The 114,079-nt window shown below is 66.3% G+C and carries 102 protein-coding genes and 3 tRNA genes (2 of these 105 cut by a window edge); 52 read left to right on the top strand and 53 right to left on the bottom strand.

The window, feature by feature from the left end; all coding sequences use genetic code 11:
• Window positions 1-1,234, top strand: the 3' portion of a protein-coding gene (locus WK25_RS09525; protein WP_069241498.1) for a hypothetical protein. The gene continues 134 nt to the left of window position 1, outside the view; the window shows 1,234 of its 1,368 coding nt (coding positions 135-1,368); its start codon lies beyond the left edge, outside the window; it ends in the stop codon at window positions 1,232-1,234.
• A gap of 100 nt (window positions 1,235-1,334) precedes the next feature.
• Here the strand turns inward: WK25_RS09525 and WK25_RS09520 are convergent, their stop codons facing one another.
• Window positions 1,335-2,528 carry a urate hydroxylase PuuD gene (locus WK25_RS09520; RefSeq protein ID WP_069241497.1) on the bottom strand — a complete coding sequence of 398 codons (1,194 nt, stop codon included), beginning with the start codon at window positions 2,526-2,528 and terminating at the stop codon, window positions 1,335-1,337.
• A 54-nt stretch (window positions 2,529-2,582) separates the two neighbouring features.
• On the bottom strand, window positions 2,583-2,936 hold the full coding sequence (uraH, locus tag WK25_RS09515) for a hydroxyisourate hydrolase (RefSeq protein WP_011657188.1): 354 nt from the start codon (window positions 2,934-2,936) through the stop codon (window positions 2,583-2,585).
• Between the two features lie 522 nt (window positions 2,937-3,458).
• Between uraH and WK25_RS09510 the strand changes: the two genes are divergently transcribed.
• A complete protein-coding gene (locus WK25_RS09510; RefSeq protein WP_040144448.1) occupies window positions 3,459-4,871 on the top strand; it encodes an 8-oxoguanine deaminase in 1,413 nt (470 codons plus the stop codon).
• A gap of 141 nt (window positions 4,872-5,012) precedes the next feature.
• Here WK25_RS09510 and WK25_RS09505 read toward each other — a convergent pair whose 3' ends face one another.
• On the bottom strand, window positions 5,013-5,942 hold the full coding sequence (locus WK25_RS09505; RefSeq protein WP_040144447.1) for a LysR substrate-binding domain-containing protein: 930 nt from the start codon (window positions 5,940-5,942) through the stop codon (window positions 5,013-5,015).
• 223 nt (window positions 5,943-6,165) lie between these two features.
• On the bottom strand, window positions 6,166-6,375 hold the full coding sequence (locus tag WK25_RS09500; RefSeq protein WP_006755984.1) for a dodecin: 210 nt from the start codon (window positions 6,373-6,375) through the stop codon (window positions 6,166-6,168).
• A gap of 145 nt (window positions 6,376-6,520) precedes the next feature.
• Between WK25_RS09500 and WK25_RS09495 the strand changes: the two genes are divergently transcribed.
• Window positions 6,521-7,411, top strand: coding sequence for an NAD(P)-dependent oxidoreductase (locus WK25_RS09495; protein ID WP_069241496.1), 891 nt, complete (start codon window positions 6,521-6,523; stop codon window positions 7,409-7,411).
• Between the two features lie 76 nt (window positions 7,412-7,487).
• On the opposite strand, the gene WK25_RS09490 is transcribed toward WK25_RS09495, so the two are convergent.
• The 4 genes from WK25_RS09490 to WK25_RS09475 all read right to left on the bottom strand — a co-directional run bounded on the left by WK25_RS09490 (window position 7,488) and on the right by WK25_RS09475 (window position 10,895).
• Window positions 7,488-7,934, bottom strand: coding sequence for a hypothetical protein (locus WK25_RS09490; protein ID WP_027784713.1), 447 nt, complete (start codon window positions 7,932-7,934; stop codon window positions 7,488-7,490).
• Window positions 7,935-8,281: 347 nt separating this feature from the next.
• On the bottom strand, window positions 8,282-8,713 hold the full coding sequence (gene mscL / locus WK25_RS09485) for a large conductance mechanosensitive channel protein MscL (protein WP_040144445.1): 432 nt from the start codon (window positions 8,711-8,713) through the stop codon (window positions 8,282-8,284).
• 238 nt (window positions 8,714-8,951) lie between these two features.
• Window positions 8,952-10,136 (bottom strand): tetratricopeptide repeat protein, encoded by a 1,185-nt coding sequence (locus WK25_RS09480; protein ID WP_069241495.1) that lies wholly within the window; start codon window positions 10,134-10,136, stop codon window positions 8,952-8,954.
• Window positions 10,137-10,214: 78 nt separating this feature from the next.
• On the bottom strand, window positions 10,215-10,895 hold the full coding sequence (locus tag WK25_RS09475; protein WP_040144443.1) for a PspA/IM30 family protein: 681 nt from the start codon (window positions 10,893-10,895) through the stop codon (window positions 10,215-10,217).
• A gap of 437 nt (window positions 10,896-11,332) precedes the next feature.
• On the opposite strand from WK25_RS09475, the gene WK25_RS09470 reads away from it, so the two are divergent.
• Window positions 11,333-13,852: a penicillin-binding protein 1A gene (locus WK25_RS09470; protein WP_069241494.1), complete on the top strand. Its 2,520-nt coding sequence runs from the start codon at window positions 11,333-11,335 to the stop codon at window positions 13,850-13,852.
• Between the two features lie 349 nt (window positions 13,853-14,201).
• Here the strand turns inward: WK25_RS09470 and WK25_RS09465 are convergent, their stop codons facing one another.
• The 3 genes from WK25_RS09465 to mfd all read right to left on the bottom strand — a co-directional run bounded on the left by WK25_RS09465 (window position 14,202) and on the right by mfd (window position 20,160).
• Window positions 14,202-15,221, bottom strand: a complete 1,020-nt coding sequence (locus WK25_RS09465; protein WP_040144441.1) for a threonine/serine dehydratase — start codon at window positions 15,219-15,221, stop codon at window positions 14,202-14,204.
• A gap of 64 nt (window positions 15,222-15,285) precedes the next feature.
• Window positions 15,286-16,506, bottom strand: a complete 1,221-nt coding sequence (argE, locus tag WK25_RS09460) for an acetylornithine deacetylase (protein ID WP_040144440.1) — start codon at window positions 16,504-16,506, stop codon at window positions 15,286-15,288.
• Window positions 16,507-16,602: 96 nt separating this feature from the next.
• The gene (gene mfd, locus WK25_RS09455; protein WP_156789024.1) at window positions 16,603-20,160 is read right to left on the bottom strand and encodes a transcription-repair coupling factor; all 3,558 of its coding nucleotides are present in this window, start codon (window positions 20,158-20,160) and stop codon (window positions 16,603-16,605) included.
• A 19-nt stretch (window positions 20,161-20,179) separates the two neighbouring features.
• Between mfd and ispD the strand changes: the two genes are divergently transcribed.
• Window positions 20,180-20,890, top strand: coding sequence for a 2-C-methyl-D-erythritol 4-phosphate cytidylyltransferase (ispD, locus tag WK25_RS09450; RefSeq protein WP_069241492.1), 711 nt, complete (start codon window positions 20,180-20,182; stop codon window positions 20,888-20,890).
• Between the two features lie 28 nt (window positions 20,891-20,918).
• Window positions 20,919-21,404: a 2-C-methyl-D-erythritol 2,4-cyclodiphosphate synthase gene (gene ispF, locus WK25_RS09445; RefSeq protein WP_040144437.1), complete on the top strand. Its 486-nt coding sequence runs from the start codon at window positions 20,919-20,921 to the stop codon at window positions 21,402-21,404.
• 137 nt (window positions 21,405-21,541) lie between these two features.
• On the opposite strand, the gene WK25_RS09440 is transcribed toward ispF, so the two are convergent.
• From WK25_RS09440 to ompR, 4 genes are all read right to left on the bottom strand, one after another.
• Window positions 21,542-22,069, bottom strand: coding sequence for a carboxymuconolactone decarboxylase family protein (locus WK25_RS09440; protein WP_040144436.1), 528 nt, complete (start codon window positions 22,067-22,069; stop codon window positions 21,542-21,544).
• 76 nt (window positions 22,070-22,145) lie between these two features.
• On the bottom strand, window positions 22,146-22,694 hold the full coding sequence (locus WK25_RS09435; RefSeq protein WP_009691824.1) for a peroxiredoxin: 549 nt from the start codon (window positions 22,692-22,694) through the stop codon (window positions 22,146-22,148).
• A gap of 189 nt (window positions 22,695-22,883) precedes the next feature.
• Window positions 22,884-24,245 carry an ATP-binding protein gene (locus WK25_RS09430; RefSeq protein WP_040144435.1) on the bottom strand — a complete coding sequence of 454 codons (1,362 nt, stop codon included), beginning with the start codon at window positions 24,243-24,245 and terminating at the stop codon, window positions 22,884-22,886.
• Window positions 24,246-24,285: 40 nt separating this feature from the next.
• On the bottom strand, window positions 24,286-25,020 hold the full coding sequence (ompR, locus tag WK25_RS09425) for a two-component system response regulator OmpR (RefSeq protein WP_004192636.1): 735 nt from the start codon (window positions 25,018-25,020) through the stop codon (window positions 24,286-24,288).
• A gap of 258 nt (window positions 25,021-25,278) precedes the next feature.
• Between ompR and WK25_RS09420 the strand changes: the two genes are divergently transcribed.
• From WK25_RS09420 to WK25_RS09410, 3 genes are all read left to right on the top strand, one after another.
• Window positions 25,279-25,557: a hypothetical protein gene (locus WK25_RS09420; RefSeq protein ID WP_040144434.1), complete on the top strand. Its 279-nt coding sequence runs from the start codon at window positions 25,279-25,281 to the stop codon at window positions 25,555-25,557.
• A 120-nt stretch (window positions 25,558-25,677) separates the two neighbouring features.
• On the top strand, window positions 25,678-27,195 hold the full coding sequence (locus WK25_RS09415) for a DUF1800 domain-containing protein (protein WP_069241491.1): 1,518 nt from the start codon (window positions 25,678-25,680) through the stop codon (window positions 27,193-27,195).
• A 67-nt stretch (window positions 27,196-27,262) separates the two neighbouring features.
• Window positions 27,263-28,486 (top strand): DUF1501 domain-containing protein, encoded by a 1,224-nt coding sequence (locus WK25_RS09410; protein ID WP_069241490.1) that lies wholly within the window; start codon window positions 27,263-27,265, stop codon window positions 28,484-28,486.
• 29 nt (window positions 28,487-28,515) lie between these two features.
• Here the strand turns inward: WK25_RS09410 and hpnD are convergent, their stop codons facing one another.
• A complete protein-coding gene (gene hpnD / locus WK25_RS09405) occupies window positions 28,516-29,349 on the bottom strand; it encodes a presqualene diphosphate synthase HpnD (protein WP_040144431.1) in 834 nt (277 codons plus the stop codon).
• Window positions 29,350-29,582: 233 nt separating this feature from the next.
• On the opposite strand from hpnD, the gene WK25_RS09400 reads away from it, so the two are divergent.
• A tRNA-Leu gene (locus WK25_RS09400) sits at window positions 29,583-29,669 on the top strand.
• Window positions 29,670-29,771: 102 nt separating this feature from the next.
• Here the strand turns inward: WK25_RS09400 and WK25_RS09395 are convergent.
• Window positions 29,772-30,002 carry a hypothetical protein gene (locus tag WK25_RS09395; RefSeq protein ID WP_040144385.1) on the bottom strand — a complete coding sequence of 77 codons (231 nt, stop codon included), beginning with the start codon at window positions 30,000-30,002 and terminating at the stop codon, window positions 29,772-29,774.
• Window positions 30,003-30,587: 585 nt separating this feature from the next.
• Between WK25_RS09395 and WK25_RS09390 the strand changes: the two genes are divergently transcribed.
• Window positions 30,588-31,586 carry a 2-dehydropantoate 2-reductase gene (locus WK25_RS09390; protein WP_069241969.1) on the top strand — a complete coding sequence of 333 codons (999 nt, stop codon included), beginning with the start codon at window positions 30,588-30,590 and terminating at the stop codon, window positions 31,584-31,586.
• Here WK25_RS09390 and WK25_RS09385 read toward each other — a convergent pair.
• From WK25_RS09385 to WK25_RS09375, 3 genes are all read right to left on the bottom strand, one after another.
• Window positions 31,559-31,831: a hypothetical protein gene (locus WK25_RS09385; RefSeq protein WP_069241489.1), complete on the bottom strand. Its 273-nt coding sequence runs from the start codon at window positions 31,829-31,831 to the stop codon at window positions 31,559-31,561. The genes WK25_RS09390 and WK25_RS09385 overlap by 28 nt on opposite strands.
• Window positions 31,828-32,277 (bottom strand): MarR family winged helix-turn-helix transcriptional regulator, encoded by a 450-nt coding sequence (locus tag WK25_RS09380; protein WP_069241488.1) that lies wholly within the window; start codon window positions 32,275-32,277, stop codon window positions 31,828-31,830. The genes WK25_RS09385 and WK25_RS09380 overlap by 4 nt, the downstream gene beginning before the upstream one ends.
• Before the next feature lie 62 nt (window positions 32,278-32,339).
• Window positions 32,340-33,485, bottom strand: a complete 1,146-nt coding sequence (locus tag WK25_RS09375) for a glycerate kinase (protein WP_069241487.1) — start codon at window positions 33,483-33,485, stop codon at window positions 32,340-32,342.
• Window positions 33,486-33,875: 390 nt separating this feature from the next.
• Here WK25_RS09375 and tig point away from each other — a divergent pair, with 390 nt between their 5' ends.
• The 7 genes from tig to WK25_RS09340 all read left to right on the top strand — a co-directional run bounded on the left by tig (window position 33,876) and on the right by WK25_RS09340 (window position 42,891).
• A complete protein-coding gene (tig, locus tag WK25_RS09370) occupies window positions 33,876-35,222 on the top strand; it encodes a trigger factor (RefSeq protein ID WP_040144381.1) in 1,347 nt (448 codons plus the stop codon).
• A gap of 140 nt (window positions 35,223-35,362) precedes the next feature.
• Entirely contained in the window at window positions 35,363-36,016 is a 654-nt protein-coding gene (gene clpP / locus WK25_RS09365) for an ATP-dependent Clp endopeptidase proteolytic subunit ClpP (protein WP_006496351.1), read from the top strand.
• A 164-nt stretch (window positions 36,017-36,180) separates the two neighbouring features.
• The gene (clpX, locus tag WK25_RS09360; protein ID WP_006489345.1) at window positions 36,181-37,452 is read left to right on the top strand and encodes an ATP-dependent Clp protease ATP-binding subunit ClpX; all 1,272 of its coding nucleotides are present in this window, start codon (window positions 36,181-36,183) and stop codon (window positions 37,450-37,452) included.
• 197 nt (window positions 37,453-37,649) lie between these two features.
• Entirely contained in the window at window positions 37,650-40,073 is a 2,424-nt protein-coding gene (lon, locus tag WK25_RS09355; RefSeq protein ID WP_040144380.1) for an endopeptidase La, read from the top strand.
• A gap of 217 nt (window positions 40,074-40,290) precedes the next feature.
• A tRNA-Val gene (locus WK25_RS09350) sits at window positions 40,291-40,366 on the top strand.
• Between the two features lie 23 nt (window positions 40,367-40,389).
• A tRNA-Asp gene (locus tag WK25_RS09345) sits at window positions 40,390-40,466 on the top strand.
• Window positions 40,467-40,956: 490 nt separating this feature from the next.
• Complete coding sequence (locus WK25_RS09340; protein ID WP_069241486.1) at window positions 40,957-42,891, top strand: SurA N-terminal domain-containing protein; 1,935 nt, start codon at window positions 40,957-40,959, stop codon at window positions 42,889-42,891.
• Between the two features lie 91 nt (window positions 42,892-42,982).
• Here WK25_RS09340 and WK25_RS09335 read toward each other — a convergent pair whose 3' ends face one another.
• Window positions 42,983-43,648, bottom strand: coding sequence for an arylesterase (locus WK25_RS09335; RefSeq protein ID WP_040144378.1), 666 nt, complete (start codon window positions 43,646-43,648; stop codon window positions 42,983-42,985).
• Between WK25_RS09335 and WK25_RS09330 the strand changes: the two genes are divergently transcribed.
• Complete coding sequence (locus WK25_RS09330) at window positions 43,647-44,348, top strand: ABC transporter ATP-binding protein (protein ID WP_069241485.1); 702 nt, start codon at window positions 43,647-43,649, stop codon at window positions 44,346-44,348. The two genes, WK25_RS09335 and WK25_RS09330, sit on opposite strands and share 2 nt — an antisense overlap.
• Window positions 44,349-44,431: 83 nt before the next feature.
• Here the strand turns inward: WK25_RS09330 and pgi are convergent, their stop codons facing one another.
• The 3 genes from pgi to WK25_RS09315 all read right to left on the bottom strand — a co-directional run bounded on the left by pgi (window position 44,432) and on the right by WK25_RS09315 (window position 49,072).
• Window positions 44,432-46,054 carry a glucose-6-phosphate isomerase gene (pgi, locus tag WK25_RS09325; RefSeq protein WP_059547663.1) on the bottom strand — a complete coding sequence of 541 codons (1,623 nt, stop codon included), beginning with the start codon at window positions 46,052-46,054 and terminating at the stop codon, window positions 44,432-44,434.
• Between the two features lie 111 nt (window positions 46,055-46,165).
• Window positions 46,166-47,713, bottom strand: a complete 1,548-nt coding sequence (locus WK25_RS09320; protein ID WP_069241484.1) for an NAD(P)H-hydrate dehydratase — start codon at window positions 47,711-47,713, stop codon at window positions 46,166-46,168.
• Window positions 47,714-47,767: 54 nt separating this feature from the next.
• Entirely contained in the window at window positions 47,768-49,072 is a 1,305-nt protein-coding gene (locus WK25_RS09315; RefSeq protein ID WP_069241483.1) for an FAD-dependent oxidoreductase, read from the bottom strand.
• A gap of 339 nt (window positions 49,073-49,411) precedes the next feature.
• Here WK25_RS09315 and purL point away from each other — a divergent pair, with 339 nt between their 5' ends.
• Both purL and WK25_RS09305 read left to right on the top strand, forming a co-directional pair.
• A complete protein-coding gene (gene purL / locus WK25_RS09310) occupies window positions 49,412-53,476 on the top strand; it encodes a phosphoribosylformylglycinamidine synthase (protein ID WP_069241482.1) in 4,065 nt (1,354 codons plus the stop codon).
• Window positions 53,476-54,018: a GNAT family N-acetyltransferase gene (locus tag WK25_RS09305; protein WP_040144372.1), complete on the top strand. Its 543-nt coding sequence runs from the start codon at window positions 53,476-53,478 to the stop codon at window positions 54,016-54,018. Before purL ends, WK25_RS09305 begins: the two co-directional genes overlap by 1 nt.
• 214 nt (window positions 54,019-54,232) lie before the next feature.
• On the opposite strand, the gene WK25_RS09300 is transcribed toward WK25_RS09305, so the two are convergent.
• The 5 genes from WK25_RS09300 to WK25_RS09280 form a co-directional block, all read right to left on the bottom strand.
• Window positions 54,233-55,015, bottom strand: a complete 783-nt coding sequence (locus WK25_RS09300) for a peptidylprolyl isomerase (RefSeq protein WP_059547654.1) — start codon at window positions 55,013-55,015, stop codon at window positions 54,233-54,235.
• An 18-nt stretch (window positions 55,016-55,033) separates the two neighbouring features.
• Entirely contained in the window at window positions 55,034-55,342 is a 309-nt protein-coding gene (locus WK25_RS09295; RefSeq protein ID WP_069241481.1) for a BolA family protein, read from the bottom strand.
• Between the two features lies 1 nt (window position 55,343).
• Complete coding sequence (locus tag WK25_RS09290) at window positions 55,344-55,874, bottom strand: septation protein A (protein ID WP_011352350.1); 531 nt, start codon at window positions 55,872-55,874, stop codon at window positions 55,344-55,346.
• A 124-nt stretch (window positions 55,875-55,998) separates the two neighbouring features.
• Window positions 55,999-56,430: a peptide-methionine (R)-S-oxide reductase MsrB gene (gene msrB, locus WK25_RS09285; RefSeq protein ID WP_040144369.1), complete on the bottom strand. Its 432-nt coding sequence runs from the start codon at window positions 56,428-56,430 to the stop codon at window positions 55,999-56,001.
• Window positions 56,431-56,476: 46 nt separating this feature from the next.
• A complete protein-coding gene (locus tag WK25_RS09280) occupies window positions 56,477-58,045 on the bottom strand; it encodes a protein adenylyltransferase SelO (RefSeq protein ID WP_069241480.1) in 1,569 nt (522 codons plus the stop codon).
• A 164-nt stretch (window positions 58,046-58,209) separates the two neighbouring features.
• Between WK25_RS09280 and WK25_RS09275 the strand changes: the two genes are divergently transcribed.
• From WK25_RS09275 to WK25_RS09255, 5 genes are all read left to right on the top strand, one after another.
• Entirely contained in the window at window positions 58,210-59,853 is a 1,644-nt protein-coding gene (locus WK25_RS09275; RefSeq protein ID WP_040144367.1) for a 3-(methylthio)propionyl-CoA ligase, read from the top strand.
• A gap of 192 nt (window positions 59,854-60,045) precedes the next feature.
• Entirely contained in the window at window positions 60,046-62,130 is a 2,085-nt protein-coding gene (locus WK25_RS09270) for a 3-hydroxyacyl-CoA dehydrogenase NAD-binding domain-containing protein (protein WP_069241479.1), read from the top strand.
• A gap of 41 nt (window positions 62,131-62,171) precedes the next feature.
• Window positions 62,172-62,804, top strand: coding sequence for a bifunctional nicotinamidase/pyrazinamidase (pncA, locus tag WK25_RS09265; RefSeq protein ID WP_059547648.1), 633 nt, complete (start codon window positions 62,172-62,174; stop codon window positions 62,802-62,804).
• Window positions 62,805-62,846: 42 nt separating this feature from the next.
• Window positions 62,847-64,025, top strand: a complete 1,179-nt coding sequence (locus tag WK25_RS09260; RefSeq protein ID WP_040144364.1) for an acetyl-CoA C-acyltransferase — start codon at window positions 62,847-62,849, stop codon at window positions 64,023-64,025.
• 316 nt (window positions 64,026-64,341) lie between these two features.
• On the top strand, window positions 64,342-65,742 hold the full coding sequence (locus WK25_RS09255) for a GGDEF domain-containing protein (protein WP_069241968.1): 1,401 nt from the start codon (window positions 64,342-64,344) through the stop codon (window positions 65,740-65,742).
• A 147-nt stretch (window positions 65,743-65,889) separates the two neighbouring features.
• On the opposite strand, the gene WK25_RS09250 is transcribed toward WK25_RS09255, so the two are convergent.
• The 6 genes from WK25_RS09250 to WK25_RS09230 all read right to left on the bottom strand — a co-directional run bounded on the left by WK25_RS09250 (window position 65,890) and on the right by WK25_RS09230 (window position 72,519).
• On the bottom strand, window positions 65,890-68,031 hold the full coding sequence (locus WK25_RS09250; protein ID WP_069241967.1) for a hypothetical protein: 2,142 nt from the start codon (window positions 68,029-68,031) through the stop codon (window positions 65,890-65,892).
• Window positions 68,032-68,421: 390 nt separating this feature from the next.
• Window positions 68,422-68,556, bottom strand: a complete 135-nt coding sequence (locus tag WK25_RS32255) for a hypothetical protein (protein ID WP_257785754.1) — start codon at window positions 68,554-68,556, stop codon at window positions 68,422-68,424.
• A 231-nt stretch (window positions 68,557-68,787) separates the two neighbouring features.
• A complete protein-coding gene (locus tag WK25_RS09245) occupies window positions 68,788-70,083 on the bottom strand; it encodes an APC family permease (protein ID WP_069241478.1) in 1,296 nt (431 codons plus the stop codon).
• 255 nt (window positions 70,084-70,338) lie between these two features.
• A complete protein-coding gene (locus WK25_RS30180) occupies window positions 70,339-70,476 on the bottom strand; it encodes a helix-turn-helix domain-containing protein (RefSeq protein WP_236857820.1) in 138 nt (45 codons plus the stop codon).
• A gap of 52 nt (window positions 70,477-70,528) precedes the next feature.
• Window positions 70,529-71,739 (bottom strand): IS3 family transposase gene (locus WK25_RS09240; RefSeq protein WP_135801118.1). Its coding sequence is split into 2 segments (ribosomal slippage): window positions 70,529-71,424 and window positions 71,424-71,739, totalling 1,212 coding nucleotides; the frame shifts between segments, so codons are not numbered across the junction.
• 78 nt (window positions 71,740-71,817) lie between these two features.
• Window positions 71,818-72,519, bottom strand: a complete 702-nt coding sequence (locus tag WK25_RS09230; RefSeq protein WP_156789021.1) for an AraC family ligand binding domain-containing protein — start codon at window positions 72,517-72,519, stop codon at window positions 71,818-71,820.
• Window positions 72,520-72,847: 328 nt separating this feature from the next.
• Here WK25_RS09230 and WK25_RS09225 point away from each other — a divergent pair, with 328 nt between their 5' ends.
• Window positions 72,848-73,768: a LysR substrate-binding domain-containing protein gene (locus WK25_RS09225; RefSeq protein ID WP_040144361.1), complete on the top strand. Its 921-nt coding sequence runs from the start codon at window positions 72,848-72,850 to the stop codon at window positions 73,766-73,768.
• A 129-nt stretch (window positions 73,769-73,897) separates the two neighbouring features.
• Here WK25_RS09225 and WK25_RS09220 read toward each other — a convergent pair whose 3' ends face one another.
• Window positions 73,898-74,761: an NmrA family NAD(P)-binding protein gene (locus tag WK25_RS09220; protein WP_069241476.1), complete on the bottom strand. Its 864-nt coding sequence runs from the start codon at window positions 74,759-74,761 to the stop codon at window positions 73,898-73,900.
• Between the two features lie 212 nt (window positions 74,762-74,973).
• On the opposite strand from WK25_RS09220, the gene WK25_RS09215 reads away from it, so the two are divergent.
• The 5 genes from WK25_RS09215 to WK25_RS09195 all read left to right on the top strand — a co-directional run bounded on the left by WK25_RS09215 (window position 74,974) and on the right by WK25_RS09195 (window position 78,642).
• On the top strand, window positions 74,974-75,528 hold the full coding sequence (locus tag WK25_RS09215) for a TetR/AcrR family transcriptional regulator (RefSeq protein ID WP_069241475.1): 555 nt from the start codon (window positions 74,974-74,976) through the stop codon (window positions 75,526-75,528).
• Between the two features lie 472 nt (window positions 75,529-76,000).
• On the top strand, window positions 76,001-76,315 hold the full coding sequence (locus tag WK25_RS09210; protein WP_040144358.1) for a Dabb family protein: 315 nt from the start codon (window positions 76,001-76,003) through the stop codon (window positions 76,313-76,315).
• Entirely contained in the window at window positions 76,312-76,791 is a 480-nt protein-coding gene (locus tag WK25_RS09205) for a PaaI family thioesterase (RefSeq protein WP_069241474.1), read from the top strand. The genes WK25_RS09210 and WK25_RS09205 overlap by 4 nt, the downstream gene beginning before the upstream one ends.
• A 406-nt stretch (window positions 76,792-77,197) precedes the next feature.
• A complete protein-coding gene (locus tag WK25_RS09200) occupies window positions 77,198-78,157 on the top strand; it encodes an alpha/beta hydrolase (protein ID WP_069241473.1) in 960 nt (319 codons plus the stop codon).
• Window positions 78,158-78,201: 44 nt separating this feature from the next.
• A complete protein-coding gene (locus WK25_RS09195) occupies window positions 78,202-78,642 on the top strand; it encodes a GNAT family N-acetyltransferase (protein WP_069241966.1) in 441 nt (146 codons plus the stop codon).
• Window positions 78,643-78,666: 24 nt separating this feature from the next.
• Here WK25_RS09195 and WK25_RS09190 read toward each other — a convergent pair whose 3' ends face one another.
• Together WK25_RS09190 and WK25_RS09185 are read right to left on the bottom strand one after the other, a co-directional pair.
• Window positions 78,667-79,512: an NRDE family protein gene (locus WK25_RS09190; protein ID WP_069241472.1), complete on the bottom strand. Its 846-nt coding sequence runs from the start codon at window positions 79,510-79,512 to the stop codon at window positions 78,667-78,669.
• Window positions 79,513-79,592: 80 nt separating this feature from the next.
• Complete coding sequence (locus WK25_RS09185) at window positions 79,593-80,627, bottom strand: YgfZ/GcvT domain-containing protein (RefSeq protein WP_069241471.1); 1,035 nt, start codon at window positions 80,625-80,627, stop codon at window positions 79,593-79,595.
• Window positions 80,628-80,704: 77 nt separating this feature from the next.
• Between WK25_RS09185 and mltG the strand changes: the two genes are divergently transcribed.
• The 9 genes from mltG to WK25_RS09140 all read left to right on the top strand — a co-directional run bounded on the left by mltG (window position 80,705) and on the right by WK25_RS09140 (window position 89,297).
• Window positions 80,705-81,724, top strand: coding sequence for an endolytic transglycosylase MltG (mltG, locus tag WK25_RS09180; protein ID WP_040144352.1), 1,020 nt, complete (start codon window positions 80,705-80,707; stop codon window positions 81,722-81,724).
• Entirely contained in the window at window positions 81,724-82,344 is a 621-nt protein-coding gene (gene tmk, locus WK25_RS09175; protein WP_069241470.1) for a dTMP kinase, read from the top strand. Before mltG ends, tmk begins: the two co-directional genes overlap by 1 nt.
• A 31-nt stretch (window positions 82,345-82,375) precedes the next feature.
• On the top strand, window positions 82,376-83,404 hold the full coding sequence (locus tag WK25_RS09170) for a DNA polymerase III subunit delta' (protein ID WP_069241469.1): 1,029 nt from the start codon (window positions 82,376-82,378) through the stop codon (window positions 83,402-83,404).
• A gap of 78 nt (window positions 83,405-83,482) precedes the next feature.
• Window positions 83,483-84,262: a TatD family hydrolase gene (locus WK25_RS09165; RefSeq protein ID WP_069241468.1), complete on the top strand. Its 780-nt coding sequence runs from the start codon at window positions 83,483-83,485 to the stop codon at window positions 84,260-84,262.
• 43 nt (window positions 84,263-84,305) lie between these two features.
• On the top strand, window positions 84,306-85,016 hold the full coding sequence (locus WK25_RS09160; RefSeq protein ID WP_059547632.1) for an ankyrin repeat domain-containing protein: 711 nt from the start codon (window positions 84,306-84,308) through the stop codon (window positions 85,014-85,016).
• A gap of 121 nt (window positions 85,017-85,137) precedes the next feature.
• Window positions 85,138-85,494 carry a Rap1a/Tai family immunity protein gene (locus WK25_RS09155; protein WP_006755340.1) on the top strand — a complete coding sequence of 119 codons (357 nt, stop codon included), beginning with the start codon at window positions 85,138-85,140 and terminating at the stop codon, window positions 85,492-85,494.
• 96 nt (window positions 85,495-85,590) lie between these two features.
• Window positions 85,591-86,763, top strand: coding sequence for a mechanosensitive ion channel family protein (locus WK25_RS09150; protein ID WP_040144347.1), 1,173 nt, complete (start codon window positions 85,591-85,593; stop codon window positions 86,761-86,763).
• A 32-nt stretch (window positions 86,764-86,795) separates the two neighbouring features.
• Window positions 86,796-87,974, top strand: a complete 1,179-nt coding sequence (locus tag WK25_RS09145; RefSeq protein ID WP_040144346.1) for an AAA family ATPase — start codon at window positions 86,796-86,798, stop codon at window positions 87,972-87,974.
• A 258-nt stretch (window positions 87,975-88,232) separates the two neighbouring features.
• Window positions 88,233-89,297 carry a glycosyltransferase family 4 protein gene (locus WK25_RS09140; protein WP_069241467.1) on the top strand — a complete coding sequence of 355 codons (1,065 nt, stop codon included), beginning with the start codon at window positions 88,233-88,235 and terminating at the stop codon, window positions 89,295-89,297.
• A gap of 115 nt (window positions 89,298-89,412) precedes the next feature.
• Here WK25_RS09140 and WK25_RS09135 read toward each other — a convergent pair whose 3' ends face one another.
• The 3 genes from WK25_RS09135 to WK25_RS09125 all read right to left on the bottom strand — a co-directional run bounded on the left by WK25_RS09135 (window position 89,413) and on the right by WK25_RS09125 (window position 91,301).
• Entirely contained in the window at window positions 89,413-90,000 is a 588-nt protein-coding gene (locus tag WK25_RS09135) for a YSC84-related protein (RefSeq protein ID WP_040144344.1), read from the bottom strand.
• 225 nt (window positions 90,001-90,225) lie between these two features.
• Window positions 90,226-90,684 (bottom strand): hypothetical protein, encoded by a 459-nt coding sequence (locus WK25_RS09130; protein WP_059547630.1) that lies wholly within the window; start codon window positions 90,682-90,684, stop codon window positions 90,226-90,228.
• A 326-nt stretch (window positions 90,685-91,010) separates the two neighbouring features.
• Complete coding sequence (locus WK25_RS09125) at window positions 91,011-91,301, bottom strand: PsiF family protein (RefSeq protein WP_040144342.1); 291 nt, start codon at window positions 91,299-91,301, stop codon at window positions 91,011-91,013.
• 271 nt (window positions 91,302-91,572) lie between these two features.
• Here WK25_RS09125 and WK25_RS09120 point away from each other — a divergent pair, with 271 nt between their 5' ends.
• Window positions 91,573-92,595, top strand: a complete 1,023-nt coding sequence (locus tag WK25_RS09120; protein ID WP_059547629.1) for an asparaginase — start codon at window positions 91,573-91,575, stop codon at window positions 92,593-92,595.
• Window positions 92,596-92,682: 87 nt separating this feature from the next.
• Here WK25_RS09120 and lysM read toward each other — a convergent pair whose 3' ends face one another.
• The 4 genes from lysM to gcl all read right to left on the bottom strand — a co-directional run bounded on the left by lysM (window position 92,683) and on the right by gcl (window position 97,188).
• Window positions 92,683-93,153, bottom strand: a complete 471-nt coding sequence (lysM, locus tag WK25_RS09115; protein WP_040144340.1) for a peptidoglycan-binding protein LysM — start codon at window positions 93,151-93,153, stop codon at window positions 92,683-92,685.
• Window positions 93,154-93,612: 459 nt separating this feature from the next.
• Window positions 93,613-94,506: a 2-hydroxy-3-oxopropionate reductase gene (locus WK25_RS09110; RefSeq protein ID WP_069241466.1), complete on the bottom strand. Its 894-nt coding sequence runs from the start codon at window positions 94,504-94,506 to the stop codon at window positions 93,613-93,615.
• A gap of 52 nt (window positions 94,507-94,558) precedes the next feature.
• Complete coding sequence (hyi, locus tag WK25_RS09105; protein WP_069241465.1) at window positions 94,559-95,368, bottom strand: hydroxypyruvate isomerase; 810 nt, start codon at window positions 95,366-95,368, stop codon at window positions 94,559-94,561.
• Window positions 95,369-95,412: 44 nt separating this feature from the next.
• Window positions 95,413-97,188 (bottom strand): glyoxylate carboligase, encoded by a 1,776-nt coding sequence (gene gcl / locus WK25_RS09100; RefSeq protein ID WP_069241464.1) that lies wholly within the window; start codon window positions 97,186-97,188, stop codon window positions 95,413-95,415.
• 169 nt (window positions 97,189-97,357) lie between these two features.
• Here gcl and WK25_RS09095 point away from each other — a divergent pair, with 169 nt between their 5' ends.
• The 10 genes from WK25_RS09095 (at window position 97,358) to WK25_RS09050 (ending at window position 105,041) form a co-directional block, all read left to right on the top strand.
• Window positions 97,358-98,269: a substrate binding domain-containing protein gene (locus tag WK25_RS09095; RefSeq protein WP_040144336.1), complete on the top strand. Its 912-nt coding sequence runs from the start codon at window positions 97,358-97,360 to the stop codon at window positions 98,267-98,269.
• A 199-nt stretch (window positions 98,270-98,468) separates the two neighbouring features.
• Window positions 98,469-99,110: an RNA polymerase sigma factor gene (locus tag WK25_RS09090; RefSeq protein WP_040144335.1), complete on the top strand. Its 642-nt coding sequence runs from the start codon at window positions 98,469-98,471 to the stop codon at window positions 99,108-99,110.
• The gene (locus WK25_RS09085) at window positions 99,100-100,008 is read left to right on the top strand and encodes an anti-sigma factor family protein (protein WP_069241463.1); all 909 of its coding nucleotides are present in this window, start codon (window positions 99,100-99,102) and stop codon (window positions 100,006-100,008) included. The genes WK25_RS09090 and WK25_RS09085 overlap by 11 nt, the downstream gene beginning before the upstream one ends.
• A gap of 241 nt (window positions 100,009-100,249) precedes the next feature.
• Window positions 100,250-100,624, top strand: a complete 375-nt coding sequence (gene rpsF, locus WK25_RS09080) for a 30S ribosomal protein S6 (protein ID WP_006755436.1) — start codon at window positions 100,250-100,252, stop codon at window positions 100,622-100,624.
• 40 nt (window positions 100,625-100,664) lie between these two features.
• On the top strand, window positions 100,665-100,964 hold the full coding sequence (priB, locus tag WK25_RS09075) for a primosomal replication protein N (protein ID WP_040144333.1): 300 nt from the start codon (window positions 100,665-100,667) through the stop codon (window positions 100,962-100,964).
• Window positions 100,965-100,968: 4 nt separating this feature from the next.
• A complete protein-coding gene (gene rpsR, locus WK25_RS09070; RefSeq protein ID WP_006486248.1) occupies window positions 100,969-101,244 on the top strand; it encodes a 30S ribosomal protein S18 in 276 nt (91 codons plus the stop codon).
• 27 nt (window positions 101,245-101,271) lie between these two features.
• Window positions 101,272-101,724: a 50S ribosomal protein L9 gene (rplI, locus tag WK25_RS09065; RefSeq protein WP_040144332.1), complete on the top strand. Its 453-nt coding sequence runs from the start codon at window positions 101,272-101,274 to the stop codon at window positions 101,722-101,724.
• A 140-nt stretch (window positions 101,725-101,864) separates the two neighbouring features.
• On the top strand, window positions 101,865-103,247 hold the full coding sequence (locus tag WK25_RS09060; RefSeq protein WP_040144331.1) for a replicative DNA helicase: 1,383 nt from the start codon (window positions 101,865-101,867) through the stop codon (window positions 103,245-103,247).
• Between the two features lie 146 nt (window positions 103,248-103,393).
• A complete protein-coding gene (locus WK25_RS09055) occupies window positions 103,394-104,020 on the top strand; it encodes a DUF47 domain-containing protein (RefSeq protein ID WP_040144330.1) in 627 nt (208 codons plus the stop codon).
• A 10-nt stretch (window positions 104,021-104,030) separates the two neighbouring features.
• Window positions 104,031-105,041, top strand: a complete 1,011-nt coding sequence (locus WK25_RS09050) for an inorganic phosphate transporter (RefSeq protein WP_059547620.1) — start codon at window positions 104,031-104,033, stop codon at window positions 105,039-105,041.
• Between the two features lie 137 nt (window positions 105,042-105,178).
• Here the strand turns inward: WK25_RS09050 and WK25_RS09045 are convergent, their stop codons facing one another.
• The 8 genes from WK25_RS09045 to WK25_RS09010 all read right to left on the bottom strand — a co-directional run.
• A complete protein-coding gene (locus WK25_RS09045; protein WP_069241462.1) occupies window positions 105,179-106,270 on the bottom strand; it encodes a C40 family peptidase in 1,092 nt (363 codons plus the stop codon).
• Window positions 106,271-106,505: 235 nt separating this feature from the next.
• Window positions 106,506-108,320, bottom strand: coding sequence for a PhoH family protein (locus WK25_RS09040; protein ID WP_040144327.1), 1,815 nt, complete (start codon window positions 108,318-108,320; stop codon window positions 106,506-106,508).
• Window positions 108,321-108,652: 332 nt separating this feature from the next.
• Window positions 108,653-109,114: a peroxiredoxin gene (locus WK25_RS09035; RefSeq protein WP_040144326.1), complete on the bottom strand. Its 462-nt coding sequence runs from the start codon at window positions 109,112-109,114 to the stop codon at window positions 108,653-108,655.
• Window positions 109,115-109,221: 107 nt separating this feature from the next.
• The gene (locus WK25_RS09030) at window positions 109,222-110,118 is read right to left on the bottom strand and encodes a polysaccharide deacetylase family protein (RefSeq protein ID WP_040144325.1); all 897 of its coding nucleotides are present in this window, start codon (window positions 110,116-110,118) and stop codon (window positions 109,222-109,224) included.
• 12 nt (window positions 110,119-110,130) lie between these two features.
• Entirely contained in the window at window positions 110,131-111,186 is a 1,056-nt protein-coding gene (locus WK25_RS09025; protein ID WP_059547613.1) for a bifunctional UDP-4-keto-pentose/UDP-xylose synthase, read from the bottom strand.
• Window positions 111,183-112,130 (bottom strand): formyltransferase, encoded by a 948-nt coding sequence (locus WK25_RS09020; RefSeq protein ID WP_040144324.1) that lies wholly within the window; start codon window positions 112,128-112,130, stop codon window positions 111,183-111,185. Before WK25_RS09020 ends, WK25_RS09025 begins: the two co-directional genes overlap by 4 nt.
• Complete coding sequence (locus WK25_RS09015) at window positions 112,127-113,149, bottom strand: glycosyltransferase (protein ID WP_069241461.1); 1,023 nt, start codon at window positions 113,147-113,149, stop codon at window positions 112,127-112,129. The genes WK25_RS09020 and WK25_RS09015 overlap by 4 nt, the downstream gene beginning before the upstream one ends.
• A gap of 6 nt (window positions 113,150-113,155) precedes the next feature.
• Window positions 113,156-114,079, bottom strand: the 3' portion of a protein-coding gene (locus WK25_RS09010; protein WP_069241460.1) for a DegT/DnrJ/EryC1/StrS family aminotransferase. The gene runs 228 nt beyond the window's last position; only the last 924 of its 1,152 coding nucleotides appear in the window; the start codon falls outside the window, past its right edge; its stop codon occupies window positions 113,156-113,158.

Raw genomic sequence — 114,079 nt, 5'->3', positions numbered from 1 at the left:
CGCGACACCCGACCAGATTGCCGCAGAAAAGCTCGCGCTCGAGCTGGTGAACGCGCCTGCGGTCGTGCAGGCGAAGGCGACGCTGAAGGCGCAATGGCTGGCCGCCGCCCAGGCGGTCGGCGGCGTACCGGACGAGTCGCTCGCCTATCTGCAGACGGCTGTCGATGAATCGGCGATGTCGAGCGCACTTGCGATCACGAACCAGGACCCGAATGCACCGAAGATGATCTCGGGGCTTGCCGCGCCGCACAAGTGGTTCGGCATCGACGTACCCGGCTCGCGCACGACGTTCGACAATCCGGACACGATTTATCGGAGCTTTCCGGTCGACCCCGCGCTGCGTTACGTGATTCGCGGCAGGGTGCATCGCGACGGACCGGTCGACAGCAACGTCAGCCTGTGGGATGGCCGTCACACGACGCTGTCGAATCTGAGCGGCGATCAACTGCGCGTCGAAGCGGACGGCGGCTTCGTCATCACCGCCGATTCGGGCGCGGCGGACGGCACCGGCAATCACGTTACGTTGCCGACGACGGCGTCGTCGTTTTTCATTCGCGATACCGTTGGTGAATGGGGCGTGCAGCAATTCGACGATCTGTCCGTCGAACGCGTGTCAGGCGCTTCGACGGCAGCGGCGCCGACCAGGGACGACATGATCGCCAGGTTGGCCGCGCAAGTCGCCAATGGCGGCACGTTCGCCGGCTACAACGCGCTCGCGAACGCACAGCCGGTCAATACAATTCCGCCCGTGTCGCTCGGCGGTTCCGCCGGACGCCTGTCGACGCAGGCGGCCACCTACAGCGCATTCCGGATTGCCGACGACGAAGCGCTGGTGGTGCAGGTCGACCTTGGCGGCGCGAAGTACTTCATCGCACCCGCATACGGCCGCTGGCTGATCACGACCGACTACGTCGATCACACGCAGTCGTTGAACAATCGCCAGGCGGTGGCGAATCCGGATGGTACGTTCACGTTCGTCGTGTCACCGACCGATCCGGGCGTCTACAACTGGGTGGATACGGTCGGCATCCACGCAGGCTTTCTGAACCTGCGCTGGCAGGGTGTGCCCGCGGCGTCGACCGGCGCGGCGCCGTCCGCGCATGCGACGCTCGTGAAGCTGGCGAACCTGCGCTCGGTCCTGCCTGCGACGATGCGTTATGTCACGCCGGCGGAGCGGGCCGCGCAGCTTGCTGCACGCAAGGCAAGCTACGCGTCGCGCTATGCGGCGGGCTGACCGTGCGGCTCGACGTTGCCGTCGGGGCGGCACGACCACGTAAAAAAAAACAGGCCCGCCGAAGCGGGCCTGTCGTTCAGGCGACGTGCAAACGTAGCGCTTACTTCGCCGCGCCACCCTCGAACCACGCGGCGAGCTTCACGCGCTCGTCGTCGGTCATGCGCGTGACGTTGCCGATCGGCATCGCCTTCAGGCGCACGGCCTGTTCGTAGATTCGCTGCGCGTTTTTCGATACTTCGTCGGGCGTATCGAACATCACGCCGGCGGGCGCACTGCCCATCAGCGTCGGCTTCGCCGAGTGACACTCGACACAGCGCTGCTGCAGGATCGGCATGATGTCGTTGATCGCGACCTTCGGTGCGTTCGCCGCCTGCGCTTCCGGCGCGACCGGCTTCGGCATCGTCCACACCAGCGCGCCCGACAGCAGCGCGACGCCGCCGATCGGCAGGTACCACAGCTGCTGACCGCGGTGACGCATCACGAAGAACTGGCGGATCAGCGCGCCGGCCAGCATGATCAGCACGAGCACGACCCAGTTGAACTTGTTCGTGTAGGTCATCGCATAGTGGTTCGACAGCATCGCGAACACGACCGGCAGCGTGAAGTACGTGTTGTGCACCGAACGCTGCTTGCCGCGCTTGCCGTAGATCGGGTTCGGCTCTTCGCCCTTGAGCATCTTGTCGACCATCTTGCGCTGGCCGGGGATGATCACGAAGAACACGTTCGCCGACATGATCGTCGCGAGCATCGCGCCGACGATCAGGTACGCCGCGCGGCCAGCGAAGATGTGGCAGGCGAGGTAAGCGGCGATCACGACGTAGACGCCGACGCAGATGCCGAGCACGCGATCGTTGGTGCCGAGGATCCGGCACAGCGAGTCGTAGACGATCCAGCCGGCCGCGAGGAAGCCGAGTGCGGATGCGACTGCGACGACGGGGCCCATGTCGAGCACGCTCTTGTCGATCAGGTACGTGTTCGGTGCGAGCAGGTACAGCACGAAGAACAGCGAGAAGCCCGACAGCCACGTCGTGTACGACGGCCACTTCGACCAGTGCAGGTCCTCGGGCATTTCCGGCGGGGCGACCGTGTACTTCTGCATGTTGTAGAAGCCGCCGCCGTGCACGTGCCACAGCTCGCCGAACACCCCGCGCTTGCGCTGGTTCGCGTCGGTCGGCGGTTTCAGGCTGTTGTCCAGTGCGACGAAATAGAACGACTCGCCGATCCACGCGATGGCGACGATGACGTGCAGCCATCGCAGCGCGAGGTTCAGCCAGTCGGTGATGAAGCCTTCCATGAAACTCCTCCAGACTCAATTCGTTGTGTTTGATGCGGGGCGCCGATGCGTGTGTCAGCTGCCGCGATAGGTGCTGTACGACCACGGCGACACGAGCAGCGGCACGTGGTAGTGCGATGCAGTGTCCGCGATGCCGAAGCGCAGCACGACGCGGTCGACGAAGCGCGGTTCCGGCACCTTCACGCCGAGCGACGCGAAGTAGTCGCCGGCATGGAACACGAGTTCGTATTCGCCGGCGGCGAGTGCCGCGCCTTCGAGCAGCGGTTCGTCGCAGCGGCCGTCGCTATTGGTCAGCACGGTCTTGATCGCGCGGCGCGATTCGCCGTCGAGCGCGTAGAGGTCCACCTTGATGGCGGCGCCAGGGCGACCGTGTGCCGTATCGAGTACGTGGGTAGTGAGCTTTCCCATTCGCAGTTGTCCTTGTGTGAATGCGAGGTTCGGCGGCAGCTCGATCCATTGACTGTGCGGCGGATCGAGGCTCCACGTCACGTGGCTACATACCCGTCGGCGAGATTGAAGCGAGCGCCGTGCAGGCATTGTAAAAAGGTTCCCCGCGCAAATACGGGCGCGATATCAAAGATAATGCGCCGCGCATGAACGGCTGTCGACGGTCGCCGGGCATCCGGTTGCGGCAGCGGATCGCCTCGCATTACCGCGGCTGGCGCGGCCTGCGCGCGGCGTAACATATCGGATCCGTGAAGCGCGGTATTCCGGATCGCGCATTGTGCGCGGCGCGCGCTTGCGCGATGCTGCGGCCGTGCGCGTCGGGCTCAAGTCCGCGCGTACCCCGAAGACGGCATGCACGCCGGGTAACCGGGCCAGCGCGTTCGAACGGACGCAGGCACCGGGGCGTGCCGCGAATCAGCGTTCGAACGGCTTTGTGATGGCCTCCGGGAGCGGTTCCCGGGGGCGGAACGACGCGGAGAACGCATGAACCTCGAGCAGCACGCCGGCGCACGCGCGCCGCACCCATCCTCATCCCGCCCGAAAACCCTGCTGGTCAAGCACGCCGACGTGCTCGTGACCATGGACGACGCGCGTCGCGAACTGCGCGATGCCGGGCTGTACATCGAAGACAACCGGATCGTCGCGGTCGGCTCGAGCGCCGAGCTGCCGGACACGGCCGACGAAGTGCTCGACCTGCGCGGCCACCTCGTGATCCCCGGGCTCGTGAACACGCACCACCACATGTACCAGAGCCTCACGCGCGCGGTGCCGGCGGCGCAGAACGCGGAGCTGTTCGGCTGGCTTACGAACCTGTACCGGATCTGGGCGCATCTGACACCGGAGATGATCGAAGTGTCGACGCTGACCGCGATGGCCGAGCTGCTGCAGTCGGGTTGCACGACGTCGAGCGACCATCTGTACATCTATCCGAACGGCAGCCGCCTCGACGACAGCATCGGCGCCGCGCACCGGATCGGCATGCGCTTTCACGCGAGCCGCGGCGCGATGAGTGTCGGCCAGCGCGACGGCGGGCTGCCGCCGGATTCGGTCGTCGAGCGCGAGCCCGACATCCTGCGCGACGCGCAGCGCCTGATCGAGACCTATCACGACGAAGGCCGCTACGCGATGCTGCGTGTGGTCGTTGCGCCGTGCTCGCCGTTTTCGGTGAGCCGCGGCCTGATGCGCGACGCGGCCGTGCTCGCACGCGACTACGGCGTGTCGCTGCACACACATCTGGCCGAGAACGCCAACGACATCGCGTACAGCCGCGAAAGGTTCGGGATGACGCCCGCCGAATACGCGGAAGATCTCGGCTGGGTCGGCCACGACGTGTGGCACGCGCACTGCGTGCAACTCGACGATGCGGGCATCGGGCTGTTCGCGCGCACCGGCACCGGCGTCGCGCATTGTCCGTGCTCGAACATGCGGCTCGCGTCCGGTATCGCGCCGGTGAAGAAAATGCGGCTTGCGGGTGTGCCCGTCGGCCTCGGCGTCGACGGTTCCGCGTCGAACGACGGCGCGCAAATGGTCGCGGAAGTGCGTCAGGCGCTGCTGCTGCAACGGGTCGGCTTCGGGCCCGATGCGATGACTGCACGCGAGGCGCTCGAGATTGCGACGCTCGGCGGCGCGAAGGTGCTGAACCGCGACGACATCGGCGCGCTGAAGCCCGGCATGGCTGCGGACTTCGCCGCATTCGACCTGCGCCAGCCGCTGTTCGCGGGCGCGCTGCACGATCCGGTCGCGGCGCTGGTGTTTTGCGCGCCGTCGCAGACGGCGTACACGGTGGTGAACGGGAAGGTGGTGGTACGTGAAGGGCGCGTCGCGACGCTCGATCTGCCTCCGATCATCGAACGTCACAACGCGCTCGCGCACGCGCTGGTGGAAGCGTCGCGCTGATGCATCGGCGGGGCGGTCCCGCCGGCCGTTGCGCGGCGCGCGCGCACCGCGGGCCGCCGACTGCGGCCGCCACCGGCCGCGCAGCGCACCGGGTCATCGCGCGACCGCACGACCGGTGCGCGCGGCGCGCGCCGTATGCGATTACGCCTCGATCAGCGTGCGGGTCGCTTCCGCGACGAGGCCGCGCAGCCAGCGCACTTCGTCGGAGTAGTGGCAGCGTTCGTGCCACAGCTGGTAGTACTGCATCGGCGGGAAATCGAGCGGGGCCGGCACGACCGACAGCGGCAGGAACTTCGCGTAATGATCGGCGAACAGGCGCGTCGTCGTGAAGATCAGGTCGGACTTCACCAGCACGTACGGTGCGAGGTTGAAGTACGGCAGCGTGACGACCACGTGGCGCTTGAGCCGTTCGCGCGCGAGGTGCACGTCGATCGCGCCGCGCTGGCCGACCGAGTACGGCGTCGGCGCGAGATGCGGCGCGTTCAGGTACTGGTCGAGCGTGAGCCCGCCGCGCTTCGCGAACGGGTGCGTATTGCTCATCAGGCAGACGATTTCGTCGACGAACAGATTCGACAGGTGCAGTTGCTCGGGCGGCTCCGGCCAGTTGCCGACGACGATGTCGAGCTTGCCGTCTTCCAGCGCGAGCTCGTAGTCGAACGCGGGGCCGAGCGAGTGAAACTCGAGCGTCGCATTCGGCGCGGCCTGGCGGAATCGTTCGACGACCGTCGGCACGAACAGCACGTTCAGGTAGTCGGGACAGCCGATCCGATAGCAGCGGATCGACGTGGCCGGGTCGAAATTGTGCTGTTGAAACTTGATGCGCTCGATTTCGCGCAGCGCATTCTGCACCGGCTCGAGCAGGCGCAGTCCGTATTCGGTCGGGACCATGCCGGACTTGCCGCGCACCAGCAGCGGGTCGCCGGTGATGTCGCGCAGGCGCCGCAGTGCGGCGCTGATCGCCGGCTGCGACTGGTTCAGTTTGACGGCCGCGCGCGTGACGCTGCGCTCCATCAACAAGGTGTGCAAGACGCGCAAGAGGTACGTGTCGATCGCCTCGCGTTGCTGACTCATGGTTTCTCCAGTTTATATGTCCGGGCTGATCGAGGGGGGAGGTGGGTATATGGTTTTTAATATGAACGAAAACCAGCGTCAAGAGATGGATACCCGCAGACGCTCACCGGCCGGGCCTCGCGAAGAAGGCCGAACGGGTGGAATGCAGGCGGACGCGACGTCGTGCGGATGCGCGTTGCACGCATCCGGCAGGTCCGGCGCCGCGCGTGACGCGCGCGGCGCGTCAGTCGTCGATGCGCATGCCGACCTTCAGCGTGACCTGCCAGTGGATCACCTGGTCGCCTTCGATGTGGCCGCGCGTTTCGGTCACCTGGAACCAGTGCAAGTTGTGCAGCGTCTTGCCTGCTTTCGAGATCGCGTTGCGGATGGCGTCGTCGCACGATTGCCGCGACGAGCCGGTCAGTTCGATCAGCTTGTAGACGTGGTCGCTCATGATGCGCTCCCTGTGATGTCGACGTGTGTCGATGTGTGCAGCCGGTGCAAGGTGCGGGCCCGCAGCGGCGCCGCGCGTGTCCGGCTTCTTGAGTGATAGGTATGATGGGCGCCAAGTGCAACCCAAATTGGAGACGAGGACGATCGTGGAAGTCGGATTTTGCGGACCGGGATTGATGGGCGCGCCGATGATTCGGCATTTGCTGGCCGCGGGCCATCGGGTCAGCGTATGGAACCGCACGCGCGGCAAGGCCGAAGCGCTGGAACAGGACGGCGCTCAGGTGGTCGATACGCCGCGCGAACTGGCCGAGCGCGTCGATACGGTGTTCGTATGCGTGCTCGACGGCCGTGCGGTTGGCGATGTCGTATTCGGCGAACATGGCCTCCTTGCCGGCGATGCGGATGCGCGCCGGCTGACGCGCATCGTCGACCATTCGAGCATTGCGCCCGCCGCGACGCGCGACTACGCGGCGCGCGCGGCCGCACTGAACGTCGGCTGGATCGATGCGCCGGTGTCGGGCGGTGTGCCCGGCGCGCAAGCAGGCACGCTCGCGGTGATGGCGGGCGGCGCTGCGGCCGACCTCGACGCGGTGCGACCGTTGATCGACACGTACGCGTCACGCATTACGCACATGGGCGGCGCCGGCGCGGGCCAGACCGCGAAGCTGTGCAACCAGGCGATCGTCACCGCGACGGTGACCGCGATCGCCGAGGCGGTCGGGCTCGCGCAGGCAAGCGGCATCGATGCCGCTCGCCTGGCCGATGCACTCGCGGGCGGCTGGGCGGATTCGGTGCTGTTGCAGACGTTCGTGCCGCGGATGACGTCGGGCGGCCACTCGTCGATCGGCGCGCTTGCCACGTTTCAGAAGGACGTCGATGCAATTGCCGACGCGGCGCGGGACACGGGCGCGGTGATGCCGGTATCGGCGACGGTGCAGCAGGTATTGCGGCTGGGGGCGGCGCAAGGACTGGCCGGTGCCGATTTCGCCGCGTTCATCGACATCGTGCGGCCAGGCCACCGGCGCGGCGGGGCGTGATGATCGCGGCAACGGCGAAACGGGAAACCTGAATGGCCGATGGGCCGCGCGGAGGCGGCCCATCGTGTCGGTATCGTCAGCCGAGTGAACGCGGTGTCGTGTCGCCTGCGTTCTGACGCCCGAGGCCGCCGCGCAGGCTCGCCTTCGTGCCTGCACCAAATTCGGGCAGGATGCGCGCGCGGGCGCGGCTCGCGAATACGAGGAAGCCGAAGCCGTTCGCCTCATACCAGTAGCCGCCGTTCTCGAGGCCGTCGAGCGGCTGCTCGAGTGCGTTGGCGATCGATTCGATGCAGCGTTTGCGCAATTCGGCGATGGCCGGGTAGGGCGGCTGCGCGCCGCGCACGCTGCACAGGAGCACGTCGAGGCCGGGCAGCACATGCGCGTAGAGGACGGGTTCGTCCTGCGCACGAGCGCGGGCAATCTTGGTGTCGAGCTGTGCGAACGGTTTCGAGTGACGCAATACCGCGAGGAATGACTCCTGGCCATCCTGTTGCGCACGTCGACGTTTTTTCGGGAAGGACATAAACACTCGCCTCAAAAACAATTGCAAGAAATGCGGCACTTTCATGCGACCCACTCCCGGCTATGTACGCCGCATGTCGATCCTTTATAGCACACGAAAATGCTGCACTCGTGCGGTACGACGATCAATGTCTCCCGTCGACCCGCCTGCCACGATGATCGACACAGCCAGCGTCTTGGCGCCCGTACTGTCGTTTAGTCTCCATCATAGACCTGCTTTTCCCGCGCGTGCATTCGCGCGTCACAAAAAAGTGTGAAGGCCCGCTTGCGGCGACGCACGATGCGTGCCCGTGAAAAACGAAAAGGCCCGCACGTGGCGGGCCCGGCGACTGCGGCGTGGCGCGATGCTCAGCGCTGCTTGAGCGAATCGCGGATCTCGCGCAGCAGCAGCACGTCTTCCGGCGTCGCGGCCGGTGCGGCTGCTTCCGGCTTGCGCAGCTTGTTGATGAATTTCACCATCAGGAAAATGATGAACGCCAGGATCACGAAGTTGATCGCCACGGTGATGAACGAGCCGTAGCCGAAGACGGCGACGCCCGCGGCCTGCAGGTCCTTGAACGAATCGGGATTACCCTTGAACGACGGCGGGATGGTGCCGAGCAGAACGAACTTGTTCGAGAAATCCAGACCGCCGGTCAGTACGCCGATCACCGGCATGATCAGGTCTTTTACGACCGAGTCGACGATCTTCGAGAATGCGCCACCGATGATCACGCCGACGGCGAGATCCATCACGTTGCCTTTGACGGCGAACTCCTTGAATTCCTTGATTATGCTCATGAGCGGCTTTCTCCTGGTTGGGCGACGGGAGGCGTGCCGCGACGCGCAGGGCTGCGAAGCGTCTGGTGGGATCGGAGGCACGCCGATGTGCCGCATGATAGCGAACGTGCCCCATTGCCGGTAGCCCATCTTGAAATGATTGACAAATCAGGGGGGCGGCCCGAGCGGAATTGACAGGAAGCGCGGAGTACACGACAGCGGGCGCCGTGCGACAGGCCGGCGCCCGCAGGCTCGATGCTCAGGTGTTGTCGTCGGTCCAGCCGTCGTCGTTGCTGCCGAGATCGACGCCGCCGCCGTTGCCGTCGCTCCAGTTCGAATCGTCGCCGCGGCCGAGGTCGAAGCCCGGATCGTTGCTTTCCTGGCGCCGGCGCTGATCGTCGACGATCACGTCGCGTTCGACCACGCGCTCGCGGCCGCCGGACATCGCTTCGCCGAGCAGCACGCCGGTCAGCAGCCCGCCCATGCCGCCACCGAAACCACCGCCTTGCTGGATTACGACAGGCGGCTGCTGTTGCGGATACTGCGGCGGATATGGCTGTTGCGGGTACGGTGGCTGCTGATACGGCTGGCCTTGCGCGCCGGTCACGCGATCTGCTTCCTGCGCGTACACGGAGCCGCTGCCGCTTGCAGTCGCCGCCGGTTGCGCGGCCGGATCGGGCCGCCCTTCGACGCGCGCCTTCACGCTCGCATGACGCTGTTCGAGTTCGTCGAGCCGATAGGGCGGCACCGGGTTCTTCCCGTTGGAAAGCGTTTCGACGAGCGTACGTGCGTCGTTCTCGATGCCTTCGAGCTCGCCGGTCAGCGCGGCGGCGCCGGGCGCCGTCGACAGCTTCGCATCGAGCTTCAGCGGACGGATGTCGTTCAGTACGTCGGTCGCGCGCTTTAACTGCGTGCGGCGTTCGTCGTCGGCGCGGCCGTCGTCGGCCTTGCGCGCACGCCGCAGCGTCCAGCGCAGCACCAGCGCGACGATCGCGACGATCAGCCCGAGGCCGATCCACATGCCGGTCGACGGGCCATGTTTAGCCGGCGGCACCGTCGGCGCGAGCGACGATTGCAACGCACCGCTCTGTGTCGCGGCCGGCGCGGTGCCCGCGATGCGCGCGGCATCCGCGCGAATGCGCGATTCGGTCTGCGCGAAGCGCGTCGCGTCGGTGAAGCGCAATTGCGGATCGAGCGACTTCGCTTTCTGCAGCTGTGCGAGTGCGTCGGATGCGCGGCCTTCACGGTCCAGCACCTGCGCGTACAGGTAGCGCGCATGCGCGTTGTTCGGATGGGCGTCGATGACTTGCGACAGCTGCGTGTCGGCGCGCTGCCAGTCGCGTTGTGCGATCGACTGCTCGACTTGCTGCAGCGACGGGACCGCAAATGCGGCGGACGACAGCAGCATCAGCGAGAAGCCAAGTGCGGCGAGAGATTTCTTCATGGTCGAACCGGGCGCGAGCGCCCGTCTCCTGACGATCGGTGCGCGCCGCGGCCCCAATGGGCAGCGGCGCGGTGGCCGTTACTGCGCGGGCGTGTCGAGCTGCTTCTTCAGCGCGGCGAGGCGGTCCTCGACCGACGGGCCCTTGTTCAGCGCGGCGAGCTTGTCGTCGAGCGCCTTGCCGCTCGACGTGTCGGCCGAATTCAGGCGTGCGTCCGAGCGTGCGTTCTGCAGCGCGACCTTGTCCTCGAGCTTCTGGAAGTCTTCTGACAGGTTCTTGCCGCCGATGCCGCCCAATGCGCTTGCCGCGACGTCCTTCGCCTGCGCGATTTCCTGCTTCGCCTGCAGGATGTTCGAGCGTGCGTTCAGATCGTTGCGGCGCTGACGCATGTCGGCGATCTGCCCCTTCAGCTTCTCGACCGACGGTTCGAGGGTGGCGAGTTCGGCCGCGAGCGCGTCGCGTTCGGCTTCGGCGTTAGCCTGTGCGGCGAGCGCCTCGCGCGCGAGCGCTTCGTCGCCGGCCTGCAGGGCGCGCTTGGCGCCGTCCTCGTACTTCTTCACCTTGTCGTCGGCTGCATCGCGCTTGCTGCGCTGGGTCGCGACCTGTGCTTCGATCTCGATCAGCGAATTCTCGGCGCGGCCGATGCTGTCGTCGAGCTCCCGCACGATCTGCCGTGCGTCGCGCGACGGATCCTGTACCGAGTCGGCCGCGTCGTTCAGCAGGCCTTTGATCGTGCGCGAAATAGAGTCGAAAAGCGACATGAAATCCTCCGTGGTTGAAAGGCGCCGCGTGAGCGGCAGTGCCCGTCGCGAATCGGATCCGACCCGCGTGAGCTGGCGGATATTACACCGCCGGCCCCTTAAATACGGCTTAAGCGCGGCAGTTCAAGCGGTGCGTGCACCGCGCATGCGAACCTTTCGCACCTGAAAGAAACGCCGCCGCGTGCGCACGGTTGCGTGTCCATCATAGGCCGAGCAGGCGGCCAATACGTTCGACCCTTCACGCTCGCGCGGGAATTTTTACAAAAAATCGCGAAGCCGCCCGGTCGATTTCATTAAAATGCGCTGTCACGTCGCGGGAACGGATCGCCGCGCGGCGCGGTCTGTCGACGTGACAGTTTCCAGATGCACCCACTCTGATTCATCCGCTTGCATTTCCGCATGCGTCCGAGGGCACCTCGTCTGCCCGCCATTCCGACATGCCAATTATCAAACGACCGTCTTCTCCTTCCGACCGGAACGAACCTCACTACACGTTGCGCCGTTCGCCGTCGGGCGCCTATTACCCCGATGACGACCACGGCGACGATCGCGGCGCGCAGCAGCGCCGCGCGAGCGGGAGCGGCGGCCGTCGCTCGTTCGGCTCGCGCGTCGCGCTGTGGTTCGTCGGCCTGTTCGCGACGCTCGCGGTCGTCGGCGCGCTGATCGTCGGCTACGCGCTCGTCGTGATGGCGCCGCAACTGCCGTCGCTCGATGCGCTGACCAACTATCAGCCGAAGGTGCCGCTGCGCGTGTTCTCGGCGGATCACGTGCTGATCGGCGAGTTCGGCGAGGAGCGCCGCAGCCTCGTGCGCTTCCAGGACATCCCCGACGTGATGAAGAAAGCGGTGCTCGCGATCGAGGACTATCGCTTCTACGAACACGGCGGCGTCGATTTCCTCGGCATCCTGCGCGCGGGCGTGGCCGACCTGATGCACGGCGGCGCGCGCCAGGGCGCGAGCACGATCACGATGCAGGTCGCGCGCAACTTCTTCCTGTCGAGCGAGAAGACCTACACGCGCAAGATCTACGAAATGCTGCTCGCGTACAAGATCGAGCGCGCGCTGACGAAGGACCAGATTCTCGAGCTGTACATGAACCAGATCTATCTGGGCCAGCGCTCGTACGGCTTCGCGGCCGCAGCGCGCGTGTATTTCGGCAAGGACCTGAAGGACATCACGCTCGCCGAAGCGGCGATGCTCGCGGGGCTGCCGAAGGCGCCGTCCGCGTATAACCCGGTCGTCAATCCGAAGCGCGCGAAGGTGCGCCAGGAGTACATCCTGAAGCGCATGCTCGAAATCGGCTACATCACGCAGCCGCAGTACGACCAGGCTGTGAAGGAAGAGATCCACGTGCGCACGCCGGGCAACCAGTACGCGGTGCACGGCGAATACGTCGCCGAGATGGTGCGGCAGATGATGTACCAGCAGTACAAGGACGAAACCTACACGCGCGGGCTGACCGTCACGACGACGATCAACTCGGCCGACCAGGAAGCGGCATATCAGGCCGTGCGCCGCGGCATTCTCGATTACGAGCGCCGCCATGGCTATCGCGGGCCGGAAGGTTCGATCAACCTGCCGGCGGCCGGAGACGAGCGCGACGAGGCGATCGACGACGCGCTCGCCGATCACCCGGATAACGGCGACCTGCAATCGGCGGTGGTGCTGTCGGCGTCGCCGAGCGCGGTCGACGTGCAGTTCGTCGGCGGCGCGACGACGACGATCGGTCCGGCCGGGCTGCGCTTCGTGTCGGGCGCGCTGAGCCCGCGCGCGAACGCGACGCTGCGCATCAAGCCGGGCTCGATCGTGCGCGTGATGAAGGATGGCAAGACGGGTTGGCAGGTCGTGCAGCTGCCGCAGGTCGAAGGCGCGCTCGTCGCGATCGCGCCGCAGGACGGTGCGATCCGCTCGCTCGTCGGCGGCTTCGATTTCAACAAGAGCAAGTTCAACCATGTGACGCAGGCGTGGCGCCAGCCGGGTTCATCGTTCAAGCCGTTCATCTATTCGGCGTCGCTCGACAAGGGGATGGGGCCGGCGACGATCATCAACGACGCGCCGCTGTACTTCCCGCCGAGCGTGCCGGGCGGCACTGCATGGGAGCCCAAGGACGACGACCAGCCTGACGGACCGATGTCGATGCGCACCGCGCTGCAGCGGTCGAAGAACCTCGTATCGATCCGGATTCTCGCGTCGATCGGCACGCAGTACGCGCAGCAGTACGTGACGCAGCGCTTCGGCTTCGATCCGGCGAAGACCCCGCCGTATCTGCCGATGGCGCTGGGCGCCGGGCTCGTCACGCCGCTGCAGCTCGCGGCCGGCTACGCAGTGTTCGCGAACGGCGGCTACAAGGTCGATCCCTATCTGATCGCGGAGGTGGACGACGCGCGCGGCCAGCCGCTGCAGAAGGCGCAGCCGGTCATCGCAGGCGGCACCGCGCCGCGCACGATCGAAGGGCGCAATGCGTACGTGATGAACAGCCTGCTGCATACGGTCGCGACGGCCGGCACGGGCGCCGGCACCAACGCGCTCGGTCGCAGCGACCTGCAGGGCAAGACCGGTACGACGAACGACGCGAAGGACGGCTGGTTCGCGGGTTACCAGCAGTCGCTCGTCGCGGTCGCATGGATGGGCTTCGACCAGCCGAAGACCCTCGGCAGCCGCGAATTCGGCGCGCAGCTCGCGCTGCCGATCTGGGTGAACTACATGCGCACTGCGCTCAACGGCGTGCCCGAGCAGCAGATGCCGATGCCGGACGGCCTGACGACAATCGACGGCGAGCTGTACTACTCTGACCGCACGCCGGGCAACGGCTTCGTCGGCAGCGTGGACATCAATCCGGCCGACAACGCAATCAGCGCGAACGATGCGCTCGGCTCGGCCGGCGCCGCGGGCCTCACGCCGCCGCCTGTCACGCAGCAGGAGAAGCAGCAGATCATGGACATGTTCGAGAGCAAGTAAGCGGCACGCGGATTGGTCTGATACGACGGGCGCCTTCGGGCGCCCGTTTTTTTTTGCGTGTCGCACACGCGTGGCGGATGAGCCGCCAAGGCGGCGGACGCCGCATCAGGACGACGAACAGGGCGGGATGAGGGTGATGCCGACCGGGGCGCGCCTGCCGAGCGCGTGCCGCATTGCACGTTGCCGTGCCGCGATACGCGCATTCGGCGGCGGCATCTGCCTATTTCGCGGCCTGCGCGCCGTGCGCGCATAAAACGCTGCGCACTCAATCACTTGCGTGCTTGTGCGCGGGGTTATCAACAGGGCTGTCAACATAAACTGGGGATAACCCTCACCGGCGTGCGGGGCGTCAGCGCTGCCGCGTCGCGTGCGCGAGATGCATGCCGAGCGTCGCCGGATCGGTGTTCGTGCCGGACAGCAGTATGCCGACCCGCTTGCCCTGCAGCGTTTCGCGCAGCGGGCCGAGCAGCGCCGCGAGCGGCGCCGCGCACGCCGGTTCGACCGACAGCTTCAGATGCGTGAACAGGAACAGCATCGCCGCACGCAACGCGTCGTCGGATACGGTGACGATGCGGTCGACGTGGCGCCGGCACAGCTGGTAGCTGTATTCCTCGGTGTGCGGCGCCATCAGCGAATCGGCGATCGTTTGCATCGCGCTCATCTTGATCGTGTGATTCGCCGCAAAGCTGCGGCTCATCGCGTCGGCGCCTTCCGGTTCGACGCCATATACGTGCACGCGCGGATTCGCGAGCCGCAGCGCGGTCGCCATGCCGGCCGCGAGGCCGCCGCCGCCGATCGGCACGATCACCGCGTCGAGATCGGGCGTCTGCGTCGCCCATTCGTAGCCGAGCGTCGCGGTGCCGAGAATCGTGTGATAGCCGTTGAACGGATGAATGAAGAAGCGGCCTTCCTCGGCCTCGATGCGCCGCACGAGGTCGAAAGCCTGCGATGCGCTGCCGGCGAGCACGACTTCCGCGCGGTACTGCTTGCACTGCGCGATGCGCGTGGGGCTCGCGGTATGGAACATCACGACCTTCGCGCTGCTGCCGAGCCGCATCGCCGCATACGCAACGGCTGCCGCGTGATTGCCCGCCGACACGCAGGTGACGCCGGCGTTCTTGCGCGCCTCGTCGAGCGCGAGCAGGTGCGTGAACGCGCCGCGCGCCTTGAAGCTGCCGCTTGCCTGCAGCAGCTCGAACTTGAAGTTGACGTGCGTGCCCTCGAGGGACGGCAGGTCGGCGCGCTCGAACACCGGCGTGCGTGCGACCCACGGCGACAACGCGAAGTGCTGCGCGGCGATTTCGTCGAGCGTCGGGATCGGCTCGCCGTCGATCGTCGTATGGGCAGTGCCCTGTTGTTCGTTCGACATGACGTGGCGGGTGGGGGCGGGAGGGAGCCTGCCCGCGCACGCGGGCAGGCGGCGGCGCGGGCAGTCAGTGTGCGTCGACCGACATGCTGCGGATGAATTTGCGCAGAAACTGCTCGCATGCGGCGAGCTGCGCGAGCTCGACGTATTCGTTCGGCTTGTGCGCCTGCTCGATGTTGCCGGGCCCGCAGACGACGCTCGGGATCCCCGCGCGTTCGAACAGCCCGGCCTCGGTGCCGTACGCGACCTTGCGCTTGTCCTGGTCGGCCGTCAGCGCGCGCACGAGCTGCGTGATTGCGGCCTGTTCGGTCGCGTCGAGCCCCGGCGCCGCGGCGATTTTCGAGAATTCGATCGCCGCGTTCGGGTGCTCGCGCCGCATCTGCGGCAGCAGCGTTTCCTGCGCATACGCTTCGATGCGCGCGAAGATCTGTTCGGGGTCGAGCGTCGGCAGGTTGCGGAATTCGAAGTCGAACCGGCATTCGGCCGGCACAGTGTTGATTGCGTTGCCGCCCTGGATCGTGCTCGTCTGCGCGGTCGTGAACGGCACGTCGTACAGCGCGTCGAACGGCCCTTCGGCGCGAAAGCGCTCGGCGATGTCGCGGATGTGGCAGATCAGCCGCGCCGCGTATTCGATCGCGTTCAACCCCTTCGGCGTCAGCGACGAGTGTGCCGCGTGGCCGCGCACGCAGCAGCGGTACGCATTGATGCCCTTGTGCGCGATGATCGGCCGCATGCTGGTTGGCTCGCCGACGATGCAGCCGGACGGCTTCACGCCGCGCTTGACGAGATCGGCGATCAGCAGCGGTGCGCCCGCGCAGCCGATTTCCTCGTCATAGGACAGCGCGAAATGGATCGGCTTCGCGAGCTTCGTCGCCTGCATGTCGGGCAGCAGCGCAAGCGCCGCGCCGATGAAGCCTTTCATGTCGCAGGTGCCGCGGCCGTACAGGCGGCCGTCGCGCAGCTCCGGCGCGAACGGGTTGCTGTCCCACTGCTGGCCGTCAACCGGCACGACGTCGGTGTGGCCCGACAGCACGATGCCGCCGTCGGTCGAGCCGTCGTGCGCGGGCACCGTCGCGAACAGGTTCGCCCAGCCTTCGCGCGAATCGTGCGTGAGCGTCGACTCGATACCTTGCGCGGCGAGCGCGTCGCGCACCGTTTCGATCAGGCCGAGATTCGGCACGCGGCTCGTCGTGTCCATCGACACCAGCTGCTTGATCCAGGGCAGGCTGACGAGCGAAGCGTCGCCTTGGTCGGCGGCGGACGGCGCCGGCGCGTCGAGAGTGGACATGGCAAAACTCCGTCTGAGGAATGGGAAAATCATACTCAAAAACGCGTCTGCACGCCTTCGCCGGCCGCGATGCGGTGCAGCATCGCGGCCGTGAGGTCAACGTGCTGCGCTCGCCACATCCACGCGCGGTGCGAGCGCGCGCAACGTTTCCTTGATCGTCGACACACGGATCGCGAGATCGGGCGAGCGCGTTTCGATGCGCAGCTTGTCCTGCCCCGCGAGCTTGATGTGGCGGTGCTTCTGCACCATCTCGATGATGCGCATCGGATCGATCGGCGGACTCGGCTCGAACTGCAGCCCGATCGCGGCTTCGCTCGCGTCGATCTTCACGATGCCAAGCGGCTTCGCGGCGAGCCGCAGCCGATGCGTCTCGACGAGTGCGTGCGCCTGCGGCGGCAGCTTGCCGAAGCGGTCGATCAGCTCTTCCTGGATGCTGTCGATCGCGTCGCCGTGCTCGCAGTTCGCAAGCCGCTTGTACAGCGACAGCCGCTCCTGCACGTCCGCGCAGTAGTCGGCCGGCAGGATCGCGGGCGCGTGCAGGTTGATTTCCGTCGTCGCGGCGAGCGGTGCGGTGAGGTCGGGTTCCTTGCCGTTCTTCAGCGCCTTCACCGCGTCGTTCAGCATGTCGGTATACAGTTGGAAGCCGATCTCGTGGATCTCGCCCGACTGCTTGTCGCCGAGCACCTCGCCGGTGCCGCGGATCTCGAGGTCGTGCATCGCGAGATAGAAGCCCGAACCGAGTTCTTCCATCTGCTGAATCGCCTCGAGCCGGCGCTGTGCCTGTTTGGTGAGCGACTGCGGATCGTGGACCAGCAGGTACGCGTACGCCTGGTGGTGCGAACGGCCGACGCGGCCGCGCAGCTGGTGAAGCTGCGCGAGGCCGAACTTGTCCGCGCGGTGCATGATGATCGTGTTCGCGCTCGGCACGTCGATGCCGGTTTCGATGATGGTCGTGCACAGCAGCACGTTCGCGCGCTGCGCGACGAAATCGCGCATCACGCGTTCGAGTTCGCGCTCGTGCATCTGGCCGTGCGCGATCACGATGCGCGCTTCGGGCACGAGTTCCTCGAGCTTCGCCTTGCGATTCTCGATCGTCTCGACCTCGTTGTGCAGGAAGTACACCTGGCCGCCGCGCTTCAGTTCGCGCAGCATCGCCTCGCGGATCACGCTTTCTTCCTCGCGACGCACGAAGGTCTTGATCGCGAGCCGCTTCTGCGGCGCAGTCGCGATCACCGAGAAATCGCGCAACCCTTCGAGCGCCATCCCGAGCGTGCGCGGGATCGGCGTCGCGGTCAGCGTCAGCACGTCGACTTCCGCGCGCAGCGCCTTCAGCGCTTCCTTCTGGCGCACGCCGAAGCGGTGCTCCTCGTCGATGATCACGAGGCCGAGCCGCTTGAATTGCACGTCCGACGACAGCAGCTTGTGCGTGCCGATCACTATGTCGACGCTGCCTTCGTTGATCTGCGCGATCGCCGCGTTCACTTCCTTCGTCGTCTTGAAGCGCGACAGCTCGACGATACGCACCGGCCAGTCGGCGAAACGATCGGCGAAGGTCTGCGTGTGCTGCTCGGCGAGCAGGGTGGTCGGCGACAGCAGCGCGACCTGCTTGCCGCCCATGACCGCGATGAACGCCGCGCGCAGCGCCACCTCGGTCTTGCCGAAGCCGACGTCGCCGCACACGAGGCGGTCCATCGGCTTGCCGCTCGTCATGTCGCCGATCACGGCCGCGATCGCCGCGGCCTGGTCGGGCGTTTCCTCGAAGCCGAAGCTCTCCGCGAACTTCACGTAGTCGCGCGGCTCCAGCGCGAATGCATGGCCTTCCCGCGCCGCGCGGCGGGCATACAGGTTCAGCAGCTCGGCGGCCGTGTCGCGGATCTGCTGCGCGGCCTTGCGCTTCGCGCGCTCCCACTGGCCGGAGCCGAGCGCGTGCAGCGGCGCGCTGTCGGGATCGGCGCCGCTGTAGCGCGAGATCACGTGCAGCTGCGCGACCGGCACGTACAGCTTGCTTTCGCCCGCGTATTCGAGGTGCAGGAATTCGGTCTCGCCTTCGCCGAGATCCATCGACACGAGGCCCATGTAGCGGCCGATCCCGTGCTGCGCGTGCACGACGGGATCGCCGACCTTCAGCTCCGACAGGTCGCGCACCATCGCGTCGACGTTGCTTGCCTGTTCCTGCCGGCGGCGTCCGGCGCGGCGGCCGAGCGCGCCGTACAGCTCGGTTTCGGTGACGACCGCGTAGCCTTCGCCCGGGATCGCGAAGCCGTTCGCGAGCGGCGCGACGCCGAGCGCGAACGGCGCGTCGCTTTCCAGCCAGCCTGCGAAGTGGTCGTTCGACGCGGGGCGCAGGCGATGCTCGGCGAGCAGTTGCAGGATCGTTTCGCGGCGGCCGGCAGATTCCACCGTCAGCAGCACGCGCTTGCCGGACGATTCGACGAACGTGCGCAGCGCGGCGAGCGGGTCGTCCGCATGACGATCGACGGTCAGCTCGGGCAGCGCCGTCGCCCAGCCGCCGGCCGGCTGCGCGGGCAGCACGACGCGCGCGAACGGCTTCGCGAACGCGAAGAAGTCCTCGTCCGACAGGAACAGGCGCTGCGGCTCGAGGATCGGCCGTTCGCGATCATGCGCGAGGAACGCGTGGCGCTGCTTCGTGTCGGCGGTGAAGCGGCGGATCGACGCTTCCAGATCGCCGGCGAACACCAGATGCGCGTCCTGCGGCAGGTAGTGGAACAGCGTAGCCGTTTCGTCGAAGAACAGCGGCAGGTAATACTCGATACCGGCCGACGGCACGCCGTTGCCGATGTCCTTGTAGATCGGCGCGCGGCTCGGGTCGCCCTCGAAGGTTTCGCGCCAGCGGCTGCGAAATGCCGTGCGCGCTGCCTCGTCGAACGGAAATTCGCGACCCGGCAGCAGGCGCACGTCGCGGACCGGGTACAGGCTGCGCTGCGTATCGGGGTCGAACGCGCGGATCGAGTCGACCTGGTCGTCGAACAGGTCGATCCGGTACGGCAGCGGCGAGCCCATCGGATACAGGTCGATCAGCGACCCGCGCACGCAGTATTCGCCGGGCCGCACGACCTGGCTCACGTGCTCGTAGCCGGCGAGCGTGAGCTGCGCCTTCAGCTTCGCTTCGTCGAGCCGTTCGCCTTGCGCGAACGCGAACGTGTACGCGGCCATGAACGACGCGGGCGGCATCCGGTACAGCGCGGTTGTCGCGGGCACGAGCAGAATGTCGCAGCGGCCCTCGCCGAGGTCGTGCAGCGTCGCGAGACGCTCGGACACGAGATCCTGGTGCGGCGAGAACGTGTCGTACGGCAGCGTCTCCCAGTCCGGCAGCAGGCGCACGCGCGCGTCCGGCGAGAAGTAGCGGATTTCCTGCGACAGCCGCTGCGCGTCGACCGCGTTCGCGCAGATCACCGCGAGAAGCGGGACCGCGTCGCGGTTGTCGGCGAGATAGCGGGCGATGGCGAGCGCGTCGGCGGAGCCGTGCGCGCCGTCGAAGGCGAACCGCTGGCCCGGTTTGACGCGGGCGACGGGCGAGGCGAACGGGATGGAAGCGTTGTCTGGCATAGGGACGGCAGGGTGGCGGGCACGGGCGCGGCACGGCGCGCCGGTCGAGACGAAAGACCTATTATAAAATCCGCTTCTCGATTTCACCTTTCCGGCGTTTTCTTTCGTGACTCCCCGACTTTTCGCCCTGATTCCCTGCGCCGGCACGGGCAGCCGCTCCGGTTCGGCCGTGCCGAAGCAATATCGCACGCTGGCCGGTCGCGCGCTTCTGCATTACACGCTCGCCGCGTTCGACGCGTGCAGCGAATTCGCGCAGACGCTCGTCGTCCTCGCGCCCGACGACACGCACTTCGATGCGCGCCGCTTCGCGGGCCTGCGCTTCGCGGTGCGCCGCTGCGGCGGCGGCTCGCGCCAGGCATCGGTGCTCAACGGGCTGCTCGAGCTGGCCGAATTCGGCGCGACCGACCAGGACTGGGTGCTCGTGCACGACGCCGCCCGGCCCGGCATCACGCCCGAGCTGATCCGCACGCTGGTCGCGACGCTGAAGGACGATCCGGTGGGCGGAATCGTCGCACTGCCGGTCGCCGATACGCTCAAGCGCGTGCCGGCCGGCGGTGACGCGATCGCGCGCACCGAATCGCGCGACGCGCTGTGGCAGGCGCAGACACCGCAGATGTTCCGCATCGGCATGCTGCGCGACGCGATCCTGCGCGCGCAGCGGGAAGGGCACGACCTGACCGACGAGGCCAGCGCGATCGAGTGGGCGGGCCATACGCCGCGCGTCGTGCAGGGCAGCCTGCGCAACTTCAAGGTCACGTACCCGGAAGATTTCGCGCTCGCGGAAGCGATTCTCGCGCGCCCCGCGAACGCTTCCTGACATTCATCTCATCTCAATCGGAATACGCATGGATTTCAGAATCGGACAAGGCTACGACGTGCACCAGCTCGTCGAAGGGCGCACCCTCATCATCGGCGGCGTGACGATCCCGTACGAGCGCGGCCTGCTCGGCCACTCGGACGCCGACGTGCTGCTGCACGCGATCACCGATGCGCTGTTCGGCGCGGCGGCGCTCGGCGACATCGGCCGTCATTTCTCCGACACCGATGCGGCGTTCAAGGGTGCGGACAGCCGCGTGCTGCTCCGTGAGTGCGCGGCGCGCGTGAAGGCGGCCGGCTTCGCGATCCAGAACGTCGACAGCACCGTGATCGCGCAGGCGCCGAAGCTCGCGCCGCATATCGACGGGATGCGCGCAAACATTGCTGCCGATCTCGGGGTGCCGCTCGATCGCGTGAACGTGAAGGCGAAGACCAACGAGAAGCTCGGCTACCTCGGCCGGGGCGAGGGGATCGAGGCACAGGCCGCGGCGCTGCTGGTGAAGCAGCACGCGTGAGCGCCCGAGGCCGGCTCGACGCCGGCCGCAAACGGCGCCCGGCGTTCGGGCCATTGCGTCGCCGGAATGAAAAAATGCCACGCGCTTGCGTGGCATTTTCGTTTGGCGCGCCGGCCGGTACGGCGACGCGCCGCCGCTTATTCGCCTTCGGCGGCGATCACCTGCGCGGCGGCGTTGATGACCGACGCAATGCGGCCGACGTCGCGCAGCTGCGTCGTCGTCATGCCTTGCTCGTTCTTCAGCAACGCGTAGTGCGACTTCACGCAGAAGTGGCACTTGCCGACGATGGACGCGGCAAGCGCGTACATTTCGAACCGGCGCTTGTCGACGCCGCCGTGCGACGCATACGCGCCCATACGCAGCTCGGCGCGCTGTGTTTTCAGATCGGCGTCGTCGGCCATCTCGACATACGGATACCAGGTGTTGTTCATCCCCATCAGCGCAGCGGCCGTCAGCGCCGCGTTTGTCTCTTCGGGCGACAGCACGCCGGCTTCGCGGATCGCCTTCACGAGGACCGTGCTCTTCGCCGCAACGGCCGCCGCCAGCGCCACGCCGACCGCATCGTTGCCCTCGAGCGACGAACGCGAAATCGTGCCGTCGAGGTTCAGGCGAATGTCCTTCGCGTAGTCGGGGATACGTGCCTTAATCGAGTCGATGAATTCCATTGATATCTCCTATGGGTTGGCCGTTAAAAAAGCCCGCAGGCAGAAGGTACGCCGCGGGCTTCGTGCATCGATGCGCTTACAGCGTTGCGCCGCCGACTGCGCGGTTGCACGGGCACAGTTCGTCCGTTTGCAGGCCGTCCAGAATGCGCAGCACTTCTTCCGGGCTGCGGCCGACGTTCAGGTTGTTCACCGAAACGTGCTGGATCGTGTTGTCCGGATCGACGATGAACGTCGCGCGCAGGGCCACGCCGGCTTCCTTGTCGCGCACGCCGAGCTGGTCGATCAGTTCGCCCTTGACGTCGCCGAACGAGTAGTGGTTCAGCTTGTCGAGATCCTTGTGCTCACGGCGCCATGCGAGCTTCACGAATTCGTTGTCCGAGCTGCCGCCGAGCAGGACGGCGTCGCGCTCTTCGAACTGCTTCGCGAGCTTTGCGAATTCGACGATTTCCGTCGGGCACACGAACGTGAAGTCCTTCGGATAGAAGTAGATGATCTTCCACTTGCCCGGGAACGACGCTTCGGTGACGGTCTCGAACGCCGACTGGCCGTTTTCCTCGTGATTGTTGAAGCCCGGCTTCGCGGCTACGACGGTGAATGCTTCGAGTTTATCGCCCACGGTTTTCATGCGGATACTCCTGTGTGAGTTGGGAAGAAGACTGAATCAAGCTACCTCGGTGCTGCAACGTTGATGTGACAGCATGGGTCAGACTATAACACTATTACCAAAACGATTCAATAGATTTTGACTAAGGAAACTCATAGTTTTTTTCAACCGCGCCGATAGTGTGGCGCGCAAGAAGCGTGCGCGAGCGCGTCACGCCGCCGCACGCGCCTTGCCGGCGCCGGGGAATTCCAGCGTGACTTCGAGGCCTGCTTCCGGGCTGCGGTTGCGCAGGCGCAGCGCACCGCGATAGCGGCCGACAAGGCGCAGCACGATCGCCATGCCGAGGCCGGTGCCGTCCGCCTTGGTCCGCGCCGTGTCGACGCGGTAGAACGGCCGCATCACGAGCGGCAATTGATCTTCGGGAATCCCGGGACCTTCGTCGCTCACCGACAGCTCGACGCGCGCGTGCGTTACGCGCGTCTCGAGCGTGATGCGCGAAATCCCGTCGTCGCGGCTCTGCCCGTATTTGCGCGCGTTCTCGACGAGGTTGCCGATCACGCGGCGCATGTCCGTTTCGTCGGCTTCGATCACGGCGCTCGGCGCGAGGCGCGTGCGGATCTCGACACCATCCTCGCTCGACACGCGCGCGGCGACTTCATGCGCGATCGACGACAGGTCGACCGGCTCCGGCTTGCGCTGCGTCGGCCGCGCGTAGTCGATAAAGGCGGCGATGATGCGGTCCATCTGCTCGATGTCGTCGACCATCGCGTCCTTCGTCGCCTGGTCGGATGGGCTCATTTCGGTTTCGAGCCGCAGCCGCGCGAGCGGCGTGCGCAGGTCGTGCGAGATGCCGGCGAGCATCAGCGCGCGATCGGCCTCGAGCTGCTCGAGGTCGCGCACCATCTGGTTGAAGCTGCGATTGGTCTCGGCCGCGACGCCCATCCCGCGCTCGGGCAGCGGATCGGGTGCCTGGCCGGAACCGACCTGGCGCGCCGCGAGCGCGAGTCGCGAGAACGGCCGGTTCACGAGGCTCGTGATGAACGCCGAGCCGAACAGCGACAGCGCGAGCGCGAACAACCCCCAGCCGGCCCACTGCAGGCCAGTGACGTTGTCCAGTTGGTCGCGATCGAGCGCGACCCAGTAATCGTCGTCGTCGATCTTGAAGCTGATCCACACGCCCGGGATGTCGTTGACCGACTGCGCGATCACGGTATCGTCCCCGAGCCGGCTGCGGATGTCGTGTTCGATCAGACGGTTCAGCGATTCGTCGGGCTGGAGCTTGAACTTGTCGGTTTTCTCGCGCGGGTACACGCGCACGCCCTCGTTGCTCTCCAGATCCTGCAGCAGCGCGCGCCGCAAGTCGGGATCGGAATAGAGCAGGGCGGTGCGCGTGAGTTTCACGACCGCGACGAGCTGGAGCGCGACGCGCTGCGCGCGCGGCTCCCGCTCGATCACGCGAAAGCTCTGGAACCACGCGGCGAGACTGACCGAGATCAGCAGCGCGATCAGCAGGAAGGTGCGCCAGAACAGCCCGCCGAACGCGAGCTGCAGAAGGCGCCGGTCGATACGCATGGGACGGGCCGTGGGCGGGCGAAACCGGAAAGAAGGGAGATCAGGCAGCGCCGTCCGGGATGAACACGTAGCCGAGGCCCCAGACGGTCTGGATGAAACGCGGGCTGCCCGGATCGGGTTCGATCAGTTTGCGCAGGCGCGAGATCTGCACGTCGAGGCTGCGGTCGAACACTTCGTATTCGCGGCCGCGCGCAAGCTCCATCAGCTTTTCACGCGACAGCGGCTGGCGCGGATGACGTGCGAACACCTTGAGCACCGAGAATTCGCCGGTGGTCAGCGGAATCTCCTGGCCGGACTTCGTCAGCGTGCGCGTTGCGAGGTTCAGCGAGAATTCGCCAAACTCGAACACCTCGGTGGTTTCAGACGGCGCACCCGGCAACTCGGCCGGCGCCTGGCGGCGCAGCACCGCATGAATGCGCGCGACCAGTTCGCGCGGGTTGAACGGTTTCGGCAGGTAGTCGTCGGCGCCCATCTCGAGACCGACGATTCGATCGACATCCTCGCCCTTCGCGGTGAGCATGATGATCGGCGTGCGGTCGTTGCTGCCGCGCAGGCGGCGGCAGATCGACAGGCCGTCCTCGCCGGGCAGCATCAGATCGAGCACGAGCAGGTCGAAGCGCTCGCGCACCCAGAGCTTGTTCATCGCCGTCGCGTTCTCCGCGACGTATACGTTGAAACCCTGCTCGCCGAGATATCGGCGCAGCAGATCGCGCAGGCGCGGGTCGTCGTCGACGACGAGAATCTTGGAGGGGTTTTTCGTTTCCATGAGCGGCATCTTATCGCGAATGGGAAATTACGCACGGTCGCGTATTTTCGCGCGTTACAGTCCGTTACAAAATTTACCCGTAGTGTCGCGCGGAGTAAAGGCACGCTATAGAGATTCCTTTACTCGAAGCCGAAATTCGGTAGATACTCCCCTGCACTCCATCTTTCATCTTTGTACGCCCGAATTCCGCAGGGTTTTTCAAGTACCAGAGGTAACCGGTTGCCGCGTGACGAAGGGAACAAATCGACCAGAGAAGCGAGGACGGTCATGCGATCTGCCCGGATTGCACTGATGCTGACGATCGCACTTGCCGGTCCATATGCGTCGAACTTCGCGTATGCGCAGCGCCCGGAGCCGGGCGCCTCGTCGCGCAAGCTGCAGCGCGGCAAGGCGCCGCAATCCGACCGTGCTGCGGACGCGGCGGTCCGTTCAGCGGTGCCCCCCGATCTCGAACAGCGCCGCCGCGACGGACACATGACCCCCGAGGAGCGCCACCTGCTGCGCCAGCACATCGAGGACGCCGTTCGCGAGCTGTACAAGCGCTGATCCCTGCGCGCGTTCCGCTGCCGCGGAAAGATTCCGTAGCAATTTTTCGGTCAACTTTCGCATGCGTCCCGCCGTTGAACCGGCATCCGCACCGCCGGTGCGTTCCGGGAGCCCACGACGATGAAAGCGAACGCCGCCGCCGCGGCATCGCGCGCGATGCAGACGCCGCTCGACGCCGACGATGCGTTGTTCTTCCTGAGCCGTACCGGCTTCACTCCCGCACCGGCCGACGTCGCTCGCATCGTCGGCATCACGCGTGCGCAGGCCGTGGCCGACGTGCTCGGCGACGTCCGTCGCGAGCCCGTGACGACCTGGCCCGACTGGGTCGCGGAGCTGCCGCCCACCCGTGCGCAGCGGCAGGCAATGACGCCCGACATGCGGCGCGACGAGCAGCGCGAACGCAATCGCCGCTACGATGCGTTGCGCGCGGCGTGGGTCAACGAAATGATCGCGACGCCTTCGCCGCTTACCGAACGCATGACGCTGTTCTGGCACGGGCATTTCACGTCCGGGCAAGACAAGGTCCCGTATCCGCAGACGATGGCCGCGCAGCATGCGCTGTTTCGCCGCGAGGCGCTCGGCAACTTCGGCACGCTGCTGCATGCGGTCGCGAAAGATCCGGCGATGCTTCAGTATCTCGACGGTGCGAGCAACCGCAAGGGGCGGCCCAACGAAAATTTCGCGCGCGAAGTGATGGAGCTGTTCACGCTCGGCGAAGGTCATTACACGCAGCACGACGTGACCGAAGCCGCGCGCGCGATGACCGGCTGGAGCGTGGATCCCGACACGCTTCGTTTCACGGTGCGGCCCGAATGGCACGACGCGGGTGACAAGACGATACTCGGCGAGATCGGCGCGTTCGACGGCGACGCATTCCTCGACATCCTGTTGAAGCAGCCCGGCACCGCGCGCTTCATCGCCGGCAAGCTGTGGCGCGAGTTCGTGTCCGATACGCCCGATTCCGACGTGCTCGACGGCGTGGCCGAACGGTTTCGCACGAGCGGCTACGACATTCGCGCGGCGCTCGCCGCACTGTGGTCGACCGACGCATTCTGGGATCCGCGCAACCGCGGCGTGCTCGTCAAGTCGCCGGTGGAGTTCGTCGTCGGATCGGTGCGGCTCTTCGACGTCGCGTACGGCGATCCCCAGATGCTTGCAAACACCGTGCGCACGCTCGGGCAGAACCTTTTCTATCCGCCGAACGTGAAGGGCTGGCCTGGCGGCGCGATGTGGATCAACAGCACCACGCTGCTCGCGCGCAAGCAGTTCGTCGAACAATTGTTTCGCGCGACCGAGACGGTCGGCATGCGGGCACCCGCGCATGCGATCGCGTCCAGTGCGCCGCATGCACCGAATGCGCGGCCGCACGTGACGCCGGTACCGGTGGCGGATACTGCTCCGGTCGTCGGTATGCAGGCTGCGCCAACCAGGCCCCCCCGCGGCGGCTTGCGGTTCGACCTCGAGCGCTGGCTCGCGCAGTATCGCGCGCGACCGCAGGCGATTGCAGGGCTGTCGACCGAGCTGCAGCTTCAGCACGCGGTGCTGCCGGTGTCGCCGGTCGCGGCGATCGATACGGATTCGACCGGCAGTGCGTATCTGGAGGCGTTGCTGATGGATCCGGCCTATCAACTGAAATGACGGAAACGACGATCGACCGTCGCGTTGCAGCAGCGACGCTCGCGCATGGCGAACCGAAGGATGCACGATGAACCGACGTGATTTTCTGACGCTGACGGGCGCTGCCGCCGCGGCCGGCGTATCGTTGTGGCAGCCGCCCGCGCGAGCGGCGGCCGTGACGGACGTGACTGGGCGGCAACCGGCAGCCGGGTACGCGAACGTGCTGATCCTCGTCGAGCTGAAGGGCGGCAACGACGGTCTCAACACGGTCGTGCCATATGCGGATCCGCTTTACTACGAGGTCCGGCGCAGCATCGGCGTGAAGCGCGACCAGGTGCTGCAGCTCGATGCGCAGACGGGGCTGCACCCGGCGCTGGCGCCGTTGATGCCGCTGTGGCGCGACGCCCAGGTCGCGATCGTGCAGGGCGTCGGCTATCCGCAGCCGAACTTGTCGCATTTCCGTTCGATCGAGATCTGGGATACCGCTTCGCGCGCCGATCAGTACCTGCACGAGGGCTGGCTCACGCGCACGTTCGCGCAGGCGCCCGTGCCGCCCGGTTTCGCCGCGGACGGCGTCGTGCTCGGCAGCGCCGAGATGGGACCGCTCGCGAACGGCGCACGCGCGATCGCGCTCGTCAATCCCGCGCAGTTCATCCGTGCGGCCCGGCTGGCCGAACCTTCGTCGCTGCGCGAGCAGAATCCGGCGCTTGCGCACATCATCGACGTCGAGAACGACATCGTGAAGGCGGCCGACCGGCTGCGCCCGCGCGGCGGGATGCGCGAGTTCAGGACGGCCTTTCCAGCGGGCACGTTCGGTACGTCGGTGAAGACCGCGATGCAGGTGCTGGCGGCCTGCGAAGCGTCCGGACCGGGCGCGCAGGATGGCGTCGCCGTGCTGCGGCTCACTCTCAACGGATTCGACACGCACCAGAATCAGCCGGGGCAGCACGCCGCGCTGCTCAAGCAGTTCGCAGAAGGGATGAGCGCGATGCGCGGCGCGTTGATCGAGCTCGGACGCTGGAACCAGACGCTCGTGATGACGTATGCGGAATTCGGGCGGCGCGTGCGCGAGAACCAGAGCAACGGTACCGATCATGGCACCGCCGCGCCGCATTTCGTGATGGGCGGGCGCGTCGCGGGCGGGCTGTACGGCGCACCGCCCGCGCTCGCGCGTGTCGACGGCAATGGCAACCTGCCGGTCGCAGTCGATTTTCGGCAGCTCTATGCGACCGTGCTTGGGCCGTGGTGGGGGCTCGATGCGACGCGCGTGCTGCAGCAGCGCTTCGATACGCTGCCGTTGCTCCGGGCGTGACGGGCGGGGGCGTCGCGCTGCGTTGCCGGTCAGCGGCGGCGCGCGGCGCGCCACGCGATCCACAGCTTGCGGATCGGCGTCAACGCGATGCGTTGATGCAGCACCTGATAGCCGTCGCGCTCGATTTCGTCGAGCAGTGCGCGGGCCAGTGCGATCTGCGCGCGCAGCGTGCGCTGTGCGCGGCGTTCCGATGCGGGAATCGCCGCGTCGGCGGCCGCGAGCGCGTCACGGGCGCGTGCGGTCTGAAACCGCAGCAGCTCGGTGAAGGCGGGGCTGTAGCGACGGTTCAGCAGGTCGGCAGCGGTCACGTTGTAGCGCTGCAGTTCGTCGATCGGCAGATAGATGCGGCCGTGGCGCGCATCGTTGCCGAGCTCTTGCACGAACTGCGCGAGCATCAGCGCGTGGCCGGCGTTCGCTGCCCACGGTTGCGGCTCTGCCGGATTCGCGGCGCTCGCGCGCGCGACGAGCGACGCGAACGTGCCGCCGACCTGCGCGATGTAGCGCTGCAGGTTCGCAAAATCCAGATAGCGCGCCTGTTCGAGGTCCATTCCGTAACCGTTGACGAGCGTGCGCAGCGCGTCGGCTTCGGTGGCGATCGCCGGATGGTGGTGCGCCAGCGCCTTCGTAACGGGGTGCGATGGTTCGCCGGCGGCGAGCGCCGCGAGTTCCTTGTGCCACCACGCGAGCTTCGTGTGTCCGACGGTCGGATCGCTGGTTTCCTTGACGGTTTCCTCGAGTTCGCGACGCAGCGCGAATAGCGCGGTGACGCGCGCCTGCGTCGCGAGCGGCGCCTGGCGCAGCGCGTAGTAGGCGCTTGAGCCGGCGGGGGCGGCCTTTTGCTGACAGTAGTCGTCGAAGTTCACGGATGGGATCGTCGCGGACGGGTTCGGGGGACGCGGGCGGGCGCGTAGCCGGCACGTTGAGCGCGGCATTCTAGCACCGCGCTTTCGCGCGTGCCGGCGGGACGAGACAATGCGGCGGAGATCGGGTAGAATCTCGCGCTCGCCTGATCGGGCATGCCGGTTTCGTATCGGCATGGCGCCGCGGGCGCGTGGAGAGCGCATCTTGCGTGCCGCGCGGTCGGGTGACGGAAATCGCGTGAGTGGCGAAATTGGTAGACGCACCAGGTTTAGGTCCTGACGCCCGCAAGGGTGTGCCGGTTCGAGTCCGGCCTCACGCACCAGGAAATCGGAAAACCCGTAATGGGCGTCCGTGTAAAAGCGCTGCCGGTCGGCTGACCGCAGCGCTTTTTCGTTTTCCGCCCCCGTCATGCGACCACGCTCGCCTAATCCCAGAAACTCCGCACCGCGACCGCCACGATCACCGGCACCGAGAACACCAGCGGTATCGCGAAGTACTGCGCTTCGCGATCGACGATCCAGCTGTAGATCAACCACCCCGCGCCGATCGCGAACGTGATGAGGCCGACCAGCACGGCCGCGATATTCAGTGCCAGCCTGGACGGCTGGCGGCGCGCTTTGTCGTTGGTGTCGGGATCGCGCTGAGACGAGTTCATCTGAGGAGGGACAAAGCCTGACGTATTTAAAGGCACAGGAGACCCCATCCGCACGAATCGCGCAAGAGCCGCGGCGTCCCGTACCGGCTGCCGCACGCGTTCTTCAGCGACTGGAAGCGCGTGTGCGATCGCGGTCCGCTCGCGGATCGCGCGCTGCTCGGCGCGCACGGCCGCGCGGTGAGCTGGTTGGTCAGCGAGCCGGGCGTCGACGCACGGCTTCGGGCCCGGTGTGTGAAATACGGGCTCGGGCAACTGATGTGCGCGTGCGCGCTCACGTTCATGTCGATTTACCGGCGGGCCCTGAATCGCCGATTCAGCGACGTCGACGCGAGCCGTTTCGAAGAAGTGATCCCGCATCTGGCGGCCGCGCCGCCGATCGATCGCGCCGCCCAGGCTGTCCGCGGCCGCGCCGGGTGCCGCGACTCGCGACGAACCGGCAAAGGCGAGCGGTATGTCACGCTGAATCGGTCGTACGGCAGCGTGGCAGAAACGCCGTGCATATGCGCGTGCCGCACGTCGATGAATAGTTGTATCCGCAACCATTGGGCGCTATGCTCGTCATCTCCCGGTGGACGGATTTTCATCATGAACGACACGAATTCAGGGTCGGTGCGCGCGGCGGTGGTCGGTGTCGGCGCGATCGGCGGATTGCTGGCGTCCGCGCTGTCGCGGGCTGGCATGGCGGTGAGCGCGTACGCACGCGGCGCGACGCTCGACGCACTGAACGCGCACGGTGTGCGCGTAATCGACGAGGCAGGGACCGTGTCATCCGTTCCGGTGCGCGCGACCGACGACGCGCGCGCGCTCGGCGTGCAGGACTACGTCGTGATCGCGCTGAAAGCGCACGCACTGCCGGCGTTGGCCGCGCGTATTGCGCCGCTGGTTGGCCCCGACACGGTGATCGTCGCCGCGATGAACGGGCTGCCGTGGTGGTTCACGCACGGGCTCGCCGGCCCGGTCGACGGTGTGCCGCTGGACGCGGTCGATCCGGGTGGCGCGGTTTCGGCGGCGTTGCCGCCCGCGCAGGCGATCGGCTGCGTCGTGCATCTGTCGTCGAGCACCGATGCGCCGGGCGTCGTGCGGCGGGGCCGCGGCAACCGGCTGATCGTGGGCGCGCCCGCTGCGCGGCTCGACGCGCCGGCCGCGCGGTTCGCGACGGCGCTCGCCGCAGGCGGCTTCGACGTCGAATCCACGTCGGCGATTCGCACCGAGATCTGGGCCAAGCTCTGGGGCAACATGAACATGAATCCGCTCAGCGCTTTGACGGGGTCGACGGCCGAACAACTGCTCGACGATCCATTCACGCAGGCGCTCGCGCTGCGGATGATGGAAGAGGCCGCAGCGATCGGCGCGAAACTCGGCCTCGATACGGGCATGAGCGGCCCCGAGCGAATCGCGGTCACGCGCAAGCTCGGCGCGTTCAAGACGTCGATGCTGCAGGATTTCGAAGCCGGCCGAGCCCTCGAGATCGGGCCGATCCTCGGCGTGTTTCCGGAACTCGGGCGCAAGCTCGACGTGCCGACACCGTACTGCGATGCGGTGCTGGGGCTATTGCGTCAGCGTGCGGCGAACAGCGGGCTATAGTGGAAGCGCGGCGCAGCAGCGGAAATCGCCTGAACGGCGGGCAGGGATTCGTTGCGTGCGCTGCGGTGGAAGATCGCCGCGCTCGCGCCGTCATGCTGGCGTCCGATGCCGGTGATCTGCAGGATTCGTCTGAATAAAAAGAAAGTAGCCGAGTCGCACGACAGTGCGTAAAACGTTTGCGGCGGGTGGTTCCACACCGGTGCGACGCGGTCGCGGCATGAACCGCGCGCCGTGCGCCGCGTCACTCGTCGCGTTCGACCGCGTGCGCGACCACCTTGTCGAGCAGCCGCTCGAACGTCTGGCGCTCGCTGTCGGACAGACACGCGAGCAAGCCTTCATTCCATTTGCGCACGATCGGCATGATCTTGCGATGCAGCGCACGGCCGTCGGCGGTCAGCGCGATCAGCACGATTCGGCCGTCTTCGTCGCTGGCGCTGCGCCCGAGCAGCCCCTGGCGCAGCAGCGCCTCGGCCGCGCGGCTCGCCTGGCTCTTGTCGAGGTTGGTGTGGCGTGCGAGATCCATGATCGAAAACGGCCCGAACGCGCCGACGGCGGCGATCACGCGCGCCTCGGGCAGCGAAATGTCGAGCTTGCGCCGATAGACATCAGCGATCCCGCGGTCGGATCGCTTCGTGAGCGCATGGAGGCGATAGGTCAGAAACTGATCGAGCCCGGCTTGACGGCCTTTCATGTCGAATCCTGAAGAAAAAGGGCGGGCCCGATTGTTCCTGTATCGCGCGCTCGGGTCAACGGTCAGTGTGCGCCGTACTTCAGCCGTGTCAACTGTTCCGCTTCGTTCGCAAGGAGATTCGCGGCGTCGCGGATCGCGACGTCGAGCGTGATCGGCCCCGGCGCCGGCGAAAAGCAGCCGGAAAAATGTTCGGTCAGGCGCGGCAGCGCGGCCGGGTCGACCGCGCCCGACAGCAGCGACGCCGGCACGCCCGCTGCCCGCGCGTGGCGGCATGCGATGAACGGTGCCTTGCCGTGCAGCGTCTGCACATCCGAGCGGCCTTCGCCGGTGATCAGCCAATCGGCGCCCGCGAGCGCCGCATCGAGCCCGACCTGCCGCGCGACGACCTCCGCACCGGCCTCGAACTGCGCGCCCAGCATGTGGAGCGCGAATCCTAGCCCCCCCGCGGCACCTGCGCCTGGCAAATCGCGGCCGCGCCGGTCGAGCGCGGCCTCGAGCAGGTCGGCGAAGCGGCCGAGCGCAGCGTCGAGCGTCGCGACCTGCGCCGGCGTCACACCCTTTTGCGGGCCGAACACCGCGGTCGCGCCGTGCGATCCGGTCAGCGGATTGTCGACGTCGGACATGCCGATGAATTCCGCGTCCTTCAGGCGCGGATCGAGCGCCGACACGTCGACTCGTGCGATATCGGCGAGCCGCGCGGGCACCGGTTCGATCGGCTTCCCGGCCGTGTCGAAGCACCGCAAGCCCAGACCGGCGAGCAGGCCCGCGCCCGCGTCGTTGGTGCTGCTGCCGCCGAGCGCGACGAAGAAGCGGCGCACGCCTTCGTCGAGCAGCATGCGGATCGCCTCGCCCATCCCGCGCGTGCTGCGCGCATCGACCGGCACGCTCATGCCGATCGGATCCGTGATCCCGACGATCTCGGCCGTCTCGACGATCGCACTGCGCGCGTCGATCACACCGACCGCCGCGTCGCGCGCCGCGAGCGATGCGCCGGCGACGCGCAGCGTGCGCCGCGTGCCGCCGCCGGCCAGCATCGCGTCGAGCGTACCTTCGCCGCCGTCGGCCATCGGGCAGCAGCGCACGATCGCGTCGGGGCGGGCGCGGCGGATGCCGGTGGCGATCGCGTCCGCGACCTGCTCGGCGGAAAGCGAGCCTTTGAACGAATCGGGCGCGATGACGACGACAGGCGCGGACGGATGGTGCGGCATGGTGTCTCCGGAAGGCGTGATTGGTGTGGGCAATGTGCGCCGCGCGCGCGGCGCACCGTCATTTGGAGCTTACAGGATGACGGGGCCGCGGAGGATACGGTGTGCGGCATAGCGGCGATCCGCGCGCGTGGTCGCTAAAAGGGGCCGGGCGGTAAGGCGGGTATGTGCGTACGTCGAGCCGATCTGGCGGTACGAGGAAAATTGTTTGCTAGAATAGTCGATTCTTCCGGCCAAAGCCGTGCTCCGAGCCGCTTGCGCTAGCCATCCGGCGCGTGCAGGGATGGCGTGGCGCTCCGGCGCGGCGTGTGAACGTGACCGTCACTTCACGCCGCAGGCAGGCACGGCAAGGAAAACCCGATTCGCTCGAATAATTTTAGGACGATTGAAGCCATGGCTAACGTTGTTGAGAACCTCGGCAAGCTTGAACGCCGCGTGACGATTTCCCTGCCGAAAGACACCGTGCAGAAGGAAATCGACGCCCGTATCCAGAAACTCGCGAAGAACGTTCGCATGCCGGGTTTCCGCCCGGGCAAGGTGCCGCTGAAGATGGTTGCCCAGCAATACGCGGGTCAGGTCGAAGCGGAAGTGCTGAGCGACAAGATCGGCCAGGAATTCTTCACGATCAGCCGCGCGGAAAACCTGCGCGTCGCCGGTCAGCCGAGCTTCGAGCCGAAGCAGGAGCAAGCTGACGATGCATACGCATTCAACGCGACGTTCGAGGTCTACCCGGAAGTGAAGATCGGCGATCTGGCGACGGCTGAAGTCGAGCGCTCGACGACGACGATCGGCGATGCGGAAATCGACCGCACGCTGGACATCCTGCGCAAGCAGCGCGTGCACTACCACGCACGCGGCGAAGCCGGCGAGCACGGCGACGGCGGCGCGGACACCGCGGCGAAGAACGGCGACCGCGTGACGGTGGACTTCGTCGGCAAGATCGACGACGTCGCGTTCCAGGGCGGCACCGCCGAAGATTTCCCGTTCGTGCTCGGCGAAGGCCGCATGCTGCCGGAATTCGAAACGGCGGCGCTCGGCCTGAAGGCCGGTGAATCGCGCACGTTCGACCTGAAGTTCCCGGACGATTATCACGGCAAGGACGTGGCCGGCAAGACGGCGCAGTTCACGGTCACGATGAAGAAGATCGAGTGGCCGCACCTGCCGGAAATCGACGCCGAATTCGCGAAGTCGCTCGGCATCGAAGACGGCGATCTGACGAAGATGCGCGCCGAAATCAAGGAAAACCTCGAGCGCGAAGCGAAGCGTCGCACGCAGGCGATCGTCAAGAACCAGGTGATGGACGCACTGCTGAAGATTTCCGAACTCGACGTGCCGAAGGCGCTGATCGAGCAGGATCAGCAACGCCTCGTCGAAATGGCTCGCCAGGATCTGGCGCAGCGCGGCGTGCCGAACGCGAAGGACGCACCGATCCCGGCCGAAATGTTCGCCGAGCAGGCCGAACGTCGCGTGAAGCTGGGCCTCGTGCTGGCCGAACTCGTGAAGGCGAACGGTCTCGAAGCGAAGCCGGAGCAGATCCGCGCGGAAGTCGACGAGTTCGCGAAGAGCTACGAAGACCCGAAGGAAGTGGTCCGCTGGTATTATTCGAACCAGCAGCGCCTCGCCGAGATGGAAGCGTTCGTCGTTGAAAGCAACGTCGTCGACTTCGTGCTGGGCAAGGCAAAGGTGACGGACAAGGAAGTGAGCTTCGAGGCACTCGCGAGCGCATCGGCGCAAGCGTAAGTGTCGCTCTAGCGGCGTGCCGGCTGTCGGAGCGACGGCCCGCACGCCGTTTTTACGTCAAGCGCACGGTTGCCATTAATATGGCGATTGAGCGGGCGGCTTCCCTCCGTTCAATTTTCCATTCGAACAAGGTTCATTGAATGATCACTCGCGCTGAATTGCTGGACATGCTTGCTTCGAACGCGCCGCAGGGTTTCGAGGCGCAAGCGCTGGGGCTGGTGCCGATCGTCGTCGAAACGAGCGGCCGCGGCGAGCGTTCGTACGATATCTATTCGCGTCTCCTGAAGGAGCGCCTGGTGTTCATGGTCGGCGAAGTGAACGACCAGACCGCCAATCTCGTGGTCGCGCAATTGCTGTTCCTCGAGAGCGAGAATCCCGACAAGGACATCAGCCTCTACATCAACAGCCCTGGCGGCTCGGTGTCGGCGGGCATGGCGATTTACGACACGATGCAGTTCATCAAGCCGGATGTGTCGACGCTCTGCATGGGTCTCGCGGCCAGCATGGGCGCGTTCCTGCTCGCATCGGGCGCGAAAGGCAAGCGTTTTGCTCTGCCGAACTCGCGCGTGATGATTCACCAGCCGCTCGGCGGCGCACGCGGCCAGGCGTCCGACATCGAGATCCAGGCGCGCGAAATCCTTTACCTGAAGGAACGGTTGAACAACCTGCTCGCGCAGCACACGGGCCAGGACGTCGAGCGCATCGCGCGCGACACCGACCGTGATAACTTCATGTCGAGCGAGGACGCGAAGGCGTACGGGCTGATCGACCAGGTGCTGCTGAAGCGCCCGTGAGCTTAAGTGGGGTGCCGCCCCGATTTGCGCGGTGCCCCGGCAATGTCCCGAGTGCCCTGAGCATCTGCGGCAAGCGCATCCAGCCGGCTCCGGTCGCGCCCTAGGCGCGGCGTTCGGAGCAATCGGCGTATCATGTCATTTACCTGTCCGGAGGCTCTACATTCATGGCGGACAAAAAAGGTTCGAACAGCGAGAAGCTGTTGTATTGCTCGTTTTGCGGGAAGAGCCAGCATGAGGTGAAGAAACTCATCGCAGGCCCGTCGGTGTTCATCTGCGATGAGTGCATCGATCTCTGCAACGAGATCATTCGCGACGAGGCGGCTGCCGCCGGCGTCGAGGCCAGCCTGTCCCGGTCCGATCTGCCGAGCCCGCAGGAAATTCGCGACATCCTCGATCAGTACGTGATCGGCCAGGAGCGCGCGAAGAAAATCCTCGCGGTGGCCGTGTACAACCACTACAAGCGCCTGAAGCATCTCGACAAGAAGGACGACGTCGAGCTGTCGAAGAGCAACATCCTGCTGATCGGCCCGACGGGCTCCGGCAAGACGCTGCTCGCGCAGACGCTCGCGCGGTTGCTCAACGTGCCGTTCGTGATCGCCGACGCGACGACGCTGACCGAAGCCGGCTATGTCGGCGAAGACGTCGAGAACATCATCCAGAAGCTGTTGCAGAACTGCAACTACGAGGTCGACAAGGCCCAGCGCGGGATCGTCTACATCGACGAAATCGACAAGATCAGCCGCAAGTCCGACAACCCGTCGATCACGCGCGACGTGTCGGGCGAGGGCGTCCAGCAGGCGCTGCTGAAGCTCGTCGAAGGCACGATGGCGTCGGTGCCGCCGCAGGGCGGCCGCAAGCACCCGAACCAGGACTTCATCCAGGTCGACACGACCAACATCCTGTTCATCTGCGGCGGCGCGTTCGACGGCCTCGAGAAAGTAATCACCGATCGTACGGAAAAGACGGGCATCGGCTTCGGCGCGACGGTCAAGAGCAAGCAGGAGCGCGACGCGGGCGAAGTGCTGCGCGAAACGGAACCGGAAGACCTGATCAAATTCGGTCTGATCCCCGAATTGATCGGCCGCCTGCCGGTGGTCGCGACGCTCGGCAAGCTCGATGAAGCCGCGCTGATGAAGATCCTCGTCGAGCCGAAGAATGCGCTCGTCAAGCAATATCACAAGCTGTTCGCGATGGAGCGCGTCGAGCTGGAAATCCGGCCGGGCGCGCTGCAGGCAGTCGCACGCAAGGCGATCCGCCGCAAGACCGGCGCGCGCGGTTTGCGTTCGATCATCGAACAGGCGTTGCTCGACGTGATGTACGAACTGCCGACGATGAAAGGGGTCAGCAAGGTCATCATCGACGAGAACGTCATCGATGGCGACGGCAAACCGTTGTTGATCTACGAGGACACGCCGAAGGTGGCGGGTTCGAACTGACCGGCTTGCCGACGATGTTCTGCGAAAAAGGCCGTTCATGAGTCCGTGGGCGGCTTTTTTTCGTTTATCTTGTGGGTAACTCTGACTCGACACGCGGTGGTTACTTTCTTACCGAATATTTCCCGCACTTGAAGGCTTGCAATTCGTTGTGGCGGCCTCAATTACCGAACAATTGATTCCACTCATGGGGAAATGAAATGTCAGGCACCCAACTTCTCCCGCCGGAACGCATTACGCTCCCGCTGCTGCCGCTGCGGGACGTCGTCGTTTTCCCGCACATGGTGATTCCGCTCTTCGTGGGCCGGCCGAAATCGATCAAGGCCCTCGAAGCAGCGATGGAAGGCGGCAAGCACATCATGCTCGTCGCCCAGAAAACCGCGGCCAAGGACGAACCGACCGAAAAGGACATGTACGAGGTCGGTTGTATCGCCAACATTCTGCAGATGCTGAAGCTGCCGGACGGCACCGTGAAGGTGCTGGTCGAGGGGCTGCAGCGTGCGAAGGCGTTGTCGATCGAAGAACAGGAGACGCAGTTCTCCTGCGAAGTGATGCCGCTCGAACCCGACCATGCCGACAGCGCTGAAACCGAAGCGCTGCGCCGTGCGATCGTGTCGCAGTTCGACCAGTACGTGAAGCTGAACAAGAAGATCCCGCCGGAGATTCTCACGTCGCTGTCGGGTATCGACGAAGCAGGCCGCCTCGCCGACATGATCGCCGAGCGTCTGCCGCTGAAGCTCGACCAGAAGCAGCACATCCTCGAGATGTTCCCGGTCATCGAGCGCCTCGAGCACCTGCTCGCGCAGCTCGAAGCCGAGATCGACATCCTGCAGGTCGAAAAGCGCATCCGCGGGCGCGTGAAGCGCCAGATGGAAAAGAGCCAGCGCGAGTACTACCTGAACGAACAGGTCAAGGCGATCCAGAAGGAACTGGGCGAAGGCGAGGAAGGTGCGGATCTCGAGGAACTCGAGAAGCGCATCAACGCCGCGCGCATGCCGAAGGAAGCGAAGAAGAAGGCCGATGCCGAGCTGAAGAAGCTGAAGCTGATGTCGCCGATGTCGGCGGAAGCGACCGTCGTGCGCAACTACATCGACACGCTGATCGGCCTGCCGTGGCGCAAGAAGAGCAAGGTCAACAATGATCTGTCGAACGCCGAACAGGTGCTCGACGAGGATCACTTCGGCCTCGAGAAGGTGAAGGAACGCATTCTCGAATACCTCGCGGTGCAACAGCGCGTGGACAAGGTCAAGGCGCCGATCCTGTGCCTCGTCGGGCCTCCGGGCGTCGGCAAGACGTCGCTCGGCCAGTCGATCGCGCGCGCGACGAACCGCAAGTTCGTGCGGATGGCGCTCGGCGGCGTGCGTGACGAAGCCGAGATCCGCGGTCACCGCCGTACGTACATCGGTTCGATGCCGGGCAAGATCCTGCAGAGCCTCGCGAAGGTTGGTGTGCGCAATCCGCTCTTCCTGCTCGACGAAGTCGACAAGATGGGCATGGATTTCCGCGGCGATCCGTCGTCGGCGCTGCTCGAAGTGCTCGATCCGGAACAGAACCACACGTTCGCCGACCACTACATCGAAGTCGACTTCGACCTGTCGGACGTGATGTTCGTCGCGACGTCGAACTCGCTGAACATCCCGCCGCCGCTGCTCGACCGGATGGAAGTGATTCGTCTGTCGGGCTATACGGAAGACGAGAAGGTCAGCATCGCGCAGCGTTACCTGCTGCCGAAGCAGAAGAAGAACAACGGCCTGAAGGACGGCGAGATCGAGGTCACCGAGCAGGCGATCCGCGACATCATCCGTTACTACACGCGCGAAGCCGGTGTGCGTTCGCTCGAGCGGGAAGTGTCGAAGATCTGCCGCAAGGTCGTGAAGATGCTGCTGCTGAAGAAGGCATCGGGCGCGATCAAGGTCGACGGCGAGAACCTCGATACGTTCCTCGGCGTGCGCAAGTACGATTTCGGTCTTGCGGCGAAGGAGAACCAGGTCGGGCAAGTGACGGGCCTTGCATGGACGGAAGTCGGCGGCGACCTGTTGACGATCGAAGCCGCGGTGATGCCGGGCAAGGGCAACGTGATTCGCACGGGTTCGCTCGGCGACGTGATGAAGGAGTCGGTAGAGGCTGCGCGTTCGGTCGTGCGCTCGCGTTCGCGGCGTCTTGGCATCAAGGACGAAGCGTTCGAGAAGCAGGACATCCACATCCACGTGCCGGAAGGTGCGACGCCGAAGGACGGTCCGTCCGCCGGTGGTGCGATGACGACCGCGCTGGTGTCGGTGCTGACGGGCATTCCCGTGCGTGCCGATGTCGCGATGACCGGCGAGATCACGCTGCGTGGCGAAGTGTTGCCGATCGGCGGGCTGAAGGAAAAGCTGCTGGCTGCGCATCGCGGCGGCATCAAGCTCGTGCTGATCCCGGAAGAGAACGTGAAGGATCTCGCGGACATTCCGGACAACGTGAAGAACGCGATCGAGATCGTGCCGGTCCGCTGGATCGACAAGGTTCTCGAGCTCGCGCTCGAACGTACGCCGACGCCGCTGCCGCCGGAAGAAGAGGCGAAGGCTGCGGCACCGGTTGGCGATGCGGCGAAGGATGCCGGCTCGACCGAAGTGGTCAAACACTGAGAGCCTGAACGCCGTCGTTGACGGTCGTTGACGAAAACCCGCGGTGCGTGCCGCGGGTTTTTTTTATGTGCATCGACGTTCGGTGTTCTCGCGTGTTCGTCGGTGCATAAAAAAATTTGCGTGCGGGCTTGGCAAATTGATCGGGGATGAATTAAACTTGCGGGCTCGCTGGTTGTTGATGCCGAAACGCAGATCGCAGCCAGAACGAATCGGAAACGGGTGCTTAGCTCAGCTGGTAGAGCGGCGCCCTTACAAGGCGTAGGTCGGGGGTTCGAACCCCTCAGCACCCACCAGTTTCACGATTCAGCCAGACCAAGGAGCGGTAGTTCAGTCGGTTAGAATACCGGCCTGTCACGCCGGGGGTCGCGGGTTCGAGTCCCGTCCGCTCCGCCAGAAAATGAAGAAGCCCGCCTCGTGCGGGCTTTTTCATTTGTATCGTCGGAGGCGCACGCTTGCGTGCGCGTGACCGCGGAGCGGAGGAAGCCGCCTGCGCGGCTTCCGGCGGGACTCGAAGGGTTGCGCGTGCACGCGCAACCGCGGCCTGCGGGATGTAGGCGAGTCCCGTCCGCTCCGCCAGAAAATGAAGAAGCCCGCCTTGAGCGGGCTTTTTCATTTGTATCGTCGGAGGCGCACGCTTGCGTGCGCGTGACCGCGGAGCGGAGGAAGCCGCCTGCGCGGCTTCCGGCGGGACTCGAAGGGTTGCGCGTGCACGCGCAACCGCGGCCTGCGGGATGTAGGCGAGTCCCGTCCGCTCCGCCAGAAAATGAAAAAGCCCGCGTTACGCGGGCTTTTTCATTTGCGTCGTCCGTTGCGTACCGCGTTTTTTCCCGTCCCATCCCGTATGTTGTAATATCGGTCGTTTTGTCCAATTTTCCCGTCACGCATGCTCGATTTCTTCCGTAATCACCAGCGCCTGATGATGGCGCTCCTGCTCCTGATCGTGTTGCCGGGGCTGGGTTTCGTCGGGATCCAAGGTTTCCGCGGTTTCTTCGACGACAGCGCGAACGTCGCGGCGGTCAACGGGCACAAGATCACGCGGGTCGAATTCGACGGCGCGTTCCGTCAGCAGATCGACCAGGCGCGCCAGGCGCTCGGTGGGCAGTTCGACATCAAGATGTTCGATACGCCCGAGCATCGCAAGCAAGTGCTCGACGGCCTGATCCAGCAACGCGTGCTGGCCGACGAGACGCAACGCCTGCACCTCACTGCGTCCGACAATGCGGTGCGCGACGCGCTGATGAGCGACCCGATGATCGCGTCGTTGAAGAAGCCCGACGGCTCGATCGACGTCGAACGCTATGCGCAGCTGCTGTCGTTCCAGGGGATGACGCCCGAGCAGTACCAGGAGCGCGTGCGTTACAGCCTCGCACTGCAGCAGATCCCGGCGAGCATCGTCTCGAGCGCTTTCACGCCGAAGGGTCCGGCCGAACGTCTGTCGGCACTCGCCGCGCAGCAGCGCGAAGTGCAGGCGCTCGTGCTGAAGGCGAGCGACTACGCGGCGAAAGTGCAGCCGACCGACGCGCAGCTCGCCGCATACTATGACGCGCACAAGCAGAGCTTCGCGACGCCGGAAACGGCAACGATCCAGTATCTCGTCTATTCGCCGGCCGCTGCCGCTGCGAGCGCGCAGCCGACCGATGCCGACATCAAGAAGTTCTACGACGACAACCCGACGCACTTCCGTTCGGAAGCACAGGTGCGCATCAGCCACATCTTCATCGCGGCAGCCAGCGACGCCAGCGCCGCCGACAAGGCCGCGGCAAAGGCGAAGGCCGAGCAGCTGCTGGCTGACGTGAAGGCTCACCCGGACCAGTTCGCGCAGATTGCACAGAAGAACTCGCAGGACGCGCCGTCGGCAGCGAAGGGCGGCGATCTCGGCTTCATCACGCGCGGCTCGACGGCAGGCGGCAAGGCGTTCGACGGTGCGGCATTCGCGCTGAAGCAGGGCGACGTGAGCGGTGTCGTACAGTCGGATCTCGGCTTCCACATCCTGAAGGCCACGGAAGTGAAGCCGTCGGTGGTCAAGCCGTTCGCGGACGTGAAGGACCAGATCGCGGCGCAACTGAAGCAGCAATACGCGGCGAAGGCGTTCTCGGACAATGCGGAAGGCTTTACGTCGACCGTGTATGAAAAGGCGAAGTCGCTGCAGCCGGCGGCGGACAAGTACAAGCTGACGATCCAGACGGCCACCGTCACGCCGACGCCGAATCCGCAACTGCCGCCGACGAGCCCGCTGAACAATCCGAAATTCCTCGCTGCGGTGTTCGCGAGCGACTCGGTGAAGAACCAGAACAACACGCAAGCGATCGACGTGGGCAACAACACGCTGATCTCCGCGCGCGTGACCGATTACAAGCCGGCCGCCGTGCCGGCACTGGATGCGATCAAGGACGCGGTGCGTCAGAAGGTCGTCGCCGAGCAGGCCGCCGCACTCGCGAAGAAGGACGGCGCGGCGAAGCTGGCCGAACTGCAAAAATCGAAGTCGACCGACGGCTTCGCGGCCGTCCAGAAGGTATCGCGCACGCAATCGCAAGGACTGACGCCGGCTGCGCTGAGCGCCGTCTACAAGGTTGACGCGAAAACGCTGCCGGCATACGTCGGCGTCGACCTCGGCGCAGACGGCTATGCGATCTATCGCGTGAACGCGGTGATCGCGGGTACGGCCGTCGATCCGCAGCAACTTGCGGCCGCGCAGCAGCAGATGGCGCAGGTCGAAGCGCAAAGCGAAGGCGAAGCGTATCTCGCCGCACTGCGCGACCGCTCGAAGGTGAAGCTGTACGGCACCACGCAGAGCCAGTCGCAGGACGGCGGCAGCTAAGCACGGCACCGCTTCCGGTTTCGCGCGCAACGATAGAAAGCCTCGCTCGACGCGGGGCTTTCTGCTTTCAGGGGGGCGCCACGCGTGCGGCTCAACCGCGCGGCTTGCCGAGCAGCGGTTTCAGCGCGGGCCAGACGTTGTCGAGGAGGATGTGCTGTGCCTGTTGCGCGGGATGCATCTGATCCGGCTGGAACATTTCCGGCTTGTTTTCGATGCCGGCCAGCAGGAACGGCACGAGCGGGACGCCCAGCTCCTTCGACAATCTCGTATAGACCGCGTGGAATTTCTGCGTATAGTCGGGCCCGTAGTTCGGCGGCACGTACATGCCGACCAGCACGACCTTCGCGTGTGCGTTGCGCGCGTCGGCGATGATGTCGCGCAGGTTCTGCTCGGTCGTCGCAAGCGGTACGCCGCGCAACGCATCGTTCGAACCGAGCTCGACGACGACGATCGACGGCTTGAGCCGCTGCAGCACCGCAGGCAGCCGCGCACGGCCGCCGCTCGTGGTGTCGCCGCTGACGCTCGCGTTCGCGACGCTATAATCGATTCGCTCGGCCGCGAGCCGCTGCCGCAGCAGCGCAACCCAGCCGGTGTCGCGCGGCAGTCCGTATTCGGCCGACAGGCTGTCGCCGAGCACGACGAGCGCGGGCTGACCCGATGCCGCGGTCGCGGCGCGCGCAGGCATGGTTGCTGCGAGCGCGGTGCCAAGCAATGCGGCCAGCGCCGCGCGTCTTTTCCAGCGGAATGTCGTGTCCATGTTCAAGATTACCGATCCGATCATCGAAGTCCATGACGTATGCAAGCAGGTTGCCGATGCAACGGGCGCGCTGACGATCCTCGACGGCATCTCGTTTGTCGTACGCGCGGGCAGCAGCCTCGCGATCGTCGGGGCATCGGGGTCCGGCAAATCGACGCTGCTCGGCCTGCTTGCGGGATTGGACAGCGCGACGAGCGGCACGGTTCGCTTGCTCGGCCGCGCGCTCGACCAGCTCGATGAGGACGAGCGCGCGGCGCTGCGCAACGGAGCGGTCGGGTTCGTGTTTCAGTCGTTCCAGTTGATGCCGCACCTGACGGCACTCGAGAACGTGATGCTGCCGCTCGAACTGCAAGGCGGCATCAGTGCGCGCGAAGCGGCCGATCGCGCGAGGGCGCTGCTCGTGCAGGTCGGGCTCGGCGAACGCACCGCACATTATCCGAAGCTGCTCTCGGGCGGCGAGCAGCAGCGCGTTGCGCTCGCGCGCGCGTTCGTCACGCATCCGGCGATTTTGTTTGCCGACGAACCGACCGGCAGCCTCGACGCGGCAACCGGTCATGCTGTCATCGACCTGATGTTCGAATTGAACCGCACGCACGGCGCGACGCTTGTGCTTGTCACGCACGACACCGAACTCGCGCGGCGCTGCGCGACGACGATCACGATCGATGCCGGACGCATCGTTGCGCCGCACGCGGTGTAGCAGTCACGGGGTTTTCGTGCCGGCCGCACGGCACGGAAGGGCAGATTGCCTCGTGCGGCCGGTGTTCGCATGACGCCGTCGCGTCAGCGCTTGAGCGCCGCGCGGGCGCGCTCGATCAGCGCGGTCGTCGACGAATCGTGCTTCGCCGGATCGACCGACTCGGCCGACAGGTCCGCTTCCACGACCTTGCCGAGAATCTTGCCGAGCTCGACGCCCCACTGGTCGAACGGATTGATGTCCCACACCGTGGCCTGTACCAGCACCTTGTGTTCGTAGAGCGCGATCAGCGCGCCGAGCGCGCGCGGCGTCAGCGCGTCTACCAGCAGCGTCGTCGTCGGGCGGTTGCCGGGGAACGTCAGATGCGGCGCGAGCGCTTCCTTGCCGGGGCCGGCGACCTCCCGTGCTTCTTCCAGCGTGCGGCCGAGCATCAGCGCTTCGCTCTGCGCGAAGCAATTCGCCAGCAGCTTCGGATGATGGCTGGCGAGCGGATGTTCGGGCGTCAGCACCGCGATGAAGTCGATCGGCACGATCGTCGGGCCCTGGTGCAGCATCTGGAAAAACGCGTGCTGGCCGTTGGTGCCCGGCTCGCCCCACGTGACCGCCGACGTCGGGTAGTCGACGAACGAACCGTCGAGCCGCGCGGACTTGCCGTTGCTTTCCATCTCGAGCTGCTGCAGGTAGGACGGCAGGTAGTGAAGCGCTTCCGAATACGGCGCGACGAGGTAGCTCTGCGAGCCGAAGAAGTTGCGATACCAGATGCCGATCAGGCCGAGCAGCACCGGCAGGTTGCGCTCGAGCGGCGCTTCGCGGAAATGGCGGTCCATGTCGTTCGCGCCGGCGAGCAGTTCGTCGAATTGCTCGGGCCCGATCGCGATCATGATCGACAGGCCGACCGCCGACCACAGCGAATAGCGGCCGCCGACCCAGTCCCACATTTCGAACACGTTGTCGGCCGCGATGCCGAACTTCACGACTTCGGCCGGATTCGCCGACACGCCGACGAAGTGCTTCGCGAGCGCATCCTCCGGGCAACCGCGCGCGACGAACCAGTCGCGCAGCGAGCGTGCGTTCGTCATCGTCTCGAGCGTCGTGAAGGTTTTCGACACGATGATCGCGAGCGTTTCCTCCGGATCGACCTGCTCGAGCACGCGCGCGAGATCGGCGCCGTCGACGTTCGACACGAAGTGCGTCGAGATCTCCGGCGTCGCGACGTGGTGCAGCGCGTGCGTAACCATCTTCGGTCCGAGATCCGAGCCGCCGATACCGATGTTGATCACGTGGCGGATGCGCTTGCCGGTGTAACCGGTCCACACGCCGCTGCGCACGGCGCGCGCGAAGGTCGCCATCTTCGCGCGCTCCGCGCTGACCTGCGCATGGAACGGCGCGTGCGGGTCGGTCGCGCGCAGTGCGGTATGCAGCGCTGCGCGGCCTTCGGTCGGGTTCACGATCTCGCCGGCGAACATCGCGTCGCGGCGCGCTTCGACGCCCGCTTCGCGGGCCAGTTGCACGAGCAGGCGCAGCGTGTCGTCGTTGATGCGGTTCTTCGAGAAATCGGCCGCGAGGCCGCCGCCCGGAATCGTGAAGCGTTCGGCGCGGGTCGGCGCGCGGTCGTTTTCCGGCGCGAACCAGTCGCGCAGCCGCGCATGGCGGATTTGTTCGAAGTGGGATTGAAGGGCAGTCCAGGCGGGGAGCGAATTCAGCGTCATGGCGGTTCGAGTGAAGCGTGAATCGGGAGGAATGCCGCGCCGGCGCATCGGGAGCGTAAAGCCGGCGGACGAGCGGGCCCGCCGTGCGGCGGGGCACTCAGTATAGCGGCGTTATATGTCGGCGCGCCGCGACGGGTAAAAAAGGCGATTGACCAGCGTGCGCACCATCGGCGCGAGTTCGCCCGCGGTGAGGCCGACCGGCCCCGTGCCTTTCGCGGTCAGCGTGTCGGCCGCGAGGCCGTGCAGGTAGACGCCCGCGAGCGCTGCTTCGTACGGGGCCACGCGCTGCGCGAGCAACGCGCCGATCAGGCCGCCGAGCACGTCGCCGGTGCCGCCGGTCGCGAGCGCGGCATTGCCGGTCGGATTGATCGTCAGGCGCCCGTCGGGCGCCGCAATCACCGTGCCCGAACCCTTCAGCACGACGATGCTCGCGTAGCGCGTGGCGAGCGAGCGTGCAGCGGCCAGGCGATCGTGCTGTATCGCCGCGGTGTCGCAGCCGAGAAGGCGTGCGGCCTCGAGCGGATGCGGCGTCAGCACGCACGCATGGCCGCGCGCGCCGCGCGTGGCGACCGCTGCCGCGAGGTCGGCGTGCGTGGCGACGAGATTCAGCGCATCGGCATCGAGCAGCGTCGCGATGTCGTGCGCAAGCACGTCGCGCACGAGCGCCGCGGCGGCGTCGCGCGTGCCGAGGCCGCAGCCGGCGGCGATCGCGGACATCGCATCGAGCGTCAGACTGCCGGCCGGATGCAGCATCAGTTCGGGAAACGGCGGATCGTACGGCGGCGCGCCGGAGCCGAGACAACCGACATGCACCTTGCCGGCACCCGCAAACAGCGCCGCGCGCGCGGCGAGAATCGGCGCGCCGCACATGCCGGTGTCGCCGCCGAGCACGGCGAGGCTGCCGAACGTGCCCTTGTGCGACGCGAACGCACGCGCGGGCAGCGCCGCGGCGAACAGTGCGGGCGCGTTCAGCACGACCGCAGGCGCGGCGGGCGGCGCAACGTCGAGCGTCGCGATGTCGATGTGGCCGGCGAGGTCGCGGCCGTCGCCGGTGTACAGGCCCGGTTTCGCGCCGATGAAGGTGAGCGTGTGCGTGGCCGCGACCGCAATGCCCGCGCCGACGACCCGGCCCGTATCGCTGTCCAGCCCGCTCGGCACGTCGAGCGCGAGCACGCGGCCGCCGCCGCGCGTGTGCGCGGCGATGCGCGCGGCCTGCTCGGCAAACGGGCCGTCGAGCGGGCGGCCCAGGCCGATGCCGAACAGGCCGTCTACGACCCACGCGTAATCGTCGAGCGACGCGGGCGGCTCGGCCGACAGCGGTACGCCGGCGGTGCGCGCGAGTTCGAGCGCCCATTGCGCATCGTCGGGCTTGACCGGCACCGGCATCCACGCCTGCGTGGCTACGCCGAGCTGCTGCAGCTGCACCGCGGCCACCAGCGCATCGCCGCCATTGTTGCCGGGGCCGACCGCGAACCACACCGCGCGGTCGTCGCCGGCCACACGCTCGGACAGCCAGCGCGCGGCCGCCGCGCCTGCGCGGCCCATCAGCGTGTGCGGCGGCAGTCCGGCGGCTGCGGCGGCTTCGGCCGCCCGCAGGTCGGCGACGCGCAGCAGCGGCAGCGGAGCGGTGGAGTCGGGAAGCGGGCGGGTGTTCGTCATCGCGGGATCATGGCGGCGGGAAGAGGGGGCCGCCCCGGCAAGCGCCCGCGGCGGTCAGGTCGCGAAGCGCGCGGCGCTCAGTGCGGCCAGCGTATCGGCGGGCCACTGCTGCGTGTCGCCGCCGACGTAATCGGTCACCACTCTAGCAGAGCCGCATGCGAGCCCCCAACCCGCCGGACCATGGCCGAAATTGACGAACACGCGCGGATGCGGGGTCGGACCGACGACCGGCAGGCCGTCCGGCGACAGCAGCTGCGTGCCCTGCCACGACAGCGCGGCGGAGATCCGCGCGGCGCCCGGCACCCAGTCGTGCACGGCCTGGCTCAGCAGCGCGAGCGTGGTCTCGGATAGGTGCTCGGGCAGGGGCTTCGCGGTGTCGGCTGCGCTCTGCAGCACGGCGGCGCCCCCGATACGCAGCCGCTGGTGGCTCCGCGTGATCGAGATCCGCTTGATCGAATCGACGACGCTCAGGTGCGGTGCATGTTCTTCGTACGCAACGGGCGCGGTCAGCGTATGGACGCGCACCGGATGCAGCGGCAGCTGCCAGCCGAGCCGCTCGAGCAGCGGCAGGCTGCCTGCGCCTGCCGCGACCACGATCGCATCGGCCGCAATCACGTCGACTTCGTGTGCCTTCGCCGTGTGCCGGCCGCCGCCGGCCGGCGCGAGTTCGACCGCCACGCGGCCGTGGTCGACGCGAATCGCGGCGACGTCCGCGCCGAAACGGAACTGCACGCCGTGCTCGTCGAGCGCCTGTCTGACCAGCTTCGCGAACAACGGGCCGTTGCCGGTGCGTTCGGCGTCGAGCAGCACGCCGCCGGCGAAGCCGGGCTCGGCCGGCACCGACGGTTCCAGCGCCGCGCATTCGTCGGCGGTGAGCACGCGGTACGGCTGGTCGAGCGTGCGCAACAGGTCGAGCGCCGGCTGCAGTGCATCCCAGTCGCGCGGCTCGCGCACGACGTGCAGGATGCCGGGCTTCTGCTCGAATTCGAGCCCGAAGCGCGCCTCGATGTCGGCGAGGGTGTCGCGCGACGCATCGATCAACGGGCGCAGCCGCGCGTACTGCGCGGCGAAGGCGTCGGGCTCGCGCAGCGTGGCGAGCTGCTTGACGAAGCGGCGCACGCCGCCGTTGAAGCCGGGCTTGTAGACGATGCCGGTGTCGCGCGGCTGGCGCCCGCGCATGAAGGTCGGGCCGAACCAGACGTCGAGCGGGCTCGGGAGCAGCATGCCGCCGTCGCCGTAGGTTGCGCCCTGCGCGACGGTTGCGTGGCGTTCGACCACGCACACGCGATGGCCGGCCGCGCGCAGCTGGTAGGCGGTGGCGACGCCGCTGATTCCGCCGCCGATGACGATGACATCCATGGATTGCTTCGATGACGGGCGGCGTGCGCCGCCCGGTGAGAATTCGCTGACGGGCCGCTGGCCCGGTGAACCGCGAATGATAGCGCCAAAATCGCGCCGGCCGGCGTCGCGCACCCACGCCGGTCGCGCCGTCGTGCGGCCATGGGCTGCGATCGCCGCGCGTGCCGGCCCGGGCGGCGGTTTCCCGGAGCGGCGTCGCGCGGCCGGCGCGCTGCACCGTCGCGGTGCGCGACGGGTGCGGATCGACCGGTCTGGGACGACCGACTTCCGGGTATAATTACGGCCTTCCTTTCGCCCCACGTCGCCACCTCGCGCGACTCATCGACGTCAGTCCAGCCCATGGCTCACTTCTCGTGTTTTCCCGGCGCTTCGGCCCTCTCCGATTTCCGTCAAACCCGCCTGCTCGACACGCTCAGGCAAATCGACGCCAACATCGTCGCGGTGCGCGGCCAGTTCCTGCACTTCGTCAATGCGGCCGAGCCGCTGTCGGCTGACGACAACGCCCGCATCGACGCGCTGATGCACTATGGCGCGCCGTTCGAGCCGGCGGCCGAAAAGGGAACGGCCGAGACCTTCGTCGTACTGCCGCGTTTCGGCACGGTCTCGCCGTGGGCGAGCAAGGCGACCGACATCGCGCAGCACTGCGGCCTCACGCAGGTGCGCCGTATCGAGCGCGGCATCGAATTCACGGTCACGCTGAAGTCGGGCCTGCTCGGCGGCAAGAAGGCGCTGTCCGACGACGCGCGCGCAGCGGTTGCCGCCGCGCTGCATGACCGGATGACCGAGAGCGTGGTCGCCGCGCGCGACGATGCGAAGCACCTGTTCGACGAACTGCCGGCCAAGCCGTTGTCGACCGTCGACGTGCTGGGTGTCGGCCGCGCCGCGCTCGAGCAGGCGAACGTCGAGCTCGGCCTCGCACTCGCCGACGACGAGATCGACTATCTGGTCGACGCGTTCCGCAAGCTCGAACGCAACCCGACCGACGTCGAGCTGATGATGTTTGCGCAGGCGAACAGCGAGCATTGCCGCCACAAGATCTTCAACGCGCAGTGGACGATCGACGGGCAGGAGCAGGACATGTCGCTGTTCGCGATGATTCGCAACACCGAGAAGGTGAGCCCCCAGGGCACGATCGTCGCGTATTCGGACAACTCGTCGATCATGATGGGCGCCGAAGCCGAGCGCTGGTTCCCGCGCAACGCGGGCGCGGCGGGCGAGCCCGGCCAGCGCTACGGCCGCCACACCGAGCTCACGCACACGCTGATGAAGGTCGAGACGCATAACCACCCGACCGCGATCTCGCCGTTCCCCGGCGCGGCGACCGGCGCGGGCGGTGAAATCCGCGACGAAGGCGCGACGGGCCGCGGTGCGCGTCCGAAAGCCGGCCTCACCGGCTTCACGGTGTCGAACCTCGACTTGCCGGATGCCCGCCAGCCGTGGGAAAACGACCGCGACGCCGCGCAGCCGATCGCCGAGCGCAACCCGAACGAGCAGCACGGCCCGTACGGCCGCCCGGACCGCATCGCGTCGCCGCTGCAGATCATGATCGACGGCCCGCTGGGCGGCGCCGCGTTCAACAACGAATTCGGCCGGCCGAACCTCGGCGGCTACTTCCGCGTGTACGAGCAGAACGTCGGCGGCCAGGTGCGCGGCTATCACAAGCCGATCATGATCGCGGGCGGCCTCGGCAACATCGCGGATCAACACACGCACAAGCATGACGTGCCGGCGGGTTCGCTGCTGATCCAGATCGGCGGCCCCGGCATGCGCATCGGCATGGGCGGCGGCGCGGCGAGCTCGATGGCGACCGGCGCCAACACGGCCGAACTCGACTTCGACTCGGTGCAGCGCGGCAACCCGGAAATCGAGCGGCGCGCGCAGGAAGTGATCAACGGCTGCTGGCAGCTCGGCGCGGAAAACCCGATCCTGAGCATTCACGACGTCGGCGCGGGCGGCCTGTCGAACGCGTTCCCCGAGATCGTCGACGGCGCGGGCAAGGGCGCGCGCTTCGAATTGCGCAAGGTCGCGCTCGAGGAATCGGGCCTGTCGCCGCGCGAGATCTGGTCGAACGAGGCGCAGGAGCGCTACGTGCTGGCGATCGCGCCGGCCGACCTGCCGCGTTTCGAAGCGATCTGCGCGCGCGAGCGCTGCCCGTTCGCGGTGGTGGGTGTCGCGACCGACGAACGCCAGTTGCGCCTCGTCGACGACGAAGCGACGGGCGCGGATGAATTCCCGGTCGACATGCCGATGGAAGTGCTGCTCGGCAAGCCGCCGCGCATGCACCGCGACGTCACGCGCGTCGCGGTCGAGCGCGCGCCTGTCGACGTGACGGGCATCGCGCTGTCGGAAGTCGCGGTCGACGTGCTGAAGCATCCGACGGTCGGCAGCAAGTCGTTCCTGATCACGATCGGCGACCGTTCGGTCGGCGGCACGTCGGTTCGCGACCAGATGGTCGGCCCGTGGCAGGTGCCGGTGGCCGACTGCGCGGTGACCGCGCTCGACTACGCGGGCTTCAAGGGCGAGGCGATGACGATGGCCGAGCGCACGCCGCTCGCTGTAATCGACGCACCGGCGTCGGGCCGCATGGCCGTCGGCGAGGCGATCACGAATATCGCGAGCGCGCCGATCGCGTCGCTCGACAAGCTGAAGCTGTCGGCGAACTGGATGGCTGCGTGCGGCACGGCCGGCGAGGATGCCGCGCTGTTCGACACGGTCAAGGCGATCGGCATGGAGCTGTGCCCGGCGCTCGGAATCGGCATCCCGGTCGGCAAGGATTCGCTGTCGATGAAGACCAAATGGGACGAGCAGGGCGTCGCGAAGGAAGTGGTGTCGCCGGTGTCGCTGATCATCTCCGCGTTCGCGCCGGTCGACGACGTGCGCCGCCATCTGACGCCGCAACTGCGCCGCATCGCCGACGCGGGCGACAGCGTGCTGATCGCGATCGATCTCGGCCGCGGCAAGAACCGGATGGGCGGCAGCATCTTCGCGCAGGTCACGCAACAGGTTGGCGACGAGACGCCGGACGTCGACGACCCGGAAGACCTGAAGCGGTTCTTCAACGCGATCCAGTCGCTGAACGCGCAGGGCAAGCTGCTTGCGTACCACGACCGCTCGGACGGCGGCCTGTGGGCGACGGTGTGCGAGATGGCATTCGCGGGCCATGCAGGCGTGTCGCTCAACGTCGACATGCTGACGCTCGACCCGAACCACGAATCCGACTACGGCGACGCAAAAGACTGGGCAAAGCAGACGAGCGGCCGCCGTGAGGATCGCACGCTGCGCGCGCTGTTCTCCGAAGAACTCGGCGCCGTCGTGCAGGTGCGCGCGGCCGACCGCGACGCGGTGCTCGCCGCGCTGCGCGAATTCGGCCTGTCGGCGTGCTCGCACGTAATCGGCACGGTCAACGATCGCGACATGATCGAGGTGTATCGCGATGCGAAGAAGGTGTTCGATGCGCCGCGCGTCGAACTCCATCGCGCGTGGAGCGAAGTCAGCTGGCGCATCGCGCGCCTGCGCGACAACCCGGCCTGCGCGGACGCCGAATACGACACGCTGCTCGACGCGGCCGACCCGGGCATTTCGCCGGTGCTGACCTTCGACCCGGCCGACGATGTCGCCGCGCCGTTCATCGCGACGGGCGCGCGCCCGCGCGTCGCGATCCTGCGTGAGCAGGGCGTGAATTCGCACCTCGAAACGGCCTACGCGTTCGACCGCGCGGGCTTCGACGCGCACGACGTGCACATGAGCGACCTGCTCGCGGGCCGTGCGACGCTCGCCGATTTTGCGGGCGCGGTCGCGTGCGGCGGCTTCTCGTACGGCGACGTGCTGGGCGCCGGCGAAGGCTGGGCGAAGACGATCCGCTTCAACGCGAACCTCGCCGACATGTTCTCCGCGTTCTTCGCGCGCCCCGACACGTTCGCGCTCGGCATCTGCAACGGCTGCCAGATGCTGTCGAGCCTCGCGTCGATGATCCCGGGCGCCGAAGCGTGGCCGAAGTTCACGCGCAACAAGTCCGAGCAATTCGAAGCGCGCTTCTCGTTCGTCGAAGTCGAGAAGTCGCCGTCGATCTTCTTCGCCGGGATGGAAGGCTCGCGGATTCCGGTTGCCGTCGCGCACGGCGAAGGCTATGCGGACTTCTCGCAGCAGGGCGACATCGAGCGCGTTGCGGTCGCGATGCGTTATGTCGACCACCGTGGCGAAGCGACCGAACGCTATCCGTTCAACCCGAACGGCTCGCCGGCCGGCATCACGTCGGTCACGACGGCCGACGGGCGCTTCTCGGTGCTGATGCCGCACATGGAGCGCGTGCACCGCACGGTCACGATGAGCTGGCATCCGGAAGGCTGGGATGACGCGAGCCCGTGGATGCGCGTATTCCGCAACGCACGCCGCTGGATCGGCTAATGTTCGATCCGCACGCGCCGGTCGACATCGTCACGCTGCGCGACGAGCGCGCGAGCGACGTCGATGCGATCGGTCGCGTGATCGTTGCCGCGTTCGCGGACGCGCCGCAGCAGGGCCAACTCGAGCGGCAGATCGTCGACACGCTGCGCGCGGACGGCGCGCTGAGCGTGTCGCTCGTCGCGGAGCGCGATGAGCGCGTGATCGGCCACGTTGCGTTCTCGCCAGTGTCGATCGGCGGCGAGCCGGCCGGCAGTCACGGCTGGTACGGGCTCGCGCCGCTCGCGGTGCGGCCCGAATGCCGGCGGCAGAGTGTCGGTGCGGGGCTCGTGCGCACGGGGCTCGACGCGTTGCGGCGGCTCGGTGCACGCGGCTGCGTCGTGCTCGGCGAGCCGTCGTACTACACGCGTTTCGGTTTCGTGCCGTCCGGCGATCTCGTATTCACGGGCGCGGCGCGCGCGTATTTCCAAGCGCTTGCATTCGATGAAACCGCGCCGCAGCCGTCGGGCGCGGTTCGTTACCACGACGTGTTTCATCGGGTGTAGCGGGCCGCAGCGCCAATCCGCTTGCCGTGTCACCGTTCACAAAAGCCGCGTCGAGCGGCTTTTTTCGTTTCCCGACCGATGCGTCGACGTGCCGCATGCCCGCAAGTCGGTCGTGCTCGTCGCCCCGTGCGAGTCGCTCCATACGCGAGCCGGTACGAAAAACAAAAAGGCCGCTCACACGGAGCGGCCTTTGCGCGGGCGAGCTTCGCCGGCGTTACTGGATCTTCGCCTGCTGACGCAGCCCTTCCTCGAACGCCTGCAGCTTCTGCTGCACGATTTGCTGCGCGATCTGCGCCTTCACCTGGTCGAACGGCGGCGGTGCGATGTCGCGGATGTCGTCGACGCGGATGATGTGCCAGCCGAACTGCGTCTTCACCGGCGCATCGGTCATCTGGCCTTTCTGCAGTTTCTGGGCGGCCGCCGCGAATTCCGGCACGTACGCCTTCGGGTCCGACCAGTCGAGGTCGCCGCCGTTCTTGCCCGAGCCCGGATCCTTCGAGTACTGCTTCGCCAGATCCTCGAACTTGGCGCCGCCCTTGATCTTCGCGATCAGGTCCTTCGCCTGTTGCTCGCTTTCGACGAGGATGTGGTGCAGGTGATACTCGCGATTGCCGCCGGCGCCTTTGACGAGATCGTCGTAGCGCGCCTTCACTTCGGCGTCGGTCGGCTGGTTCTTCTTCAGGAAGCTCTCGATCATCGAGCGCAGCACGACCGTCTGCTGCGCGACGGCGACCTGTGCCTTCACGTCCGGACGGTTCGGGATGCCTTCGCGGATCGCTTCCTGCATCAGGATTTCGCGGTTCACGAGTTCCTGGCGCACGGCCTGCTGAAGCTGCGGGCTGTCGGTCTGTCCTTGCTGGACGAGCTGCGCAACCATCGCGTCGGCGCGCGACTTCGGAATCGGCGTGCCGTTGACGACGGCGATGTTCTGGGCAAATGCCGGTGCCGCTGCAAAAGCAGCCGCCGCGACCCACAGGCGGGGAGATTTCAGGATCATCGGGAATTCCTGTTGAGACTAGATTGAAGATTCGTTGAATTCTTCGGGCGTGTACGCCACGATCGCGAGCGCGTGAATGCCGCGCTGCATCGCATCAGCGAGCGCATCATACACCAGCCGGTGGCGTGCGACGCGTGGCTTGCCAGCGAAGGCGGCCGACACGATGGTCACCGTGTAATGGCCGCCGGCGGCGGCGCCGGCGTGACCGGCGTGCTGCGCGCTGTCGTCGCGCACCGCGAGCGACAGCGGCGCGAGCGACGCGGTGAGGCGCGCTTCGATCAGTGCGATGCGCTCGTCCGGCGAGGCGTTCAAAAAGACGTCGGCCATGTCATTCGTCCTTCAGGTACTTCGTGAGCCACAGGCTCTGCAGGATGATGAACACGACCATCGCGCCCGTCGTGCCGAACAGCTTGAAGTTCACCCACTGAGATTCGGTGAAGTTGTGCACCACGTACAGGTTCGCGACGCCGAGCACCGCGAAGAACAGCGCCCATGCGACGTTCAGCTTGTCCCACACGGGGTGCGGCAGCGTGAGCTGCTTGCCCATCATCTTCTCGATCAGGTTGTTCCCGAACGCATAGCGCGCGGCGAGCAGCCCGATCGCAAACAGCCAGTACAGCACAGTCGGTTTCCATTGAATGAATTTCTCGTCATGCAGGACGAGGGTGGCGCCGCCGAACACGACGATCACGCCAAGGCTGACCCACAGCATCGTGTCGACTTTCCGGTGCCGGAAGGCGACCCATGCGACCTGGGCCAGCGTCGCGACGATCGCGACCGCGGTGGCGGTGAAGATGCCCCAGACCTTGAAGGCGGCAAAAAACAGGATGATCGGAAACAGATCGAACAGGAATTTCATGGCGCTCGCAGCTGCGTGAAAGGCCGCATCGCGCGGCCTTTCACCGTTGTGGGGACCCGCCAGGCGTCACCGTCCGGGATCGGGGCAGCCGGCAACGCTGCCCGACCGATCCGTCCGGCGCCGCTCATTCGTTTTCGGGTCGGGACTCGAAGTTTAACGCAGCCGAATTGATGCAGTACCGCAAACCGGTCTTGTCGCGCGGGCCGTCCTCGAACACGTGACCGAGGTGTGCGCCGCAATGGTTGCAGCGGACTTCGACACGCACCATCCCGTGCGAGCGGTCGATCTTCTCGTCGATCACCTCGCCGTTCAGCGGCTTGAAGTAGCTGGGCCAGCCGCAGCCCGAATGGAACTTCGCGCCCGACTCGAACAGCGGCGTGCTGCAGACCACGCATTTGTAGATGCCCGGATCTTCGGTGTCGGTGTATTCGCCGGTGAACGCACGCTCGGTCGCCGCATGCTGCGTGACCTCGTACTGCATCGGCGTGAGGCGCCGGCGAAGTTCGGCGTCGTCTTTCTGATACGGGTAGGTTTTGTCGTCGGAATCGTGTGACATGTGAGGGTTCTCCTGATCGGTCGGTCGGGTCGGACGAGTCGTGGTGTCACGACGAGCAGCTCACTTCGAGCGACCCGGCCCAGTCGGGCGGCAATGCCGCATACGCTTCATGTTCCGGTTGTTCGTCGAACGGCCGGCGCAGCACCTGCGCGAGCCGCTCGACCTCGGAAAAATCCTTCTCCTTCGCGCGCCGGATCGCGACTTCGGCGAGATGGTTGCGCAGCACGTATTTCGGGTTCACGCGATTCATCGCGGCCGCGCGGGCCGCGTCGTCGCGCGTCTCGTCGGACAGCCGCGCGCGGTAGAGGTTCGCCCATGCGTCGAACGCATCGCGGTCGATGAACAGGTCGCGAACGGGCGCATCGCGGCTCGCGTCGTGCTTCGAGATCTGCGCGAGCCGGCGGAACGTCAGCGTGAAATCCGCGCGGCTTGCGTGCATCGTCTCGAGCAGCTTGTTCGCGAGTTCCGCGTCGTTGTCGCGTTCGAGCTCGAGGCCGAGCTTCCCGCGCATCGCGCGTTCGAGTGCAGGGCCGAAGCGCTCCGGAAATTTCGCGAGCACGGTCTGGGCGTCTTCGACCGCGCGCTCGGCGCGCGCATCGTCGTCGGCGATCCCGTGCTGCAGCCCGATCAGCGGCAGCAGCGCCTGCGCGAGACAGTAGCAGTTCCAGTGCGCAATGCGCGGCTGCATCCGGTATGCGTAACGGCCGCTCGTGTCGGAGTGGTTGCAGATGTGGTTCGCGTCGAACGCGTCGATGAAGCCGAACGGGCCGTAGTCGATCGTCAGGCCGAGGATCGACATGTTGTCGGTGTTCATCACGCCGTGGCAGAAGCCGACCGCCTGCCACTGTGCGACGAGCTCCGCCGTGCGCAGCGTCGCGGCTTCGAGCAGCGCGAGATACGGATCGTCTGCATCGCGGCAGCCCGGATAGAAGCGCTCGATCACGTGATCGGCAAGCTGGCGCAGCAGATCGGGGCGGTCGTTCGAGAAGAAGTGCTCGAAGTGGCCGAAGCGCACGAAACTCTCCGACACCCGCGTGACCACTGCCGACGTCTCGATCTCCTCGCGTACGACCGGCTGGTCGGAGCCGATCACCGTGAGCGCGCGCGTGGTCGGAATGCCGAGGTGATGCATCGCTTCCGAACACAGGAATTCGCGGATCGACGAACGCAGCACTGCGCGGCCGTCGCCCATCCGCGAGTACGGCGTGCGGCCGCCGCCCTTGAGCTGCAGTTCGTAGCGCCGGCCGTCGGTGCCGGGCAGTTCGCCGATCGTCAGCGCGCGTCCGTCGCCGAGCTGGCCGGCCCACACGCCGAACTGGTGGCCGGAATACACGGACGCATACGGCAGCGCGCTCGCGGGCCAGTCGCGCGTCGGATTGCCGGCGAACAGCTCGGCGAAATCCGCTCGCGCCGCGGCCGAGGCAGGCAGCGCGAGCAGCCGCGCGACTTCATCGGAAAAGCCGACGACGTACGGCGCGGGCAGCGGCGCGGCCGGCAATCGCGTATGAAACGCGTCGCCGAGCGTGACGAACGCGCCGGCGGCCGGCGCGCCGAGCGTCGCGGCGAGGTCGGGGAGGGTGTCAGCCGCATCGGCTGCGCTTCGGGAAAACGACATGTTGAGCGCCTCTGGGTAAGCCGATATTGTAAGGCGGCGTCGCGCCGCCCGCATGGCGGCCCGCACGCGCCGCGCAACGCCGGTCCCGGCCGTGGACGGGCTGCAAGCCGGCGCACCGCTTCGAGGCTGGTCACCGATTCGCGTCGTTCAGGGAGAACAAGACGATGGGTAAGCCGTTGCTGGGCCAGATGATGGACATGCCGTTGCTGGTGTCGTCGCTGATCGCGCATGCCGCGCGCTACGCAGGCGACACGGAGATCGTGTCGAAACGCGTGGAAGGCGACCTGCATCGCTATACGTACCGCGACTGCGAGCAGCGCGCGAAACGCGTTGCGCAGGCGCTCGCGCGGCTGGGCGTCGAAACGGGCGAGCGCGTCGGCACGCTGGCGTGGAACGGCTACCGGCATCTGGAGGCCTATTACGGAATCGGCGGAATGGGCGCGGTGTGCCACACGATCAACCCGCGCCTCTTTCCCGAGCAGATCGCCTACATCGTCAATCATGCGGAAGACCGCTACGTCTTCTTCGACATCAATTTCGCGCCGCTCGTCGACGCGATCGCTCCGCAGTGCCCGCACGTGAAGGGCTGGATTGCGATGACCGACGCCGCGCACCTGCCGTCGGGCGCGACGCCTTACCTGTGCTATGAAACGCTCGTCGACGCCGAGGACGGTCGCTATGACTGGCCGCGCCTCGACGAGCTCCAGGCATCGGGCCTCTGTTACACGTCTGGCACCACCGGCAATCCGAAAGGCGTGCTGTACTCGCATCGCTCGACGGTGCTGCACGCATACGGCGCCGCGCTGCCCGATGCGATGAATCTGTCGGCGCTCGACGCGGTGCTGCCCGTCGTGCCGATGTTCCATGTGAACGCGTGGGGGCTGCCGTACGCGGTGCCGCTCACCGGCGGCAAGCTCGTGCTGCCGGGCAAGGATCTCGACGGCAAGTCGCTGTACGAACTGATGGAGGCCGAGCGCGTGACCTTCTCCGCGGGCGTGCCCACCGTATGGCTCGGTTTGCTGAACTACATGCGCGAGGCCGGCGTACGGTTCTCGACGCTGAACCGCACGGTGATCGGCGGTTCGGCGTGTCCGCCCGCGATGCTGCGCACGTTCGAGGACGAATACGGCGTGCGCGTGATCCACGCGTGGGGGATGACCGAGCTGTCGCCGCTCGGCACGCTCGCGAAGCTGAACTGGGCGCAGTCGCAGCGGCCGCTCGACGTGCAGCGCCGGCTGCTGGAGAAACAGGGGCGCGTGATCTGCGGCGTCGACATGCGCATCGTCGGCGACGATGGTCACGAACTGCCGTGGGACGGCGTCGCATTCGGCGAGCTGCAGGTGCGCGGGCCGTGGGTCATCGATCACTACTTCAAGAGCGATACGTCGCCGCTCGTGGACGGCTGGTTCCCGACCGGCGACGTCGCGACGATCGACCCGGACGGCTTCCTGCAGATCACCGACCGCAGCAAGGACGTGATCAAGTCCGGCGGCGAATGGATCAGCTCGATCGACATCGAGAACGTCGCGATCGCCCATCCGGACGTTGCCGAAGCCGCATGCATCGCGTGCGCGCATCCGAAATGGACCGAACGGCCGCTGCTCGTCGTGGTGCCGCGCGACGGCGCGAATCTGACGCGCGACGCATTGCTCGCGTTCTACGAAGGCAAGGTCGCGAAGTGGTGGGTGCCCGACGACGTCGTGTTCGTCGAATCGCTGCCGCACACGGCGACCGGCAAGCTGCAGAAGCTGAAGCTGCGCGAGACGTTCCGCGATTACGTGTTGCCGACGGCCGTCTGCGCGCCGTAATTCCGGGTCGCCGATAGCCGACCGCACGGTCGCCCGATCCGGCCCCGGACCGGAACAAAAATTCAAATTGAACGACCGTGCTTTTTCGTTGTATGCTGCCTCCGTTCGATCCGGACATGCGGCCCGTTCGGCCGTTCGACCGCGCACAATGAAGCGCAGCCACCCCGGCGCGCGATGCATGGAGGCAGGCAGATGGCAGTGGATTATTCGACTCGCGACGGCGTCGCCGTCATCACGCTCAACAATCCGCCCGTCAACGGGCTCGGCCTGTCGACGCGCCAGGGCGTCATGGACGCGCTCGATCGCGCCGCGCAGGATCCGGCCGTCACGGCGATCGTGCTGACCGGCGCGGGCCGCGCGTTCTCGGGCGGCGCCGACATCACCGAATTCAATACCCCGAAGGCGCTTCAGGAACCGACGCTGCACACCGTGATTCGCGCTGTGGAGGCGAGCGCGAAGCCGGTCGTCGCGGCGTTGCACAGTGTCGTGATGGGCGGCGGCCTCGAGCTCGCGCTCGGCGCGCACTATCGCGTGGCGGCGCCCGGTGCGCAGATTGCGTTGCCCGAAGTGAAGCTCGGCCTGTTGCCGGGGGCCGGCGGCACGCAGCGGCTGCCGCGTGCGGTCGGGCTCGAAACCGCGCTGAACATGATCGTGTCGGGCGCGCCGGTGCCGTCCGAGCAACTCGCGACGAGCGGGCTGTTCGACGCCATGGCCGACGGCGATCTGCTCGAGACTGCCGTCGCATTCGCGCGCAAGGTCGGCGCGGGGAGCGGGCCGCATCCGCGTGTGCGCGATCGCAAGATCGCCCACGAGAATGCGGCTGGCTTCATCCAGTTCGCGCGCAATTCGGTGCGGGCCGCCGCACCGAACTTCCCCGCACCGCACAAGTGCATCGACGCGATCGAGGCCGGCGTGCTCAACGGCTTCGACAAGGGCAGCATCGCCGAGCGCGACGGCTTCGTCGCGCTGATGATGACACCGGAAAGCCGCGCGCTGCGGCACGCGTTTTTCGGCGAGCGCGCGGCGAGCAAGATTCCCGACGTGCCGGCCGATACGCCGGTGCGCGACATTCGCCGCGTCGGTGTCGTTGGCGCGGGCACGATGGGCGGCGGGATCGCGATGAACTTCGTCAACGCGGGCCTGCCCGTCACGCTGCTCGAAACGAAGCAGGAAGCGCTCGACCGCGGCCTCGCGACGATCCGCAAGAACTATGACGCGCAGGTCAAGAAGGGCAAGCTCACGCAGCAGAAGCTCGACGCGCGCATGGCGCTGATCACGCCGACGCTGTCCTACGACGACCTGAACGACGCGGACCTGATTATCGAAGCCGTGTTCGAGGAGCTCGGCGTGAAGGAACAGGTGTTCGGCCAGCTCGACGCGGTGGCGAAGCCCGGCGCGATCCTTGCGTCGAACACGTCGACGCTCGACGTCGACAAGATTGCTTCGTTCACGAAGCGTCCGCAGGACGTCGTCGGCATGCACTTCTTCAGCCCCGCGAACGTGATGAAGCTGCTCGAGGTGGTGCGCGGCGCGCGAACTGCGAACGACGTTCTCGCCACCGTGATGGCAGTCGCGAAGAAGATTCGCAAGACGGCGGTCGTATCGGGCGTGTGCGATGGCTTCATCGGCAACCGGATGATCGAGCAGTACATCCGCCAGGCGCTGTTCATGCTCGAGGAAGGCGCGCTGCCCGCGCAGATCGATCGCGCGATCGAGAAGTTCGGTTTTGCGATGGGGCCGTTCCGGATGAGCGACCTCGCCGGCAATGACATCGGCTGGGCGATTCGCAAGCGCCGTTATGTCGAGAAGCCCGATCTGCACTATTCGAAGATCGCCGATCGCCTGTGCGAGCTGGGCCGCTTCGGCCAGAAGACGGGCGGCGGCTGGTACGACTACGTGCCGGGCGAGCGCAAAGCGAAACCGTCGGCGCTCGTCGACGAAATGGTCGTCGCGTACTCGAAAGAGTGCGGCGTCGAGCGGCGCAATATCGGCGACGACGAGATCGTCGAGCGTCTCGTGTACGCGCTCGTCAACGAAGGCGCGAAGATTCTCGAGGAGAAGATCGCGTCGAAGGCGTCCGACATCGACATGGTCTATCTGACCGGCTACGGCTTCCCGCTGTGGCGCGGCGGCCCGATGCTGTACGCGGACATGGTCGGACTCTACAACGTCGAGCGTGCGATCCGACGCTACGCGGCCGCGCCGAACGGCGACGCGTGGCAGATCGCTCCGTCGATCGTCGAACTGGCGAAAGCCGGACGCGGATTCAACGGCTGACGGCCCGTGACCGCGCGGCCAAGCCAGCAAGGAGAAACGCAATGAAACGCAGCGACGACGTATTGCTCGTGATCGACGTGCAGTACGACTTCATGCCGGGCGGTGCACTCGCCGTGCCGGACGGCGACGCGGTCGTGCCGGTGATCAACGCGCTCGCGCGACGCTTCGATCACGTCGTGCTGACGCAGGACTGGCACCCGCGCGAGCACGTGTCGTTCGCGGCGAACCATCCCGGGCGCGAACCGTTTTCGACGCTCGCGCTGCCGTACGGCGAGCAGGTTCTGTGGCCCGTGCACTGCGTACAGGACACCGAAGGCGCGGCGTTGCATCGCGACCTCGACATCCCGCATGCGCGGCTCGTGATCCGCAAGGGCGGCGACGCGCAGGTCGACAGCTATTCCGCGTTCGTGGAAGCCGATCGCACGACGCGTACGGGGCTCGCCGGCTATCTGCGCGAGCTGGGCGCGAAGCGCGTGTGGTGCTGCGGGCTCGCGACCGACTATTGCGTCGCGTGGTCGGCGCTCGATGCGCGCGCGGCGGGCTTCGAGGCCGCGGTGATCAACGATGCGTGCCGCGCAATCGACCTGAACGGGTCGCTCGCGCACGCATGGCAGCAGATGCAGGCAGCGGGCGTCGCGCATGTGACGTCCGCGGGCGCGCGCCCGGCGGCGTAGCGCATCCCCATCCGACATGAAGCAGGACCGAAGGAGACTCGCATGACCGAAGCCGTAATCGTATCGACCGCACGCACACCGCTCGCGAAATCGTGGCGCGGCGCCTTCAACATGACGCATGGTGCGACGCTCGGCGGCCATGTGGTCGCGGCTGCGCTCGAGCGCGCGAAGCTCGACCCGGCGCGCATCGAGGACGTGATCATGGGCTGCGCGAACCCCGAAGGCGCGACCGGCGCCAACATCGCGCGGCAAATCGCGCTGCGCGCGGGGCTGCCGGTAAGCGTGCCCGGGATGACGGTGAACCGTTTCTGTTCGTCCGGGCTGCAGACGATCGCGCTCGCCGCGCAGCGGATCATCGCGGGCGAGGGCGACGTATACGTGGCGGGCGGCGTCGAATCGATTTCGTGCGTGCAGAACGAGATGAACCGGCACATGATCCAGGAAGGCTGGCTCGTCGAGCACAAGCCGGAGATCTACTGGAACATGCTGCAGACGGCCGAGAACGTCGCGAAGCGCTACCGGATCTCGAAGGAACGGCAGGACGCGTACGGTGTGCAGTCGCAACAGCGGGCCGCGGCCGCGCAGGAAGCCGGGCGCTTCCGCGACGAGATCGTGCCGATCACCGTGCGCGCCGGCATCGCCGACAAGGCGACGGGGCGCCTGTTCACGCAGGAAGTGACCGTGTCGGCCGATGAAGGCATCCGGCCCGACACGACGCTCGAAGGCGTGTCGAAGATCCGCTCGGCCGTGCCCGGCGGCGTGATCACCGCCGGCAACGCGAGCCAGTTCTCCGATGGCGCGTCGGCGTGCGTGGTGATGAACGCGGACGTCGCGCAGCGTGAAGGGTTGCAGCCGCTCGGCGTGTTCCGCGGTTTCGCGGTGGCCGGTTGCGAGCCGGATGAAATGGGGATCGGCCCGGTGTTTGCGGTGCCGAAGCTGCTGAAGCAGGCCGGGTTGAAGGTCGACGACATCGGCTTGTGGGAGCTGAACGAAGCGTTCGCGGTGCAGGTGCTGTACTGCCGCGACACACTCGGGATTCCTGACGACCGGCTGAACGTGAACGGCGGCGCGATCGCGGTTGGGCACCCGTACGGTGTGTCCGGCGCGCGCCTGACCGGCCATGCGCTGCTCGAAGGCAAGCGACGCGGCGTGAAATACGTGGTCGTCACGATGTGCATCGGCGGCGGGCAGGGCGCAGCCGGGCTGTTCGAAATCGTCTGACGTTAAATCGGCGGCGGCCGCGACTTCCGTGGCGATGGAGGCGGCCGCCCCGACGCACGCATCGGCCGGATGCGGCAGCGATTCGTCACGATCGCGACGCAAAGGGCGCAGGGGAGAGGGTGCCGTTTCCCCTTACTTGTCAAACGAATTGCGCCACCTATACTTGCTCTGACATTTGCCTTTCGGCGGGATGGGCCAACGCGCGTGTCGCATCGGCGCGCGCGACGCGCTTCCGGTAGCCGGCGAAGACGATGCAGCGCGCGTTTCCGGCACCGTGGACGTTCGAACCACGCAGCAGACCGAAACGGGGACCAAATTGAGCACAGCCTATGCAGCCGGGGAGCCGCCGCGGGTCGTCAGCGCGGCCGCGAGGCTCTACGCAAAATGCCTGCTGGTCGGATTCGCGTTGCTGCCGGCCTATCTGACTGCCTATCTGTGGTTCTTCAGCGACCCGCACGTCGTGTTCGAGAGCCACGCATTTCATGAACTCGCTATCGCGGCCGCAACGCTCGAGGGCGCGTTCGTCACCTACGTGACCTGGGTGTGCTACCGCGCGTCCGGCGAGCCGCTGCTGCGCTGGCTGACGCTCGGCTTTCTCGGCTTCGCGATGATCTATGCGCTGCACGGCCTCTTCACCGGGATGGCGCATCACAATATCTGGCTGTTCCTGCTGTACGGGCCGGCGTCGCGTCTCGTGATGTCGATCCTGCTGCTGACCGGCATGCTGTCGTATGCGCAGCCGCCCGACCGCGTCGACAAGCGTACGCGTGCGCGCACGTGGCTGCCGTGGGTCGTGCTGTTCCTGGTCATCGACGCGGCGGTCGCGTACATCGCCTATTCGCCGGTCGCGGGCGCGTACGGCACGCGCACGTCGATGGAAGGCGGCGCGCTCGTGCTTTCGCTCGTGAACATCGGCGTGCTGCTCGCGCGGCGCATCCGCTCGCCGTTGATGGTCATCTACGGCGTGTCGATCATGGCGTTCGCGCTGTCGTCGGTCGCGTTCCTGCTCGGCAAACCTTGGAATCACATGTGGTGGCTCGCGCACGCGATCTTCGCGGGCGGCTTCTTCCTGCTCAGCTACGGCGTCGTGCAGGCGCTTCAGACGACACGCTCGTTTTCCGCGATCTACAGCCAGCAGGACCTGATGAGCCGGTTGTCGGAATCGATGGCGCGCACCGAGAGCGCGCTGCAGGAGTTGCGGCGCACGAACCAGAAACTCGAGTACATGGCCGCGACCGACCCGATGACAGGCGCGTCGAACCGCCGCCAGTTCATCGCGCAGGTGGAGCGCGAGATCGTGCGCGCGGAGCGCGACGGCACGCCGTTCTGCCTGCTGGCGCTCGATCTCGACAACTTCAAGAACATCAACGACGCGTACGGTCACCAGATCGGCGACGAGGTGTTGCGCGGCGTCGTGCGCCAATGTCTCGAAGCGATTCGGCCAGCGGGGGCGCTCGCGCGGGTCGGCGGCGAGGAGTTCATGGCGCTGTTGCCGGAGATGCCGCTCGAAGGCGCACGGATGACCGCCGAACGCGTGAGATCGTCGATCGCGAGTTCGCCGTTCGGGCTGGATTTCAAGCGCGTGCAGGTGACGGTCAGCGTCGGTGTCGCGCAATACGGCGTCGATGGCAGCACGGTCGATGCGTTGCTGCGCGCGGTGGACGAGCGGCTGTATCAGGCGAAGCGCGACGGGCGCAATCGCGTGGTCGCGCACTGACGACGCGCGAACGCTGCGGATTCGGCCATCTGACGCGCGAGAACGATGCCCGCGGACGCGATGCCGCGTCGATCCGTTTCGTGGACGATCCGATTGAAGCCCCGCACCCGAATTCGAATGCGGGGCTTTTGTTTCACCGGCGCGTCGCTAGCGCGCGGCAATGGCCGCGGCGGTGCGTGGTTGCGCGTCCTCCAGCCGCTGCGATGCCTGCCACCAGTACTTGCCGGTGCGCAGCTGCGGGTCGCGGATCGCAAGATACGTCGTACTCCATAGCTGCGCCGCATTGGCCTCGGTCGCATCGGCGCTGCGCGTGCCGAACGCATCGGTCTGGTACTTGCCGTTCGCGTACGACCACGTCCACATCTCCGATGTGCGCATGTCGCGGCCGTTCGAGATCACCTGCCAGATCGTCTGCCGCGCCTGCGTGAGCAGCGTGCGCGTCGCGGCCGACAGATCCTGGCGCGCGAGTTGCCGGTCGAGCCCCGCGGCCCACATCGCCTGCTGCCACGACCAGATCACCGTGCCGTGATAGGCGGAACTCGTGAACTTTGGCCACAACGTCTGGCTTGCGTAAGCGGGGTTCGCGATCAGCATCCCGACGTCCGTGACGAGCCCCGTCGGGAATGGCCGCGTGACGTCGGCCACGATCCGCTGCAGTTCGTCGTCCGGCGGCGTGCCGAACAGCAGCGCGAACCCGCCGTCGGAATTCATCACCGGGATCGGCGCGCCTTGCTGGTCGAGCGACAGCGCATAGAACGTGAGCGGCGCGCTCGGCGCGGTGCCGGCCGGCACGCCGGCCGACGGCGCGTAGGCCGACACGTCGGTTGCGGCCTGCGCGGCGGGTACGCTGACCTGGAACAGCGGCGGCGCTTGCTGCTCCCATGTGGCGGCCTGGGCTGCCGTGTTCGCGAGCGTCGTGCGTTGTCCGGCGTCGAGGTACGGATCGAGCAGGCCGCGCGCCAGGAACGCGTTCGCGGCGCGCAGCGCGGCCGGCACGAGCACCGCATTCACGTCGTACGGGTAGACGCCACCGCCGAGCCCGTCGGTGCTGTCGCGCCAATTGCCGACGATTTCGCCGGGCCGCAGGTGAATCAGGTTCGCGACCGCCGGTTGCTGCGCGAACGGCTGCGCGGTGGCCGCAACGTGCAGCAGATTCACGACGAGCCGGCTGCCGTTGGTCTGGCCGTCGCTGCCGCGTTGCGCGAGATAGGCGGCCGCGCGCGCCTGGCCGCGCGGGTCGTCGATCAGCCAGGCCGCCGCGATCGGTGCGAGCAGGTAGTCGCTGTCGATCATCTTGTAGTCGTAGGTTGGCGTCGCGTCGTTCGGGCGGCCGTGCTTTGCGTTGTCGACCAGCGCGAATTCGCCGATCCCTTCCTCGTGCGCGACCTTGCCGTCGCTCGACAGCCGGCGCAGCACCGACGACAAGCCGGCCTCGATCGCCGCGGGTTCGAGCACCGGCATCAGCATGCGCACGGAAATCAGCGTGTCGCGGCCGAAGTACGTGTCGTACTGCCACGAGCCGGCCAGCAGCTTGTCGTTGAAGCTCAGGAATTCGAGCACGTTCTGGCTGACCGGATCGGGGTTCATGGACGGCGCAAACAGGTCGGCGCGCGTGATCGGCGACAACGGTGTCTCGCCCGACAGCGCGTCGACGTGCAGTTTCAGCGTATGCGAACCCGGTGCTGCCCGCAGCTCGAGCTTGCCGCCTGCGGCCGGCGCGATGCTGCCGCCGTCGCGCAGCGTGATGCGCAGCGTGTAGCCGGGCGCGCCGTCGATCCGGTCGCGCTGCCACTGCACCGCGCTGCCCTGGATCGCCGGCGCGGTGACGATCTCCGGCGGGATCGTCGCGCCGCCGTTGAAGTCGCGCAGGAAGCGCACGTTGCCGAGCAACCCCTGGCGAACCGTCAGCGCAGCGGTGTCGACCGAGACGTCGGCCCCGATTCCGTATTGCGGGCGGCCGTGCGTGTCGGGCGCCGACAGCGCGGACGGCTGTGTATCGAGGCTCCAGTTCACCGGCTGGGCGGTATCGTCGAACCATAGCCCGGTGCCGCTGTTGCCAGCCGGAAATACCACGAGCAGGCGCGGCTTCGTCGACGAGCGCACCAGCAGATGCGCGGCGACCTTGTCCTGCCGGTAGAACGCATTGATCTGCCCGCCGGTATCCATCCGGAACGCCAGCGCGGCCGTGTTCGACGGCGGGCTGTTCGACCGGACGTCATCGTCGTTGCAACCCGCGAGCAGGCCTGCGCAGACGAAGCCGACACACAGCGATTTCGTGAAACGGTGCATGTTCATGACGACCCTCCTGACGACTGCATTTTTTATCGGAATGTTCGAGCGAGCGGAGATGCGTTCCGCTTCATGTTGCATTGCAGGCATTATGAAAATGCCGTTGAATCGGTGGCGGGTAATGCTCGGACGCGAATTGGGCGGCGATTAATCGGATAAGCGACAAATACCGAAAAGAAATGCAAAAGGGCGCGTAATGCGTTGCCACACGGGTGAAGTCGCGGGGTGAGCGGACTCGCCCGGCCGAACGGCCTGAGCGAAGGCACATGCTCTCGCAGCGACGAAAAATCCGATCAAAGCGTCGTAGGGGATTCTAAATTTCGATGAAAGTCGAAGTCAATGTTCCTCGATGAATTTTCGGGTATTTTATTTGCCAATAAATCGTAATTGTTACTCGCGCGTGCGGTAAAAAATGCAGGGCGATGAAAAGAGATAATCAGAGCCGATAGTGATTGATGGAAGCAAGGTCGAATGGCGGTTTGCAGCCGCCCGCGCAGCCGGATGGAAATGAATGGTACGGTTCATCTGTCATGGTCGTGCGATAAGGCGCGAAGCGCGCCGAGCAACGCGCGTTCCCGCCCTCTGCGATGCACGGCTGCGCCATTGCCGACGAGGAGGGCCGGTCGGTGCCGATGGCGAGCCACGGCTATGGCCGCATGAAGGGTCGTGATCGACGCTGAGCGGACGGTGAAGTACTTCCGGCCGACGCGCTGTTATCCGGTTAGCGGCCCACACTCGGTGTCCGGCATATCTTGATCAATGTCCATCTCGACGGCTTTTCCGCCTATTCGAGCAAGCGAGCAAGCCCATGACGATCCAGATCGCTCCACCCGAAATCCCTTTCGTTCCGCTCGCCACGAGCAGCAGCGCGGTCATGACAAACGCAAGCGGCAACAGAATGTGAGGCAGTGGCATTCTGAATACAGGCGATACGCTTTTGTCTCGACGCAACGTCACCAGGACGAGCAGCGGCGGGACGAAATGCAGCACGTAAAGGAAGCCGCCTACGGCTGTTGCGCTGGATGAGGAGCCGAATAAGGCCATCGTGATCAGCATGCCGCCGCTGACGATCGTCGCGACATCGGGTGTCCCGGTTTTCGGATCGACTCGCGCCAATGGGGAAGGCAGCAGACCATCGCGCGCCATCGCGAAAATGATCCGCGACGTGACGACGAGCACCGCGTTTGCCGTAGCCGCGGTCGTGACGACGGCAATAGCAGCGACGAGCCGCCCGCCCGAGTCCCCCATGAATTGTCGTGCAGCGGCGCTGAGTGGCGCGGGGGAAGCGCCGAGCGTGCGCCAACCGACGGTGCCCAACGCGGTAAATGCGACTACGAGGTAAATGCCGAGCACAATCGCAAGGGTGAGAAGGATTGCGCGGGGCAGGTTTTTTTCTGGCCGGTCGATCTCTTCGCCGGCCGCCGCGACCATATCGAAACCGCCGAACGCGAGAAACGCGACGAGTGCGCCCGTCAGTATCCCCGTGAACCCGCCCGGCGCCCATGGGGTAAGCCGCGTCAACTGAATTGCAGGCGCTCCGGCTGCCGCAAAGCCCAGCAAACCGGCGATCGCCAGACCGATGACAATTACTTGAGCCTTGCCCGCGGCTTCGACACCCCGTGCGTTGACCAGCACACATGCAAACACGAGCGCGACCGCACACCAGACTTGCGGTAGACCAGTCAGCACATTCAGGTAACCGCCGAATCCCAGCGTCACGTAGCCGCTGACGAAAACGTACGAGCCGCAGAAGATCCAGCCCATCATGAAACCCCAGCGGCTTCCAAGCACTTCGCGCACGAACGCATAGCCACCGCCCGCCTGCGGATACCGGCAGGCCAATTCTGCGTATGGCAGGGCGATTACGACCGCGGCGACGAACGCGAGCGCAAACGAAAGCAGCGCCGCAGGCCCTGCCAGTGCAGAGGCTTGCCCGACGAGAACGAAGATGCCCCCGCCAATCGTTCCCCCGACGCCTACTGCCACCGCTCCTTGCAATCCAAGCGCGCGCCGCAGGCGTGCGCGTTCCGTGCCGCGGGCGTCGGCGCTCATGGCGTCGCTCCCGCAACGCTGTCGCGCGCCAAGAACGCTTGCGGACCTTCGTTGGGATTGCCGACCGCGCGAATGCAGAAGCGTCGGTCTGGCGGCAGGCTGGAGGCCGCCGTTGGACGACTGGATTCGAGGAAAGTGCGGCGTTGTTCGCGCCAGATAGCAACCATGATGACTTCCGATGTGGATTCGAAAGCCCGATTGTCTGAGCGGAGGCGAGCCGCGTATTGGCAAAAATTGCGGCGCTACGCCGTTTCTTCAGTGGCGTTGCCGGGCCACTGCTGCAGCAAAGTGTGACGGGGTGATGCCGTAACAGCGCTTGAAGTTTCTCGTTAGCGCACTTTGATCGTAGAACCCTGTCGACGCGGCCGCATCTGCGATCGGCACACCTTTCATCAGTCGTTGACGCGCTTCCATTGGAGTTGACCCTGTAATCCCGGACACAGCGTCACACTAAGGTTGCTGAATCCATTGAGCGCCGGAACTCGCGAGGCGAGCGGTACTTCAGCGCGCTATGGGGATGCTTCTCGTTGTAATGCTCGAACGCGATGGCCAAGTTGCGTGCAGCAGTCGCTGCGTCCGGCTTTGGCATGAAGGCAACGTAGTCGCGCTTCATTGTCTTCACGAAGCTCTCGGCCATCCCGTTACTTTGCGGGCTGCACACCGGCGTGGTCAATGGCTTCAGGCCGATGGCCGCTGCAAACCGGCGTGTATCGTCGGCCGTATAGCCCGAACCGTTGTCACTCAGCCACTCGATTTCGGACGGTGTATGCAGCTCGTTGCCAAACCGATTTTCCACTGCTGCCAGCATGACGTCGCGCACGATGTCGCCGCTGTGACCTGCCGTCGTAGCCGCCCAGCTCATCGCTTCGCGGTCGCAGCAGTCAAGCGCGAATGTCACTCGAAGCGGCTCGCCGTTGTCGCAGCGGAACTCGAAGCCGTCCGAGCACCATCGCTGATTGCTGCGCGCGACGGCCACCTTGCCATCGTGCCGACGTTGCGGCCGAGGCGGGGCTGGACGCCGTTGCATCAGCAGACCGTGAGTGCGCATGATGCGATAGATGCGCTTCGCATTGAACGGCACCTGTCCGGCAGCAATGCGTTCATTGCGCAGCGAGCCCCACACCCGGCGATAGCCATAGCTGGGCAAATCGCCGACGACTCGGCGGATTTCCTCGACCACGCTCGCATCGTCCGTCTGCCGCGATTGACGGCCATCGCGCCACGTCACCGGACGCGACAGTCGTGCCGATACGTTCGAGCGCGACACGCCGAGAACTTCACAAACCAGTTTCACTGGTCGTCCTCCGGCAGCGAGGGCGAGTGCGCTATCCATTTTTTTGCTCGGCCATACTCGACTGCTTCGCGGAGAATCTCGTTCTCCATGGTCTTCTTGCCGAGCATCCGCTGCAGCTCACGAATCTGCTTGAGGGCATCGGCCAGCTCTGATGCAGGGACCACTTCCTCTCCAGCCTTGACCGCCGACAGACTCCCGTCCTGGTACAGCTTGCGCCAGTGGAACAGCTGGTTCGGGTTCACGCCGTGCTGGCGCGCAACCATCGAAACCGACTTCCCCGGTTCGAAACTCTCGCGAACCATCGCCAGCTTCTGCTCCGCCGTCCAGCGCCGCCGACGCTCCGGGCCCGTCAACACTTCCATCACTTCCTGCCTGGTGTTAGTCAAAAACACAGTCTTATGCCTACCCGCTAGTTTAAGTGAGAGGCTATGTCCGGTGTTTCAGGGGGCTGCTCCATCCATGAGTCTCACCTGCGTCAGATACAGGTGAGGAGTCAATCCCAAGCAACGATTGAAAAGACCGATGAGTTGGAACGGTGTCAGGCCCACGGCAGCGCTCAAGTCTTCCAGCAGCAACGCTTCTGCGTACCGGTCGTGGATGAGATCCGTTACCGCGCGAAGCAGCGTGCGGTCGCGAGGTGCTGGCTCAATGCGCTTGCTGCCCGAACCATGACGTTGAAACAGCCGCCCGAAGGTAGAGAAAAGCAGTTCGCGCTCGCGAAAAACGTCGTTTCCCGCTTCGAGCAACACGTGCAGCTTCAGAAAATAGCCGATGAGATCCGGATCATCGAAGACGTTTCGGATGAAGTACGGCGCATCGTCGATACCGAGACCGTCCGCGATCGCCGAGATCGCCCCGTCCGCAAGATACAGCGACCGGTACTGCCAGCGCTCGCTCCATCCCATCGAACCCGAATGCGCTTCTTCCGGATTGAAGACGAGCAGCTTCGATGTCCGTGCTTCATCGGTCACACCCCGGCTCTTTATAATCGATCCGCCCGACTCCGTGACCGCAATGACAAATCCATCGTGGACGTGCGGTGCGTACTGCTGGGTGGTGAAATCGGCCCGCATCAAGCTCAGGCCCGGCGTATGGGCGCTGAACCAGAAAGAGGCGTGGTTTCTTGGATCGTTGCGGGGCACGGTCGAGTATCGAAAACGCGTTGAACTGAGGCTTGACGCCGCAGAAGTACCTGCGAGCCATTGTAGCCGCAGTCGACCGTGCGCCTTCCATCCATCGGTGAAATGTCGAAATGTCTACGTATCAGTGCCCCAAAGACCGGCCAGGCTGACGTGGGCGATCCGGGTAATAGTGGCAAAGCGTCGTGGTGCCTGCAAGAATGGCGCCCCCGCAGCCGCGCGAGCCGCGACGGCGGGCGCGTTAAGTCGCCATAGCCGCGATGAAGCCTCGACCAGCCGACGCGCCAAGCGCTGCGTCGATCATCACGGGCCTATCTAACAGGTAAATGCTTTGAAGTTGTCGTTTGAAGTTCTCGAGGTGCTCGATGCGATAGATCGGGCGGGCACGTTCGCGGAGGCAGCGGTGCTGCTTCATCGCGTACCGTCTGCATTGACTTACCTTGTGCAAAAGACGGAGGCCGATCTCGACGTCGCCCTGTTTGATCGCCGCGGCCGACGTGCACAATTGACGGAGGCGGGGCGGCTGCTCGTCGACGACGGTCGTCGTTTGCTCCGAGCCGGGCAGGAGCTGGAGAGGAAGGTTCGAAGTGTCCATGCGGGTTGGGAGGCTGAGCTCAGGCTGTGTGTCGACGAGATTCTTCCGCTCGCGTCGTTGTGGCCGCACGTGCGCGCCTTCTACGAAATGAAGATGACGACACGGCTTCGTTTATCGACCGAAGTGCTCGGTGGCGTATGGGACGCGCTCGTGACGGGGCGAGCGGATCTCGCGATCGGCGCCGCAGGCGAGCCGCCACACGCGCCCCACGTTGCGGCAAGGCCGATCGGCCTGTTGCGTCACGTTTTTGTCGTGGCGCCTCATCATCCGCTTGCCGTGATCGAAGAGACGCTGGATAGCGGCACAATTTCAAGTCATCGCGGCGTCGTCATCAGCGATACCTCGCGTGACCTCGAGCCGAGATCGGTGGCCATTCACGACGGGCAACCGGTCATCGTCGTACCGAATCTGGCCGCCAAAATCGACCTGCTTTGCGAAGGCATTGCCGTCGGCATGCTGCCCGCGCCCGTCGCCGAGGAGTTGATACGGCAGGGCAAGCTCGTCGAGCGCCAGGTGACAGGCGTGCGGGCGCACACGAACTGCTACCTCGGCTGGCGGGAGGACAAGACGGGACGTGCGCTGAGATGGTGGATCGAACAACTGGATCAGATCGACCTGATATCGAGGCTTTTCAGCACGCGCAGCATCGCTACCTGAAGCGAATGCGGGTCTCGCACATCGGCGTCGGCTCGCTCGATCGGGAGGACATCCTGTCCCGAATGCCGCATTCCTCCCGCCGAGCCCATTGCGACCTCGCAGCCGCCCGAATGATCGACCGCAGTCAATTCACGCCAAATGTTGGCGATGCGCTTCGATAAACTGCTCGGGCGTTGTCAGCGGCCGACCGATGATCTCCTCGGTGATCTTCTCGACGCCGGCAAGCAGTTGCTCCTGCTGATCGATCCTGACTGCCGTGAAGTGGGCGGCAAACGAAGGGTCGCGATCGAGCCCGATGGCCTTTACGAATTCATCCGGCGACACCTGTTCGAAGCGAATCTCTTTTTCAAGCGTCCTCGCGAGAATGCCCGCGAGTTCGATGTGGCTGACTTCAGTCGGGCCTGTGACGGGAATGATCGCGCTACCGAACGCTTCGTGATTTTCGAGAATCTCCACGACGACTTTCGCGATATCGATTGCCGCGACGGGCACGAAGCGGCTTTCCGGATCGAACGGTGTCAGGTAGCGACCGGCGCGGATCTCGGCCGCTATGTACAGCATCCATTCGGCAAAGAAATTGACGCGCAGATGCGCTGTCGGGACACCGGATCTGTCGAGGATTCGCTCGGATAGCCAGTGGCTCATCGTTGCCGGGCTGCGCGCGTGCGGGCGCGATTGCCGCTGCGACATATACACGATCTGCTTCACACCATGCTCGCTTGCCGCCTGCGCGAGTATCGCCGTCGCTTCCACCGCACCCTGCGTCAACGGATAGCAGAAGTAGACGCCATCGACACCGTGCATCGCACGGCGAACGTCTTCGATCTTCAACATGTCCCCGGTAACGATTTGTGCGCCCATTCGCTTCAGCGCGTCGGAACGATCGTCTTCACGACGTACTAACGCCGCGACCGCGTGGCCGTGGTCCAGCAGCAGACGAACGGTAGGAGCGCCTGTCGCACCAGTGGAACCCGTGACGAGAAACTTCTTCATGTCAATCTCCTGAAAGCAAGGAATCCCGGGCCCGGCTTGCGCGCCGGCCCCAACGCTTAAGCAGTACGGTCATCATGTTATAAGTTGCACGCGCGCCCCAACGTGCCAGGAAAGCGGGCTTCAAACATGATGACCATCATGCTTTCGTTCGTGAAGCATGATGACTATACTGTTTCCCGTCAATCATTTTCTTTGCAGTTTTTGGAGGACGTATGCGTTACCCGCCAGAAGAGACGGCAGAAAAACATGCCCGCATCCTCGAGCAGGCATCCATTCTGTTTCGCGAATACGGGTTTTCCGGCGTCAGCCTGAGTGAAATCATGAAGGCAACCGGCCTCACTCATGGCGCCTTCTACCATCACTTCGAGTCGAAGGAGGACCTGATCGCGAAGAGCATCGAAGACACTTCGGGCAAAGCGCTCGAGTCCATGAGGCAAGGCACGGCTCGCGGCGAGACGAGGGCTCAATACCTTGACGGGTACCTCACCGAGCAACATCGCGACGAGAGGGGGAACGGATGCATGATGGCAGGATTGGCCGGCGAGATTGCGCGCCAGCCGGCAGCGCAACCGGCCTTCACGCGGCATGTCGAGGGCATGCTCGAACGCTTGGCCGAGTCTGATGCGAAGGCGAGGAAGAAACACGCGCGTCGCGATGCTATTCACATACTCTCGAGCATCGTCGGAGCCCTCGTCCTGGCTCGCGCGGTCGACGACCCCGAACTGTCGCACGAAATTCTTCGCGAAACACGAGCGGCGCTGGACTGATCTGCGTCTGCTGGCCGAGGCGCCTGATCCGCGTCGCTGACTTCGTTGCGCTGCCATTCATGAATGGGACGGGGCTAGGCCCCTTTCCGACACGTTCGCGGGCATCGTCGCGTGCCACGCGCTTGGCTTCAACGCGGATGGCGGGGTACTCGCCGCTCGCGACGACGTTTTTCTTCCCGGCGATTTTTCATGGGTATCACGAAAGCGTGGAGCCGGGCGGCTTCACCGTCAGATACAGCCCATTGCCGTCGGCAAGTTTGGTAGGCTTGTCGTCTGCCTTCACTTGTCGATCTTGCTGTCGGTAAGTGGCACGGTGAAAAAGGGGATCGTCTGGATGGTTGAAGTGCCCCGCATTTTTATCGGCTGGATGCGATTTCAGGCGAACGCAAGCGAACAATGGGCGGGTATAGGGCGCCCGACTGGCAAGGGTGACAGGCGAATCGCCGAACCAACACGAACAGGAGCGAACGAAGTGATCAGACATATCGTCATGTGGAAGCTGAAGGAATCGGCCGAAGGCGGCACGCGTGCGCAAAACGCGCTGAAGATGAAGGAAAAGCTCGAAGGCTGCCGCGACCTCGTGCCGGGCATCCTGCAGATCGACGTCGGGGTTGCGACGCCGGGCCTCGAAGCGACGTCGGATGTCGTGCTCGTATCCGATTTCGCGGACCGCGCCGCGCTCGACGCATACCAGGTGCACCCGGTGCACCAGGAAGTGAAGAAATTCGTTGCCGCGGTGGCCGAATCGCGGCAGTGCGTCGACTACGTTTGTGACAGCGCACGATGAGCGACGCGGCATCTCCGACGGCCGGCCCGTCGATCGAAAGTCCGTTCGTCGATCTGCTCGGCGTCCGATTGATTTCCGCGAAGGATGGCGCAAGCGAGATCGTGCTGCCGCTCGACGAGCGGCACATGAATACGTGGAGCATCGCGCACGGCGGCGTGACGATGACGCTGTCGGACATCGCGCTCGCGATGGCCGCGCGCAGCCTGACCGACGACGGTGTCGGCGTCGTTACGGTCGAGATGAAGGTGAACTTCATGCAGCCGGGGCGCGGCGAGCTGCGCGCGTATGGACGCGTGATGCATCGGTCGACGACGATGGCGTACTGCGAAGGCGAAGTGCGCGACAGCGACGGCAATTTCGTCGCGAAGGCGCTCGGCACGTTCAAGTACATGCGGCGCCTCGCGGTGGGTCGCGACATCAAGCGGCAGCGCACGCGCACGGCGCCTGATGCGCAGCCCGGCCCGAGCGACGCGTAGGTATTGAACGGCGCGGCGCTGCCTGAGCGATGGCAGGGCCGTTTCGTTTCGCGGCACGGATGCGCGGCCGGACGGCGATCCGGTGCGAATGGGCCTGGAGCCGGCAATGCACACGGTCAATCGCCGGATCCTGCTCGTATCGCGCCTGCACGGCGGCGCGAGCGGCGACAATGTCCGGCTCATCGACGCGCCGCGCACACGCGCTCGCCGAGCGGGGTGAGCGCGTCGCGACGAAGCCGCTGCATGGCCGCGAGACGATTGCATCCGAGCTGGCGCGCGCACCGGAAGCGTTCGCTGCGCCTGAACGGCCGCGGGCGCGGCAAGCAGCCGGTCCAGCCCGTGCGACCCGCGCATGGCATCATGTGACGCTTGTCCGCTTACGGCGCCGCATGCGCCGTCCTCACCGATGCCGCTGAATCCGAAGATCGCCCAGGTGCTCGACATGGTCGAGCGCGCGAAACGCCCGTCCTATCACCACCAGACGCCGCAGCAGGCGCGCGCCGCGTACGAGAAAAGCGCGCCGATCCTCGACGTCGCACCCGCGCCGATGCACGCGGTCGAGGCCTGCGTCGTACCGACCCGCGATGGCCGCACGATCGGTGCGCGGCTCTTCATGCCGGTCGAGCCCAGCCTCGCCGAACCGCTGCCGGCGCTCGTCTATTACCATGGCGGCGGCTTCACGGTCGGCAGCGTCGATACGCACGACGCACTGTGCCGGATGTTCGCGCGCGACGCGCAGTGTGCGGTGCTGTCGGTCGATTACAGGCTCGCGCCCGAACACAAGTTTCCGACAGCGGTGAATGACGCCGACGATGCGTTACGCTGGCTGCATGGCGAGGCGGCCGCGTTCGGCATCGACGCCGCGCGGCTCGCCGTCGGCGGCGACAGCGCCGGCGGCACGCTCGCGACCGTATGCGCGGTGCTCGCGCGCGACGCAGGCATCGATCTTGCGCTGCAGTTGTTGATTTATCCCGGCGTCACTGGCCACCAGCGCACCGACTCGCACGCGCGGCTCGCGAACGGCTACCTGCTGACGCAGGACACGATCCAGTGGTTCTTCACGCAATACGTGCGCGATCGCTCGGACCGCGACGACTGGCGGTTCGCTCCGCTCGACGGCACGCGCGGCGCACCGTCGTTCGCCGGCGTCGCACCGGCATGGATCGCGACGGCCGAATACGATCCGCTCAGCGACGAGGGCGCCGCGTACGCGGACAAACTGCGCGCGGCGGGCAATGCGGTCACGCTCGTCTGCTATCCGGGGATGATTCACGAGTTCTTCAAGATGGGCGGCTACGTGCCCGAGGTGCGGGCTGCCCATGCCGATGCGGTGGCGGCGCTGAAGGCCGCATTCGACGACATTTGACGGCGGTTGACGACGGCGGCGCGCGACGCCGCGCGGAGAGAGCGATGACCGACAGCTTCGTGGAAACGGGCGACTGGACGGCGCTGGGCGCCGACGCCGCGCGCATTCGCGACGCGGTGTTCGTGCGCGAGCAGCGGATCCCGCCGGAATGGGAGCTCGACGACGACGATCCGTTGTCAGTGCATGCGGTGGCTTACCGGATCGATCCGGCAACGGGCGCACGTCGGGCGGTCGCGACCGGGCGGCTGCTGCCGTCCGGCACGATCGGCCGCGTCGCGGTGCTCGCCGATGCACGCGGGCAGGGCGCCGGCTCGGCAGTGCTGCACGCGCTGCTGGCGGCCGCGCGGCGCCGCGGCGAACCGCTCGTGCGGTTGTACGCGCAGGACGCCGCGGTGTCGTTCTACGTGCGGCACGGCTTCACGGCGATCGGCGAACCGTTCGTCGAACTCGGCGTGCCGCACGTCGAGATGGCGCGCGCGCCGTAGCGCGACGGCGCGGCCCGGGCGGCTTCAGCGCGGCCGCGTCGCGTCGATGTCGAACGTGAACGCACGCTCGAACGTGCCGGGGCGGACGGTGCGGTGCGAACCGTCGTCGTCGCAGCGCTCCTTGATGTCGACCGTCAGCCGCACGCCTTCCTTCATCGTCACGCGCAGCGCGGTCGTGCCGCGCGTGCCGTATTCCGGCGTCTCGATGAACGCGGCCGACAGCGCGCGTTCGCGCTCGATCGGAATGCCGGTGTGCGGCAGCGCGGCGTCGTCCGCGACGCGCGGATCGCGCATCAGCTCGATCAGCTCGTCGAGCGACGGTGTCGGATTGTCGGTCAGCAGCGTGCCGAGCTCGGCGCGTTTGCGCACGACTTTCGGCCAGGGCGTATCGAGCTGCGCATTCGACAGCGCATGCACGCCGGCGTCGACCGCGACCGGCGCGGCGACGGCGGTTTCGCCTTCGGCCGCCCGATTGCAGAACCACGCGAGCTCGCGCCGCTTCCAGTCGCCGACCAGCAGGTTGAAGCCGTTGTACACCGCTGCATGCTCGGCAAGTTGGCCAAGGTAATCGAGCGGCGCGACGGACGGGCCGCCGAGGAAGTCGGATACGAGCTTGCCGCGGGTCGGCGCGCCCGCGCGGATGTCGAACGGCGCACGGTAGTTCGTCAGCGCCGCGAAGCGGCCGTCGCGCGACACGCCGAGCCAGGTGCCGCCGGCTTCGAGGTCGCGGCCGGCCAGCACGCCCGGCACGTCCTCCCACCACGAAAGCGGCGCACTCGTCCGGCGAAAGAATTCGTCACGGTTGGCGGCCAGCGTAAAGACGGGACCGGCGGCGGCATCAGGCTGCCAGTCGAAGGCAATCAGACACATCGGGCGAATCTCTCGCAGGAAACATCGGGCGCCGGTCGCAATGATCCGCGAACCGGCGTGCGAATGGGGTTGTCAGTGCGTCACGCTTGCGTCGGGAACGCGTACGGCAGCGTGTCGAACGCGAGCGGCGGACCGTCTGCCGAACCGAGATGGACCGTGCCGCTGTCGAGCGCGGCAAGCTTGATCTCGACGAGCGCATCGACGCCGCCCGCGGGCGCGGCCGCCGCGTTGACGACCATCCCGCAAGGCTGGCCGGGGTCGTCGCTGTGGAACAGCTCGATGCCGGCCTGCGCGGTGTCGGTGTCGGCGGCCACGTGCGCGAGCGCGGTGCGGCGCTTGATCGTGCCGCGGTACTGGCTGCGCGCGACGACTTCCTGGCCCGGGTAGCAGCCCTTGCGGAAGTTGACCGCGCCGATCACGTCGAAGTTGACCATCTGCGGCACGAACTGCTCGACCGCCGGCTGCGTGATGCGCGGCTCGCCCGCGCGCACGTCGAGCCAGTCCCACACGGCCGGCGACACGACCGGCAGCGTGCCGGCAAGCGCGGCGACGCGCGCGTCGACTTCATCGCGCGGCCCGATCCACAGGTAGCGCTTGCGGCCGGCCGCATCCGGCACGCGGATCAGCGCGCCGGCCGGGCCGTCGACTTTCACGTGCACGCCGTCGGGCAGCGCATCGAAGACGCCCGACAGCGCGTCGCGCACGTCGCCCGCGAAGCCGACCACGGCGAGCGTGTCGCTCGCGTCCGTGAGCTTGGCTTTCGCGCGCAGCACGAACATCGACAGGCGTTTCTGCACGGCGGCCTGCACGTCCTTCGAGACCAGCAGGCGCACGCCGTGTCCCGCGCGCCACGCAAGGAACGATGCGAGCAGGCGGCCTTTCGGCGAGCAATAGCCGGACAGCCGCGCGCTCGCCGCATCGAGATGTTCGATGTCGTTGGTGAGCTGGCTGTGCAGGAACGTCGCGGCATCGTCGCCGGCGACGTCGATCACGCCGAACTGCGGCAGCGGCATGCAGGCGCCCGGCGCGTCGAAATCGGCGGCGGACGGACGGGGGAAAACGGGGAGCGACGCGGATGCGGGCTGGGCAGCCGGTGAAGCGAACGGTGTGCTCATGGAATGAGGGAACAGTCAACCCTGACTTTGACGAAGGCGAGCAAGTATTATATGGGTCTTACCTGAGTCTCGTTTCCATGTCCCTACTGAAGAAATGCGCCGCGACGATCGTGGCGCTGGCCGTCGTTGTGGCCGCTGCCGTCGCGGGCGGCGGATATTACTGGGCGACCCGGCCGCTGCTGCTCTCCGCCGCGTCGCTCGATGTCACGATCAAGCCGCGCAGCAGCGTGAAAAGCGTCGCGCTGCAGCTCAAGCGCGGCGGCGTGCCGATCGAGCCGTTCGGCTTCGTCGCGATGACGCGCGTGCTCGGGCTGTCGAGCCGGCTCAAGTCCGGCAACTACGAATTCAAGACCGGCATCACGCCGTACGACGTGCTGCAGAAGATCGCGCGCGGCGACGTGAACGAGTACGTCGCGACAGTGATCGAGGGCTGGACGTTCAAGCGGATGCGCGCGGAGCTCGACGGCAACCCCGATCTCGCGCATGCGACGGCCGGCATGAGCGACGCCGAGCTGCTGCGCGCGATCGGTGCGCCCGAGAGCGCGATCCAGCGCGGCAGCGGCGAAGGGCTGTTTTTCCCGGACACCTACCTGTTCGACAAGGGCACGACCGACCTGAACATCTACCGGCGCGCATACCATCTGATGCAGACGCGCCTCGACGAAGCATGGGCCGCGCGCGCGCCCGGCTTGCCGTACAAGACGCCTTACGAAGCGCTGACGGTCGCATCGATCGTCGAGAAGGAAACGGGGCATGCGGCCGACCGCGCATTCGTCGCGGCCGTGTTCGCGAACCGGCTGCGCATCGGGATGCCGCTGCAGACCGACCCGTCGGTGATCTACGGCCTCGGCGACGCGTACGACGGACGCCTGCGCAAGCGCGACCTGCAGGCCGACACTCCCTACAATACCTATACGCGTCGCGGGCTGCCGCCGACACCGATCGCCCTGCCGGGCGTCGCGTCTCTGCAGGCGGCGATCAATCCGGCGCAGACGAGCGCGCTGTATTTCGTCGCGAAGGGCGACGGTACGAGCGTGTTCTCGGATACGCTCGGCGACCACAACAAGGCCGTGGACAAATACATACGAGGTCAATAATGGCGAGCGGTAAATTCATCACGTTCGAGGGCATCGACGGGGCGGGGAAGACCACCCATCTGCAATGGTTCGGCGAACGTCTTCAGGCGAAGCTCGCCGCGGTCGGCCGGCAGGTCGTCGTCACCCGTGAGCCGGGCGGCACGCAGCTCGGCGAGAAACTGCGCGAGATTCTGCTGAACCAGCCGATGGATCTCGAGACCGAAGCGCTGCTGATGTTCGCCGCGCGCCGCGAGCACCTCGCGCTCGTGATCGAGCCGGCACTCGCGCGCGGCGACTGGGTCGTGTCCGATCGCTTCACCGACGCGACGTTCGCCTACCAGGGCGGCGGCCGCGGGTTGCCGCGCGACAAGCTCGAAGCGCTCGAGCGCTGGGTGCAGGGCGGTTTCCAGCCCGACCTGACGGTACTGTTCGACGTCGCGCCGCAGGTCGCGAGCGAGCGCCGGGGCGCCGCGCGCATGCCCGACAAGTTCGAAAGCGAGTCGGACGCGTTCTTCTCGCGCACCCGCACCGAATACCTGCGGCGCGCGCAAGAGGCGCCGCACCGCTTCGCGATCGTCGACGCGACGCAGACGATCTCCGACATTCGCCGGCAGCTCGAGCGCGTGCTGGCCGCGCTGTAACCCGAATGCCGTCACCCGAAGGAAGCACCCGATGATCTATCCGTGGCAGACCGACGACTGGAACCGCCTGCAGCAACTGCGCGCGCAATGGCCGCATGCGCTGCTGCTGCACGGTCAGGCCGGAATCGGCAAGCTGCAGTTCGCGCAGCACCTCGCGCAGGGTTTTCTGTGCGAGGCGCCGCGGCCGAACGGCGAGCCGTGCGGCGCGTGCGCGGCGTGCACGTGGTTCGCGCAGGGGAACCATCCGGACTACCGGATCGTGCTGCCCGAGGCGCTCGCGGGTGAGGCCCCGGGCGCAGCAGACGACGCGAAGCCGGCCGATGCCGACGAAGGCGGCAAGAAAACCCGTGCTCCGAGCAAGGAAATCAAGATCGAGCAGGTGCGCGCGTTGCTCGACTTCTGCGGGGTCGGTTCGCACCGCGGCGGCGCGCGCGTCGTCGTGCTGTATCCGGCCGAGGCGCTGAACGTCGCGGCGTCGAACGCGCTGTTGAAGACGCTCGAGGAGCCGCCGTCCGGCGTCGTATTCCTGCTGGTGTCGGCGCGTATCGACCGGCTGCTGCCGACGATCATCAGCCGCTGCCGGCAATGGCCGATGACGGTGCCCGCGCCCGACGCGGCGGCGGCATGGCTCGCGGCGCAGGGCGTCGACCACGCGCGCGCGCTGCTCGCCGAAGCCGGCGGCGCGCCGCTCGCGGCGCTGGCGCTTGCGAGCGACGAGAACCGGCCGTTGCGCGATTTCACGCTCGGCCAGCTCGCGGCCGGCGCCGCGTGCGATCCGTTCGCATGCGGCGAGACGCTGCAGAAGCTGCCGGTGCCGCTCGTGCTCGGCTGGCTGCAGCGCTGGCTGTACGATCTGCTCGCGCAACGGATGGCGGGCGCGCCGCGCTACTTCCCGATGCAGGCCGCCGCGCTCGCGCGTTGCGCGCAAGCGGTGGACGCAAACGCGTTCGCGCGCTTCATGAAGGCCGTGACGCGCCAGCGGATGGTCGAGAATCATCCGCTCAATGCCCGGCTCGTATTCGAGGAACTGTTTCTCGGTTATCGAGAAATGTTCGCGTGAGCGCGAATTGCTTCCTGCGAGTGCGGAAACGAATGGCGGCGTGCGTGTAGCGCCTGCCTTACGAATTCAGGAAACACGATGTTCGTCGATTCTCACTGTCACATCAATTTCACGGGTCTTGCCGACCGGCTGCCGGCCGTGCTGGAAAACATGCGCGAGCACGACGTCACGCACGCGCTGTGCGTGTCGGTCGACTTCGAGACGCTCCCCGACGTGCTCGCGATCGCGCAGGCGCACGACAACGTGTATGCGTCGGTCGGCGTGCATCCCGATCACGAGGACGCGCGCGAGCCGACGCTCGCGGAGCTGATCGAGCTCGCGGCGCACCCGAAGGTCGTCGCGATCGGCGAGACGGGCCTCGACTACTACCGCCTCGAAGGCCGCTCGATCGCCGACATGGAGTGGCAGCGCGACCGCTTCCGCACGCATATCCGCGCGGCGACGGCGACGATGAAGCCGCTGATCGTCCATACGCGGTCGTCGTCGGAAGATACGCTGCGGATCATGGCCGAGGAGCGCGCGGACGTGCCGGGCGGCGTGATGCACTGCTTCACCGAGCCATGGCCGGTCGCCGAACAGGCGCTCGCGCAGAACTTCCACATCTCGCTGTCCGGCATCGTCACGTTCAAGAACGCGACCGACGTGCAGGACGTCGCGCGGCGCGTGCCGCTTGACCGTTTGCTGATCGAGACCGACTCGCCATACCTGGCGCCGGTGCCGTATCGCGGCAAGCCGAATGAACCTGCGTACGTGAGCCATGTCGGACGCTTTATCGCATCCGAGCGCGGGATCGCCGTCGAGGCGCTCGCCGATGCGACGACACAGAACTTTTTCCGGCTGTTCAAGATCGCCCGCTGACGACGCGCGGCCAGCCGACAACCCAGGGAAGGAGCCCACAACAATGACGAAGCCGACCACAACCCTGCCCAAGCGCGCACTCGTTGCCGCCGCCCTCGTCGCGAGCGGCCTGTTTGCCGCCGCCGGCGCGCATGCCGAGTCGCTCGACGCGATCGTGAAGGCGGTCAAGTTCGACGACATCGACGACATCGGCAAGCAGCTCAAGAGCGGCAAGCTCGACCCGAACACGCTCGCGCCGAACGGCGATCCGTTGCTCGTGATCGCCGCGCGCGAGAAGTCCGACAAGGTTGCCGCCGCGCTCGCGACGACGCCGAACGTCGATCTCGAGAAGGAAGACAAGGCCGGCGAGAACGCACTGATGCTCGCGTCGCTGAACGGCGACGTCGGGCTCGTGAAACTGCTGATCGACAAGGGCGCGGAAGTCAGCAAGAAGGGCTGGGCGCCGCTGCACTACGCGGCCACCAATGGTCAGGACGAGGTCGTCAAGATCCTGCTCGACCACGACGCGTATATCGACACCGCGTCGCCGAACGGCACGACGCCGCTGATGATGGCCGCGCGCGGCAACCATGCGTCGACGGTCAATCTGCTGCTTGACCAGGGTGCCGATCCGCAGGTGAAGAACCAGCTCGGGATCACCGCGCTCGAGTTCGCCAAGCACTACAAGGCGCCCGATGCGATCGACATCCTGAGCAAGCGGACGGTGCGCATCGGTGCATCTGCGCCGGCAGATGCCCAAAAGAGTGCAAAATGACGGTTTCGGCGCGGGGGCGAAACACGCGCGACCGGCTGGAATCCGGCCGGCCGCGCGAGGGTTGCCGCCGCGCCGGTCAGTGCAGTGAGCGGCCTCGCGCCGCATTGACATAAGGAACACCATGTTGCGGGCTATGTTTTGTGCCGCGGCGTTTGCCGTGCCGTTGTCGGCAGCGGCTTTCACGGGCGCGGATCTCGACCGGCTGTGCGCGAAGACGGACGTCAAGTCGCGGGCGTCGTGCGCGGCCTACATCGAAGGCGCCGCCGATGGCGTCTACAACACCATCGACGCGATCGGCGGTACCACCGGGCCGCGCGTCGGGCAGTATTTCTGCCTGCCGCCCGACATCCGGGCGCAGCAGATGACCGACGCGGTGCGCAAGTACATCGCGGAGAACCCGAAGCTGGCCGACTACAACGCGAGCACCGCGGTGTCGCTCGGTCTCGGCAAGGCGTTTCCATGCAGGGGCGGCAGCTGATTTGACGCCGCGTTCGGGCGCGCGCATCGCCCGGACATCGCCGACGCATCCAGGACGACGCCGCCGCGCGTCATAACCGAAGGATCCCGGGCGCCGATGATTTCAATCGAGGAATTCCAGCGCATCGCCGATGCGCCGTTGCATACGTGGCTCGGCACGCTCGTCGTGTCGATTCTTGTGGTGCTTGCGGTCGTGCTCGTGCACCGGCTCGGCGCACGCATCGTCAAGCGCATCGCGCAGCCGTATCCGTTGATGAGCGTGATCCTGCGCTACATCGACAAACCGTCGCTCGTCACGCTCGCGCTGCTCGCCCTCGAGTTCCTGTGGACTCAGGCGGACGAAGGCATGTCGTTCGTGCGCGGGATGCGCAGCGCGGCCGCGGTCGGCTCGATCGTGTCGCTGACCTGGCTGCTGGTGCGGCTCGTGGCCGGCGTCGGCGACGCGATCATCCAGGCCCATCCGATGGATACGGCCAACAATCTCCACGCGCGGCGCATCCACACGCAGGCGAAGGTGCTCGTGCGCACGGTGATGGTGCTGATCGTGATCATCGGCACGGGCGGCGCGCTGATGACGTTTCCGAACGTGCGTCAGATCGGCGCGAGCCTGCTGGCGTCGGCCGGCGTTGCCGGTCTTGTCGCCGGTATCGCCGCGCGGCCGGTGCTCGGCAACCTGATCGCGGGGCTGCAGATCGCGCTCACCCAGCCGATCCGGATCGACGACGTCGTCGTGATCCAGGGCGAGTGGGGCCGTATCGAAGAAATCACCGGTTCGTTCGTGTCGGTACGGCTGTGGGATCAGCGCCGGCTCGTCGTCCCGCTGCAGTGGATCATCGAGAACCCGTTCGCGAACTGGACCCGCAATAGTTCGGAGATCATCGGCACGGTATTCCTGTCGGTCGACTACCGCACGCCGCTCGCGCCGCTGCGCGAGGAGCTCGCGCGGCTCGTCCACGCGGCGCCCGAATGGGACGGCCGCGTGCAGGTGCTGCAGGTGACCGACGCGACCGAGCGCACGATGCAGCTGCGCGCGCTGGTCAGCGCGGCCGATTCGTCGTCATGCTGGGACTTGCGCTGCCGCGTGCGCGAAGGCTTGATCGCGTACCTGCAAACGCGCTATCCGCAATGCCTGCCGCGCAGCCGCATGGAGCTGTATCCGCATGAGTCGGCGCCCGGCGAACCGAATCCTGAACGCCCGCATGCGCGGCAGCCGGCCGCCAGCACCGCGGCCAACACGGCGGCCGATCCGAAAGTCACCGAAGGCCGCTGAGCGCGAGCCGGTACCCGCCGCCATTCCAATTCATGACCGCGCTGAAGACGCTTGCCATCGCCAATTACCGCTCGCTGCGCGAGCTCATCGTGCCGCTCGCGGCGCTGACCGTCGTCACCGGGCCGAACGGCAGCGGCAAGTCGAGCGTGTATCGCGCACTGCGGCTGCTCGCCGACACCGCGCAGGGCCGCGTGATTCCGTCGCTCGCGCGCGAAGGCGGGCTGCCGTCGACGCTATGGGCCGGCCCCGAGCGCTTTTCACGTGCGATGCTGAGCGGCGACGTGCCGGTGACCGGCACCGTGCGCAACGGGCCCGTGAGCCTGAAGCTGGGTTTCGCGGGCGACGATTTCGGCTACGCGATCGATCTCGGTCTGCCGGTGAAGAACGGTGCATCGATGTTTTGTCTGGACCCCGTCGTGAAGCGCGAATGCATCTGGAGCGGCGCGCTGCTGCGGCCGTCGACGCTGCTGGTCGACCGCCACGGCGCGCAGATTCGCGCGCGTACCGGCTCCGGCGAGTGGCATACGGTGCCGCAGCCGGTCGCCAGCTTCGACAGCATGATGACGGAATTCGCCGACCCGGTCGGCGCGCCGGAGATGATCGCGGTGCGCGAGCGGATCCGTTCGTGGCGCTTCTACGATCATTTCCGGACCGACGCGCAAGCGCCGGCCAGGCAGTCGCACATCGGCACGCATACGCCCGTGCTTGCGGACGACGGCGCGGACCTGGCTGCCGCGCTGCAGACGATCCGCGAGATCGGCGACGCCGGCGCGCTCGACGCGGCGATCGACGACGCGTTCCCCGGTGCATCGATCGACATCGACAATCCGGGCGGGCGCGGCCGCCTCGACGTGCTGATGCGGCAGCCGGGGCTGTTGCGGCCGCTGTCGGCCGCCGAGTTGTCGGACGGCACGCTGCGCTACCTGCTGCTTGCGGCCGCGCTGCTGACGCCGCGGCCCCCCGCGCTGATGGTGCTGAACGAACCGGAAACGAGCCTGCATCCGGATCTGCTGCCGGCGCTCGGCCGGCTCGTCGCGCAGGCGGCCCGGCGTTCGCAGGTGCTGGTCGTGTCGCATGCGGCCCGGCTCATCGCGACGCTCGAACGCGAGGCCGGCTGCGAGTCGCTGGTGCTCGACAAGCAATTGGGCGCGACTGTGCTCGTCGATGCGGACGCGCGCGACCTGCCGCCGTGGAAATGGCCGTCGCGCTGATACGCGGCGCGGCGCATGAGGTGCCTGCCACAGCAGGCAACGACGCGTGACCCGGCATCGGCCGATGCGGGTTGCCGCCGCGCCGAATGTATCCTGTCTGTAACAACTTCCATAAAATGAAAGACCGGCGCTTCCGGACATCGGGATCGCGAATAATAATGAGATATCGGGCCGGTGCGGCGCCGGCCGCGTGCTGCAACGGGGCGCACGGCGCCCGCGCGCCCGGGCGGCCACCCGAGGACACAGGAGACGTGGATCATGAGAATTGCGCAGATCGCCCCGCTGACCGAATCCGTGCCGCCGAAGCTGTACGGCGGCACGGAACGCGTCGTCTCCTACATCACCGAGGCGCTCGTCGATCTCGGCCATGACGTGACGCTGTTCGCGAGCGGCGATTCGACTACCCGCGCGAAGCTCGAGCCGGTATGGCCGCGCGCACTGCGCCTCGACTCGTCGATCCGCGACCGGGTCGCGCCGCACATGCTGCTGATGGAGACTGTCGCGCGCCGCGCGAAGGATTTCGACGTGCTCCATTTCCACATGGACTACTACTCGTTTTCGGTGTTCGGCCGCCAGGAAACGCCGTTCGTGACGACGTTGCACGGCCGGCTCGACCTGCCCGAGCAGCAGCCGGTGTTCGATACGTTCAATACCGCGCCGGTGATCTCGATCTCGAATTCACAGCGCCAGCCGCTGCCGCAGGCGAAATGGCAGACGACCGTCTATCACGGGCTGCCCGACACGATGTACATGCCGCAGCCGGCGGAGCCGCGCTATCTCGCGTTTCTCGGCCGAATCTCGCCGGAAAAGCGTGTCGACACCGCGATCCGCATCGCACGCCAATGCGGGTTGCCGATCCGGATCGCCGCGAAGATCGACGCGGCCGACGAGGAGTACTTCGAGCGCGAGATCAAGCCGCTGTTCGCGCTGCCGCACGTCGAGTTCATCGGCGAGATCGCCGATCACCAGAAGGCCGAATTCCTGTCGGGCGCGCATGCGCTCCTGTTTCCGATCGACTGGCCGGAACCGTTCGGGCTGGTGATGATCGAGGCGATGTCGTGCGGCACGCCGGTGATCGCGTTCAATCGCGGCGCGGTGCCGGAAGTGGTGGACGAGGGCGTGTCGGGTTTCATCGTCGAGGACGAGATCAGCGCGGTGGCCGCCGTGAACCGGCTGCACCTGCTGCCGCGAGCGCGCGTGCGCCAGCGCTTCGAGGAGCGCTTTACGTCGCGCCGGATGGCGCAGCAGTACGTCGACGTGTATCAGTCGCTGATTCGCGCGCAGAAGCGCGCACGCTTCAAGGTGATCGATTCGACGACCTGAATTGACCGACGCGCCGATGCACCGACGCGCGCGGATGAAAAAACGGCGATGCCCGCGAGGACATCGCCGTTTGCACGTTGCCCGCGCGGTGCGCACGGGCGAGGACGCCGCGGCGTCAGATCTTCAGCTTCGTGACCTTCGTGCCGTTGATCGACACGTCGCCCATCAAGCCGGCGTTGGTCAGCACGATGACCTGGATCGGCGCGGTGGCCGTATTCGAGTCGACCGCGCCGTTCGCGCCCATCTTCACCAGCGCGACCGATGCACCGGCGCCGGCAGCCCAGCCGTCCGAGTTGCGGAATTCGTCGAGTGCCTGCTGCGTCATGAACAGGAACACGATCGCCTTCGACTGCGCGCCGGCCTGCAGGCCGACCGACAGCGACGACGTGTTGTAGTAGCCGACCGTGCTGCCGCCGACGCGCAGCGCGCCGTTGCCGGTCTGGCCGCCGACGATGAAGCCCGCCTGGAGCACTTCCGGGAATACGAGCACGCCGCGCGACTTCGCGACGAGTTCGCGCGAACCCTTGACCGTCGAATACATCCGCGACAGCGTCGCGTCGACGCTCGAATCGATCGCCTGGCGCTTCGACGCATTCGTCGCGGCGTTATCGGGCTTGTCGGGGGTGGTGGTGCAACCGGTGAGCGCGAGGCTACCGACGATCAGCGCAGCGGCGGCTTTGAGCACAAGAGTCCGTTTTTGCATCGTTCTTCTCCATCGGATGACGTTCGGAGTGAGTCTCGCTCACGGAGCGGATCACGTCGGCAGTTATATCACAGTGGATTACAACCCCTTTTCATTCGTACGTGAAAAAGCGTCAAATCGTTTTGGGCTGTCGCGGCGCACCAACGGACGGATTGACGCGTGCGCGGGACCGCGTCGCGCGCTCGCGCGGCGACGCAGGCAACCACGGATTGAGGGAATGGCGCGTCAGTGCGCGACGGGTGGCGCGGGCGGGGCGGGCGGTTTGATCGGCGGCCGCCGCAGCGCGCGGCGGATGAGGGCGATCACGACGCCGCATCCGAACAGGAAGGCGGCCGGTACGACCCAGTAGCCGACGAATGCATGCCACAGGTAGCCAGCCAACGTATTGCGGCGCACCACGTATTCATCGCGGGCCGCCTGTTGGCGCGGCGCGTTCGCGGCCAGCACGTCGGCCGGGCAGCCGGCCGCACGCGCCGTGTCAGGATCGCCGTGACATTTCGCGGCTGCGCCGGCCGCCTGCTGCGCATCGGTGAGTTGCCACGTGGTCAGCGCGAGTTGCAGGTCGGCCTTGTTGTACGCCATTTCCTCGCGGATCTCGCGCACGGCGACGATCGCGACGGGCACGGCCCAGAACACGATCACGATCAGCCAGCGGCGGAACCAGCGGTGTTGTCTCCATGCCATCCATGCCTCCGTTTGACGCGGCGTGCGCGTCCGTGTCGAGGGCGGCCCGATGGCGCTTCTTGTACTTGGAGGGGCCGCGTTGCAGCCATCATAGAAGAAATCGCGGCGAATTGCCGCACCATGTGGCGGCATTCGGACGGCGCGCCCGTGGCGGCGAGCCGGGATGGGGGGGCGGCTTCGTATCGGCGCTCGGCAGCGGAGCGCGGCAAGCGCGCCGGCGCCGACGGCATGCCTGCCATCCGCAAACGTCGATGCGCGTGCAACGAAAACAAAAATGCCGCGCCCGCCGAAGCGGTGCGCGGCATCTGCGACGGCAGCGCCGAAACTCAGGCGGCCGGCTGGCTGCTCAGGCAGCTCTTCATGAACGCCTTGCGATCGTCGCCCTTCTTGTCGGCAGCCTGCGTGTTGCAGGCCTTCATCTTTTCCTGCTGCGTCATTTTCTTCGCGGGCTTGGCCGACAGGCAGTCCTTCATGAACGCCTTGCGTTCATCGCCCGTCTTGCCGGCTGCCTGCGTGTTACAGGCCTTCATCTTGTCCTGCTGGCTGTTCGCCGCGAAAGCGGGGGAAGCCAGCATGCCGCCGAGAAGCAGTGCGGCTACGAGCGATTGGATCTTCATTTCGACACTCCCATGGGGTGAATTGCGTTTTATATCGACGCCGTCACGAAGCCCGGCACGACGCGAACAGGGTCGCATCGCGACGCGCGTTCCGATTATGGCAAATCAATGTGAAAACACCAAAACGGCATTTCAATAACGCGGCGGCCCGCATGGCCGTTGACGGCGCGCGCGCGGCGGCGATCGGGACAAACCATGACATGGGGCGCTAGCCGCGATCATTCGTGCCGCACCTACCGGATGCCGGGCGCAAGCCATTACAATCGCGGCCATGAATACTCCGAACTCCGCATCCCCTTCGCCCGCGCCGGCTCTGCCGCGCATCGCCGTACTTGCCACCGGCGGCACGATCGCCGGCGCCGCACCGGACGCCGCCAGCACGGCCGGTTATCAGGCCGGCGCGCTCGGCGTCAATTTCCTGCTCGACGCGGTGCCGGCGCTCGCGTCGGTTGCGCGCGTCGACGCCGAGCAGGTCGCGAGCATCGACAGCAAGGATCTCGCCTTGTCGTTGTGGAATACGCTCGCAGCACGCATCGACGCCCTGATGTCCGATCCGGCGATCGACGGCATCGTGATCACTCACGGCACCGATACGCTCGAGGAAACCGCATATGCGTTGCATCTGGTCGTGAAGGGCGACAAGCCGGTCGTGCTGACGGCCGCGATGCGGCCGGCCACCGCGTTGTCGTCCGACGGGCCGTTGAACCTGCTGAACGCGGTGAGCGTCGCCGCGCACCCGGCCGCGCGCGGGCAGGGCGTGCTCATCGCGTTCAACAACCGGATCCACGGCGCGCGCGACGTCGTGAAAACGAGTACCTACGCCGTCGACGCATTCCAGTCGCCGGAACTGGGCGCGCTCGGCTGGGTGCAGGACGGCCGCGTCGAATTCGCGCGCCGCGTCACGCGTGCGCGCGACGGGCAACTCGCGATCGCGGCCGAGTGGCCGCCGGTCGAAGTCGTTGCGAGCTATGCAGGTGTCACGCGCACGGCCGTCGACGCGCTCGTCGCGGCCGGCGTGCGCGGTCTGGTCGTTGCGGGCACCGGCAACGGGTCGATCCACGCGACGCTGCAGGCGGCGCTTGCCGATGCGGTGAAGGCGGGCGTTGCCGTGGTGCGCGCGTCGCGCGTCGGCTCGGGTCACGTGATGCGCAACGGTGCGGCCAACGACGATGCGCTCGGCTTCGTGAGCGCCGGGTCGCTCAGCCCGTTCAAGGCGCGCGTGCTGCTGATGCTCGCGCTCGCGAACGGCATTCGCGAACGCGACGCGCTGCAGCGCGCATTCGACACGCTGTGAACGGCGGCCGCCGAGCGGGCGGCATGCGGCGCCCATGAAAAAAGGCAGGCCACGGGCCTGCCTTTTGCGTCAGTACTGCGCAAATGCTCAGGACTGCGGCGGAATCACCAGCTTCTGGCCCGGGTAAATCCGGTCCGGGCTCGACAGCATCGGCTTGTTCGCCTCGAAGATCACCGGGTACTTGTTCGCGTCGCCATACACTTCCTTGGCGATCGCCGACAGTGTGTCGCCCGGCTTCACGTCGTGGTACTGAACTTCCGGATCGTCCGGCTGCAGATCGTCGTCGTTGACGGCCGCGACGCCCTGCACGTTGCCGGCCGCGACCTTGACCTTCGCCTTCGTGTCGAGATCGGCGACGCTGCCCGACAGCGTGACGGTGCGCGATGCGCCGTCGAATGCGACGGTCAGGTTCGACGTATCGAGCCCTTGCGTGTTGATGTAGTTCTTGATCGCATCGGCCGCGGTCTGGTTTGCGGCATTCGGATCTTCCGCTGCTTGCGCGTCAGCGTGACCCAGCAGTTTTTCACCCGCCTCTTTGATAAACGAAAGAAGACCCATCGCTGCACTCCCTAGGTGGTTGAAAAGAAAACGCGCCGTGAAGTGGCGAAAAAAACACCGCGCTGGGCGCGGTCACCGGAGTGAGCGCAGGCGCGGCGGATTTCTCGAAAGGCGTGGCGAAAGTGTAGGCGTTCGTCGCGACGATTGCATGAAAAATCGTGCGCACGAACGTAAAGAAATGTAATACGCGAAATCCGACAGGCGGACACCCGACGACGACGTCTGACCGACCAAGGCTTCCCCGGCGCCGCCGGGTGCCGCTGCGGACCCCACCACGCCGCTCTCAGCCCAGAGCGGCGTTTTTTCGCCCCGTCGCGCACGCATTTCAGCGATACGCGGCAGAGCGCCCCAACGTGATGCGCGTGTGCTCGCGCATCGATGCGACCGGCCGCGGCCGGCTCGCGTTTATTGGTCGCGCGCGTTTGCCGTTGCAGCGAAACGCGCGCTGCCGCAGCCGCGTTACGCGGCCGGCGTCTGGCCGATCTCGAAGTTCGACATGATCTCCAGCGCACGCACGAGCGCCGAGTGATCCCATGCCTTGCCGCCGTGCGATACGCACACGCTGAACAGCTGCTGCGCGCTGGCCGTGTGCGGCAGTGCGAGGCCAAGCTTGCGCGCGCCGTCGAGCGCGAGATTCAGGTCCTTCTGGTGCAGCTCGATGCGGAAGCCCGGGTCGAACGTGCGCTTCGTCATGCGTGCACCGTGCACTTCGAGGATGCGCGACGCGGCGAAGCCGCCCATCAGCGCCTGGCGCACGCGCTCCGGATCGGCGCCCGAGCGGGCGGCGAACAGCAATGCTTCGCCGACGGCCTCGATGTTCAGCGCGACGATGATCTGGTTCGCGACCTTGCAGGTCTGACCTGCGCCGTTGTCGCCGACGAGCGTGATGTTCTTGCCCATCTTTTCGAACAGCGGCTTCGCGCGTTCGAACGCCTTCTCCGGGCCGCCGACCATGATCGTCAGCGTCGCCTCGCGCGCACCCACTTCGCCGCCGGACACCGGCGCGTCGAGATAGTCGCAGCCGAGCGCGTTGATCTGCTTCGCGAATTCCTGCGTGTCGAGCGGCGAGATCGAGCTCATGTCGATCACGAGCTTGCCGGCCGTGAGGCCCTTCGCGACGCCGTCGTCGGCGAACAGCACGTTACGCACGTCCGGCGTGTCGGGCACCATCGAGATGATGACGTCCGCGTGCTGCGCGACTTCGGTCGAGTTGGCGACGACCTTCGCGCTTGCGCGCAGGTCGTCGGGGATCGGGAACGCACCGTTCACGACGAGCTGATGATCGCCCTTGAGCAGGTTGCGCGCCATGTGCGCGCCCATGATGCCGAGGCCGATGAAACCGATGGTTGCCATGTGGAAGTCTCCTGTAGGGGCGTGTATGGGGAAACCGTTGGAAGGGCGGACGTCAGGCTGCGCGGCGCGCCGAGCCCGCTGCGCGGCCGGCGACGCTCTCGAGCCAGTCGAGTCCTTCGATCGTGGTGGTGCGCGGCTTGTATTCGCAGCCGACGTAGCCGGCGTAGCCGAGCCGGTCGAGCAGTGCGAACAGGAACGCGTAGTTGATCTCGCCCGTGCCAGGCTCGTTGCGGCCCGGGTTGTCCGCGAGCTGAACGTGGCCGATCGACGCGAGATTGCGTTCGATCGTCGCGGCGAGTTCGCCCTCCATCCGCTGCATGTGATAGATGTCGTACTGCAGGAACAGGTTGTCCGAGCCGACCGCGCGGATCACGTCGAGCCCTTCGGACGAGCGGTTCAGCGCGAAGCCCGGGATGTCGAAGCTGTTGCACGGCTCGACGAGCAGGCGGATGCCTTCGCGCTTGAGCGCATCGGCGGCGAAGCGCAGGTTGTCGACGATCGTGACGAAGGTCTTGTCGCGCGCGGTGCTCGCCGACGGGATGCCGACCAGGCAGTTCAGCTGCGGCACCTTCAGCGCCTTCGCGTACTCGATCGCACGGCCGACGCCTTCCTGGAATTCGCCGACACGATCGGGCAGGCACGCGATCCCGCGCTCTCCCTGGTCCCAGTTGCCGGCGGGCAGGTTGTGCAGCACGAGGCGCAGGCGGTGGGTCTCGAGGCGCTCGGCGAGTTCCTCTTTCGCATACGGGTACGGGAACAGGAACTCGACGGCGTCGAAGCCGGCGTCCGCGGCCGCCTTGAAGCGATCGAGGAACGGCACTTCGTTGAACAGCATGGTCAGGTTTGCAGCGAACTTCGGCATGAGCTAAGCCTCTTCGGTCGGTCAGTCAAAAAATGGCGTGTGGATCAGTCGAGCATCGAAATCGCGGTCGGCGCGTGCTCGGCTTTCTCGGCGAGTTCCTCGAACTCGTTGATCGCGTCGATCTCGGTGCCCATCGAGATGTTCGTCACGCGCTCGAGGATCACTTCGACGACCACCGGCACGCTGAACTGTTCGGCGAGCGTTTGCGCCTGGCGCAGCGCCGGCTCGATCTCTTCCGGCTTGAACACGCGCAGCGCCTTGCAGCCGAGGCCTTCGGCGACCGCCACGTGATCGACGCCATAGCCGTTCAGCTCCGGTGCGTTGACGTTGTCGAACGCGAGCTGCACGCAGTAGTCCATGTCGAATGCGCGCTGCGCCTGACGGATCAGCCCGAGGTACGAGTTGTTCACGACGACGTGCACGTACGGCAGCTTGAATTGCGCGCCGGCGGCGAGCTCCTCGATCATGAACTGGAAGTCGTAGTCGCCGGACAGCGCGACGATCGGGCGGCTCGGATCGGCCGCGCGCACGCCGAGCGCGGCGGGAATCGTCCAGCCGAGCGGACCTGCCTGCCCGCAGTTGATCCAGTTGCGCGCCTTGAACACGTGCAGGAACTGCGCGGCGGCGATCTGCGACAGGCCGATCGTGCTCACGTAGCAGGTATCGCGGCCGAACACCTTGTTCATCTCTTCGTACACGCGCTGCGGCTTGACCGGCACATTGTCGAAATGGGTCTTGCGCTGCAGCGTGCGCTTGCGCTCCTGGCATTCGGCAACCCACGCGCTGCGGTCCTTCAGCTTGCCGGCGGTCTTCCATTCCCGTGCGACCGCGACGAACAGTTCGAGCGCGGCCTTCGCGTCGGACACGATGCCGAGATCCGGGCCGAACACGCGGCCGATCTGCGTCGGTTCGATGTCGACGTGCACGAACTTGCGGCCCTTCGTGTAGACGTCGATGCTGCCCGTGTGGCGGTTCGCCCAGCGATTGCCGATGCCGAGCACGAAGTCGGATGCGAGCATCGTCGCGTTGCCGTAGCGATGCGACGTCTGCAGCCCGACCATGCCGGCCATCAGCGGGTGGTCGTCCGGAATCGCGCCCCACGACATCAGCGTCGGGATCACCGGCACGCCGATCGTTTCGGCGAACTGCACGAGCAGATCCTCAGCCGCCGCGTTGAGCACACCGCCGCCCGACACGATCAGCGGCTTGTCGGCGTCGTTGAGCATCGCGAGCGCCTTCTCGATCTGCGCGCGGGTGGCCGCCGGCTTGTAGACCGGCAGTGGTTCGTACGTGTCGATATCGAATTCGATTTCGGCAAGCTGCACGTCGATCGGCAGGTCGACCAGCACGGGGCCCGGGCGGCCCGAACGCATCAGATGGAACGCCTGCTGGAACACGCGCGGCACGAGCGCCGGCTCGCGCACGGTGACGGCCCACTTGGTGACCGGCTTCGCGATCGACTCGATGTCGACGGCCTGGAAGTCTTCCTTGTAGAGTCGCGCGCGCGGCGCCTGGCCGGTGATCGCGAGAATCGGAATCGAATCGGCCGACGCGGAGTAGAGGCCGGTGATCATGTCGGTGCCGGCGGGGCCCGACGTGCCGATGCACACACCGATGTTGCCGGGCGCGGCACGCGTGAAACCTTCGGCCATGTGCGACGCGCCTTCGACGTGACGCGCGAGCACGTGGCTGATGCCGCCCGACTTGCGCATCGCGGAATAGAACGGGTTGATTGCGGCGCCCGGCACGCCGAACGCGGTCTGGATGCCTTCCTTCTCGAGCACGAGTACGGCTGCGTCGACGGCTCTCATCTTGGCCATGAATGTCTCCTTGGATAGTCGGATCTTGCGAATCGGTCTGTTGGGGACACTTTAGGGATGCGGGAAAGGTTTGATAAGATCAGCCGAAGTCGCTTATTTCGAAACTAAAAGTATGGAATGACGGCCGGACGGGGCTTTCCGCCGGCGTCGGAGCCGGTGGAGACGACAGATGGACCGTTTCAAGCAGATCGAGACGTTCGTGCGGGTCGCGGATGCGGGCAGCCTCGCGGCGGCCGCGCTCGAGGAAGGCGTGTCGCCGGTGATCCTCGGGCGGCGCATCGATGCGCTCGAGAAGCGCCTCGGCGTGAAGCTGATGTACCGTTCGACGCGGCGGCTGGTGGTCAGCGAGGAGGGCGCCGCGTTCCTCGAACGCTGCCGCGGGCTGCTGTCCGAATGGGACCAGGCCGAGAACGAGCTGGCCGCCGGGCGGCGCGCGGTGAGCGGCCACCTGATCGTGTCCGCGCCGGCCGCATTCGGCCGCAAGCACGTCGCGCCGCATGCGCCCGGCTTCCTCGTCGACAAGCCGGAAATGCAGTTGTCGTTCAATCTGACCGACCGCGTCGTCGATCTCGTGCGGGAAGGGTACGACCTGTCGATCCGGATCGGCGGCTCGGTCGATCCGAACTTTGTCGCGGTGAAGCTCGCGTCGAACCGGCGCGTCGTGTGCGGCACACCCGAGTATTTCCGCAAGCACGGCCGGCCGAAATCGCTCGACGACCTGCTGAAGCACAACTGTCTCGCGTTCAACCTGCAGGGCGGCCAGAACCGCGGCTGGTATTTTCAGCGCCACGGCAAGATCGTGACGATGCGCGTGACCGGCAATCTCGACTGCAACGACGGCGAACTGCTGCACCGCTGGGTCGCCGAAAGCATCGGGCTCGGCTGGCGCTCGACTTGGGAAATTGCCGCGCAGCTCGAAACCGGCGAACTCGAGACGGTACTCGACGAATACGCGCTGCCCGACTACGACATCCTCGCGGTCTATCCGCAGCAGCGCTATGTGCCCGCGCGCGTGCGCTATTTCATCGACTACTTGCGCGAAGCGTATGCGCGCCCCGGCTACTGGAGCAGCACGCCGTAACGGGCGCGACGGTATCGGCCGGAATTTTTTGCAGTTCACCGGCATCACGCGGGAATAAACTCGACGCAGCGGCGGTAAGGTCATCGAGGGCGCGCGCTGCGGTCCGTCCGGGCGCCAGGCGTGAAATCGGGCGCGGTTGCGGACGCGAGAACGGTGCGACACGGGTGCGGTTGCGGCCGCCGGGGACCAGGGAGGTGATGTGGGGCAAGCCGGACAGGCGTTCGACGAGCAGGCGAAAAACGACGCGCTCGCGCGCGGCGAGCGGTTTCGCGCGCTGGTGCTGCCGCACCTCGACGCCGCGTACAACCTCGCGCGCTGGCTGAGCGGCAACGCGGGCGACGCGGACGACGTCGTCCAGGACGCGTGCATGCGCGCGCTGCGGTTCGTCGACTCATGCCGCGGCGATAACGCACGGCCGTGGCTGCTGACGATCGTGCGCCGCACCTGGTACACGGAATGGCGCCGCCGCACGCACGCGCACGAGGTCGCGCTGCCCGACACGCTCGATGACACCGACGTGCCCGACGACTGGCAACCGGCGACGGAAGATCCGCTCGCGCAGTTGCTGCGCGGCGAAAACGTGCGATTGGTGAACGCGGCACTCGCGAAGCTGCCGCCGGAATACCGCGAGGTGCTGGTGCTGCGCGAGATGGAGGACTTGAGCTACCGCGACATCGCGGCGATTGCCGACGTGCCGGTCGGCACCGTGATGTCGCGGCTCGCGCGCGGCCGCCGCAGGCTCGCCGCGCTGCTGGCCGGCACGGCGGCGGCGGCGCGCGCGAGCGCGCCGGGACGTGCGTCGGCGGGCGGAACCGCATCGGAGGCGATCGATGGACTGTAACGAAGCGCGCGCATTGCTGGACGCGGACGTCGACCGCGAGCTGTCGGCGCCCGATGCGTTGCGCGTCCAGCGGCATGTGGAAGGGTGCGACGCCTGCCGCCGTGAACGCGAGCGGATCGTTGCGCTATCGCGCGCGGTGCGGCAGGCCGACTATCACCGCGCGCCGGACGCGCTGCGTGCGAGCATTCTCGCGGGGCTGCCGGCGATGGGCGGAGAGCGGCAACGGGCGCCCGGAGCTTCCCGGGCGGAACCCGCGGCGGAGGGCGCCGCGGCGTCATCGCGGCCGCGACCGGGTGCCCGCCGCTGGTTTGCATGGCCGGCCGGGCGCGGCGCGTCGGCTCGCCCGGCCGTTGCCGGCCCCGGGCCGCGCGTCGCGGCGCTGCCCGGGCTCGGCTGGGGCGTGGCGCTCGCGATCGCGCTGGCTGCGGCGGCCGGAATGGCGCTATCTGCCCGCCACGCCGACACCGACCAGACGGTCGATGAACTCGTGTCGAGCCACGTGCGGGCCGGCCTGTCGGCGCGCGACATCGACGTGATCTCGACCGACCGGCATACGGTCAAGCCGTGGTTCAACGGCCGGCTCGACTATGCGCCGCCGGTCGAGGACTTGTCGGCGAGCGGCTTTCCGCTGGCCGGCGGCCGGCTCGATTACGTCGGCCGCCGTCGCGTCGCGGTTCTCGTGTACCGCTACCGGCAGCACGTGATCGACGTGTACGTGCGGCCGGCGGGAGAAGGGCGCGCGCACGCGCCGTACGCGACCGTGTCGCAAGGCTACGCGCTCGATCGCTGGGATGCGGCCGGGATGACCTGGTGGGCCGTGACCGACGCGGAACCGTCGGCGCTGACCGCGTTCCGGGCGGCGCTCGATGCGCGGCTGGGGGCGGCGCGCAGCGAGTGAGCTCAACCCGCAGCGCGCGAGTCCGGAGCCGCGCTCGCTGCTCCGTCCCTGATTCCCGCGCGGACGCTCGCATTGCCGAGGTCGCCCCGGGCGCCGTCAAGTCTTTGAAAACATGGCCGAATCCGGTTGAGAATCGTCGATCGTTGTTGCGCGCGCCCCGTATCCGGGTTAGAATCTTCGGCTTCTCACTTGCCACACCGGTTCAGACGCCCGGGTGGCTTCTATCCACAAGGAGTGTGTAATGCGTCATTACGAAATCGTATTCATCGTGCACCCCGATCAAAGCGAGCAAGTGCCCGCGATGATCGAGCGTTACAAGACCACGATCACGACGCACGGCGGCCAGATCCACCGTGTCGAAGACTGGGGCCGTCGCCAACTGGCCTACATGATCGAGAAACTCGCGAAGGCTCACTACGTCTGCATGAACATCGAGTGCGACCAGACGACGCTCGACGAACTCGAACACGCGTTCAAGTTCAACGACGCCGTGCTGCGCCACCTCATCGTCAAGATGAAGAAGGCCGAAACCGGCCCGTCGCCGATGATGAAGGAAGTTCAGCGCGAAGAAGCCAAGAAGGCGGCTGCAGCTCAGCCGACCGAAGCGCAGGCTTAAGTTCGTCACGTATTAAGCCACCAAGGAACGCGCCACTCACGTGAACAGGTTGCAATTGACGGCGAGCGTCGTCGAACGCGCACCGGTGCGATATACGCCGGCAGGTGTTCCGATCGCAAGCGCCACGTTGCATCACCGCACGGAAGTCGTCGAAGCAGGCATTCCCCGTCAGGTCGAAATGACGATCGAGGCGGTGGCGGCCGGTGAGGCGAGCGGCAGGCTGGAGAGCCGTGAAATGGGCGTCGAGACGCTGTTCACGGGCTTCCTGGCGAAGAAAAGCCGCAACGCAAGAACCTTGGTGTTTCACATCACAGCAATGCAGGACATTGGAAAGGACTGAAATCATGCCCCGCCCGACTGGTAAGAAATTCGACAAGCGTCGTCAGCAACAAAACCCGCTCTTCAAGCGCAAGAAGTTCTGCCGCTTCACGGCTGCAGGCGTCGAGCAGATCGACTACAAGGACACGGAAACGCTGAAGGACTTCATCGGCGAAAACGGCAAGATCACGCCGGCTCGTCTGACGGGTACGAAGGCGCACTATCAGCGTCAGCTGGATACGGCAATCAAGCGTGCGCGTTTCCTCGCGCTGCTGCCGTACACCGATCAGCACAAGGCGTAATCAGGCGACGCAATAAGGAGAATTCGAATGCAAATCATTCTGTTGGAAAAAGTCGCCAATCTGGGCAACCTCGGCGATATCGTCAAGGTCAAGGACGGTTACGCTCGCAACTTCCTGATCCCGAACCGCAAGGCTCGCCGTGCAACGAAGGAAGCGATCGCCGAATTCGAAGTTCGCCGTGCCGAACTCGAAAAGATCGCCGCTGAAAAGCTGGCAGCAGCGCAGGCAGTCGGCGAAAAGCTGAACGGCCAGACGTTCGAAGTCACGCAGAAGTCGGGCGTCGACGGCCGTCTGTTCGGCTCGGTCACGAACGGCGACGTCGCGGAACTGCTGAAGAAGGCGGGTTTCGAAGTCGAGAAGCTGCAAGTTCGCATGCCGGAAGGCCCGCTGAAGATGATCGGCGAGCACGTCGTCCAGATCGCGCTGCACACGGACGTCGTCGTCGACGTCACGATCAACGTGATCGGCGACCACGCGTAAGCGTACGCAAGCTTGCCGGGCGGCTTCCGCCGTCCGGACAAGGGCAGGCGCCCGGGCAACCGGGGCCTGCCTTTTTTTATTGCCTGTCCGTCGGCGGCCGGTATGGCGTCGTCCAGTGTAATTCGCGATAATCCCAACCCATGAACGCGCCGCAAGATCCTCAAATCGAATCGCTGAAAGTCCCGCCGCATTCGGTGGAAGCCGAGCAGTCGGTGCTCGGCGGCCTGTTGCTCGACAACGCGGCATGGGACCGGATTGCCGACTTCCTGTCGCAGAGCGATTTCTATCGGTACGACCACCGGATCATCTACGAGCACATCGGCCGGCTCATTGCGTCGACGCGCCCGGCCGACGTCGTGACCGTGTACGAAGCGTTGACCACGTCCGGCAAGGCCGACGACGTCGGCGGCCTCGCGTACCTGAACGCGCTCGCGCAGAACACGCCCAGCGCCGCGAACATCCGCCGCTATGCGGAGATCGTGCGCGACCGCGCGGTGCTGCGCCGGCTCGTATCGGTCGCCGACGAAATCTCGGCCGACGCGTTCAATCCGCAGGGCAAGGAAGTCCGTCAACTGCTCGACGAGGCCGAGTCGAAGGTGTTCTCGATCGCCGAAGAGGGCGCGCGCGGCAACCAGGGTTTTCTGGAAATCGGCCCGCTGCTCACGCAGGTCGTCGAGCGGATCGACACGCTGTATCACACCGCGAACCCGAGCGACGTTACCGGCACGCCGACGGGCTTCGTCGACCTCGACCGGATGACGTCCGGGATGCACGGCGGAGAGCTGATCATCGTGGCGGGCAGACCGTCGATGGGTAAGACGGCCTTCTCGATGAACATCGGCGAATACGTCGCAGTCGAGTACGGGCTGCCGGTCGCGGTGTTCTCGATGGAAATGCCGGGCACCCAGCTCGTGATGCGTATGCTCGGCTCGATCGGCCGGCTCGACCAGCACCGGATGCGTACCGGCCGGCTGACCGACGAGGACTGGCCGAAGCTCACGCACGCGGTGCAAAAGATGAGCGAGGCGCAACTTTTCATCGACGAGACGGGCGGCCTGAATCCGATGGAACTGCGCTCCCGCGCGCGACGCCTTGCGCGTCAATGCGGCAAGCTCGGCCTGATCATCGTCGACTACCTGCAGCTGATGTCGGGTTCGTCGCAGGGCGAGAACCGCGCGACCGAAATCTCGGAGATCTCGCGATCGCTGAAGAGCCTCGCGAAGGAGCTGGACGTACCGGTGATCGCGCTGTCGCAGCTGAACCGCGGTCTCGAACAGCGGCCGAACAAGCGCCCGGTGATGTCGGATTTGCGCGAGTCGGGCGCAATCGAACAGGACGCGGACGTGATCCTGTTCATTTACCGCGACGAAGTTTACAATCCCGACAGCCCGGACAAGGGGACGGCCGAGATCATCATCGGCAAGCAGCGTAACGGTCCGATCGGGCCCGTTCGGCTCACGTTCCTGGGCCAATACACGAAGTTCGACAATTTTGCGGGGGCGCAGAACTTCTACGGCGAGTAACAGTTCTTCGCCGGATGTAAACCGTTATTTCACCAAGCGTTGTATCCAATCCCGGCGCGCGCATATGCGCGCGTCGCGTCGCAACCGAAAACGGTACAATGTCGCCCGTTTTCGTGACAGTCGTTTGACAATCTCTCAGGAATCCCATGTTCGGTCGATTCATGCCCACGGAGGGCAAGTTCTTTGAACTCTTCAACGCGCACGCGAAGCACATCGTTTCCGGTGGCCGCGAGCTCGAACTGCTAATCGACAATCTCGCCGACGCCGAGATTCACAAGCAAAACGTGCAAATCGCCGAGAAGGCCGCTGACAAGCTCACGCATGAAGCGATCGATCTGCTGCACAAGACGTTCATCACGCCGCTCGATCGCGACGAAATCCACAAGCTGATCACGACGATGGACGACATCCTCGACCTGATGGAAGACGTCGCGACGGCCGTGTCGCTGTACGACGTGCAGTCGGTCACGTCGGAGGCGAGCCAGCTCGCGCACATCGTCACGCAGTCGGCGCAACACGTCCAGCAGGCGGTCGCGCTGCTGTCGGACATGAAGCAGTCCGCGCAGATTCTGAAGCAGTGCGAGGAGATCGACCGCTGGGAGTCGGAGGCCGATCGCGTGCTGCGCGCGGCGATGTCGAAGCTGTTCCGCGAAGAGGACGACGTGAAGACGCTCATCAAGCTGAAGGCGATCTACGAGTTGCTCGAAGAGATCACCGACAAGTGCGAGGACGTCGCGAACATCATCGAAGGCATCGTGCTGGAAAACGCCTGAGCGGACCACGATGCATTCGATACAACTCGCCCTATGGATGGTCGCGACGCTGGTGCTCGTCGCGCTCGTATTCGACTTCATGAACGGCTTCCACGACGCGGCGAACTCGATCGCCACCGTCGTGTCCACCGGGGTGCTGAAGCCGCAGCAGGCCGTCGTGTTCGCGGCCGCGTTCAACGTCATCGCGTACTTCATCTTCCACCTGAAGGTCGCGCAGACCGTCGGTAAAGGCACGATCGATCCGGAGATCGTCGACCACTACGTCGTGTTCGGCGCGCTCGTCGGCGCGATCGGGTGGAACGTGATCACCTGGTACTACGGGATCCCGTCGAGCTCGTCGCACGCGCTGATCGGCGGCCTCGTCGGCGCGGCGCTTGCGAAGTCCGGCTGGAGCGCACTCAACATCGATGGTCTGCTCAAGACGATCGCGTTCATCTTCATCTCGCCGCTGCTCGGCTTCATCCTCGGTTCGCTGTTCATGCTCGGCGTGTCGTGGCTGTATTTCCGTACCGCGCCCAGCAAGGTCGACCGGCGCTTCCGCCGGCTTCAGCTGCTGTCGGCCGGCCTGTACAGCCTCGGCCACGGCGGCAACGACGCGCAGAAGACGATCGGCATCATCTGGATGCTGCTGATCGCGTCGGGCTACGCGTCGGCAACGGCCGATGCGCCGCCCGCGTGGGTGATCGGCGCGTGCTACCTGTCGATGGGGCTCGGCACGCTGTTCGGCGGCTGGCGCATCGTCCGCACGATGGGGCAGAAGATCACGAAGCTGAAGCCGGTCGGCGGTTTCTGCGCGGAAAGCGGTGGCGCGATCACGCTTTTCATCGCGTCGTTCCTTGGCATTCCCGTGTCGACCACCCATACGATCACCGGCGCGATCGTCGGCGTCGGCGCGACGCAGAAGCTGTCGGCCGTGCGCTGGGGCGTCGCCGGCAATATCGTGTGGGCATGGGTGCTGACGCTGCCGGCGGCTGCGCTGTTCGCGGCCGGTGGATGGTGGATCGGGCGCCAGATTTTCTGACCGCCGGCACGGTCCGAACGATACGCAATGCGCCGCACGCCGAAAGGCTGCGGCGCATTTTCTTTTGCGGTTCGGCGGAAGCAGGGCGGCAAATGCCGTCGACGTCGTGACGGCCGGGATTCGGATCGGATGACCGGTCAGTAACTGCCGTTCGCGAACCGCGCGATCGGATCGTCTGCCGTGCCGGTGTGCGGGCTGGCGGGCGCGGATTGCGTCGACGCACGCAATACCCGCACCGGCGGCGGCTCGATACTGCGCGCAGGCGCAGGCGCAGGCGTGGCGGCTGCCGGCGGTTCGGCATCGAAGGCCGCAGCCTCGGCGGCCGTCAGCGCCGTCGTCGGAATCGGCGTGCCGACTTCCGTAGCGGCAGCCGAGGCTGTATTGGTCGTTATTGCGGGCAGCGCGTCATTTTCCGATGCGGGCTGCTGCAACGCTGCCTGCATCCGCGGCGGCGGTTCGTACGCATCGGCGGCCGGTGCCGAAGGCGCGGCTGCGGCAGCCGTTACGACCGGCGCAGGCCGCGTGACCGGCGCCGGCGCCGCTCTTGTCGGCGACGGCACATAGGCAGACTGCCGCGCCGCGGCGGCGGTGGCTACGACTGCCGCCGCGGGCGCAACCGCAACGGCAGACGGATTGCGCGGCTCGTCGCGCTTCGCCTCGTAAGTCGGGGCGTCGAACGGTGTCGGCGTCGAGCGTGGCGGCGCGACGCGGCGAATGCCGTCGAAGCGCTTCGCCCAGTACGGATTCGTCAGATAGTCGAGCCGCACGGTGCCGCCGGTCGACGGCGCGTTGACGAAGCGCAGCTTGCCGACGTAGATGCCGACGTGCGAATGCGGCCGCCCGGTCGTGTTGAAGAAGATCAGGTCGCCCGGCGCGATTTCGTCGGGCTCGATCGATACGCCGCGGCTGCTCATGTCGGCGGTCGTGCGCGGCAGGTTCACGTCGGCCGCGCGCCCGATCACGTAACGCACCAGCCCGCTGCAATCGAAGCCGCTGGTCGGCGTGTTGCCGCCCCAGCGATACGGGACGCCGACGAGGCTCATCGCCTGGATCGAGATTTCTTCCTGGCCGACGCTGTGGTCGACGAACTTCGGGAAATTGGCTGGAGGGGGGAACGCGCGCGGTGTCGTGATCTTCGTGCCGGAGGTGTGCGATGCCGACTGCGGCGGCACGCTGGAGCAGGCCGCAAGCAGTGAAACGACGGCGACGGGAACCCAGATTCGAAGCATGACAAGGCGGACGCGCGCGGCGCGTGCGAATCGTATGACGACAGACAGACCAGATGGTAGACGTTCCGGCGGGGCTTACGCAACCATTCCTGAGAATTTACTTGAAGTTTCGCGCGTAAACTGCATTGTTGCGTGACACAGCATCACCTTTTTCTTCGACCCCAAATAAAAACGGCGCTCCGGAAACGGAGCGCCGCGTGGCGTCGAAAGCCGGCCGACCGGCCGGGCCTGCGCGTTACAGGATGTCCGACGCGTAGTCGGCCAGCCGCGAGCGTTCGCCGCGCGCGAGCGTCACGTGGCCGCTGTGGCCCCAGCCCTTGAAGCGGTCGACGACGTACGTCAGGCCCGAGCTGCCTTCGGTCAGGTAAGGCGTATCGATCTGCGCGATGTTGCCGAGGCACACTATCTTCGTGCCCGGGCCCGCGCGCGTCACGAGCGTCTTCATCTGTTTGGGCGTCAGGTTTTGCGCTTCGTCGATGATCAGGTACTTGTCGACGAACGTGCGGCCGCGCATGAAGTTCATGCTCTTCACCTTCAGGCGCGAACGGATCAGTTCCTGCGTTGCCGCACGCCCCCATTCGCCGGCGGCGTCGTCAGTCTTTTGCAGCACTTCGAGGTTGTCGTCGAATGCGCCCATCCACGGCTGCATCTTCTCTTCCTCGGTGCCGGGCAGGAAGCCGATGTCCTCGCCGACGGGCACGGTCGCGCGCGTCACGATGATTTCGTTGTAGCGCTTGTCGTCAAGCACCTGCGCGAGCCCGGCCGCGAGCGCGACGAGCGTCTTGCCGGTGCCGGCCTGGCCGAGCAGCGTGACGAAGTCGATTTCCGGGTTCATCAGCAGGTTCAGCGCGAAGTTCTGTTCGCGGTTGCGCGCGGTGATGCCCCACACGTTGTTCTTGTGGTGACTGTAGTCACGCAGCGTCTGCAGCAGCGCCGTCTTGCCGTTCAGCTCGCGAACGATCGCATGGAATGCCGGTTCGCCGTTCTGCGGCTCGAGGTAGACGAACTCGTTGACGAGCATCGACGCGACGAGCGGGCCCGTCACGCGGTAGTACGTCGTGCCCGTCTTCGTGTCCTGCCAGCTCTCCATCCCCTTCGCGTGCTTGGTCCAGAAGTCCTGCGGGAGTTCGCGCACGCCCGTGTAGAGGAGGTCCTTGTCCTCGAGTACCTGGTCGTTGAAGTAGTCTTCCGCGGGCAGGCCGAGCGCGTGCGCCTTGATCCGCATGTTGATGTCTTTCGACACCAGCACGACCTGGCGGTCCGGCCGGTCGCGCTGCAGCGCGCGCACGACGCCGAGGATCTGGTTGTCGGCCTTGCCTTCGGGCAGGCCTTCGACCGGCGCGATGTCGGCCAGCTTCGTCTGGAAGTACAAGCGGCCGAGCGCCTCGCGGCTGCCAAGGCGCGACAGCGGAATGCCGGCCGAGATCGGGCCGCCGTCAGCGACCAGCGCGTCGAGCGTGCGGCTCACCTGGCGCGCGTTGCGCGCGACTTCGGACATCCCCTTCTTGTGATTGTCGAGTTCCTCGAGCGTCATCATCGGCAGATAGACGTCATGTTCCTCGAAGCGGAAGAGGCTGCTCGGATCGTGCATCAGCACGTTCGTGTCGAGCACGAACAGCTTCTGCAGTTCGGCTTCGGCCGGCTTGCGGTTGCGCGACTTCGTCGCGGCGCCGGCGTCGCGCGCAGGCGTCGCGGCGGACGGCTTGCTCGCGGCGGGCTTGTCATTGCGCGCGACGACGGGGGGCGCGGTCATTGCGGGTTCGGCAGGCGCCGGGATCGGCTGCAGCAACGCGGCGGTTTGTCTGGTCTTGCGGCCGCGTGCGGACGTGCCCGCGGCTTCCGGTGCCGGCGAGGCGACGGCGCGCAGCGGCGCGGCCGTGTTCGCGGCTTCGGTCATCGGTTGGGCCACGCTCGCCGGGCCGAAGTCGCCGGCTGTGGATGCGTCCCCTTCGGCGGATTTCTTCGCGGCTTTCGCGGGCCGCGCTTTCGCCTTGTATTCATCGGGCGGCAGCAGGCTGCCGAGCTTGCTGGGGGGGGTAGGCAAAGGCATGGTGTCCCTCGGGAGGAATCGTGTCGCATGAAGTGCGCCGCTGATCGCATCCTGCGTGACGTAGACGCATGCAGTTTGCGCGCGGTGGCGCACAGGAATTTCGTCTAGCCGGTTCGCCTAAGTGTCGGTCAGCTCCTTGACGAGGTGAGGGCCGGACCGAGAGCCGGCGCGCAGTCCATAAAAAAAGCCGCTGCCCCGTGGACCGGGACATGCGGCTCGGCTGATACCGTCGTGATGCGCGTCAGGTGCCGGAAAGCATCGCAACGGGCACCGGCGCAGCTACGAGAAATATGGGGCGAACTGGCATTCATTGCGGCCCAATATAACGCGCCTCAAAGCGCTTGTACAGCCTTAAGCACGTCGTCCACGTGGCCGGGTACCTTGATGCCGCGCCATGCGTGGCGAAGCACGCCGTCGGCGTCGATCAGGAACGTCGAACGTTCGATTCCGCGCACTTCCTTGCCATACATTTTCTTCATCTTGATGACATCGAACAGCGCGCACAACGCTTCGTCGGCATCGGAAATCAGCGGAAACGGCAGCTCGAGCTTCGCCTTGAAATTGTCATGCGAGCGCAGGCTGTCGCGCGACACGCCAATCACTTCGGCGCCGGCCTTCTTGAACTTCGGATACAGATCGCGGAACTGCAGGCCTTCGGTCGTGCAGCCCGGCGTGTTGTCCTTCGGATAGAAATACAGCACGAGCTTCTTGCCCTTCAGGTCGGACAGCGAAATGTCGCCGCCCGTGGCAGCTGCGGTGAAATCGGGAACTTGACGGTCAACTTCGACGGACACGTGCTTCTCCTGTTGTTATGGAAAGGCGCCGCTCGGGCGGCGCGGTTCGGTAGGGCGTCGCGGCGGCACGCCGCAAGGGCGGGGCAGGCGGCGCCTGCGCGCGAACGTCAGTCGGGCTGGACGATCAGTTCGCCGGAGCGGCCGGGGATTTCGCCCCACGCGACAGGGTACGATGGCAGCGTGTCGCGGTCCAGCGTCGCGTGATAGTCGCCCATCGTCGCAAACGTATGGCCCTGCGCGCGCCATCCCGCGAGCAATTGCTCGAACACCGGCGCGAGCTTCTGGCCTTCCAGTTCCGCATGCAGCGTGAATACCTGGTCGTGCGGGTTGGTTTCGGTGAACTTCAGGATGTGCGCTGCGACGTTGTGCGTGTCGATGCCGTCGATGCCGAGCACCTCGTCGAGCGTCGGCAGCGTGGTCGGCATCTGCACGTGCGACAGTGTGCGGCCGCCGACGACGGGCAGGTACGGCGAATGGCCGCGGCCGTCGGATGCGTAGCGCATCCCCCATGCGTCGATCTGCTCGAACGCGGCGTCGTTCATCTGCCAGCCGGCCGCGCCGTGCGTGACGGGCGGCGCGCCGAAGACGTCGACAAAGCGCGCGTGGCTCTTCTGCATCTCACGCGCGGTCCAGTCGCGATCGCGTGCGCGCACGTTGTCCTGCCAGTACACGTGATCCCACGTATGGATTCCGCATTCGAAGCCGGCCTCGTGAATCGCGCGCATGTCGGCGATCGCGCGCCGGCCGATGTCGGGGCCTGGCAGCAGCACGCCGTACATCAGCTGCTTCACGCCGTAATGCTCGACCACCGACGTGCGCGACACCTTCTTCAGGAAGCCGGGGCGGAACACGCGCCGCAGCGCCCAGCCCGTGTGGTCGGGCCCGAGGCTGAAGAGGAAGGTCGCGCGCGCATTGAAGCGATCGAAGATGCGCGCGAGATTCGGCACGCCTTCGCGCGTGCCGCGCAGCGTGTCGACGTCGATCTTGAGGACGATACGAGCCAAGCGAGCGTCCCGTCAGTTCTGCTGTTCGACGAGCGCGCGTGCGTCGGCGACATGGCCGCGATACGCTTCGAAGATCTTGCGCAGTGCGTCGTCGAACGTCGATTGCGGCGCCCACGCGAGCTCCTGCATCGTGTTGTCGATCTTCGGCACGCGGTTCTGCACGTCCTGGTAACCGTTGCCGTAGTACGCGCCGGAGGTCGTCTCGACGAGCTTCACCTGTTTTGCGGAATCCGCGTATTCCGGGAATTCGGCGGCCAGTTCGAGCATCTTGTGCGCGAGCTCGCGAACCGAGAAGTTGTTCTTCGGATTGCCGATGTTGTAGATCTTGCCCGACGCGACGCCGTTCTTGTTGTCGATGATCTTCATCAGCGCGCTGATGCCGTCGTCGATGTCGGTGAACGCGCGCTTTTGCGAGCCGCCGTCGACGAGGCTGATGTTCTCGCCGCGCACGATGTGGCCGAGGAACTGCGTGACCACGCGCGAGCTGCCTTCCTTCGGCGTGTAGATCGAGTCGAGGCCCGGGCCGATCCAGTTGAACGGACGGAACAGCGTGAAGTTCAGGCCTTCCATCCCGTAGCCCCAGATCACGCGGTCCATCAGCTGCTTCGAGCATGCGTAGATCCAGCGCGGCTTGTTGATCGGGCCGTACGTGAGCGCCGACGCGTCCGGGTCGAACTGCTCGTCCGAGCACATGCCGTAGACCTCGGAGGTCGACGGAAACACGAGGTGCTTGCCGTACTTGACGGCCGAGCGCACGATCGGCAGGTTCGCCTCGAAGTCGAGTTCGAACACGCGCAGCGGCTGCTGGACGTAGGTGGCCGGCGTCGCGATCGCGACGAGCGGCAGGATCACGTCGCACTTCTTCACGTGATACTCGACCCACTCCTTGTTGATCGTGATGTCGCCTTCGAAGAAATGCATCCGCTCGTGGTTGACGAGGTCGCCCAACCGGTCGGTCTGCATGTCCATGCCGAACACTTCCCAATCGGTGGTTTCAAGAATGCGTTTCGACAGGTGATGACCGATGAAGCCGTTCACACCCAGGATCAGGACTTTTTTTGCTTTCATGAATGACGGGAAGAATGAATGAACTGCGCGAATTCCGCGGGCGTCACGACGGTTTCGCCGCCGTCGCGCTGCTGCCACAGCTCGAGAATGGATAGGGCGCGGCTGTCGCCGCAGACGCCGAATAGCGCATTATCGCTTACGTGCAGGCCGGGCGGCAAATCCGCCGCAGCCGCGGCGGCGGCGCTGCCGGGTGCCGCGACGCGCGCGCGGGCGACTACGAACCGCGTGCCGCCGATGTCGGTGAACGCGCCCGGATACGGCGGGGCGACCGCGCGCACCAGGTTGTAGACCTGCGCGGCCGGCTTCGTCCAGTCGATGCGGCCGTCCTCCGGCTTGCGTCCGCCGTAGTAGCTGCCGTTCGCGAGGTCGTTAGGCAGATGCGGCGCGTCGCCCGCGAGCAGCGCGGGCAGCACGCGCCAGAGCGTCTGTTCGGCCGCCACCGTCACCTTGTCGAATACCTGCGCCGCGGTGTCGTCCGGCAGGATCGGCACGGCGGTCTGGCCGACGATCGCGCCGGCGTCCGGCTTCGCGGCCATTTCGTGCAGCGTCGCGCCGGTTTCCGTTTCGCCGTTCAGCACGGCCCAGTTGGTCGGAACCCGACCCCGGTATTTCGGCAGCAGCGACCCGTGCATGTTGTACGCGCCGCGCGGTGCGATGGCGAGCAGGTCCGCCGGCAGCATGTGGCGGTAGTAGAACGAGAAGATGAAGTCGGGCTGCGCGTCGGACACGGCGCGGCGCAGCGCGGGATCGGCGGGATCGGCCGGCGTGACGACCGGGATCCCGTGCTCGGCGGCCACCGATGCGACGCTGCCGAACCAGATGTTCTCGTTCGGGTTGTCCTCGTGCGTGACGACGAGTGCGACGTCGACGCCGCGTGCCAGCAGCACCTGCAGGCAGCGCACGCCGACGTTGTGATACGCGAAGACGACCGCGCGCGGCTTCATTGCGCGGCTCCCGCGCGGTTCGCGGCAGCCGGCACCGGCGGCACGCCTTCGTGCTGCTCGAGCACTGCCTGAATCAGGTAGCGCGGCCGTGCACGCACCTGCTGGTAGATGCGGCCGACGTATTCGCCGAGCAGCCCGAGCGCGAAGATGATCACGCCGAGCAGGAAGAACGTGATCGCGAACAGCGTGAACACGCCTTGCACTTCCGCGCCGACGATGAAGCGGCGCACGAGCAGCAGCACGAACAGCGCCGCGGAGCCGAGCGACAGGATCACGCCGATGAACGACAGCCACTGCAGCGGCACGACCGAGAAGCCGGTCACCAGATCGAAGTTCAGCCGGATCAGGCTGTACAGCGAATACTTCGACTGGCCCGCGAAGCGCTCCTCGTGCGCGACCTCGATTTCGGTCGGGTTCTGCGCGAACGTGTAGGCGAGCGCGGGGATGAACGTGTTGACTTCGCCGCACACGTTGATCGTGTCGATGATGCGGCGGCTGTACGCGCGCAGCATGCAGCCCTGGTCGGTCATCTTGATACGCGTGATGCGCTCGCGCAGCCGGTTCATCATCTGCGATGCCTTGCGGCGCCACAGGCTGTCCTGCCGCTGCTTGCGGATCGAGCCGACGTAGTCGTAGCCTTCGCGCATCTTCGCGATCAGCTTGCCGATCTCCTCGGGCGGGTTCTGCAGGTCGGCGTCGAGCGTGATCACGATCTCGCCGCGCGACTGCGCGAAGCCGGCGAGGATCGCCATGTGCTGGCCGTAGTTGCCGTTGAGCAGCACGACGCGCGTCGTGTCGGGACGCACGTGGAACTGGTCCGCGAGCATCGCGGCCGAGCGGTCGCGGCTGCCGTCGTTGATCAGGATCACTTCGTATGACGTGCCGAGTGCGTCGAGTGCCGGGTACAGCCGCGCGAACAGCGCAGCCAGGCCGTCTTCCTCGTTGTACACGGGGATGATGACCGAAACCTCCGGGTTCGCGGCGCCCGGATGCCCGGCGCGTGCTTCAAGGTGATTCATGTACGCTTATTTTCCGTATTGTTCGCAAATCTGATTGATGGCGTCGGCTACGCGACGCACATCGTCTTCCGTCATCTGCGTGAACAGCGGCAGCGTGACGGTCGAGGCGCCGTACCGCTCGGCGTGGGGGAACATGCCCTCCCTGAAGCCGCGCGCGCGATACAGCGTGAAAAGGTGGATGGCCGGGTAGTGGACGCCCGTGCCGATGCCGCGCTCCTTCATCTGCGCCATGAAGTCCGCGCGCGAGATCGACAGCCGTTCGAGCGGCAGCGTGACCTGGAACATGTGCCAGTTGCCGTTCTCGAAATCGGCGACCGGCAACCCGAGCCCGAGCTTCACGGCCGGGCCGCCGCCGAGGGCCGCGAAATACGCGCGCGCGAGCGCGCGGCGCTGCGCGGTGAAGCGCTCGAGGTGCGGCAGCTGGCCGAGACCGACGCGCGCGGCGACGTCGGTCATGTTGTACTTGCCGCCGAGCACGTCGCAGTCCATCCCGTCGAAGCCGGTGCGCGTGATGCCCTGCAGCCGGTACTTCTGCGCGAGCGCCGCTTCGGCGTCGTCGTTCAGCACGAGTGCGCCGCCTTCGATCGTCGTCAGGTTCTTGTTCGCGTGGAAGCTGAACGACACGATGTCGCCGATTGCGCCGATGCGTTGGCCTTTCCACGTCGAGCCGAGCGCCTGGGCCGCGTCCTCGATCACGCGCAGGTTGCGGGCGCGCGCGATCGCGTACAGGCGGTCCATGTCCACCGGCAGGCCGGCCAGGTAGACCGGGATGATCGCCTTCGTGCGCGGCGTGATCGCCTGCTCGAGCTTGTCGAGGTCGATGTTGCGCGTGACCGGGTCGATGTCGGCGAACACCGGCGTCGCGCCGGTTTCGAGGATTACGTTGCTGGTCGACACCCACGTGGCGGGCGTCGTGATCACTTCGTCGCC

The organism is Burkholderia latens (assembly GCF_001718795.1).
Taxonomy (GTDB): Bacteria; Pseudomonadota; Gammaproteobacteria; order Burkholderiales; family Burkholderiaceae; genus Burkholderia; species Burkholderia latens_A.
The sequence above is the reverse complement of the archived record's forward strand: the minus strand, read 5'-3'. Positions and strand labels throughout refer to the sequence as shown.

Bases quoted from the DNA above. Each gene is read 5' to 3' on its own strand.
- rpsR (WP_006486248.1), top strand. From the start codon at position 100,969: ATGCCCCGCCCGACTGGTAAGAAATTCGACAAGCGTCGTCAGCAACAA.
- WK25_RS09520 (WP_069241497.1), bottom strand. From the start codon at position 2,528: ATGGAAGGCTTCATCACCGACTGGCTGAACCTCGCGCTGCGATGGCTG.
- WK25_RS09040 (WP_040144327.1), bottom strand. From the start codon at position 108,320: ATGCCTTTGCCTACCCCCCCCAGCAAGCTCGGCAGCCTGCTGCCGCCC.
- WK25_RS09395 (WP_040144385.1), bottom strand. From the start codon at position 30,002: ATGAACTCGTCTCAGCGCGATCCCGACACCAACGACAAAGCGCGCCGC.
- WK25_RS09475 (WP_040144443.1), bottom strand. From the start codon at position 10,895: ATGTCGCTTTTCGACTCTATTTCGCGCACGATCAAAGGCCTGCTGAAC.
- WK25_RS09290 (WP_011352350.1), bottom strand. From the start codon at position 55,874: ATGAAATTCCTGTTCGATCTGTTTCCGATCATCCTGTTTTTTGCCGCC.
- WK25_RS09500 (WP_006755984.1), bottom strand. From the start codon at position 6,375: ATGAGCGACCACGTCTACAAGCTGATCGAACTGACCGGCTCGTCGCGG.
- lon (WP_040144380.1), top strand. From the start codon at position 37,650: ATGTCAGGCACCCAACTTCTCCCGCCGGAACGCATTACGCTCCCGCTG.
- ompR (WP_004192636.1), bottom strand. From the start codon at position 25,020: ATGCCGCTCATGGAAACGAAAAACCCCTCCAAGATTCTCGTCGTCGAC.
- WK25_RS09015 (WP_069241461.1), bottom strand. From the start codon at position 113,149: ATGAATCACCTTGAAGCACGCGCCGGGCATCCGGGCGCCGCGAACCCG.
- WK25_RS09245 (WP_069241478.1), bottom strand. From the start codon at position 70,083: ATGAGCGCCGACGCCCGCGGCACGGAACGCGCACGCCTGCGGCGCGCG.
- gcl (WP_069241464.1), bottom strand. From the start codon at position 97,188: ATGGCCAAGATGAGAGCCGTCGACGCAGCCGTACTCGTGCTCGAGAAG.
- WK25_RS09145 (WP_040144346.1), top strand. From the start codon at position 86,796: ATGACCGCGCTGAAGACGCTTGCCATCGCCAATTACCGCTCGCTGCGC.
- WK25_RS09215 (WP_069241475.1), top strand. From the start codon at position 74,974: ATGCGTTACCCGCCAGAAGAGACGGCAGAAAAACATGCCCGCATCCTC.
- WK25_RS09505 (WP_040144447.1), bottom strand. From the start codon at position 5,942: ATGAGTCAGCAACGCGAGGCGATCGACACGTACCTCTTGCGCGTCTTG.
- WK25_RS09060 (WP_040144331.1), top strand. From the start codon at position 101,865: ATGAACGCGCCGCAAGATCCTCAAATCGAATCGCTGAAAGTCCCGCCG.
- WK25_RS09320 (WP_069241484.1), bottom strand. From the start codon at position 47,713: ATGACGAACACCCGCCCGCTTCCCGACTCCACCGCTCCGCTGCCGCTG.
- WK25_RS09135 (WP_040144344.1), bottom strand. From the start codon at position 90,000: ATGCAAAAACGGACTCTTGTGCTCAAAGCCGCCGCTGCGCTGATCGTC.
- WK25_RS09300 (WP_059547654.1), bottom strand. From the start codon at position 55,015: ATGATCCTGAAATCTCCCCGCCTGTGGGTCGCGGCGGCTGCTTTTGCA.
- WK25_RS09050 (WP_059547620.1), top strand. From the start codon at position 104,031: ATGCATTCGATACAACTCGCCCTATGGATGGTCGCGACGCTGGTGCTC.
- rpsF (WP_006755436.1), top strand. From the start codon at position 100,250: ATGCGTCATTACGAAATCGTATTCATCGTGCACCCCGATCAAAGCGAG.
- WK25_RS30180 (WP_236857820.1), bottom strand. From the start codon at position 70,476: ATGAAAGGTGTGCCGATCGCAGATGCGGCCGCGTCGACAGGGTTCTAC.
- WK25_RS09250 (WP_069241967.1), bottom strand. From the start codon at position 68,031: ATGCACCGTTTCACGAAATCGCTGTGTGTCGGCTTCGTCTGCGCAGGC.
- WK25_RS09340 (WP_069241486.1), top strand. From the start codon at position 40,957: ATGCTCGATTTCTTCCGTAATCACCAGCGCCTGATGATGGCGCTCCTG.
- WK25_RS09200 (WP_069241473.1), top strand. From the start codon at position 77,198: ATGCCGCTGAATCCGAAGATCGCCCAGGTGCTCGACATGGTCGAGCGC.
- WK25_RS09120 (WP_059547629.1), top strand. From the start codon at position 91,573: ATGAATACTCCGAACTCCGCATCCCCTTCGCCCGCGCCGGCTCTGCCG.
- WK25_RS09195 (WP_069241966.1), top strand. From the start codon at position 78,202: ATGACCGACAGCTTCGTGGAAACGGGCGACTGGACGGCGCTGGGCGCC.
- WK25_RS09510 (WP_040144448.1), top strand. From the start codon at position 3,459: ATGAACCTCGAGCAGCACGCCGGCGCACGCGCGCCGCACCCATCCTCA.
- WK25_RS09410 (WP_069241490.1), top strand. From the start codon at position 27,263: ATGAACCGACGTGATTTTCTGACGCTGACGGGCGCTGCCGCCGCGGCC.
- hyi (WP_069241465.1), bottom strand. From the start codon at position 95,368: ATGCCGAAGTTCGCTGCAAACCTGACCATGCTGTTCAACGAAGTGCCG.
- WK25_RS09260 (WP_040144364.1), top strand. From the start codon at position 62,847: ATGACCGAAGCCGTAATCGTATCGACCGCACGCACACCGCTCGCGAAA.
- WK25_RS09490 (WP_027784713.1), bottom strand. From the start codon at position 7,934: ATGTCCTTCCCGAAAAAACGTCGACGTGCGCAACAGGATGGCCAGGAG.
- clpX (WP_006489345.1), top strand. From the start codon at position 36,181: ATGGCGGACAAAAAAGGTTCGAACAGCGAGAAGCTGTTGTATTGCTCG.
- tmk (WP_069241470.1), top strand. From the start codon at position 81,724: ATGGCGAGCGGTAAATTCATCACGTTCGAGGGCATCGACGGGGCGGGG.
- WK25_RS32255 (WP_257785754.1), bottom strand. From the start codon at position 68,556: ATGAACCGTACCATTCATTTCCATCCGGCTGCGCGGGCGGCTGCAAAC.
- WK25_RS09205 (WP_069241474.1), top strand. From the start codon at position 76,312: ATGAGCGACGCGGCATCTCCGACGGCCGGCCCGTCGATCGAAAGTCCG.
- argE (WP_040144440.1), bottom strand. From the start codon at position 16,506: ATGTCCACTCTCGACGCGCCGGCGCCGTCCGCCGCCGACCAAGGCGAC.
- WK25_RS09480 (WP_069241495.1), bottom strand. From the start codon at position 10,136: ATGAAGAAATCTCTCGCCGCACTTGGCTTCTCGCTGATGCTGCTGTCG.
- WK25_RS09435 (WP_009691824.1), bottom strand. From the start codon at position 22,694: ATGAAAACCGTGGGCGATAAACTCGAAGCATTCACCGTCGTAGCCGCG.
- WK25_RS09045 (WP_069241462.1), bottom strand. From the start codon at position 106,270: ATGCTTCGAATCTGGGTTCCCGTCGCCGTCGTTTCACTGCTTGCGGCC.
- WK25_RS09110 (WP_069241466.1), bottom strand. From the start codon at position 94,506: ATGGCAACCATCGGTTTCATCGGCCTCGGCATCATGGGCGCGCACATG.
- WK25_RS09465 (WP_040144441.1), bottom strand. From the start codon at position 15,221: ATGTCGAACGAACAACAGGGCACTGCCCATACGACGATCGACGGCGAG.
- WK25_RS09275 (WP_040144367.1), top strand. From the start codon at position 58,210: ATGGGTAAGCCGTTGCTGGGCCAGATGATGGACATGCCGTTGCTGGTG.
- WK25_RS09270 (WP_069241479.1), top strand. From the start codon at position 60,046: ATGGCAGTGGATTATTCGACTCGCGACGGCGTCGCCGTCATCACGCTC.
- WK25_RS09085 (WP_069241463.1), top strand. From the start codon at position 99,100: ATGGACTGTAACGAAGCGCGCGCATTGCTGGACGCGGACGTCGACCGC.
- WK25_RS09055 (WP_040144330.1), top strand. From the start codon at position 103,394: ATGTTCGGTCGATTCATGCCCACGGAGGGCAAGTTCTTTGAACTCTTC.
- uraH (WP_011657188.1), bottom strand. From the start codon at position 2,936: ATGGGAAAGCTCACTACCCACGTACTCGATACGGCACACGGTCGCCCT.
- WK25_RS09220 (WP_069241476.1), bottom strand. From the start codon at position 74,761: ATGAAGAAGTTTCTCGTCACGGGTTCCACTGGTGCGACAGGCGCTCCT.
- WK25_RS09440 (WP_040144436.1), bottom strand. From the start codon at position 22,069: ATGGAATTCATCGACTCGATTAAGGCACGTATCCCCGACTACGCGAAG.
- WK25_RS09280 (WP_069241480.1), bottom strand. From the start codon at position 58,045: ATGTCGTTTTCCCGAAGCGCAGCCGATGCGGCTGACACCCTCCCCGAC.
- WK25_RS09140 (WP_069241467.1), top strand. From the start codon at position 88,233: ATGAGAATTGCGCAGATCGCCCCGCTGACCGAATCCGTGCCGCCGAAG.
- WK25_RS09125 (WP_040144342.1), bottom strand. From the start codon at position 91,301: ATGAAGATCCAATCGCTCGTAGCCGCACTGCTTCTCGGCGGCATGCTG.
- WK25_RS09190 (WP_069241472.1), bottom strand. From the start codon at position 79,512: ATGTGTCTGATTGCCTTCGACTGGCAGCCTGATGCCGCCGCCGGTCCC.
- WK25_RS09295 (WP_069241481.1), bottom strand. From the start codon at position 55,342: ATGGCCGACGTCTTTTTGAACGCCTCGCCGGACGAGCGCATCGCACTG.
- WK25_RS09305 (WP_040144372.1), top strand. From the start codon at position 53,476: ATGTTCGATCCGCACGCGCCGGTCGACATCGTCACGCTGCGCGACGAG.
- WK25_RS09185 (WP_069241471.1), bottom strand. From the start codon at position 80,627: ATGAGCACACCGTTCGCTTCACCGGCTGCCCAGCCCGCATCCGCGTCG.
- WK25_RS09020 (WP_040144324.1), bottom strand. From the start codon at position 112,130: ATGAAGCCGCGCGCGGTCGTCTTCGCGTATCACAACGTCGGCGTGCGC.
- WK25_RS09380 (WP_069241488.1), bottom strand. From the start codon at position 32,277: ATGAAAGGCCGTCAAGCCGGGCTCGATCAGTTTCTGACCTATCGCCTC.
- ispF (WP_040144437.1), top strand. From the start codon at position 20,919: ATGGATTTCAGAATCGGACAAGGCTACGACGTGCACCAGCTCGTCGAA.
- pgi (WP_059547663.1), bottom strand. From the start codon at position 46,054: ATGACGCTGAATTCGCTCCCCGCCTGGACTGCCCTTCAATCCCACTTC.
- WK25_RS09330 (WP_069241485.1), top strand. From the start codon at position 43,647: ATGTTCAAGATTACCGATCCGATCATCGAAGTCCATGACGTATGCAAG.
- WK25_RS09025 (WP_059547613.1), bottom strand. From the start codon at position 111,186: ATGAAAGCAAAAAAAGTCCTGATCCTGGGTGTGAACGGCTTCATCGGT.
- WK25_RS09170 (WP_069241469.1), top strand. From the start codon at position 82,376: ATGATCTATCCGTGGCAGACCGACGACTGGAACCGCCTGCAGCAACTG.
- clpP (WP_006496351.1), top strand. From the start codon at position 35,363: ATGATCACTCGCGCTGAATTGCTGGACATGCTTGCTTCGAACGCGCCG.
- WK25_RS09335 (WP_040144378.1), bottom strand. From the start codon at position 43,648: ATGGACACGACATTCCGCTGGAAAAGACGCGCGGCGCTGGCCGCATTG.
- WK25_RS09415 (WP_069241491.1), top strand. From the start codon at position 25,678: ATGAAAGCGAACGCCGCCGCCGCGGCATCGCGCGCGATGCAGACGCCG.
- WK25_RS09155 (WP_006755340.1), top strand. From the start codon at position 85,138: ATGTTGCGGGCTATGTTTTGTGCCGCGGCGTTTGCCGTGCCGTTGTCG.
- mscL (WP_040144445.1), bottom strand. From the start codon at position 8,713: ATGAGCATAATCAAGGAATTCAAGGAGTTCGCCGTCAAAGGCAACGTG.
- lysM (WP_040144340.1), bottom strand. From the start codon at position 93,153: ATGGGTCTTCTTTCGTTTATCAAAGAGGCGGGTGAAAAACTGCTGGGT.
- WK25_RS09315 (WP_069241483.1), bottom strand. From the start codon at position 49,072: ATGGATGTCATCGTCATCGGCGGCGGAATCAGCGGCGTCGCCACCGCC.
- purL (WP_069241482.1), top strand. From the start codon at position 49,412: ATGGCTCACTTCTCGTGTTTTCCCGGCGCTTCGGCCCTCTCCGATTTC.
- WK25_RS09390 (WP_069241969.1), top strand. From the start codon at position 30,588: ATGAACGACACGAATTCAGGGTCGGTGCGCGCGGCGGTGGTCGGTGTC.
- WK25_RS09130 (WP_059547630.1), bottom strand. From the start codon at position 90,684: ATGGCATGGAGACAACACCGCTGGTTCCGCCGCTGGCTGATCGTGATC.
- rplI (WP_040144332.1), top strand. From the start codon at position 101,272: ATGCAAATCATTCTGTTGGAAAAAGTCGCCAATCTGGGCAACCTCGGC.
- WK25_RS09430 (WP_040144435.1), bottom strand. From the start codon at position 24,245: ATGCGTATCGACCGGCGCCTTCTGCAGCTCGCGTTCGGCGGGCTGTTC.
- WK25_RS09150 (WP_040144347.1), top strand. From the start codon at position 85,591: ATGATTTCAATCGAGGAATTCCAGCGCATCGCCGATGCGCCGTTGCAT.
- WK25_RS09160 (WP_059547632.1), top strand. From the start codon at position 84,306: ATGACGAAGCCGACCACAACCCTGCCCAAGCGCGCACTCGTTGCCGCC.
- WK25_RS09095 (WP_040144336.1), top strand. From the start codon at position 97,358: ATGGACCGTTTCAAGCAGATCGAGACGTTCGTGCGGGTCGCGGATGCG.
- tig (WP_040144381.1), top strand. From the start codon at position 33,876: ATGGCTAACGTTGTTGAGAACCTCGGCAAGCTTGAACGCCGCGTGACG.
- WK25_RS09470 (WP_069241494.1), top strand. From the start codon at position 11,333: ATGCCAATTATCAAACGACCGTCTTCTCCTTCCGACCGGAACGAACCT.
- WK25_RS09165 (WP_069241468.1), top strand. From the start codon at position 83,483: ATGTTCGTCGATTCTCACTGTCACATCAATTTCACGGGTCTTGCCGAC.
- pncA (WP_059547648.1), top strand. From the start codon at position 62,172: ATGAAACGCAGCGACGACGTATTGCTCGTGATCGACGTGCAGTACGAC.
- WK25_RS09420 (WP_040144434.1), top strand. From the start codon at position 25,279: ATGCGATCTGCCCGGATTGCACTGATGCTGACGATCGCACTTGCCGGT.
- mltG (WP_040144352.1), top strand. From the start codon at position 80,705: ATGTCCCTACTGAAGAAATGCGCCGCGACGATCGTGGCGCTGGCCGTC.
- msrB (WP_040144369.1), bottom strand. From the start codon at position 56,430: ATGTCACACGATTCCGACGACAAAACCTACCCGTATCAGAAAGACGAC.
- WK25_RS09375 (WP_069241487.1), bottom strand. From the start codon at position 33,485: ATGCCGCACCATCCGTCCGCGCCTGTCGTCGTCATCGCGCCCGATTCG.